102 protein-coding genes, 2 tRNA genes and 3 pseudogenes (2 of these 107 cut by a window edge) are annotated in these 112,908 nt (G+C 71.7%); 45 read left to right on the plus strand and 62 right to left on the minus strand.

Features of this window, described 5'->3' with window-relative positions; translation table 11 throughout:
- A protein-coding gene (locus ACZ79I_RS16395; protein WP_471498144.1) for a sodium/solute symporter crosses the window boundary here: on the plus strand, positions 1 to 366 show its 3' portion. The gene continues 1,272 nt to the left of window position 1, outside the view; the window shows 366 of its 1,638 coding nt (coding positions 1,273-1,638); the start codon falls outside the window, past its left edge; its stop codon occupies positions 364 to 366.
- A 24-nt stretch (positions 367 to 390) separates the two neighbouring features.
- Here ACZ79I_RS16395 and ACZ79I_RS16400 read toward each other — a convergent pair whose 3' ends face one another.
- The 3 genes from ACZ79I_RS16400 to ACZ79I_RS16410 form a co-directional block, all read right to left on the minus strand.
- Complete coding sequence (locus ACZ79I_RS16400) at positions 391 to 1,275, minus strand: DivIVA domain-containing protein (protein ID WP_471498145.1); 885 nt, start codon at positions 1,273 to 1,275, stop codon at positions 391 to 393.
- A 221-nt stretch (positions 1,276 to 1,496) separates the two neighbouring features.
- The gene (locus ACZ79I_RS16405; protein ID WP_471498147.1) at positions 1,497 to 4,403 is read right to left on the minus strand and encodes an SUKH-4 family immunity protein; all 2,907 of its coding nucleotides are present in this window, start codon (positions 4,401 to 4,403) and stop codon (positions 1,497 to 1,499) included.
- Positions 4,404 to 4,412: 9 nt separating this feature from the next.
- Positions 4,413 to 5,432 (minus strand): SMI1/KNR4 family protein, encoded by a 1,020-nt coding sequence (locus ACZ79I_RS16410; protein WP_471498148.1) that lies wholly within the window; start codon positions 5,430 to 5,432, stop codon positions 4,413 to 4,415.
- 265 nt (positions 5,433 to 5,697) lie between these two features.
- Here ACZ79I_RS16410 and ACZ79I_RS16415 point away from each other — a divergent pair, with 265 nt between their 5' ends.
- Together ACZ79I_RS16415 and ACZ79I_RS16420 are read left to right on the plus strand one after the other, a co-directional pair.
- Complete coding sequence (locus tag ACZ79I_RS16415) at positions 5,698 to 6,198, plus strand: YwqJ-related putative deaminase (protein ID WP_471498150.1); 501 nt, start codon at positions 5,698 to 5,700, stop codon at positions 6,196 to 6,198.
- A gap of 74 nt (positions 6,199 to 6,272) precedes the next feature.
- Entirely contained in the window at positions 6,273 to 6,797 is a 525-nt protein-coding gene (locus ACZ79I_RS16420; RefSeq protein ID WP_471498151.1) for an SUKH-3 domain-containing protein, read from the plus strand.
- 27 nt (positions 6,798 to 6,824) lie between these two features.
- On the opposite strand, the gene ACZ79I_RS16425 is transcribed toward ACZ79I_RS16420, so the two are convergent.
- Positions 6,825 to 8,147, minus strand: a complete 1,323-nt coding sequence (locus ACZ79I_RS16425; RefSeq protein WP_471498152.1) for a sensor histidine kinase — start codon at positions 8,145 to 8,147, stop codon at positions 6,825 to 6,827.
- Between the two features lie 197 nt (positions 8,148 to 8,344).
- Between ACZ79I_RS16425 and ACZ79I_RS16430 the strand changes: the two genes are divergently transcribed.
- From ACZ79I_RS16430 to ACZ79I_RS16460, 7 genes are all read left to right on the plus strand, one after another.
- Positions 8,345 to 8,415 (plus strand) — tRNA-Gln (locus ACZ79I_RS16430).
- A gap of 110 nt (positions 8,416 to 8,525) precedes the next feature.
- Positions 8,526 to 9,971, plus strand: coding sequence for a bifunctional UDP-N-acetylglucosamine diphosphorylase/glucosamine-1-phosphate N-acetyltransferase GlmU (gene glmU / locus ACZ79I_RS16435; RefSeq protein WP_471498154.1), 1,446 nt, complete (start codon positions 8,526 to 8,528; stop codon positions 9,969 to 9,971).
- 112 nt (positions 9,972 to 10,083) lie between these two features.
- Positions 10,084 to 11,058: a ribose-phosphate diphosphokinase gene (locus ACZ79I_RS16440; RefSeq protein ID WP_471498155.1), complete on the plus strand. Its 975-nt coding sequence runs from the start codon at positions 10,084 to 10,086 to the stop codon at positions 11,056 to 11,058.
- Positions 11,059 to 11,251: 193 nt separating this feature from the next.
- Positions 11,252 to 11,845: a 50S ribosomal protein L25/general stress protein Ctc gene (locus ACZ79I_RS16445; RefSeq protein WP_471498156.1), complete on the plus strand. Its 594-nt coding sequence runs from the start codon at positions 11,252 to 11,254 to the stop codon at positions 11,843 to 11,845.
- A 69-nt stretch (positions 11,846 to 11,914) separates the two neighbouring features.
- Complete coding sequence (gene pth / locus ACZ79I_RS16450) at positions 11,915 to 12,517, plus strand: aminoacyl-tRNA hydrolase (RefSeq protein WP_471498158.1); 603 nt, start codon at positions 11,915 to 11,917, stop codon at positions 12,515 to 12,517.
- A 54-nt stretch (positions 12,518 to 12,571) separates the two neighbouring features.
- Entirely contained in the window at positions 12,572 to 13,060 is a 489-nt protein-coding gene (locus ACZ79I_RS16455; protein WP_471498159.1) for a hypothetical protein, read from the plus strand.
- 121 nt (positions 13,061 to 13,181) lie between these two features.
- A complete protein-coding gene (locus ACZ79I_RS16460; protein WP_471498161.1) occupies positions 13,182 to 13,865 on the plus strand; it encodes an LPXTG cell wall anchor domain-containing protein in 684 nt (227 codons plus the stop codon).
- A gap of 65 nt (positions 13,866 to 13,930) precedes the next feature.
- Here ACZ79I_RS16460 and ppc read toward each other — a convergent pair whose 3' ends face one another.
- Positions 13,931 to 16,663 (minus strand): phosphoenolpyruvate carboxylase, encoded by a 2,733-nt coding sequence (gene ppc, locus ACZ79I_RS16465; protein ID WP_471498162.1) that lies wholly within the window; start codon positions 16,661 to 16,663, stop codon positions 13,931 to 13,933.
- A gap of 314 nt (positions 16,664 to 16,977) precedes the next feature.
- Between ppc and ACZ79I_RS16470 the strand changes: the two genes are divergently transcribed.
- The 3 genes from ACZ79I_RS16470 to ACZ79I_RS16480 all read left to right on the plus strand — a co-directional run bounded on the left by ACZ79I_RS16470 (position 16,978) and on the right by ACZ79I_RS16480 (position 19,357).
- Complete coding sequence (locus tag ACZ79I_RS16470) at positions 16,978 to 17,985, plus strand: acyl-CoA desaturase (protein ID WP_471498163.1); 1,008 nt, start codon at positions 16,978 to 16,980, stop codon at positions 17,983 to 17,985.
- Positions 17,982 to 18,659 carry a TetR family transcriptional regulator gene (locus ACZ79I_RS16475; protein ID WP_381089759.1) on the plus strand — a complete coding sequence of 226 codons (678 nt, stop codon included), beginning with the start codon at positions 17,982 to 17,984 and terminating at the stop codon, positions 18,657 to 18,659. Before ACZ79I_RS16470 ends, ACZ79I_RS16475 begins: the two co-directional genes overlap by 4 nt.
- A 95-nt stretch (positions 18,660 to 18,754) precedes the next feature.
- On the plus strand, positions 18,755 to 19,357 hold the full coding sequence (locus ACZ79I_RS16480) for a Uma2 family endonuclease (protein ID WP_471505000.1): 603 nt from the start codon (positions 18,755 to 18,757) through the stop codon (positions 19,355 to 19,357).
- Here the strand turns inward: ACZ79I_RS16480 and ACZ79I_RS16485 are convergent.
- Together ACZ79I_RS16485 and ACZ79I_RS16490 are read right to left on the minus strand one after the other, a co-directional pair.
- The gene (locus tag ACZ79I_RS16485; protein WP_471498165.1) at positions 19,329 to 19,715 is read right to left on the minus strand and encodes a VOC family protein; all 387 of its coding nucleotides are present in this window, start codon (positions 19,713 to 19,715) and stop codon (positions 19,329 to 19,331) included. The two genes, ACZ79I_RS16480 and ACZ79I_RS16485, sit on opposite strands and share 29 nt — an antisense overlap.
- Positions 19,716 to 19,718: 3 nt before the next feature.
- Complete coding sequence (locus tag ACZ79I_RS16490; protein WP_471498166.1) at positions 19,719 to 20,528, minus strand: trans-aconitate 2-methyltransferase; 810 nt, start codon at positions 20,526 to 20,528, stop codon at positions 19,719 to 19,721.
- A gap of 145 nt (positions 20,529 to 20,673) precedes the next feature.
- Here ACZ79I_RS16490 and ACZ79I_RS16495 point away from each other — a divergent pair, with 145 nt between their 5' ends.
- Complete coding sequence (locus ACZ79I_RS16495) at positions 20,674 to 21,171, plus strand: MarR family winged helix-turn-helix transcriptional regulator (protein ID WP_471498167.1); 498 nt, start codon at positions 20,674 to 20,676, stop codon at positions 21,169 to 21,171.
- On the opposite strand, the gene ACZ79I_RS16500 is transcribed toward ACZ79I_RS16495, so the two are convergent.
- Positions 21,130 to 21,897: a LuxR C-terminal-related transcriptional regulator gene (locus tag ACZ79I_RS16500; RefSeq protein ID WP_471498168.1), complete on the minus strand. Its 768-nt coding sequence runs from the start codon at positions 21,895 to 21,897 to the stop codon at positions 21,130 to 21,132. The genes ACZ79I_RS16495 and ACZ79I_RS16500 overlap by 42 nt on opposite strands.
- A 252-nt stretch (positions 21,898 to 22,149) precedes the next feature.
- On the opposite strand from ACZ79I_RS16500, the gene ACZ79I_RS16505 reads away from it, so the two are divergent.
- Positions 22,150 to 22,659 (plus strand): GNAT family N-acetyltransferase, encoded by a 510-nt coding sequence (locus tag ACZ79I_RS16505; protein WP_471498170.1) that lies wholly within the window; start codon positions 22,150 to 22,152, stop codon positions 22,657 to 22,659.
- 96 nt (positions 22,660 to 22,755) lie between these two features.
- Here the strand turns inward: ACZ79I_RS16505 and galK are convergent, their stop codons facing one another.
- The 3 genes from galK to galT are packed head-to-tail and all read right to left on the minus strand — an operon-like array spanning position 22,756 to position 25,949.
- Positions 22,756 to 23,898 (minus strand): galactokinase, encoded by a 1,143-nt coding sequence (gene galK / locus ACZ79I_RS16510; protein WP_471498171.1) that lies wholly within the window; start codon positions 23,896 to 23,898, stop codon positions 22,756 to 22,758.
- Positions 23,899 to 24,867 (minus strand): UDP-glucose 4-epimerase GalE, encoded by a 969-nt coding sequence (galE, locus tag ACZ79I_RS16515; protein WP_471498173.1) that lies wholly within the window; start codon positions 24,865 to 24,867, stop codon positions 23,899 to 23,901. It abuts the gene before it with no gap.
- Positions 24,864 to 25,949, minus strand: coding sequence for a galactose-1-phosphate uridylyltransferase (gene galT, locus ACZ79I_RS16520; RefSeq protein WP_471498174.1), 1,086 nt, complete (start codon positions 25,947 to 25,949; stop codon positions 24,864 to 24,866). Before galT ends, galE begins: the two co-directional genes overlap by 4 nt.
- Positions 25,950 to 26,122: 173 nt before the next feature.
- Between galT and ACZ79I_RS16525 the strand changes: the two genes are divergently transcribed.
- Both ACZ79I_RS16525 and ACZ79I_RS16530 read left to right on the plus strand, forming a co-directional pair.
- Positions 26,123 to 27,802: a sodium:solute symporter family protein gene (locus tag ACZ79I_RS16525; RefSeq protein ID WP_471498175.1), complete on the plus strand. Its 1,680-nt coding sequence runs from the start codon at positions 26,123 to 26,125 to the stop codon at positions 27,800 to 27,802.
- Positions 27,803 to 27,823: 21 nt separating this feature from the next.
- Positions 27,824 to 28,150, plus strand: a complete 327-nt coding sequence (locus ACZ79I_RS16530; protein WP_471498177.1) for a hypothetical protein — start codon at positions 27,824 to 27,826, stop codon at positions 28,148 to 28,150.
- A 107-nt stretch (positions 28,151 to 28,257) separates the two neighbouring features.
- On the opposite strand, the gene ACZ79I_RS16535 is transcribed toward ACZ79I_RS16530, so the two are convergent.
- From ACZ79I_RS16535 to ACZ79I_RS16550, 4 genes are all read right to left on the minus strand, one after another.
- Positions 28,258 to 28,959 carry a helix-turn-helix transcriptional regulator gene (locus tag ACZ79I_RS16535; protein WP_471498178.1) on the minus strand — a complete coding sequence of 234 codons (702 nt, stop codon included), beginning with the start codon at positions 28,957 to 28,959 and terminating at the stop codon, positions 28,258 to 28,260.
- A 250-nt stretch (positions 28,960 to 29,209) separates the two neighbouring features.
- Entirely contained in the window at positions 29,210 to 31,030 is a 1,821-nt protein-coding gene (locus ACZ79I_RS16540; protein WP_471498179.1) for an outer membrane protein assembly factor BamB family protein, read from the minus strand.
- Positions 31,031 to 31,091: 61 nt separating this feature from the next.
- On the minus strand, positions 31,092 to 32,822 hold the full coding sequence (locus tag ACZ79I_RS16545) for an outer membrane protein assembly factor BamB family protein (protein WP_471498181.1): 1,731 nt from the start codon (positions 32,820 to 32,822) through the stop codon (positions 31,092 to 31,094).
- A 255-nt stretch (positions 32,823 to 33,077) separates the two neighbouring features.
- Positions 33,078 to 34,883, minus strand: a complete 1,806-nt coding sequence (locus tag ACZ79I_RS16550) for an ABC-F family ATP-binding cassette domain-containing protein (RefSeq protein WP_471498182.1) — start codon at positions 34,881 to 34,883, stop codon at positions 33,078 to 33,080.
- A 159-nt stretch (positions 34,884 to 35,042) separates the two neighbouring features.
- On the opposite strand from ACZ79I_RS16550, the gene ACZ79I_RS16555 reads away from it, so the two are divergent.
- The gene (locus ACZ79I_RS16555) at positions 35,043 to 35,633 is read left to right on the plus strand and encodes a Uma2 family endonuclease (RefSeq protein ID WP_471498184.1); all 591 of its coding nucleotides are present in this window, start codon (positions 35,043 to 35,045) and stop codon (positions 35,631 to 35,633) included.
- 13 nt (positions 35,634 to 35,646) lie between these two features.
- Here ACZ79I_RS16555 and ACZ79I_RS16560 read toward each other — a convergent pair whose 3' ends face one another.
- The 7 genes from ACZ79I_RS16560 to rsmI form a co-directional block, all read right to left on the minus strand.
- The gene (locus tag ACZ79I_RS16560) at positions 35,647 to 36,975 is read right to left on the minus strand and encodes an acyltransferase family protein (protein ID WP_471498185.1); all 1,329 of its coding nucleotides are present in this window, start codon (positions 36,973 to 36,975) and stop codon (positions 35,647 to 35,649) included.
- 100 nt (positions 36,976 to 37,075) lie between these two features.
- Positions 37,076 to 37,969: a 4-(cytidine 5'-diphospho)-2-C-methyl-D-erythritol kinase gene (locus ACZ79I_RS16565; RefSeq protein WP_471498186.1), complete on the minus strand. Its 894-nt coding sequence runs from the start codon at positions 37,967 to 37,969 to the stop codon at positions 37,076 to 37,078.
- Positions 37,966 to 38,913 carry a 16S rRNA (adenine(1518)-N(6)/adenine(1519)-N(6))-dimethyltransferase RsmA gene (gene rsmA, locus ACZ79I_RS16570; protein WP_471498188.1) on the minus strand — a complete coding sequence of 316 codons (948 nt, stop codon included), beginning with the start codon at positions 38,911 to 38,913 and terminating at the stop codon, positions 37,966 to 37,968. The genes ACZ79I_RS16565 and rsmA overlap by 4 nt, the downstream gene beginning before the upstream one ends.
- 69 nt (positions 38,914 to 38,982) lie before the next feature.
- On the minus strand, positions 38,983 to 40,323 hold the full coding sequence (locus ACZ79I_RS16575; protein ID WP_471498189.1) for a ubiquitin-like domain-containing protein: 1,341 nt from the start codon (positions 40,321 to 40,323) through the stop codon (positions 38,983 to 38,985).
- Positions 40,324 to 40,462: 139 nt separating this feature from the next.
- Positions 40,463 to 41,371, minus strand: a complete 909-nt coding sequence (locus ACZ79I_RS16580; RefSeq protein WP_471498190.1) for a TatD family hydrolase — start codon at positions 41,369 to 41,371, stop codon at positions 40,463 to 40,465.
- 59 nt (positions 41,372 to 41,430) lie between these two features.
- Positions 41,431 to 41,883 carry a hypothetical protein gene (locus ACZ79I_RS16585; RefSeq protein WP_471498192.1) on the minus strand — a complete coding sequence of 151 codons (453 nt, stop codon included), beginning with the start codon at positions 41,881 to 41,883 and terminating at the stop codon, positions 41,431 to 41,433.
- A 387-nt stretch (positions 41,884 to 42,270) separates the two neighbouring features.
- Positions 42,271 to 43,134, minus strand: a complete 864-nt coding sequence (gene rsmI / locus ACZ79I_RS16590; RefSeq protein WP_471498193.1) for a 16S rRNA (cytidine(1402)-2'-O)-methyltransferase — start codon at positions 43,132 to 43,134, stop codon at positions 42,271 to 42,273.
- 62 nt (positions 43,135 to 43,196) lie between these two features.
- On the opposite strand from rsmI, the gene ACZ79I_RS16595 reads away from it, so the two are divergent.
- Entirely contained in the window at positions 43,197 to 44,936 is a 1,740-nt protein-coding gene (locus ACZ79I_RS16595; RefSeq protein WP_471498194.1) for a dolichyl-phosphate-mannose--protein mannosyltransferase, read from the plus strand.
- Between the two features lie 77 nt (positions 44,937 to 45,013).
- Entirely contained in the window at positions 45,014 to 45,379 is a 366-nt protein-coding gene (locus tag ACZ79I_RS16600; protein ID WP_471498196.1) for a hypothetical protein, read from the plus strand.
- Positions 45,380 to 45,656: 277 nt separating this feature from the next.
- Here the strand turns inward: ACZ79I_RS16600 and ACZ79I_RS16605 are convergent, their stop codons facing one another.
- Complete coding sequence (locus ACZ79I_RS16605; protein ID WP_471498198.1) at positions 45,657 to 46,286, minus strand: LuxR C-terminal-related transcriptional regulator; 630 nt, start codon at positions 46,284 to 46,286, stop codon at positions 45,657 to 45,659.
- A gap of 226 nt (positions 46,287 to 46,512) precedes the next feature.
- On the opposite strand from ACZ79I_RS16605, the gene ACZ79I_RS16610 reads away from it, so the two are divergent.
- From ACZ79I_RS16610 to ACZ79I_RS16635, 6 genes are all read left to right on the plus strand, one after another.
- The gene (locus ACZ79I_RS16610) at positions 46,513 to 48,138 is read left to right on the plus strand and encodes a penicillin-binding transpeptidase domain-containing protein (protein ID WP_471498200.1); all 1,626 of its coding nucleotides are present in this window, start codon (positions 46,513 to 46,515) and stop codon (positions 48,136 to 48,138) included.
- 94 nt (positions 48,139 to 48,232) lie between these two features.
- Complete coding sequence (locus tag ACZ79I_RS16615; RefSeq protein WP_471498202.1) at positions 48,233 to 49,897, plus strand: penicillin-binding transpeptidase domain-containing protein; 1,665 nt, start codon at positions 48,233 to 48,235, stop codon at positions 49,895 to 49,897.
- Between the two features lie 95 nt (positions 49,898 to 49,992).
- Positions 49,993 to 50,499 (plus strand): YbaK/EbsC family protein, encoded by a 507-nt coding sequence (locus tag ACZ79I_RS16620; RefSeq protein WP_471498203.1) that lies wholly within the window; start codon positions 49,993 to 49,995, stop codon positions 50,497 to 50,499.
- Positions 50,500 to 51,360: 861 nt separating this feature from the next.
- Entirely contained in the window at positions 51,361 to 52,779 is a 1,419-nt protein-coding gene (ltrA, locus tag ACZ79I_RS16625) for a group II intron reverse transcriptase/maturase (protein WP_471496648.1), read from the plus strand.
- 283 nt (positions 52,780 to 53,062) lie between these two features.
- Positions 53,063 to 53,710, plus strand: a complete 648-nt coding sequence (locus ACZ79I_RS16630; RefSeq protein ID WP_471498205.1) for a hypothetical protein — start codon at positions 53,063 to 53,065, stop codon at positions 53,708 to 53,710.
- A gap of 172 nt (positions 53,711 to 53,882) precedes the next feature.
- Positions 53,883 to 54,230, plus strand: coding sequence for a hypothetical protein (locus tag ACZ79I_RS16635; protein ID WP_471498206.1), 348 nt, complete (start codon positions 53,883 to 53,885; stop codon positions 54,228 to 54,230).
- 77 nt (positions 54,231 to 54,307) lie between these two features.
- Here the strand turns inward: ACZ79I_RS16635 and ACZ79I_RS16640 are convergent, their stop codons facing one another.
- Complete coding sequence (locus tag ACZ79I_RS16640) at positions 54,308 to 54,991, minus strand: maleylpyruvate isomerase N-terminal domain-containing protein (protein ID WP_471498208.1); 684 nt, start codon at positions 54,989 to 54,991, stop codon at positions 54,308 to 54,310.
- 97 nt (positions 54,992 to 55,088) lie between these two features.
- Between ACZ79I_RS16640 and ACZ79I_RS16645 the strand changes: the two are divergent.
- Positions 55,089 to 55,214, plus strand: a pseudogene (locus tag ACZ79I_RS16645) (EamA family transporter); the annotation flags it as partial.
- A gap of 158 nt (positions 55,215 to 55,372) precedes the next feature.
- Here the strand turns inward: ACZ79I_RS16645 and ACZ79I_RS16650 are convergent.
- A pseudogene (locus ACZ79I_RS16650) lies at positions 55,373 to 56,231 on the minus strand (RNA-guided endonuclease InsQ/TnpB family protein); the annotation flags it as partial.
- 96 nt (positions 56,232 to 56,327) lie between these two features.
- Between ACZ79I_RS16650 and ACZ79I_RS16655 the strand changes: the two are divergent.
- On the plus strand, positions 56,328 to 57,215 hold the full coding sequence (locus tag ACZ79I_RS16655) for an NAD(P)-dependent oxidoreductase (RefSeq protein ID WP_471498209.1): 888 nt from the start codon (positions 56,328 to 56,330) through the stop codon (positions 57,213 to 57,215).
- Between the two features lie 71 nt (positions 57,216 to 57,286).
- A complete protein-coding gene (locus ACZ79I_RS16660) occupies positions 57,287 to 57,562 on the plus strand; it encodes a DUF1876 domain-containing protein (RefSeq protein WP_381089673.1) in 276 nt (91 codons plus the stop codon).
- 84 nt (positions 57,563 to 57,646) lie between these two features.
- On the opposite strand, the gene ACZ79I_RS16665 is transcribed toward ACZ79I_RS16660, so the two are convergent.
- The 4 genes from ACZ79I_RS16665 to ACZ79I_RS16680 form a co-directional block, all read right to left on the minus strand.
- Positions 57,647 to 58,804 (minus strand): serine hydrolase domain-containing protein, encoded by a 1,158-nt coding sequence (locus ACZ79I_RS16665; RefSeq protein ID WP_471498211.1) that lies wholly within the window; start codon positions 58,802 to 58,804, stop codon positions 57,647 to 57,649.
- Between the two features lie 71 nt (positions 58,805 to 58,875).
- Positions 58,876 to 59,661 (minus strand): energy-coupling factor ABC transporter ATP-binding protein, encoded by a 786-nt coding sequence (locus ACZ79I_RS16670; protein WP_471498212.1) that lies wholly within the window; start codon positions 59,659 to 59,661, stop codon positions 58,876 to 58,878.
- On the minus strand, positions 59,649 to 60,446 hold the full coding sequence (cbiQ, locus tag ACZ79I_RS16675; protein ID WP_471498213.1) for a cobalt ECF transporter T component CbiQ: 798 nt from the start codon (positions 60,444 to 60,446) through the stop codon (positions 59,649 to 59,651). The genes ACZ79I_RS16670 and cbiQ overlap by 13 nt, the downstream gene beginning before the upstream one ends.
- A 1-nt stretch (position 60,447) precedes the next feature.
- Complete coding sequence (locus tag ACZ79I_RS16680) at positions 60,448 to 61,503, minus strand: energy-coupling factor ABC transporter permease (RefSeq protein ID WP_471498215.1); 1,056 nt, start codon at positions 61,501 to 61,503, stop codon at positions 60,448 to 60,450.
- Positions 61,504 to 61,665: 162 nt separating this feature from the next.
- Between ACZ79I_RS16680 and ACZ79I_RS16685 the strand changes: the two genes are divergently transcribed.
- Both ACZ79I_RS16685 and ACZ79I_RS16690 read left to right on the plus strand, forming a co-directional pair.
- Positions 61,666 to 62,028, plus strand: coding sequence for an SsgA family sporulation/cell division regulator (locus ACZ79I_RS16685; RefSeq protein WP_471498216.1), 363 nt, complete (start codon positions 61,666 to 61,668; stop codon positions 62,026 to 62,028).
- A gap of 31 nt (positions 62,029 to 62,059) precedes the next feature.
- Positions 62,060 to 62,362 (plus strand): YciI family protein, encoded by a 303-nt coding sequence (locus ACZ79I_RS16690; protein ID WP_471498217.1) that lies wholly within the window; start codon positions 62,060 to 62,062, stop codon positions 62,360 to 62,362.
- A gap of 41 nt (positions 62,363 to 62,403) precedes the next feature.
- Here the strand turns inward: ACZ79I_RS16690 and ACZ79I_RS16695 are convergent, their stop codons facing one another.
- The 3 genes from ACZ79I_RS16695 to ACZ79I_RS16705 form a co-directional block, all read right to left on the minus strand.
- Positions 62,404 to 62,877, minus strand: coding sequence for a DUF6177 family protein (locus ACZ79I_RS16695; protein ID WP_471498219.1), 474 nt, complete (start codon positions 62,875 to 62,877; stop codon positions 62,404 to 62,406).
- A gap of 76 nt (positions 62,878 to 62,953) precedes the next feature.
- A complete protein-coding gene (locus ACZ79I_RS16700; protein ID WP_471498220.1) occupies positions 62,954 to 65,185 on the minus strand; it encodes an MMPL family transporter in 2,232 nt (743 codons plus the stop codon).
- Positions 65,186 to 65,300: 115 nt separating this feature from the next.
- The gene (locus ACZ79I_RS16705) at positions 65,301 to 65,945 is read right to left on the minus strand and encodes a TetR/AcrR family transcriptional regulator (RefSeq protein WP_471498221.1); all 645 of its coding nucleotides are present in this window, start codon (positions 65,943 to 65,945) and stop codon (positions 65,301 to 65,303) included.
- A gap of 203 nt (positions 65,946 to 66,148) precedes the next feature.
- Here ACZ79I_RS16705 and ACZ79I_RS16710 point away from each other — a divergent pair, with 203 nt between their 5' ends.
- Positions 66,149 to 69,574, plus strand: coding sequence for a S41 family peptidase (locus ACZ79I_RS16710; protein ID WP_471498222.1), 3,426 nt, complete (start codon positions 66,149 to 66,151; stop codon positions 69,572 to 69,574).
- A gap of 72 nt (positions 69,575 to 69,646) precedes the next feature.
- On the opposite strand, the gene ACZ79I_RS16715 is transcribed toward ACZ79I_RS16710, so the two are convergent.
- The 4 genes from ACZ79I_RS16715 to ACZ79I_RS16730 all read right to left on the minus strand — a co-directional run bounded on the left by ACZ79I_RS16715 (position 69,647) and on the right by ACZ79I_RS16730 (position 73,516).
- A complete protein-coding gene (locus ACZ79I_RS16715; RefSeq protein WP_471498224.1) occupies positions 69,647 to 69,916 on the minus strand; it encodes a hypothetical protein in 270 nt (89 codons plus the stop codon).
- 203 nt (positions 69,917 to 70,119) lie between these two features.
- Entirely contained in the window at positions 70,120 to 70,998 is an 879-nt protein-coding gene (locus ACZ79I_RS16720; protein WP_471498225.1) for an SDR family oxidoreductase, read from the minus strand.
- The gene (locus tag ACZ79I_RS16725; protein ID WP_471498227.1) at positions 70,995 to 71,921 is read right to left on the minus strand and encodes an alpha/beta fold hydrolase; all 927 of its coding nucleotides are present in this window, start codon (positions 71,919 to 71,921) and stop codon (positions 70,995 to 70,997) included. The genes ACZ79I_RS16720 and ACZ79I_RS16725 overlap by 4 nt, the downstream gene beginning before the upstream one ends.
- Positions 71,918 to 73,516 carry a flavin-containing monooxygenase gene (locus tag ACZ79I_RS16730; RefSeq protein ID WP_471498228.1) on the minus strand — a complete coding sequence of 533 codons (1,599 nt, stop codon included), beginning with the start codon at positions 73,514 to 73,516 and terminating at the stop codon, positions 71,918 to 71,920. The genes ACZ79I_RS16725 and ACZ79I_RS16730 overlap by 4 nt, the downstream gene beginning before the upstream one ends.
- Before the next feature lie 198 nt (positions 73,517 to 73,714).
- Between ACZ79I_RS16730 and ACZ79I_RS16735 the strand changes: the two genes are divergently transcribed.
- Entirely contained in the window at positions 73,715 to 74,371 is a 657-nt protein-coding gene (locus tag ACZ79I_RS16735) for a MerR family transcriptional regulator (RefSeq protein ID WP_471505003.1), read from the plus strand.
- 112 nt (positions 74,372 to 74,483) lie between these two features.
- Here the strand turns inward: ACZ79I_RS16735 and ACZ79I_RS16740 are convergent, their stop codons facing one another.
- Positions 74,484 to 75,308 (minus strand): exodeoxyribonuclease III, encoded by an 825-nt coding sequence (locus ACZ79I_RS16740; RefSeq protein WP_471498229.1) that lies wholly within the window; start codon positions 75,306 to 75,308, stop codon positions 74,484 to 74,486.
- Between the two features lie 48 nt (positions 75,309 to 75,356).
- Between ACZ79I_RS16740 and ACZ79I_RS16745 the strand changes: the two genes are divergently transcribed.
- A complete protein-coding gene (locus tag ACZ79I_RS16745) occupies positions 75,357 to 75,833 on the plus strand; it encodes a GNAT family N-acetyltransferase (RefSeq protein WP_471498231.1) in 477 nt (158 codons plus the stop codon).
- 40 nt (positions 75,834 to 75,873) lie between these two features.
- On the opposite strand, the gene ACZ79I_RS16750 is transcribed toward ACZ79I_RS16745, so the two are convergent.
- The 14 genes and pseudogenes from ACZ79I_RS16750 to ACZ79I_RS16815 all read right to left on the minus strand — a co-directional run bounded on the left by ACZ79I_RS16750 (position 75,874) and on the right by ACZ79I_RS16815 (position 89,513).
- A complete protein-coding gene (locus ACZ79I_RS16750) occupies positions 75,874 to 76,533 on the minus strand; it encodes a DUF1707 SHOCT-like domain-containing protein (protein WP_471498232.1) in 660 nt (219 codons plus the stop codon).
- Positions 76,534 to 76,832: 299 nt separating this feature from the next.
- Positions 76,833 to 76,941: pseudogene (locus ACZ79I_RS16755) on the minus strand (3-dehydroquinate synthase); the annotation flags it as partial.
- Between the two features lie 94 nt (positions 76,942 to 77,035).
- The gene (aroC, locus tag ACZ79I_RS16760) at positions 77,036 to 78,220 is read right to left on the minus strand and encodes a chorismate synthase (RefSeq protein WP_471498233.1); all 1,185 of its coding nucleotides are present in this window, start codon (positions 78,218 to 78,220) and stop codon (positions 77,036 to 77,038) included.
- A complete protein-coding gene (locus ACZ79I_RS16765; RefSeq protein WP_471498235.1) occupies positions 78,217 to 79,404 on the minus strand; it encodes a 3-hydroxybenzoate 6-monooxygenase in 1,188 nt (395 codons plus the stop codon). The genes aroC and ACZ79I_RS16765 overlap by 4 nt, the downstream gene beginning before the upstream one ends.
- Positions 79,401 to 79,820, minus strand: a complete 420-nt coding sequence (locus ACZ79I_RS16770; protein ID WP_471498236.1) for a hypothetical protein — start codon at positions 79,818 to 79,820, stop codon at positions 79,401 to 79,403. Before ACZ79I_RS16770 ends, ACZ79I_RS16765 begins: the two co-directional genes overlap by 4 nt.
- Before the next feature lie 40 nt (positions 79,821 to 79,860).
- The gene (locus ACZ79I_RS16775; RefSeq protein ID WP_471498237.1) at positions 79,861 to 80,193 is read right to left on the minus strand and encodes a YdhR family protein; all 333 of its coding nucleotides are present in this window, start codon (positions 80,191 to 80,193) and stop codon (positions 79,861 to 79,863) included.
- Positions 80,181 to 82,085: an anthranilate synthase family protein gene (locus ACZ79I_RS16780; RefSeq protein WP_471498239.1), complete on the minus strand. Its 1,905-nt coding sequence runs from the start codon at positions 82,083 to 82,085 to the stop codon at positions 80,181 to 80,183. Before ACZ79I_RS16780 ends, ACZ79I_RS16775 begins: the two co-directional genes overlap by 13 nt.
- Positions 82,082 to 82,723: an isochorismatase family protein gene (locus ACZ79I_RS16785; RefSeq protein WP_471498240.1), complete on the minus strand. Its 642-nt coding sequence runs from the start codon at positions 82,721 to 82,723 to the stop codon at positions 82,082 to 82,084. Before ACZ79I_RS16785 ends, ACZ79I_RS16780 begins: the two co-directional genes overlap by 4 nt.
- A 25-nt stretch (positions 82,724 to 82,748) precedes the next feature.
- On the minus strand, positions 82,749 to 83,519 hold the full coding sequence (locus ACZ79I_RS16790) for a 2,3-dihydro-2,3-dihydroxybenzoate dehydrogenase (RefSeq protein ID WP_471498241.1): 771 nt from the start codon (positions 83,517 to 83,519) through the stop codon (positions 82,749 to 82,751).
- A gap of 18 nt (positions 83,520 to 83,537) precedes the next feature.
- Complete coding sequence (locus ACZ79I_RS16795; RefSeq protein ID WP_471498243.1) at positions 83,538 to 84,704, minus strand: 3-deoxy-7-phosphoheptulonate synthase; 1,167 nt, start codon at positions 84,702 to 84,704, stop codon at positions 83,538 to 83,540.
- Between the two features lie 273 nt (positions 84,705 to 84,977).
- Positions 84,978 to 85,739, minus strand: coding sequence for an SDR family NAD(P)-dependent oxidoreductase (locus tag ACZ79I_RS16800; protein ID WP_471498244.1), 762 nt, complete (start codon positions 85,737 to 85,739; stop codon positions 84,978 to 84,980).
- 74 nt (positions 85,740 to 85,813) lie between these two features.
- Positions 85,814 to 87,280 carry an MFS transporter gene (locus ACZ79I_RS16805; RefSeq protein WP_471498245.1) on the minus strand — a complete coding sequence of 489 codons (1,467 nt, stop codon included), beginning with the start codon at positions 87,278 to 87,280 and terminating at the stop codon, positions 85,814 to 85,816.
- Between the two features lie 8 nt (positions 87,281 to 87,288).
- Positions 87,289 to 88,950: an FAD-binding oxidoreductase gene (locus ACZ79I_RS16810; protein WP_471498247.1), complete on the minus strand. Its 1,662-nt coding sequence runs from the start codon at positions 88,948 to 88,950 to the stop codon at positions 87,289 to 87,291.
- Positions 88,951 to 89,024: 74 nt separating this feature from the next.
- Entirely contained in the window at positions 89,025 to 89,513 is a 489-nt protein-coding gene (locus tag ACZ79I_RS16815) for a cupin domain-containing protein (RefSeq protein ID WP_471498248.1), read from the minus strand.
- A gap of 293 nt (positions 89,514 to 89,806) precedes the next feature.
- On the opposite strand from ACZ79I_RS16815, the gene ACZ79I_RS16820 reads away from it, so the two are divergent.
- Complete coding sequence (locus ACZ79I_RS16820; RefSeq protein ID WP_471498250.1) at positions 89,807 to 90,922, plus strand: transaldolase family protein; 1,116 nt, start codon at positions 89,807 to 89,809, stop codon at positions 90,920 to 90,922.
- Between the two features lie 29 nt (positions 90,923 to 90,951).
- On the opposite strand, the gene ACZ79I_RS16825 is transcribed toward ACZ79I_RS16820, so the two are convergent.
- Positions 90,952 to 91,722 (minus strand): methyltransferase, encoded by a 771-nt coding sequence (locus ACZ79I_RS16825; RefSeq protein WP_471498251.1) that lies wholly within the window; start codon positions 91,720 to 91,722, stop codon positions 90,952 to 90,954.
- Positions 91,723 to 92,030: 308 nt separating this feature from the next.
- Here ACZ79I_RS16825 and ACZ79I_RS16830 point away from each other — a divergent pair, with 308 nt between their 5' ends.
- Positions 92,031 to 93,977, plus strand: a complete 1,947-nt coding sequence (locus ACZ79I_RS16830; RefSeq protein WP_471498252.1) for a helix-turn-helix domain-containing protein — start codon at positions 92,031 to 92,033, stop codon at positions 93,975 to 93,977.
- Between the two features lie 18 nt (positions 93,978 to 93,995).
- On the opposite strand, the gene ACZ79I_RS16835 is transcribed toward ACZ79I_RS16830, so the two are convergent.
- From ACZ79I_RS16835 to galU, 8 genes are all read right to left on the minus strand, one after another.
- On the minus strand, positions 93,996 to 95,186 hold the full coding sequence (locus ACZ79I_RS16835) for an IS701 family transposase (protein ID WP_471498254.1): 1,191 nt from the start codon (positions 95,184 to 95,186) through the stop codon (positions 93,996 to 93,998).
- Between the two features lie 410 nt (positions 95,187 to 95,596).
- Positions 95,597 to 95,670 (minus strand) — tRNA-Ala (locus tag ACZ79I_RS16840).
- Between the two features lie 87 nt (positions 95,671 to 95,757).
- On the minus strand, positions 95,758 to 97,023 hold the full coding sequence (gene sepX / locus ACZ79I_RS16845; protein WP_471498255.1) for a divisome protein SepX/GlpR: 1,266 nt from the start codon (positions 97,021 to 97,023) through the stop codon (positions 95,758 to 95,760).
- A gap of 173 nt (positions 97,024 to 97,196) precedes the next feature.
- Positions 97,197 to 97,889: a GNAT family N-acetyltransferase gene (locus ACZ79I_RS16850; RefSeq protein ID WP_471505006.1), complete on the minus strand. Its 693-nt coding sequence runs from the start codon at positions 97,887 to 97,889 to the stop codon at positions 97,197 to 97,199.
- Positions 97,886 to 98,467: a MogA/MoaB family molybdenum cofactor biosynthesis protein gene (locus ACZ79I_RS16855; RefSeq protein ID WP_471498256.1), complete on the minus strand. Its 582-nt coding sequence runs from the start codon at positions 98,465 to 98,467 to the stop codon at positions 97,886 to 97,888. Before ACZ79I_RS16855 ends, ACZ79I_RS16850 begins: the two co-directional genes overlap by 4 nt.
- Complete coding sequence (gene moaC, locus ACZ79I_RS16860) at positions 98,464 to 98,943, minus strand: cyclic pyranopterin monophosphate synthase MoaC (RefSeq protein WP_471498258.1); 480 nt, start codon at positions 98,941 to 98,943, stop codon at positions 98,464 to 98,466. The genes ACZ79I_RS16855 and moaC overlap by 4 nt, the downstream gene beginning before the upstream one ends.
- Before the next feature lie 83 nt (positions 98,944 to 99,026).
- A complete protein-coding gene (gene glp / locus ACZ79I_RS16865) occupies positions 99,027 to 100,349 on the minus strand; it encodes a molybdotransferase-like divisome protein Glp (RefSeq protein WP_471498259.1) in 1,323 nt (440 codons plus the stop codon).
- Between the two features lie 4 nt (positions 100,350 to 100,353).
- Complete coding sequence (galU, locus tag ACZ79I_RS16870) at positions 100,354 to 101,256, minus strand: UTP--glucose-1-phosphate uridylyltransferase GalU (RefSeq protein ID WP_471498260.1); 903 nt, start codon at positions 101,254 to 101,256, stop codon at positions 100,354 to 100,356.
- 104 nt (positions 101,257 to 101,360) lie between these two features.
- Here galU and ACZ79I_RS16875 point away from each other — a divergent pair, with 104 nt between their 5' ends.
- Entirely contained in the window at positions 101,361 to 101,972 is a 612-nt protein-coding gene (locus ACZ79I_RS16875; protein ID WP_471498262.1) for a 5-formyltetrahydrofolate cyclo-ligase, read from the plus strand.
- A 90-nt stretch (positions 101,973 to 102,062) separates the two neighbouring features.
- Here ACZ79I_RS16875 and ACZ79I_RS16880 read toward each other — a convergent pair whose 3' ends face one another.
- A complete protein-coding gene (locus ACZ79I_RS16880; RefSeq protein ID WP_471498263.1) occupies positions 102,063 to 104,834 on the minus strand; it encodes a penicillin acylase family protein in 2,772 nt (923 codons plus the stop codon).
- Between the two features lie 256 nt (positions 104,835 to 105,090).
- Between ACZ79I_RS16880 and ACZ79I_RS16885 the strand changes: the two genes are divergently transcribed.
- The 6 genes from ACZ79I_RS16885 (at position 105,091) to mscL (ending at position 110,854) form a co-directional block, all read left to right on the plus strand.
- Entirely contained in the window at positions 105,091 to 106,641 is a 1,551-nt protein-coding gene (locus tag ACZ79I_RS16885) for a potassium/proton antiporter (protein ID WP_471498264.1), read from the plus strand.
- 184 nt (positions 106,642 to 106,825) lie between these two features.
- Positions 106,826 to 108,100: an MFS transporter gene (locus ACZ79I_RS16890; protein ID WP_471498266.1), complete on the plus strand. Its 1,275-nt coding sequence runs from the start codon at positions 106,826 to 106,828 to the stop codon at positions 108,098 to 108,100.
- Positions 108,101 to 108,168: 68 nt separating this feature from the next.
- Entirely contained in the window at positions 108,169 to 108,489 is a 321-nt protein-coding gene (locus ACZ79I_RS16895; RefSeq protein ID WP_471498267.1) for an FmdB family zinc ribbon protein, read from the plus strand.
- A 75-nt stretch (positions 108,490 to 108,564) separates the two neighbouring features.
- Positions 108,565 to 109,398, plus strand: a complete 834-nt coding sequence (locus tag ACZ79I_RS16900) for an S-methyl-5'-thioadenosine phosphorylase (protein ID WP_471498269.1) — start codon at positions 108,565 to 108,567, stop codon at positions 109,396 to 109,398.
- Positions 109,399 to 109,663: 265 nt separating this feature from the next.
- Positions 109,664 to 110,272: a hypothetical protein gene (locus ACZ79I_RS16905; RefSeq protein ID WP_471498270.1), complete on the plus strand. Its 609-nt coding sequence runs from the start codon at positions 109,664 to 109,666 to the stop codon at positions 110,270 to 110,272.
- Between the two features lie 111 nt (positions 110,273 to 110,383).
- The gene (mscL, locus tag ACZ79I_RS16910; RefSeq protein ID WP_471498271.1) at positions 110,384 to 110,854 is read left to right on the plus strand and encodes a large conductance mechanosensitive channel protein MscL; all 471 of its coding nucleotides are present in this window, start codon (positions 110,384 to 110,386) and stop codon (positions 110,852 to 110,854) included.
- A gap of 30 nt (positions 110,855 to 110,884) precedes the next feature.
- Here the strand turns inward: mscL and ACZ79I_RS16915 are convergent, their stop codons facing one another.
- Positions 110,885 to 111,079 (minus strand): hypothetical protein, encoded by a 195-nt coding sequence (locus tag ACZ79I_RS16915; RefSeq protein ID WP_471498272.1) that lies wholly within the window; start codon positions 111,077 to 111,079, stop codon positions 110,885 to 110,887.
- Positions 111,080 to 111,243: 164 nt separating this feature from the next.
- Here ACZ79I_RS16915 and ACZ79I_RS16920 point away from each other — a divergent pair, with 164 nt between their 5' ends.
- Positions 111,244 to 112,272, plus strand: a complete 1,029-nt coding sequence (locus ACZ79I_RS16920) for a P1 family peptidase (RefSeq protein WP_471498274.1) — start codon at positions 111,244 to 111,246, stop codon at positions 112,270 to 112,272.
- Positions 112,273 to 112,467: 195 nt separating this feature from the next.
- On the plus strand, positions 112,468 to 112,908 hold the beginning of the coding sequence (locus tag ACZ79I_RS16925; protein WP_471505009.1) for a L,D-transpeptidase. 729 nt of this gene lie beyond the right edge of the window; 441 of the gene's 1,170 nt are visible here — the first part of the coding sequence; its start codon is at positions 112,468 to 112,470; its stop codon lies beyond the right edge, outside the window.

Genomic DNA, 112,908 nt, shown 5'->3' on the forward strand with positions numbered 1-112,908 from the left:
CCGCTGGTGACGCTGTCGTTCTGCCTGGGCGCGTCCGCGATCGCGCCGGCCCTGGTGTACGGCCTCTTCTGGCGCCGCTACACCCGGGCCGGCCTGCTGTGCACCCTGATCGGCGGCACGGTGACCGTCCTCGTCCTGATGACCGGCACGAACCTGGTCTCCGGCTCGCCCACCGCCGCCTTCCCCGAGGCCGACTTCAACTGGTTCCCGTTCACCACCACCGGTGTCGTCTCCATCCCGCTGGGCTTCGCCTACGGCTGGCTGGGGACGGTCGCCTCCGGCCGCCGCCGGGCCGCCGAGCAGCGACGGCAGTACGAGGCGGTGGAGGGATGGATCCTGGCGGGGGCGGTGCGCAGGAGCGGCTGACCCGGAGCGCGCCCGGGCCGCGGCCTAGTCGGCGGCGGCCCGGCCCGTCAGCATGGCGAGGCTGTTGCGCACATGGTCCATCTGGGCCTGTACGCAGTCCCATTCCTCGCCGTGCTCGCGCAGCACCCGCTCCGTCTCCCGGGCGATCCGGTCCTCCCGCACCCGCGCCTCGGCGATCAGCTCGGCGGCGCGCTCCTGCGCGTCGAGCTCGATCTGCCCGGCCGACTGCTCCGCCGCGGCGAACGCGCGCTCGGCCTCCGCCAGGGCGGCCTCCGCGCGCACCGCCCGGTCCGCGCTCAACGCGTCGATCTCCGCGGCCCGTTCGGCCTCGGCACGCTCCTCGCCCTCCCAGCACTCGGCGTACTCCCGCTCCTGCTCGGCGAGCAGCGCCTCGGTGCGCTGCCGCATCTCGCGCAGCGCCGCCAGCGCCTCGCCGCGCCCCTCCTTCACCTCGCGCCGCGCAGCGACCCGCAGATCGTCCGCCTCGGCCCGGGCCGCCAGCAGGCGGGTACGGACCCGCTCCTCGGCCTCGGCGCGCACCTCGTGCGCGTACTCCTGCGCGGCCTCCAGCAGGCGCCGTCCCTCGTCCTCCGCCCCGGCGACGAGGCGCTGCGCCTCCTCGCGTGCCCCTTCCCGTACGGCGGTGGCCTCCTCCTGCGCCAGGTCGAACAGCCGACGGGCGCCGTCGCCGAGGGTCTCGTACGTCTGCGGGCCCAGCTGCCCCACGGTCTCGCGCAGCCGCGCCAGGTCGCCCTCCATCTCCTTCGCCAGGACGGTCAGCCGCGCGGCCCTCTCCCAGGCGGCGTCACGGTCCCGCGAGAGGGCCGCGGTGTACGCCTCGACCTGGTCGGGACGGTAGCCGCGGCGCACGGTCACGAAGCCGTACGGCGGCTCCGATGCGCTGCTCATCGTGGAACCCCTCTCCACCTGACCCACACGAACCAATGATTTCGCGCACATCTTGATGGATCAGACGGAAGCGTTTATAACGCGACACTCCGCACATAAGCAACGGATCTCGCCGGACACCACCTGAAAAGGGGGCAGGGCCCGGTCGTACGAAGCCGTACGACCGGGCCCTGCCCCGTGAGGAACCGTCAGGACCGCAGGAGACCGTCAGGAACGACGTGTCACAGCAACCCGTCCCACATCTGCTCCAGCAGCACCGACCACCAGCTCTCCGGAGAGCCGAGCGCCGCCGGGTCCAGGGAGGCCAGCTGGGCCTGGAAGTCGACGGTCCAGCGTCCCGCCTGCTCCTGGTTGAGCCCGTACCGCAGCCGCCACATCCGGCCGAGCAGCGCCAGACAGCGCACGAACTCGGGCAGCCCCGTGTTCACGAACTGCGGCGGCACCGGAGCGCCGCCCGGGCCGGCCTCCACGGGCACCGCGACGATGTGCGCCGTGCCGTACTGCACACAGATCGCCTTGCCGAAGTCGCTGCCCATGACCAGGTACGAGCCCGCGTCCGCGGCCGGCTGCACCCCCCGCTCCTGCGCCAGCTCGGCCAGCGTCGGCACCGGACGGCCCGGCTGTGCCTGCGCCCAGAAGAACGGGCCCATGTCGAGGGGCAGACCGGCCACCACCAGGGTGTGCGCCACGATCGGCGGCACGCCCTGCCGGGAGACCGCGGCCTGGTCGAACCGGAAGACACCCGGCCCGAAGGCGGCCGCCAGCTCCTGGGCGACGGCCTCCGGCGGCACCGGAGGCACCGGCTGCACCGGCTGCAGCGGCGCGCGCACCGGCCCCGGCCGCGCCGGACCGTCCGCCACCTGGTGCAACTCGCCCTGATGCGCGAGCAGTTGCTGCATGCCCTGCTGGCGTGAGGCATGGTCGGTGCCGTACGGGGCGATGCTGGTGATCCGCGCCTGCGGCCAGTTCTCCCGGATCATCCGCGCACAGTACGCACCCGGCAGTTCGCACGACTCCAGCTCCGTGTGCAGCTCCAGCACCTGGTCCGGCGGGACGTTCATCGCGCGCAGCTCGTGGAAGATCTGCCACTCCGGGTGCGGGGTGCCCGGCGCCGAACGCCGGATGAGCTGCTGCTCCGAACCGTCCTGCGCGCGGTAGCGCAGCACGGCCTGGTAGCCCGGGCCGACCGTCGGCCGGCCCTGCGGCGGATAGCCGTACGACGGCTGCTGACCGGGCATCGGCTGTCCCGGCACCGGCTGTCCCGGCACCGGCTGCGGGGCACCGGGCGGCATGCCCGGAGCACCCGGGGGCGGCGGGGGCGGCGGGGGCGCGCCCGGGCCGCCGACCGCCGGCCCGGCCAGCATGGTCTCGGCGTGGTGCACGGCACCGGGGCCGGCGGGAGCACCCGGGGCACCGGGAGCGCCCGGGGCACCCGGCGGCTGCGGGGCACCGGGGCCGCCGACCGCCGGACCCGCGAGCATCGTGGCCGCATGGTGCACACCACCCGGCGGCGTCCCCCCACCGGCCGGCGGCTGCGGCGCACCCGGACCCGGCTGACCCGGGGCTCCGGGAACACCAGGAGGCCCCGGCGGCTGCGGCGCACCCGGGACGCCGGGAGCACCGGGCGGGCCCGGCGGCTGCGGCGCACCCGGACCCCCGACCGCCGGACCCGCGAGCATCGTGGCCGCATGGTGCACACCACCCGGCGGCGTCCCCCCACCGGCCGGCGGCTGCGGCGCACCCGGACCCGGCTGACCCGGGGCTCCGGGAACACCAGGAGGCCCCGGCGGCTGCGGCGCACCCGGCGGGGGCGTGCCCGGGCCCGCCGCGGCCTCGGGTCCGTCCGGGCCGAGCTGCGAGACGAGCTGCGTGGGCACATAGCCGCCCGCCGGAGCACCCGGAGCACCCGGCGCGGACGGCGGCGGCGCCGCACCCGGACGCGCCCCGGGCACACCGGGCGCACCCGGCGGATGCGGCACGCCACCGGCCTGCACGCCCCGCGGAGGCGCCGCCTTGCTGGTCGCGGCGTCGGCGATGTCCCCGGCGTTCGGGGCGAGCCGCTGCCCGGGCACCGGCGAACCGGCCGGGGGCTGCGCCGGGCCGGGCCCACCCGGAGCCTGCGGCGCACCCGGCACGGGCGTACCGGGACCGCCCACGGAACCCTGCGGATAGCCGTACGAGGGGGCGCCCGGAGGCGGAGCACCCGGGACGCCCGGCGCCTGCGGCCCACCCGGGGCGGCGGCCGCGCCCGGCACACCGCCCGGCGGCGTCCCCGGGGCACCCGGCGCACCCTGCCCGTCCAGCACCGGAGCCACCGTCGTGCGCGGCAACTGGCTGCCGCCCGCCATCAGCGCGGTCTTCGCGTCCGGTGGCGACGCGGGCGGCGGCGAGCCGTCGGCGGCGTCGGCACCACTCAGCGGCGGCGCGAACACCGTCGCCGGCAGCGGCACCGAACGGTCCTCGCCCGCCTCGGCGTTGGTGTCGGTCCCCGCCCAGGGCGTCGCCCCCGCGGGCGCACCCGGCAGCGCGTCCCGCGCCTCCTCGCCGGCCCCGGCGGCCGGCCACGGCGTACCCGCCGCCGATCCCGCACCGCCCGAAGGCGCCGCGGACGCCGCCGCGGCCGGCGGGTCCCCGGCTGCGGCGGCGCCCGCCGGACGCGAACCGGCACCGCCCGGCGCCCCGGAGACCGCCCCCGAAGAGGCCCCGGAAGAGGCCCCGGACGACGGCGCCCCGGCCTCCCGCCGGCGATCCGGGATGCCCATCCTGTCCGCCGCGTCCTGGAGCCACTCCGGCGGACTCAGCAGGAACGACGTCTGGTTCAGATCGACCCGGGCCGGAGCCGCCGGCGCGGGCTGCGCCGCCGCGTCCTTCACCCCGTACTCCTCCTCGTACCGGCGGATGACCTCACCCACCGGCAGCCCGGGCCACAGCGTCGCCTCACCGCTGTCGCGGGCGATGACGAGCCGCTGCGCGCCCCCGTCGGACCTCGGCCCCTCCGCCCGGTCCTCCGCCCACACCACGAACCCGAGCTCGAACTCCCGCACCCGCACCTCACGATGCTGGTACGACGGCACATCACCGTTGATCCACTCTTCCGCGCGCTCCTGCGCCTGCGCGAACGTCACCATCGCCCGACCTCACTCCCCCGCCGACGGCACGGGCACCGCACGCGCGAACCCGCCGTCCACCATCAGGTTCGCCACCGTCTCCAACTCCGGCGGATTGCCCGCGAGCCGGGACAGGAACCGGTCGAAGTCCTCACCGCACGGCAGGAGAAGCCGTGCCACACGGTCCGCCGGCGCCCATGACGCATCCACGTCCCGCACGTCGTCGTACGCGCAGAACCACACCGAACCGGCCCGCTCGCCCTTCACCTTCACGGCCAGCAGACCGCCCTGCACGAAACCGACCCCCAGGTAATCCTTCGTCAGATGGTCACGCAGGCACTTGTTCACATACACGAGGTCGTTGACCGCCGCCTCGTCGCGCACCGTGAAGAACGGCTGGTCGACCAGCAGCCCCAGCTCGGCGTCGAGCGCCGCGCCCACCGGCGCACAACCGCCGGCCGCCTTCAGGAACGAGCGGTAGGCACCCGGCAACCGGTACCCCAGCTCCTCCTCGACGCCCAGCACCTGCTGCTCGGTCACCGCCACCGACGACCGCGGCAGCCCGAAATGCGCCGGCCGCGTCTCCTGCAACGGGCGCGTGCCCCGCTTGTTCTGATCGACGTTCGCCGTCGCGATCCCGCCGTGATGCCGCAGCAGCGCCTTCACCTCGACCGGAATCAGCTCCAGACGGCGCGTCCCCCGGACGTGGTGCCACGTCCAGCCGTGCGGGGTCGCCACCGCGGGGATCGTCTCCCACAGATCGTGCCCCGACGCCGCGAGCGCCGCGTTCGCCGACACGTAGTCCGTCAGCCGCAACTCGTCCACGCCGAAACCCTCCGGCGGCTCGGCGATCTCCGCCGCCGCACGGGCGTACGGCGAGAAGTCCGGGTAGCCGTACTCGTCCACCCTTACCCCTCTCGGGTGACGGGCGGCCCGGACCGGATCCGGAAAGTGCACGACCTGCCCCGCGTAGGCCGCGTTCGGCGGCGCGGCGTGTCCCCCGGCCTGGCGGCCGGGAGGTGCCCCCAGCCCGAGCCGACCTGTCGTCATGGCGGTTGCCCCCTGCGGCGTTCTGTCTGGCCTGTACGGCGATGAATCGCGGATGCCGAACAGCCTATGCGGTACGACGACACCGGTCACCGGGCCTCCGGTCCCATGGCCGTTCATCCGGCCGTCACCTCCGTGACCAGCCGTCACCCTGCCGTGACCGTCCGCCGAAGCCCTGGCGTGTCACGACGCCCCAGCTTCCCCAGCAGCCACGGCATTTGGCACTCTGGGGTGCCACCCGGGGGATGCAAGGGAGGGGAAGACGATCATGAACGCGACACAAACAGACACGTCCGGAGACCCGCGCGTCGGCTGGAGCACCGCCGAGGCGACCGCCGCCCCCCCCCTGCGCCACCGCCGCGACGGCATACTCCCCACCGTCGCCGCCGCCCTCTCCGTCCGCGGCGCCACCCTGACCGGCACCGCCGCCCGCGGCGACCAGCCGCCCGCCCTGCACCCCCTCGTGCAGGACTTCCTCGACACCCTCACCAGCGGCCAACGCGACCGCTACACGGGACGCTGCGCCGAGGTGATCCTCATCTCCCGCCATATCGCGGCCGCCGACGCCGCCCGCAGCAAGCGCGCCGCCCGCAAGCCGATGACCAACGGCGAGGCCCGCAAGGCCCTCAAGCAGGCCAAGCTCACCGCCCGCCGCATCCGCGAGGACGGCGACCCGCTGCACGGCAGCTTCGCCGCGCCCTGCCGCGCCTGCACCGCACTCAGCAACCACTTCGGCGTACGCATCGTCGACCCCACGGCGCAGCGCTGACCCCTCCCCCACCCCCGCACCACCGCACCACGGCGCCCGCGCGCCGGTCCCGGCACTCGACGAACGAAGGGCAGATGCACGCCGACCGCTCCTCCAGCACCCGCCTCTCCAGCACCCGCTCCTCCAGCACCCGCTTCTCCGTGCCCGTGGACGCCGCACTGCGCACCGCGGGCTGGCAACCGGGCCGCTGGGACATAAAGCAGGCGGAAGTCTGGGCCGACACGCTGCGCGGCCACACCTCCCCCGCGGGCCACCGGCACACGGTGTTCCCCGCGGCCGTCGAGGCATGGGCCGAGTTCGGCGGCCTGCGCGTCACCGCGCAGGGTCCCGGCCGGCAAATCGCCCCCGCCGCGCTCCACCTCGACCCCCTGCACGGCCTCCACATGGCCCGCACCCTCGGCGACCTCGGCCGCGCCCTCGGCACCGACATCTGCCCCCTCGGCGAGGAATCCGACAGCCGCGCCCTGCTCGCCATCGACGCCGAAGGCCGCGTCTACGTCCTCGACCACACCGGCGACTGGTACCTGGGCCCGGACATCGACCACGGCCTGACCACCCTGATCACCGGGATCGAACCGGTACGGCTGACCGCGGGCTGACCACCGGAGCGGGCCGCGCCCCCGAAGTCACGCGGCCCCGGCCGGAATCACCGCCGACACCCGGAACCCGCCCGCGTCCGTCGGGCCCGACACGAACACCCCGCCCAGCGCGCTGACCCGCTCCTTCATCCCCACCAGGCCGTTGCCCCCGCTGGGCAGCCGCGCCGCCCGCGCCGAACCCGGCTCGGGCGGCGGCTCGTTCTCGACCTGCATCGCGATCTCCGCGCTGCGGTGCGCCAGCCGCACATGCGTCTTCGCCCCCGCCGCGTGCTTGTGCACATTGGTCAGCGCCTCCTGCACCACGCGGTACGCCGTCTGCTCCACCTCCGGCGCATACGAGCGCGCCTCGCCCTCCACGGACAGGCGCACGACCATCCCGGCCGCCGCCGACTGCCCGACCAGCTCCTCCAGCTCGGCCAGACACGGACCGTCGGCGGGATCCTCCGCGGCCCGGGACGCGGCCGCCGCCGCGGCCGCCCCGACGGCGGCCAGGGGCACGTCGGCCCGGGCGGGCCGCTGCTCCGCGAGCCCCTCCCCGCTCCGCAGCACGCCGAGCATCTGACGCAGCTCGGTCAGCGCCTGCCGCCCCATGTCCCCCACCAGGGCGGCGTTCTTCACGGCCTTCTCCGGGTCCTTCCGCGCCACGGCCTGCAGAGCCGCGGCATGCACGACCATCAGACTCACCCGATGCGCCACGACGTCGTGCATCTCCCGCGCGATCCGCGTCCGCTCCTCGTTCCGCGCCCACTCGGCCCGCTCCTCCGCCCGCTCGGCGAGCAGCATCAGCTCCCGCTCCAGCGAGTCGGCCCGCTCCCGCAGGCTCTCCATCAGCCGCCGCCGGGCGCCGATGTACAGCCCGAGCAGCACGGGAGGGGCGGTCATACCGAGCGCGGTCGTCACGGACAGGAAGGGGATGAACCCGCCCGCGATCGCCAGATCGCCCCGGACCACCCCCTGATGGGCCCGTACGTACGTCACGATGAACATCCCGACGAACGACATGCCCGCCAGCGCGCCGATGATCCGCCGGGGCAGCTCCGATGCGGCGAGGGTGTACAACCCGACCACGCCCATCAGAAAGCCCATCTGGGCGGGCGTGATGGCGATGCCCACCAGGACGACGGCGATCGGCCACCTGCGCCGCAGCAGCAGCGTGACACCGGCGAACAGTCCGAACACCGTCCCGACGGGAACCGGCAGCCCGGCGTCCCGCGAGAACTGGATCCCCTCCAGCGCGCACTCCACGGCGGACACCGCCGCGAGCGAGACGTCGAGCAGCGCGCCGCGCCACCGCCCCCACCACAAAGGCCCGGTCCCGGCCTCGGTGTGGACTTCCCCCGTCGTGGTCATGGCTCCAGACTACGGGCGTAGCGCGGGCGATTTCCGCCGAGTTCCGACGGTCGGGTCACACCACATTCCGTAATCGAACAGAAGCGGAACCGCACACTGCGGGCACGCCCGTACCGTCGCACCGAAGGCTCTCCGTACGGCATAGTGGACTCCGCGCACGAACCTGATCAACCGAATCGGGCGGAGCGCACACACCGTCCCGGATCGTCTAAGGGCAGGACAAACGGTTTTGGTCCGTTGAATGAGGGTTCGAATCCTTCTCCGGGAGCCCGCAGCGGGTCCTGACAGCACCGTCAGGGCCCGCTCTCATGTCCTCGGGGAAACGCCCCGGTATCCTGCGGATGTCCACCCCAACCCGAAAAGCCGAAGGGCATCCCCGTGAGCGCCAATCGCCCGGCAGCCGTCGTCGTTCTCGCAGCGGGTGAGGGCACCCGTATGAGGTCGGCCACACCCAAGGTCCTGCACGAGATCTGCGGCCGTTCCCTCGTCGGGCATGTGCTCGCCTCCGCGCGCGAGTTGGAGCCCGAGAACCTGGTCGTCGTCGTGGGCCACGCGCGGGAGCAGGTCGGCGCCCATCTGGCCGTCATCGACCCCGGGGCCCGCACCGCCGTCCAGGCGGAGCAGAACGGCACCGGGCACGCCGTCCGGATGGCGCTGGAGGAGTTGGGCGGGTCCGTCGACGGGACCGTGGTCGTCGTGTGCGGGGACACACCGCTGCTGACCGGTGAGACCCTGCGCAGGCTGGCCGCCACGCACGGCGGGGACGGCAACGCCGTCACCGTGCTCACCGCCGAGGTTCCGGACGCCACCGGCTACGGCCGGATCGTCCGGGACGACACCGGTGCCGTGACGGCCATCGTGGAGCACAAGGACGCCACCGAGGCGCAGCGCGCCATCCGTGAGATCAACTCGGGCGTGTTCGCCTTCGACGGGCAGTTGCTGGCCGACGCCTTGAAGAGGGTGCGGACGGACAACAGCCAGGGCGAGGAGTACCTCACCGATGTGCTCGGGATCCTGCGCGAGGCGGGGCACCGGGTGGGGGCGTCGGTCGCGGCGGACCACCGGGAGATCGCCGGCATCAACAACCGGGTGCAGCTCGCCCAGGCCCGCCGGATCCTGAACGACCGGCTGCTCACGGCCGCGATGCTGGCGGGTGTCACGGTCGTCGATCCGGCGACCACCTGGGTGGATGTCCCGGTCACGTTCGATCAGGACGTGGTGGTGCACCCGGGCACCCAGCTGCTGGGTGCCACGCATCTCGCCGGGGGCGCCGAGGTAGGCCCCAACTCGCGGCTGAAGGACACCGAGGTGGGCGCGGGCGCCCGGGTGGACAACACGGTGGCCGACGGCGCCGTGGTGGGACCGGGGGCGTCGGTGGGCCCGTACGCCTATCTGCGTCCCGGTACGCGGCTGGGCCCGAAGTCGAAGGTCGGTACGTACGTGGAGACGAAGAACGCCTCCATCGGCCAGGGCACGAAGGTGCCGCACCTGTCGTACGTGGGTGACGCGACGATCGGCGAGTACACCAACATCGGCGCGGCGAGCGTCTTCGTGAACTACGACGGACAGGACAAACACCACACCACGGTCGGCTCTCACTGCCGTACCGGTGCGGACAACATGTTTGTGGCTCCCGTCACGGTCGGGGACGGCGCCTACACCGCCGCGGGCTCGGTGATCACGAAGGATGTGCCGACCGGTTCGCTGGCCGTGGCCCGTGGTCAGCAGCGGAATATCGAGGGTTGGGTGACCCGCAAGCGTCCTGGGAGCGCGGCCGCGAAGGCGGCGGAGGCGGCTTCCCGGGAGCAGGACGACGAAGCCTGACCGGAAACAGGTGCGTCTGGCACGGCGTACCGTGATAAGTGCACACCCGCACCCCCACCAGCCGAGACGGCCGCCCGTGTCCGGCTGCGAACACCTCTGAGGAGACAGTGCTGTGACCGGGATCAAGACGACCGGCCAGAAGAAGTTGATGTTCTTCTCCGGCCGCGCCCACCCCGAGCTTGCCGAGGAGGTCGCCCACGAGCTGGGTGTCGGGGTCGTGCCCACCAAGGCATTCGACTTCGCCAACGGCGAGATCTATGTGCGGTACGAGGAGTCGGCGCGCGGTGCCGACTGCTTCCTGATCCAGAGCCACACGGCTCCGATCAACAAGTGGATCATGGAGCAGCTGATCATGATCGACGCGCTGAAGCGCGCGTCGGCGCGTTCGATCACCGTGATCGTGCCGTTCTACGGTTACGCGCGGCAGGACAAGAAGCACCGTGGGCGTGAACCGATTTCGGCGCGTCTGATCGCGGATCTGATGAAGACGGCGGGCGCGGACCGCATCCTCACGGTGGATCTGCACACGGACCAGATCCAGGGCTTCTTCGACGGCCCGGTGGACCACCTGTTCGCGCTGCCGCTGCTCGCGGACTACGTGGGCCGGAAGGTCGACCGCAACAAGCTGACGGTCGTGTCGCCGGACGCGGGCCGTGTGCGGGTGGCGGACCGCTGGTGCGACCGGCTGGGTGCGCCGCTGGCGATCGTGCACAAGCGCCGCGACAAGGACGTCGCCAACCAGGTGACGGTCCACGAGGTCGTGGGCGAGGTCGAGGGCCGCGTGTGCGTCCTGGTCGACGACATGATCGACACGGGGGGCACGATCTGTGCGGCCGCCGACGCGTTGTTCGCGCACGGCGCGGAGGACGTGATCGTGACGGCCACGCACGGTGTGCTCTCGGGTCCGGCGGCCGACCGGCTGAAGAACTCGCAGGTGAGCGAGTTCGTCTTCACCGACACGCTGCCCACTCCGGGTGAGCTGGAGCTGGACAAGATCACGGTGCTGTCGATCGCGCCGACGATCGCGAGCGCGGTGCGCGAGGTGTTCGAGGACGGCTCGGTGACGAGCCTGTTCGACGAGCAGTGAGCGTGCCGGGCCGGCGGCCCCGCTGAAGATCGTTTTTGGTACGGCCTCCCTGTCCGAGTAGACTGCCGAAGTTGCTCGGCGAGGGAGGCCGTACCGGTTCCGGTGCGGCGGTCCGTAATCGACGCGCTCTTCGTAGCAGGCCGTTCGTGGCCGGGTGACCCGTCCGTCCACCGTCCTACGAGGAGTGAACAACATGTCCGAGGTGAAGCTCGCCGCCGAGACGCGCACCGAGTTCGGCAAGGGCGCCGCGCGCCGTATCCGCCGTGACAGCAAGGTCCCGGGTGTGCTGTACGGCCACGGTTCCGACCCGCTGCACCTGACCCTGCCGGGCCACGACCTGCTGCTGGCGCTGCGCACGCCGAACGTGCTGATCTCCCTCGACATCGACGGCGAGACCCGTGCGCTGGCCATCCCGAAGGCCGTGCAGCGTGACCCCATGAAGGGCTTCCTGGAGCACGTCGACCTGCTCCTGGTGAAGCGCGGCGAGAAGGTCAACGTCGAGATCCCGGTGCACACCGAGGGCGAGCTGGCCCCGGGTGGCAACCTGCTGGAGCACGTCCTGGCCGCGCTGCCGGTCGAGGCCGAGGCCACGCACATCCCCGAGGCCGTGACCGTGTCGGTCGAGGGTCTGGCGGCCGGTGCCTCGATCCACGCCAAGGACATCACGCTGCCCTCCGGTGTGTCGCTGGCCGTCGACGAGGACGCGGTGGTCCTGCAGGTCCTGGCCGCGCAGGCCGAGGAGGCCGTGGAGGGCGAGGAAGAGGGCGAAGAGGCCGCCGGGGCCTGATCCTCACCGTCGTCGTTCCGTCAGCCGCTGTTCCCCTCAGGGGCAGCGGCTGGCGCGTATCAAGGAGACATGGACGTGACCACGCCCTCAAGCGCCCCGTGGCTGATCGTGGGGCTCGGCAATCCCGGGCCCGAGTACGCCATGAACCGGCACAACGTCGGCTTCATGGTGGTGGATCTGCTGGCCGAGCGGATCGGGGGGAGGTTCAAGCGGGCGGGCAAGGCGCAGGCGCAGGTGCTGGAGGGCCGTATCGGTCCGCCGGGTCCGGCCGGCCGCCGGGTGATCCTGGCGAAGCCGATGTCGTACATGAACCTGTCCGGCGGTCCGGTCAACGCGCTGCGCGACTTCTACAAGGTGCCGGTGGCGCAGGTCGTGGCCGTGCACGACGAGCTCGACATCGACTACGGCACGCTCCGGCTGAAGCTCGGCGGCGGGGACAACGGGCACAACGGACTGAAGTCGATCACGAAGGTGCTGGGGGCGGACTACCACCGGGTGCGGTTCGGGATCGGGCGTCCGCCGGGGCGCATGCCGGTCGCGGATTTCGTGCTGAAGGACTTCTCCTCGGCGGAGCGCAAGGAACTGGACTACTTCGTGGACCGTGCGGCGGACGCGGTGGAGTGCCTGGTGACCGAGGGCCTGGAGCGGGCGCAAAGCTCGTACAACTCCTGACTTGTCCCCCACCGGAGTTGACCGGGCGCCGGGCCATGGCCAAGGATCGCCGGCATGCCTTCTGCCGTCTCCTCCTCTCAGGGCGCGGTCGCGGCGCTGCGGCTCGGGCGGCTCGCGGCGATGGGCACGGTCGCCGTGCTGATCCTGATCGCCGGGGTGTGGGGTTCCTGGGGCACGGCGCAGCACGTGATGCTGACCAAGGGCCGTGAGCAGGGCACGATCGCGGTGACGCGGTGCGGGGCGGACACGTGCAGCGGCCCGTTCACTCCCTTGTCGGCCGGGGCGAGGGCGCGCGGGAACGTGGTGATCGAGAAGACGGCCGCGGTGAAGAAGGGGCAGACCTACACCGTGATCGTGAAGCCGGGCACGGACGACGTGGTGCGCTCGGGTCCGGCCGGGATCCTGTACGCGTGGGTTCCGCTGGGCGGGGCGTTGCTGCTGGCCTCGGTCGTGGTGGCGGGCGGGCTGCGGCTGACACGCGCGGCGTGGGTGCTGGCGGGTGCCGGGGTGGCGCTGCTGACGGCGGCGTTCGCGACGATGTGATCCCTGACATCCGTGGGCCGGGGGGACGTTGTGGGTTCGTGATTGACCCGTGGGCTCGCGAGGCTGGAGGATGAGCCGCCCCCTCCACATCTTCTGTTCATATCGTGAAGATGGACTGTTCATGCGAACCCTCATCCGCGCCGGCGCCGTGTCCGCCGGCCTCTCGGCGGCATTCCTGCTCGCCCCCGTCGCCCACGCCACCCCGCAGGGTGACAACGGCACGGTGAAGATCCACGACGCTCGAACCGGCGAGGAACTGCGCCGCAACCAGCCCCACGTCTGCTCGTTCTACCTCGACGCCTTCGGTTTCGACGGCGTCCAGCAGGCCGACTGGCACATCGACGTCTGGGCCCCGGCCGCCGACGTCAAGGGCGAGACGGTGAAGTCCGGTGACATCACCCTGGACGCGAAGGGTCATGGCCGTACCGAGGACATGACGCTGCCCGACGGGCACTACAAGCTGTTCTGGAACTTCGACGGTGAGAAGGGCGCCGCCAAGCACAAGGTGTTCTGGACCTACTGCGAGGGCTCCCAGGGCGGCGGTACGACGCCGTCCGGTTCCGCCTCGCCCCCGGCGTCGTCCTCACCGTCGGACACCGCCGGGACGACCGCCTCCCCGGGTGCGTCCGCCGGTGAGGGCGGGGCGGGCCCGTCGGCCGGCGCATCCCCGTCCGCGCAGGGCGGCGGCGACCTCGCCGAGACGGGCAGCGGCGCCCCGGTGGGTCTGCTGTCGGGTGCGGCACTCGCGATGGTCGCAGCGGGCGGTTATCTGCTGCTGCGCCGTCGAAGCGCCTCTCGGGGCTGACATCTGAGGAACGGCAGTGCCCCCGGGCTCGTGGAGCCCGGGGGCACTGGCGCTTGTGGGGGCCGTCAGCCGGTGTTGCGCAGGCCCGCCGCCACGCCGTTGACGGTCAGCAGCAGGGCGCGGGACAGCAACGGGTCGGCCTCGGTGCCCGCCGCGGCGGCGTCGCGCTGGCGCTTGAGCAGGGCGACCTGGAGGTAGGAGATCGGGTCGAGGTAGGCGTCGCGGATCGCGAGGGTCCGCCTGAGGGCCGGGGTGGCGTCGAGCAGTTCCTTCTCGCCGGTGACGCGCAGGACCTCCCTGACCGTCAGTTCGTGTTCGGCCTCGATGGTGGCGAACACGTGCCTGAGGTCGTCGGGCACCAGGGTGTCGACGTAGTGGCGGGCGATCCGCAGGTCCGTCTTGGCGAGGGTCATCTCCACGTTGGAGATGAAGTTGCGGAAGAAGTGCCACTGCTCGTGCATCTCGGCGAGCACGGTGTCGAGGCCCGCCTCGCGCAGCGCCTTGAGCCCGGACCCGACGCCGAACCAGCCCGGCACGATCTGCCGGGACTGGGTCCAGCCGAACACCCAGGGGATGGCGCGCAGACCGTCCAGGCCCGCACCGGAGTCGGGCCGGCGTGAGGGGCGCGAGCCGAGGTGGAGGTCGGCGAGCTGGTCGACCGGCGTGGAGGCGAAGAAGTAGGCGGGCAGGTCGGGGTCCTCGACCAGCCTGCGGTAGGCGGCGTGGGCGGCGTCGGAGACGACGTCCATGGCCGCGTCCCAGCGGGCGAGCGCCTCGACCGACTGGCGGGGCGCGGTGTGCAGGGCGGACGCCTGGAGGGTGGCGGCGACCGTCAGCTCCAGGTTCTCCCGTGCCAGGGAGGGGATGAGGTACTTGTCGGAGATGACCTCGCCCTGCTCGGTGACCTTGATCTCGCCCTCGAGGGTGCCCCAGGGCTGGGCGAGGATCGCGTCCTGGCTGGGGCCGCCGCCGCGGCCGACGGTGCCGCCCCGGCCGTGGAAGAGGCGCAGGCGGACGCCGTAGCGGTGCGCGACGTCGCGCAGACGGCGCTGCGCGCGGTGGATCTCCCACTGGGAGGTGGTGATGCCGCCGAACTTGGAGGAGTCGCTGTAGCCGAGCATGACCTCCTGGACGTCGCCGCGCAGGGCGACCAGTCGGCGGTAGGAGGGGTCGGCGAGCATGTTCTCCAGGAGGGTGTCGGCGGCCTTGAGCTCGTCGGTGGTCTCCAGGAGCGGGACGATGCCGATCTTCGCCCAGCCGGCGTGCAGGTCGACCAGGCCGGCCTCGCGGGCGAGGACGGCGGCGGCGAACACGTCGTCGGCGCCCTGGCACATCGAGATGATGTACGACTCGACGACCTCGGGTCCGAACACCTGCAGGGCCCGCTTGACGGTCTCGAACACGCCGAGGGTCTTGGTGCCGGCCGCGTCCAGCGGGGCGGGGGTGGGGGCCAGGGGCCGCCGGGACCGCAGCTCCTTGGCGAGCAGCTTGTGCCGGTACTCGCGGGGCATGTCCTCGTAGCGCCAGGACTCCTCGCCGAGCCGGTCGAAGAGCTGGCCGAGGGCGTGGTGGTGCGCGTCGGCGTGCTCGCGCACGTCCAAGGTGGCGAGCTGGAGGCCGAAGGCGGCGAGGGTGCGGATGGTGCGGGCGAGGCGGCCGTCGGCGAACAGGCCGCCGCGGTGCGCGCGCAGCGAGGTCTGGATGAGTCTGAGGTCCTGCAGCAGCTCGGAGGTGCCCAGGTAGTCGCGTCCCGGCTCGTGCGGGATGCCCTTGGCCAGGCGCTGCTTGGTGTTGAGGAGCTTCTGGCGGATGCAGGTGGCCTTGAGGCGGTAGGGCTCCTCGGCGTTGAGGCGCTTGTAGCGGGGGCTGATCTCGGGCAGCAGCTCCAGGTCGGTGCGCAGTGAGGTCAGCAGGTCCTCGGTGGCGCCCGAGTAGCGGATCGAGTTGGACAGCAGGCCGCGCAGCTCGTCGATCATCTCCAGGGCGTCGTTGATGCCGTGCTCGTGCTGGAGGATCAGGACGTCCCAGGTGACCTGGGGGGTCACGTTGGGGTTGCCGTCGCGGTCGCCGCCGATCCAGGTGCCGAAGGTGAGGGGGCGGGTGTCGTCGGGGAGCGTGACGCCGACGCGCTCCAGTTCCGCGGTGAGGTCCTCCAGGACGTCGCCGACCGCGCCGGCGTGCAGCTCGTCCAGGTAGTAGATCGCGTTGCGGGCCTCGTCCGCGGGCTCGGGGCGCACCACGCGCAGCTCGTCGGTCTGCCAGACGAGGTCGATGTTCTCGGCCAGGCGGATGTCGTGGCGGCGCCGGTCGGATTCGAGGACGGGGGCCTCCAGGAGCGCGGCGATGCGCCGGAGCTTGTTGAGCACGGACCTGCGTGCGGCCTCGGTGGGGTGCGCCGTGAACACGGGGCGCACATTGAGGTGCCGGACCGTCTCGCGCAGATGCTCGGGGTCGGCGTCCTTGAGCCGGTCGGCCGTGCGGGCGAGGATGCCTCCCTCGGCGGCACGCCGGGCGCGCTTCTCACGGCCGCGGTGCACCTGCTCGGTGACGTTCGCCAGGTGGAAGTAGGTGGAGAAGGCGCGCACCAGCTTAGCGGCGGTCGTGAGGTCGGTGCCGCGCAGCAGCTCCGCGGCGGCCCTCTCGTCCTCACGGGTCAGCCTGCGGACCCGCTCCACCAGCTCCAGGAGTTCGGGACCCTCCTGCCGGACGAGGGTCTCGCCGAGCAGATCACCGAGGCGGCGGATGTCGGCGCGCAGCTCACTGCTGGTCGTCGTGGTCTGGTCGTCGGCACTGCTCACAGGTGCGGCTCCTTGCAGTGTTGAAGCTCGTCCGGGAGGGAACCCGGACGGGTGCCGTGCGCGGCGGGTGCCGCATACGGACCGGGCATCCGGGAAGAAATCAGAGCGGACCGCGCTGTCCGACCGACTCCAAGGATAGGTGGCCACACGGACGCGCTGGCCCACGGGCTCTTGCCGCCGGGCGACGCGCTGCCATACTTACGACGCCGTAGGTTACGGAACCGTAGGGTCTCTCGTCAGGTCGCGGGAGGATCCTGGGTCCGTTTCCGGGCAACCTGCCTCACCCTCGACCCTCGACCCCACAGGGGACGCCCATGACCACAAGCTCCGATGTGATCGAAGACGCCCCGAAGGCGAACGACGACCCACTGCCCTCCGCTACGCTGGGCGGTGAGCAGAAGCGTTCGATCGAGCAGATCACGCTCCTGCTCTTCATCACCGTGCCGTTCCTGGCGCTGGTCGCGGCGGTGCCGCTGGCCTGGGGCTGGGGCGTGAGCTGGCTCGACCTGGGCCTGATGGTCTTCTTCTACTTCCTGGGCTGCCACGGCATCACGATCGGCTTCCACCGCTACTTCACGCACGGCTCGTTCAAGGCCAGGAGGCCGCTGCGGATCGCGCTGGCGATCGCCGGTTCGCTGGCGGTCGAAGGGCCCCTGGTCCGCTGGGTGGCCGACCACCGCAAGCACCACAGATTCTCGGACGCGGAGGGTGACCCGCACTCTCCGTGGCGTTACGGCGAGACCGTGCCCGCTCTGCTCAAGGGACTGTGGTGGGCTCATGTCGGCTGGATGTTCGACGAGGAGCAGACGCCGCAGGAGAAGTACGCGCCGGATCTGATCAAGGACAGGGCGATCCGGACGATCTCCCGCCAGTTCGTGCTGTGGACGACGGTGTCCCTGGTGCTGCCGCCGCTGATCGGCGGGCTGGTGACGATGTCCTGGTGGGGCGCGTTCACGGCGTTCTTCTGGGGATCCCTCGTCCGGGTGGCGCTGCTGCACCATGTGACCTGGTCGATCAACTCGATCTGCCACGCGGTGGGCAAGCGCCCCTTCAAGTCGCGCGACCGTTCCGGCAACGTGTGGTGGCTGGCCGTGCTGTCGTGCGGCGAGTCGTGGCACAACCTGCACCACGCGGACCCGACCTCGGCCCGGCACGGCGTGGAGCGCGGCCAGGTGGACTCGTCGGCGCGGATCATCCGCTGGTTCGAGCGGCTCGGCTGGGCGTACGACGTGCGCTGGCCGTCACGCTCGCGTATCGATTCGCGCCGGAACACCGGTGAGAACGGCTCCCGGCGCCGGAAGGAGCCCGTGGAGGCGGCATGATTGACGCCGTGGCGACCGACTCCAGCAGCACTCCCAGCAACGACAAGCCGCGGCGCGCGCGTCGCACCCGTATGACCGGTGCCGAGCGCCGCCAGCAGCTGCTGGAGATCGGTCGCACACTGTTCGCGGCGAAGGGCTTCGAGGGCACGTCGGTGGAGGAGATCGCGGCGAAGGCCGGGGTGTCCAAGCCCGTGGTCTACGAGCACTTCGGCGGCAAGGAGGGCCTGTACGCGGTCGTGGTGGACCGCGAGATGCGGCGTCTGCTGGACATGGTCACCGGCTCGCTGACCGCCGGGCACCCGCGTGAGCTGCTGGAACAGGCCGCGTTCGCCCTGCTGGACTACATCGAGGAGTACACGGACGGCTTCCGCATCCTGGTCCGTGACTCCCCCATCCCGCAGTCCACGGGCTCCTTCGCCTCTCTGATCTCGGACATCGCCACCCAGGTGGAGGACATCCTGGGCCGTGAGTTCAAGAGCCGGGGCTTCGACCCGAAGCTCGCCCCGCTGTACGCCCAGGCGCTCGTGGGCATGGTCGCCCTGACGGGCCAGTGGTGGCTCGACGTACGCCGCCCGAAGAAGGCCGAGGTCGCGGCGCACCTGGTGAATCTGGCGTGGCACGGTCTTGACGGGCTGGAGCAGAAGCCGCGGCTGATAGGCCACCGGAAGAGCTGAGACACGACTGTTCGATCACCCGTTGTGATGACGCTCGTGTATTCCGGCGGCTACCGTGGGACGGCTGGCTAAGAATCCCGTCCATGGGAGGAACCATGATTGCCGAGCCGCGTGCGGAATCCGACTGCCGCTGGCCGGTCCCGCCCGAGGGCGGATACACCGTTGACGATCTGTTCACGCTACCCGATCTCCCGCCGCACACCGAGCTGATCGACGGGAGTCTCGTTTTCGTGAGTCCACAGCGGAATTTCCACAGCACCATGATCGACCTTCTGGTGGCTGGCCTCCGCCGTACAGTCCCCGAGCCACTGAAGGTCCGCCGCGAAATGACCGTCGTCCTGGACCGCCGCAACGGCCCCGAGCCTGATGTCAGCGTCGTCCGCGCAGAGGCCGTCGGGGACTTGGAGCAGACCCGGTTCCGAGCCGAGGACGTCGTGCTCGCTGTCGAGGTCGTCTCCCCGGACTCCGAAGCACGCGACCGCCAGACCAAGCCTCAGAAGTACGCAACCGCAGGTATCCCGTACTTCTGGTTGGTCGAGATGGCCGAGGGGAACCAACACCCGGTGGTCCGGGTCTACGAGATCGACCCAGTGAACAAGACGTACATGCTCACCGGCATCCACCACAAGACACTCGGCCTCGACGCCCCATTCGACATCGACGTCGATATCACCTTGGAAGCACTTGAGGCGCTGTAGTGACCGGCTCCAGGAACTCCAGCCGGTTCCCCGCCGGGTCCTCGGAGTAGAAGCGCCTGTGCCCCGGCAGGTCGTCGTCCCAGGTGACCGTCGCGCCGTGCGCGGCCAGTCGCGCGGCGTACGCCTCGATGTCCGTGACCCTGAGCCCCGGGTGTGCCTTCCTCGCGGGCCGGAAGTCTCTCTCGATCCCCAGGTGGAGCCGCACCGTGCCCGCCTGGAACCAGCAGCCGCCGCGTGCGGCGAGCACCGGCGGCTTGGGGGTCTCCGTCATGCCGAGGGCGTCGGCGTAGTAGGCGCGCAGCAGGTCCTCCGAGCCGGGCGGGGCGGCGAGCTGGACGTGGTCGAGGGCGGCGAGCACCGGTCAGTCCTCCTTGCGGGCGACGGCGAAGATGCGGCGGAAGGGGAAGACGGTGCCGTGGGCGGTGCGGGGGTAGGCCGCGCGCAGCGCCGTGCGGTAGTCGGCGAGGAACTCCTCGGCGTCGTCGCCCAGTTCGGTGAGGACCGGGCGCAGTCCCGTGCCCTTCACCCAGTCCAGGACCGGGTCCTCGCCCTCCAGCAGATGGAGGTACGTGGTCTCCCAGACGTCGGCCGCGCAGCCGAGGGCGGTGAGGCGCCCGAGGTAGACCTCGGGCGCGAGCACGGCGTCGTCGTGGCGCAGGGTGCCGGCGAGGCGGTCCTTCCAGCGGGCCGAGTGGGCGAGTTCGCGCATCAGCCGGTGACTGGGGGCGTCGAAGTTGCCGGGGACCTGGAAGGCGAAGGTGCCGCCGGGGGCGAGGCCCGCGATCCAGTCGGGGAAGCGGTCGGCGTGCCCGGGCACCCATTGCAGGGTGGCGTTGCTGATGATCAGGTCGTACGGCTCGGCGGGTGTCCAGGTGCGGGCGTCGCCGTGGCGGAAGTCGAGACGGCCCCCGCCCGGGGTGGCGCCCTCGTGCTCGGTGTGGGCCTTGTCGAGCATCTCGGGCGAGTTGTCGTAGCCGGTGATGCGGGCGGTGGGCCAGCGGTCGGCGAGCAGGACGGTGACGTTGCCGGGTCCGCAGCCCAGGTCGGCGATGCGGGGCGGGCCGGCCGGGAGTTCGGGGACGCGGGCGAGCAGGTCGGCGAAGGGGCGGGCACGGTGGCCGGCGTGGCGCAGATACTGGCCGGGGTCCCAGGTGGGGGCTGTGGCAGGCATGGGTGGGGCCTCCTCGAAGTCACCGGGTGGTACGGCTGAGGTGTGGTCCAGCCTCACACCTTGATATCTCGACGTCAAGAGGCTCGATATCAAGAGGCTGCATATCAAGAGACTTCATGTCGACACAACCACTACACTGATCGCCATGGAGGACGAGGTCGATCGGCTGGTCGCATCGTGGCGCCGGGAGCGCCCGGACCTCGACGTGGAACCGCTCGAGGTACTCAGCCGGGTCAGCAGACTGGCCCGGCACCTGGATCGTGCGCGCCGGCTGGCGTTCTCCGAGCACAGCCTGGAGCCCTGGGAGTTCGACGTGCTCACCGCGCTCCGGCGGGCCGGCAGCCCCTATCAGCTCTCCCCCGGACAGTTGCTGACCCAGACGCTGGTCACCTCCGGCACCATGACCAACCGCATCGACCGGCTGGCGAAGAAGGACCTGGTGGAGCGGCTGCCCGATCCCAGCGACCGCCGGGGTGTGCTGGTCCGCCTCACGGCGGAGGGCCGGGACCGGGCGGACCAGGCGCTCGCCGGGCTGCTGGAGCAGGAGCGGGCGATCCTCTCGGAGCTGAGCCAGGCCCAGCGCAGTGAGCTGGCCGCCCTGCTACGCCAGCTGACCGCCCCGTTCGACAACATCCCCGGCTAGCTCGACCGGTCCCACGCCGGCCCGGCGGGCGAGGGCGACGGCGGCAAGGGTGGAGTGGACGCCCAGCTTCCCCAGGACGTTCTGCATATGGGTGCGCACCGTGTGCGGGGACAGGAACAGCCGCTCGGCGACGGCCTTCCTGCCCAGCCCGGCGACCATGCACTGCAGCACCTCCCGCTCCCGTGGCGTCAGGGACTCCACCAGGCGCTCGCTCTCGGTACGGTGCTTGCGGGCGGCCGTCAGTTCGCGCAGGACCCCGGTGAGCAGGGCGGGCGGAAGGTGGGTCTCGTCCCGCAGCACCCCCCGGATGACCGTGAGCAGCCGGGACAGCGAGCAGTCCTTGGCGACCCAGCCGGAGGCACCCGCCTGCAGGGCGAGGGCGGCGCGGCGCGGGTCGTCCTTCTCGGCGAGCACGACGGTGCGCACGCCCGGCTGCGCGGAGCGGACACCGGTGACGAGGGAGATGCCGTCGACGAGACCGTCCTCGTTGCCCTCCTGCACGGGGACCGCGGGGCGCGAGCCCGGGACGTTGCCGCCGAGGTCCGCGTCGACGAGCATCACGTCGAATCTGCGGCCCTCCGCCACCGCCCGCTCCAGGCAGCGCAGCGCGGCCGGACCGCTGCCCGCCGCGGACACCTCGACGTCCGGCTCGGCGGCCAGGGCGGCGGCGAGCGACTCGGCGAAGATGCGATGGTCGTCGACGACCAGAACTCGGATGCGAACCACACAAACCCCCACTGCTCGGGGGACGACCGGCGCGGGTACGGCGCCCGAGTGCTCCCCGGTTCATCGCCTGGGACGGGGCGACGCGCAACCGCACGGCCGCCGCCGTGCTGGAACTGCTACCCCCACCCCGGGCGTCGTACCCGCCTTGTCTCGCCCCCTGATCAGCGCCGGCCCCCACCGGCGCTGTTCACAGGGTAGGGCCGCCGGCCGGGAGCGGAAGGGAATTTGCAGAACTGGTTGGCGGGCGCGTTTATGGTGAGCCGCATGTTTCGTATCGAGACGGAAGTCGACAAGGATCGGCGTGATCTGCTCCGCGCTCGGCTGCGTGAGACGAACACGGCGGCGTCACCGGTGCTGGCCGCGCTGCGCGGAACGCCCGGCGAACGCGAGGTCCCGCTCCACGTCTGGGCGCTGGATACGGCGGGGGACCTGACGGGCGGGCTGGTCGGCCACACGTGGACGACATGGCTGCACGTCGCGTACCTGTGGGTGGACGACCGCCACCGGGGGGCGGGCCTCGGCACCCGCCTGCTCGCCGAGGCGGAGCGCCTGGCGCGCGAGGGGCGCGGCTGCACGGCCGCACGCCTGGAGACCTGGGACTTCCAGGCCCCGGAGTTCTACAAGAAGCAGGGCTACGAGGTGGTGTGCGTGATCCCCGACTATCCGCCGGGGATCACGGAGTACACGCTGACCAAGACGCTGGGGCCGGCGGCGACCGGCATGGCCGGCACGTTCGGCACGTTCGGCGCGTTCGGCGGTTGAGGACGAGGCCGTTCGGGCCGGAGGGCGCCGGGCGCGATCCCCGGGAGGCCGGGCGCGATCCCTGGGAGGCCGGGCGCGATCCCCGGGAGGCCGGGCTCAGCCCAGCCGCCGGGCCCCGGCCGACGGCACCGCCGGGAACACCCGGGGTGCCGTGAACCCGGCGGCGCCGAACGCCTCCTCGATCGCCTTGGTGACGGTGTCCGCCTCCGGCGCCTCCAGGAGGACGATCGCCGAGCCGCCGAAGCCGCCGCCCGTCATCCGGGCGCCCAGCGCGCCCGTGGCGTTCGCGGTGTCCACCACCAGGTCCAGCTCCGGGCACGAGATGCGCAGGTCGTCCCGCAGGGAGAGGTGGCCCTCCGTCAGCACGGGCCCGATCGCCCGGACGTCGCCCGCGTCCAGCAGGGCGACGACCCGGTCGACGCGGTGGTCGTCGGAGACGACGTGCCGCACATAGCGGCGCACCCGCTCGTCGGACAGGCGCGCGAGCGCGGCCGGGAGGTCCTCGTAGGCGATGTCCCGCAGGTGCGGGACGCCGAGCCGCCGTGCGCCCTCCTCGCACCCCGCGCGCCGCTCGGCGTACGCCCCGTCACCGAGCGCGTGCCTCACCCGGGTGTCGACCACCAGCAGCGCGAGGCCCCGGGAGGCCGGGTCGAAGGGGATCTGCCGGATCGACAGGTCGCGGCAGTCGAGGTGCAGGGCGTGGCCCTCGGCGCCGCACGCCGACGCCATCTGGTCCATGACGCCGCACGGCACGCCCACGAAGTCGTTCTCCGCGCGCTGGGCGAGCCGTGCCAGCTCCGGCCGCGTCAGGCCGAGTCCGTACAGGTCGTTCAGGGCCAGGGCGGTCACGACCTCCAGCGCCGCCGATGACGACAGGCCCGCGCCCGTGGGCACCGTCGAGGACAGGTGGACGTCCGCGCCGGTGATCGCGTGGCCCGCCGCGCGCAGCGCCCACACGACACCGGCCGGATACGACGCCCAGCCGGTGTCCGTCAGCGGCTCGAGCGCGTCGACCCGCAGTTCGACGACGGGGCCCGCGACGTCCGCCGAGTGCAGCCGCAGCACGCCGTCGTCACGGCGCGAGAGAGCCGCGACCGCGGTGTGCGGAAGGGCCAGCGGCATCACGAACCCCTCGTTGAAGTCCGTGTACTCGCCGATCAGATTGACCCGGCCCGGCGCCGCCCAGACGCCCTCGGGAGCCGTCCCGTACAGGATTTCGAAGCCCTCGCGTACGCCCATCTACCGCTCCCTCGCGCTGTTCCGTGCGAACTCCCACGCGTCCGCGACGATTCCCGCGAGGTCCGCGCGGGACGGGTTCCAGCCCAGCCGCTCGCGGGCGGTGGCCGCGGAGGCGACCAGGACCGCCGGGTCGCCGGCGCGGCGCGGGGCCACGACCGCCGGGACGGGGTGCCCGGTGACGCGGCGCGCCGTCTCGATGACCTCCCGCACGGAGAAGCCGTTGCCGTTGCCGAGGTTGCAGATCAGGTGCTCCCCGGGCGCGGCGGCGTCCAGCGCCAGCAGGTGGGCCTCGGCGAGGTCCGCGACATGGATGTAGTCGCGGATGCAGGTGCCGTCCGGCGTCGGGTAGTCGTCGCCGAAGATCGAGACGGCCTCGCGCCTGCCCAGCGCGACCTGGAGGACGATCGGGATGAGGTGGGACTCCGGGTCGTGCCGCTCGCCGCAGCCGCCGTACGCGCCCGCCACGTTGAAGTAGCGCAGGGACACGGCGCCCAGGCCGTGTGCGGCCGCCTCGCCGCTGATCATGTGGTCGACGGCGAGCTTGGTGGCGCCGTACGGGGAGGTCGGCGCGGTCGGGTCGGACTCCGTGATCGGGGTGCTGACCGGCTCGCCGTAGGTCGCCGCGGTGGAGGAGAAGACGAGCCTGCGCACGCCCGTCTCGCGCATGGCGGCGAGCAGTGCCATGGTGCCGCCGACGTTGTTGTCCCAGTACTTCTCGGGCTGTGCCACCGACTCGCCGACCTGCGAGAACGCGGCGAAGTGCAGGACGGCGTCGTAGGAGGGGTCCAGCCATTTGGCGGCGTCGCGGATGTCGCCCTCGATGAAGGAAGCGCCGGCCGGGACGCCCTCGCGGAAGCCGGTCGTGAGGTTGTCGAGGACGGCGACCTCGTGCCCCGCGTCCAGCAGGTGCTGCGCGACCACGCTGCCCACATAGCCCGCACCGCCGGTGACCAGGTACTTCCCACTCATGAACTCGCTACCTCTCGCAGTCGCTCAGCCGCGGCTTCCGGCGGCACGTCGTTGATGAACACGTTCATGCCGGACTCGGAACCCGCGAGGAACTTCAGCTTGCCGGAAGTGCGGCGGATGGTGAAAAGCTCGAGGTGGCACGCGAAGTCGTCGCGGCTGACCCCCTCGAACTCCTCCAGGGCGCCGAACGGCGCCTGGTGCCAGGCGGCGATGTACGGCGTGGGCGGCTCGCCCGTGGCGTGCTCCCCGCCCGTGCCTCCGTCGAAGATCCGGTCGAAGCGCCTCAACAGTTCCAGATAGACCTGGGGGAACTCTGTGCGTGCCGCCTCGTCGAGCGCGAGCAGGTCGGGGACGCGCCGCCGGGGATAGAGGTGGACCTCGTAGGGCCAGTGCGCGGCGTACGGCACGAAGGCCACCCAGTGCTCCCCTTCCAGGACCACGCGTTCGCCCGCGAGTTCGCGGGCCACGACCGCGTCGAACAGGTTCTCCCCGCCGGTCGCCTCCCGGTGCGCGGCGAGGGAGCGCAGCATCAGGGCGGTACGCGGGGTGGTGAAGGGGTACGCGTAGATCTGCCCGTGCGGGTGGCCCAGGGTCACGCCGATCTCCGCGCCGCGGTTCTCGAAGCAGAACACCTGCTCCACGGCGGGCAGGTGGGAGAGTTCCGCGGTGCGGTCCGTCCAGGCGTCCAGGACCAGCCCCACCTGCTCCTCGGTCAGGTCGGCGAAGGAGGCGTCGTGGTCGGAGGTGAAGCAGACGACCTCGCAGCGGCCGAAGGGGCCGGCGAGCGAGGGGAATCGGTTCTCGAAGACCACGACGTCGTAGGTGGAGTCCGGGATCTCGCTCAGCCGCCCGTCCCGGGAGGGGCACAGGGGACACTCGTCGGCCGGCGGGTGGTACGTGCGGCCCTGGCGGTGCGAGGCGATCGCGACCCGGTCGCCGAGCAGCACGTCGCGGCGGATGCCGGAGGTCGTGACGGTCCGCTCCAGCGGCCTGCGGTCGACCGTCTCCCGCACGGCGTCGTCGCGCAGGTCGTAGTAGATGAGCTCACGACCGTCGGCCAGCCGGGTCGAGGTCTTCTTCACGTCGGACTCTCCATCTTGAGCCACTCACCAAACAGAACCCAACACACCAAAACACAACTCACCACAATCGTCAACATCACAATCAAACAAAGAGCATCATCAGAAGTGTTCAATTACTGAACGCGGAGGCGTAGGTTCCGCTCTGGATCAGTTCGCAAACGAAGCGAGTTCTCATGCAAACCCCCACATATCTGGCAGCCGGGCTACGACTCCCCACCAACGGGCTCGACTACGCGATTCTCGGGATCTACTTCGTGGTCGTCCTGGGCATCGGCTTCGCCGCCCGCCGCTCCGTGAAGACCAGCCTCGACTTCTTCCTCTCGGGACGCTCCCTGCCCGCCTGGATCACCGGTCTGGCCTTCATCTCGGCCAACCTGGCCGCCACCGAGATCCTGGGCATGGCCGCCAACAGCGCCCAGTACGGCGCCTACACGGTCCACTGGTACTGGATCGGCGCCATCCCGGCGATGGTCTTCCTCGGCCTGGTGATGATGCCCTTCTACTACGGATCCAAGGTCCGCTCGGTCCCCGAGTTCCTGCTGCTCCGCTTCGACAGGTGGGCCCACCTGCTGAGTTCGATCCTGTTCGCGTTCGCCGCGATCCTGATCGCGGGCGTCAACCTCTACGCCCTCGCGATCGTCGTCGAGGCGCTGCTCGGCTGGCCGCAGTGGGTGGCGATCGTCGTCGCCGGCTTCTTCGTCCTCGCGTACATCACCCTCGGCGGTCTCTCGTCCGCGATCTACAACGAGGTGCTGCAGTTCTTCGTGATCCTGGCGGCCCTCATCCCGATCACCGCCCTCGGCCTGAAGAAGGTCGGCGGCTGGGGCGGCCTGACCGACTCCCTGGCCAGGACGCACGGCCACAACTTCGTCACCGCGTGGGGCGGCACCGGCATCGGCAGCGCCAACCCGCTGGGCGCCAACTGGCTGACGATCGTCCTCGGCCTCGGGTTCGTGCTGTCCTTCGGCTACTGGACCACCAACTTCGCCGAGGTACAGCGCGCCCTGTCCGCGAAGAACCTCTCCGCCGCCCGGCGCACCCCGCTGATCGCCGCGTTCCCGAAGATCTTCATCGTCTTCCTGGTGATGATCCCCGGCCTGGTCGCCGCCGTCCTCGTACCGAGGATCGGGACCTCGGGCTCGGACCTGCAGTACAACGACGCGATCCCCTACCTGATGCAGGAGCTGCTGCCCAACGGCGTGCTCGGCATCGCGGTGACCGGTCTGCTGGCGGCGTTCATGGCGGGCATGGCGGCCAACGTGTCGTCCTTCAACACCGTGTTCACCAACGACATCTGGGCGAAGTACGTGGTCAGGGGCCGCGCGGACGGCTACTACGTGAACTTCGGCCGCCTCATCACGGCCGTCGGCGTGCTCGCCTCGATCGGCACGGCCTTCCTGGCCTCGTCGTTCTCCAACATCATGAGCTACCTGCAGACGCTGTTCTCCTTCTTCAACGTGCCGATGTTCGTGGTCTTCGTCGTCGGCATGTTCTGGAAGCGGGCGTCGATGAAGTCCGGCTTCTGGGGCCTGCTCGCGGGCACCACCGCCGCGATGGTGAACTACTTCGTCATCTACAAGCAGGGCATCATCGGCATCCCCTCCGACCAGGGGGCCAACTTCGTCTCGGCGATCGCCGGCTTCGTGGCGGGCGCCGTCGTGATGGCCGCCGTCTCGCTGTTCACCGCGCCGAAGCCCGACGAGGACCTCCAGGGCCTGGTGTACGGCACGCGGTCCCCCGGCATGGCCGAACCCCCCGCCGTGGGCGACGACGCCTGGTACCGCAGGCCCGCCCTGCTCGGCTGGGGCGCCGTCGTCCTCGCCGCCGCCTGCTACGTCCCGTTCTCGCTCTGACCGCGGGAGGATGGAGAGACCATGTCCGAGTACTCCGAGCGTGACGTCCAGCGCGAAGTCACCGATCTGGAGGGGAAGTCCGCGACCGCGGCCCGCCTCTTCGACATCCGCCGCATCATCGGCGGCCTGTTCGTGGTCTACGGCGTCATCGTCATGATCGCGGGTTTCACCGCCTCCGACGCCGCCGTCAAGAAGGCCGAGGGCGTCAACATCAACCTGTGGACCGGCCTGGGCATGCTGCTGCTCGGCCTGTTCTTCCTGGCCTGGCTGAAGCTGCGCCCGACGGTACCGCCGCCGGCGGACGCGCCGTCCGAGGACGGCCGGGCGGACGAGCGGCCGTCCGAGTAGCGGACGCCCTGCCCGGCGTCCGCCGGCCGGACGGCACGGCCCCGCGCCCGCCGGCACCCGGGGCCGGCGCCATCACGGTGGCACCGGCCCCGCCGTCCCTCACCCCCTCACCGCGGCCCGCCCTCCCGCGGCACGGTGTGGCGCACCGGGCCCGCCCGGTCCAGCAGCCCCGTGCGGGCCGCGAGCGCCGCCGCCTCCAGACGCGACCCCACCCCCAGCTTCATCAGGACCCGCTGCACATGGGTGCGGGCCGTCGAGGGCGCTATGCCCATGCCGGCCGCGATCAGCCGGGTGTCCTCGCCGTCCGCGACCCGCACCAGGACCTCCACCTCGCGCGGTGTGAGCATCTCCAGCAGCCGCTGGCCCTCGTCGTCCGGCTGGGCCGCCGGATGGAGCAGCTCGCCGAACGCCCCCTGCAGCAGTTGCGGCGCCACGGCCGCCTCACCCGCCCGCGCCTTCATGATCGCCCGCTCGACCCCCTCGATGCGCTCGTCGTGGCGCACATAGCCCGAGGCGCCCGCGGCGAACGCGGCCGCGATGCCGCGCGGACTCGGCACCGGGCCGAGGACCAGCACCGCCACCTGCGGCCGTTCCCGCTTGATGCGCACCACCGGGTCGAAGACCCCCGGCTCGGCGGGCGTCGCCGTCCCCAGCAGGCACACCTCCGGTGCCCTGGCGATCACCAGGTCCGCCGCGCCCGCGGCGGGCGCAGCAGCGGCCAGCACCCGGTGCCCCCGCAGCTTCAGCGCCGAGGCCAACGCCTCGGCCAGCAGCCGGTGGTCGTCGACCACCATCAGCCGCACTCCCATCGAGCAACCCCCCAGTCCGCCCACGGACGCCCCCTGTGGACGTCCACGGTCCCGCACGGACAGACGCCCCCCGGCGCGCCCCCTGCCTGCACTGCCCCCGGAAGCTACACGCTTGTTCGACGTTGCGCTGCCCCTACTGGTGAGAAGTGCCCCGGATTACCGAAATCCAGCCCTTTCGCGCCTGATGAGGAATACGCGAAAGGCCCCGCCCCTGAACTGGAGCGGGACCTTCGTGTGCGCGCCCCGCGCGCTACTTCGCGCCGAAGCCGAGCGCCGTGTACTGCTTCTGGTCCGCCGAGTACGGCTTGCTGACCAGATCCTTGCCGAAGAACAGCCGCCCGTCGGTGTAGAGCAGCTCGGACGACTTCGGCACCATGCTGCTGATGGCGCTGAGCACGGTCTGCGCGGCCGGGGTCTCCAGCAGCTTCGTCTGCTTCAGCGTCGTGCCGTCGACCGAGACGACCTGCGAGCCCTTGTCGTACGGGCCGTCCTTGTAGGCCAGGATGTTCCCGCCGTCCATCCGGATCGGGAAGATCTCGTACCCGTCGCCGGCGTCGATCTTGTCACCGGTGGTCTTCCCGTTGGCCAGCGAGAACGCGATGATCTCGTTGGTCTGGCTGTAGTCGCCCGATCCGTCGTGCTGCTTGGTCGGGACGTACAGCTTGTCGTTGCCGACCGCGATCGCATGGCAGTCATGGACCTTGTTGACGCCGCAGTCGTGCTCGTACTGGCCGTCCGCCAGCGTGATCTTCGTGCGCAGCTTGCCGCTGTCGTCCAGCGAGAAGACGTCCGTGACACCGGAGGCGGTGACCTCGCCCGAGTCCACGCCGAAGACGACCGGCTTGGTGGAGATGACCTTGGCGTTGTCGATGCCGCTGGGGAGCTTGTACGTCCACTTGACGGCGCCGCTCTTCTGGTCGAGCAGCTGCACCTCGTAGGTCTCGTTGCCGTAGTCGCCGCACTTGCGCACCGCGACCAGCTGCTCGCCGCCCGCGTAACCGACGTCCTCGCACGCGCCGACCTTGGGCTGCCACAGGACCTTGCCGGTGGTCACGTCGAAGGCGGCGCCGCCGTCGTAGCCACCGCCGACCGCGACCGTGCTGCCGCTGATCGAGACCTCGTCGAACGCGATCGGACTGCCGCCGTTGGAGACCGACTTGGTCCACAGCTTCTTGCCGGTGGCGACCTCGAACGCGGTGATGTCGCTGCACGGCTTGCGGTCGCTCGCGCCCGAGCGTGCGCCGGACTCGCTGACCACCGCGGTGATGCCGGAGGAGGTGATCTCCGGGGAGGCCGCGCACGTCTGCCCGTTCAGCGGCAGCGTCCACTTGGCCGCGCCGGTGTCCGGGTCGTAGCCGACGATCTTGCCGATGCCGGCCTTCGCGTAGACGGAGTCGGTGAGCCAGGAGCCGGCGACGCTGTCGATCTCCTGCTTGTCCGTGATCGCCGGCGCGGGCAGCTGGAAGAGGACCTTGCCGCTGGGGTCGGACGGGACCTTCTCCTTGGCACCGCCGGAGCCGCCGGTACCGCCGGAGCCGCCCTTGGAGCCGTTGCCGCCGCTCGTGCCGGAGGCGGAGTGCTTGTCCTCGCCCTTGCCGGACGAGCTGTTGGCATACCAGACACCGCCGCCGACGATCAGCGCGATGGCGGCCACCGCCGCGACGATGATCCACACCTGGGCGCCGGGCCCCTTGCGCCCGCCCTGCGCGGCCTGCGGCTGCATGGGGAGCGTCGGCCCCTGCGGATAGCCGTAACCGGGCTGGCCGTAAGCGGGCTGCTGCGGGTAGCCGTACGGCTGCTGCGGCGCCGCGGGAGGCGGGGTCTGCGGCTGCGGGTAGCCGTACCCCGGGCCCTGCGCGGGTGGCGGCGGCGTCTGGGGAGGCGTCGCCGGGGGCGGGGGCGGCGTCTGGGGCGCGCCGAACCCACCCGGGGGCGGGCTCTGCGGGGCGCCGAAGCCGCCGGGGTTGGGGTATCCCCTGCTCGAACTCTGTTGAGAGCTTGGGGAAGGGTCCTGCGGGGCGCCGAAGCCGCCCGGCGGCGGCTGGTTGGGGGGCGGGGGCGGCTGGCTCATGACGTGACTACCTCGAAGGACGGAAGGACGGTGGGCGGGAACACGGGAGTCGGCGGCCGGGTCACTTGCCGTAGGCCAGCATCAGCTTCTCCTTCGACTGGGTGCTGCCCGACAGCCGGGTCGTGGAGATGTAGAAACGCCCGTCCACGTAGTCGATGGCCTTGGAGAAGAAGCTGCTCTCGATCTGCGCGGCGCCCGAGGGGTTCTGCAGCAGCTTGGTCGTGGTGTGGGCGGTGCCGCCCGTGGCGATGGAGACGATCTGGCCGCCGGCGTCGTACGACGGCTCGACATAGGCGATCAGGTTGGTGCCGTCCGTCTTCAGCGGCAGCATCGACTCGTCCGCCGGGGACTTCACCCGCCACTTCTCCTTGCCCGTGTCGAGGCTGATCGCGACGATCTCGTTCGGGCCGGTCTTCGCCTCGGTCGGCAGGTACAGGGTGGTGGCGTCGGCCACCGCGCCCGTGCAGCCCTGCAGATCGCGGTCGAGGATGGCCCAGCCGCACTCGGGCGCGAAGGACTCGTTGACGTCGACCTGGGAGCGCAGCGAGCCGTCGTTCTTCAGCGTGGAGACGTTCCACTGCTTCTTGTCCTCGTTGGTGAGGTACAGGACCACGGGGTCGACGGAGTACGTGCGTGCGACGGTCCAGCCCTTGGGTATCTTCCTGGTCCACTTGGCCTTGCCGGTCGCGGGGTCCAGTTCCTGCACCTCGTCGTGGGCGTTCGACCCGCCGGCGTCGCAGGACGCGACGGAGATGATCCGGGCGCCGCCCGCGAACGCGGTCGGGAAGCACGCCGAGCCGTACCGCTGCTTGTCCCACAGCTTCTTGCCGGTGGCGACGTCGTAGGCGGTGCCGGACTGCGAGCGGCCGACCATCAGCGTCTTTCCGGTGACGGTGAGATCGATGGTGAGCGTACTGTCGAACAGGTCGCCCTCGGCGACCTGCGCGCTCCAGCCCTTCTTGCCGGTGCCGAGGTCGATCTGCTGGAGCTGGTTGCACTTGGCGTTGTCGCTGACGCCGCTCATATAGGCGACGACGACCTTGTCGCCGGCCGTCTTCTGCGGGGTGACCGCGCAGATCTTCTGCGGGAAGGTGATCGGGTCCCAGGTGGGGTTGCCGTTGCCGATGTTGTAGGCGAAGACCTGCTTGTAGGCGGCCTTCACCGCCGCCTTGCCGGTGATCCACATGCTGGGGGCGTCGGCGCCGGAACCGGGCGCGTCGGGCGCCTCCTTGTACCACAGGACCTTCGCCTCACCGGCCTTGCGGCCCTCGTTGAGGTTCTCCGGGTCCTCGCCGCCGTTGCCGCTGCCGTCGCCCGGGTCCACCGGGGACGACGCCGTCGAGGACGGCTGGGCGCTGTGGCTCTTGCCGGCGACGGGCTTCTCGTCCCCGCCACCGCCGCCGGCGACCGCGTACACGGTGCCGCCTATGACGGCCAGCGCGGCGACCGCGGCGCCAACGGCCAGCGCGGGCTTGCCCTTGAAGGGGTTCCCGGAGCCGCCGCCGGGCGGCGGGGTGGGGGCACCGGGATACGGGGACGGCTGCTGCGGGTAGCCGTAGCCGGGCTGGGGCGTGGCGTAGGGGCCGGGCTGCTGGGCGTACGGGCCGGGCTGGCCGTAGGGACCGGGCTGCGCGTACGGGCCGGAGGGCTGCTGCGGATAGCCGTACCCCGGCTGCGGCGGCCCCGGTGGCTGGGTGGGCGGCGGAGGCGGCGCGGGCGGCGGTGTGGCCTGCCGTGGATCCTGCGGCGCTCCGAAGCCGCCCTGCGGCGGCTCGTTGGGCGGCTGAGTCATCAGCGCGTTCCCCCCTGTTGACTGATGTGTCCCCCGCCCGTGGTGCTCGAATCCGCCACGCCGGTGGTGCTCAGAGTGTTCTCAGACGGCCCTTTCTACCACTGCGAAGCCCTCGAAAACGGGGCCGGTACCACCCCTGTTCCCAAGGGAGGACCGGCCCGTGATGCCCTCGTTACGCCTGGGGGGTCTGGGGGGCATCCCCCCAGAAAACCTGCACGCGCCCTTCACTCCGCGTGCGCGCCGTCCACCGAACGCCTAGGCGTCGTCGGCGAGTTCCAGCCAGCGCAGCTCCAGCTCCTCGCGCTCGCCGACCAGTTCACGCAGCTCCGCGTCCAGCGCGGCGACCTTCTCGAAGTCCGTCGCGTTCGCGGCGATTTGCTCGTGCAGTCTGGTCTCCCGCTCGGAGATCTTGTCCAACTGCCGCTCGATCCGCTGGAGTTCCTTCTTGGCGGCGCGGGCGTCGGCGGCGGACGCCGCGGGCTTGCCGGCCGCGGGTGCGGGTGCCGCGGCCGCGGCGGCCGCCTCCTCCATGCGGTGGCGCCGCTCCAGGTACTCGTCGATACCGCGGGGCAGCATGCGCAGCGTGGCGTCACCGAGGAGGGCGTACACCGTGTCCGTGGTCCGCTCGACGAAGAACCTGTCGTGCGAGATCACGACCATGGAGCCGGGCCAGCCGTCGAGGAGGTCCTCGAGCTGGGTGAGGGTCTCGATGTCGAGGTCGTTGGTGGGCTCGTCGAGGAAGAGGACGTTGGGCTCGTCCATCAGGAGGCGCAGGAGCTGCAGGCGCCGGCGCTCACCGCCGGACAGGTCCCCCACCGGGGTCCACTGCTTCTCCTTGCCGAAGCCGAAGGTCTCGCACAGCTGGCCGGCGGTCATCTCGCGCCCCTTGCCGAGGTCGACGCGGTCGCGGACCCGCTGCACGGCCTCCAGGACCCGCCACGCGGGGTCGAGTTCCACGACCTCCTGCGAGAGGTAGGCGAGCCTGACGGTCTTGCCGACGGCGATCCGGCCGCCGGCGGGCTGCCGCTCGCCCTCGCTGCGCGCGGCGTCGGCCATGGCGCGCAGCAGCGAGGTCTTGCCGGCGCCGTTGACGCCGACCAGGCCGACGCGGTCGCCGGGGCCGAGCTGCCAGGTGACGTGCTTGAGCAGCACCTTGGGACCCGCCTGCACGGTGACGTCCTCAAGGTCGAACACCGTCTTCCCGAGCCGCGACGACGCGAACCTCATCAGCTCGCTGCGGTCCCGGGGCGGCGGCACGTCCTGGATCAGCTCGTTGGCGGCCTCGATGCGGAAGCGGGGCTTGGAGGTGCGGGCGGGCGCGCCGCGCCGCAGCCAGGCCAGCTCCTTCCTGACCAGGTTCTGCCGCTTGACCTCCTCGGTGGCGGCGATGCGCTCGCGTTCGGCGCGGGCGAAGACGTAGTCGGAGTACCCGCCGTCGTACTCGTGGACCGTGGCCCGCTGCACGTCCCACATCCGGGTGCACACCTGGTCCAGGAACCACCGGTCGTGGGTGACGCACACGAGCGCGGAGCGGCGCTCGCGCAGATGCCCGGCGAGCCAGGCGATGCCCTCGACGTCGAGGTGGTTGGTGGGCTCGTCGAGGACGATCAGGTCCTGCTCGGCGATGAGCAGCTTGGCCAGCGCGATACGGCGCCGCTCGCCACCGGACAGCGGGCCGATGACGGTGTCGAGCCCCTGCGGGAACCCGGGCATGTCGAGCCCGCCGAACAGCCCGGTGAGCACGTCCCTGATCTTGGCGTTGCCCGCCCACTCGTGGTCGGCCATGTCCCGGATGACCTCGTGGCGGACGGTGGCGGACGAGTCGAGGGAGTCGTGCTGGGTGAGCACGCCCAGGCGCAGCCCGCCGGAGTGGGTGACGCGGCCGGAGTCGGCCCCCTCCAGCTTGGCGAGCATCCGGATCAGGGTGGTCTTGCCGTCGCCGTTGCGTCCGACGACCCCGATCCGGTCCCCTTCGGACACGCCGAGCGAGACGCCGTCGAGCAGGGTACGGGTGCCGTACACCTTGCTGACGTTCTCGACATTGACCAGGTTGACGGCCATTTCACTCCTGCGCACGGGGATCGGATCAGCCTTCAAGCGTAGGGCCTCCGGGAGGGGATGCGGGCGGCGAGGTGATCGTCACTCTTTGTGGTGACGTGATGGCTGATCGGCGGCTACGGTGGGAATCAGGCCGCAAGGATCCCGTCCATGGGAGGAACCATGATCGCCGAGTCCACCGAGCAGTCTCGCTGGCCGATGCCGCCGATGGACGGTTACACCGTGGACGACCTGTTCGCGCTTCCGGATCTCCCGCCGCACACCGAGCTGATCGACGGGAGTCTGGTCTTCGTGAGCCCGCAACGCCGCTTTCACGGCAACATGGTCGACCTGCTGGTCAGCGGCCTACGTGACGGCCTGCCCGCCGAATTCAGGGTCAGCCGGGAGATGACCGTCGTTCTGGACAGGCGCAACGGACCCGAGCCCGACGTCAGCGTGGTGCGGGCGGACGCAATCACCGATGACGACCAGACGAGCTACCAGGCGAAGGATGTCGTCCTGGCCGTCGAGGTCGTGTCCCCGGACTCCGAATCCCGTGACCGAACGACCAAGCCGCAGAAGTACGCCGCAGCCGGGATCCCGCACTACTGGCTGGTGGAAAGGGCGGGCCAGGACAATCACCCGGTCGTGCAGGTCTACGAACGCGGCGAAACGACCGGCACGTACGCGCTGACCGGCATCTATCACGAGCACGTCAAGGTCAGCGTGCCGTACGACATCGACATCGACCTGACCGCCATCGAAAAGCTCTGAGCTGTTGATCGCGTCACCCGGCCGCGCCCCGCCCCCGTCCCGCCCGCTCCACCAGCAGCCAGCCCGCGAGCGTCATCAGCACGGCCGCGGGCGCGGTGACGCGGACGGCTATCAGCAGTGCCGTACGGCCCTCCAGGAGTCCCCCGAAGCCGACCATCGACAGGCCGAGCACCCCGAAGAGGCACAGGGTGACGCCGAGCGCGGAAGCGGGTCCCGCCCAGGCGCGCGGCGCACTCGACTCCCGTGCTCCCGAGGGTTTTTCGGCGCGCCGGAAGACGGCCACCAGGACCCCGGTGAGCGTCGCGGCGGCCGTGATCCGCAATGGTACCTGTATCCACCACGCACCCGAACCGGGCTCCGGCAGCCGGGCGCCCGCGGCGAGCAGCGCGCCGTAGACGCCGAGCATCGCCGTGAGGTGCCACAGGAACGCCGTCATGGAGACGCCGTTGGCGGCCACGACCGTGCGCCACACGCGTGGCCGCCGCAGCCACCGCGCGGCGGGGGCGCGCAGCAGTTCCACCGCCCCGACGAGCCACAGCCCGTGGCACAGCAGCGCGAGCGTGGGCGGCGCCATGTTGGAGACCTTCTCCCCGGGCATCCCGACCATCGACAGCGGGTACGGCCCGCAGGCCACCAGCAGCGCGGCACCCGCGAGCCCGGCCCCGGCCAGGAGGTACGGCCGGCTCAGCCTTCCGTCCGCCCGCAGGAACCCCAGCTGGTGGACGGCGAGCCAGACGAAGGCGAAGTTCAGGAACTCCACGTAGGGCACGCCCAGGCCGAAGCGGAGCAGGTCGACGGCCGCGGCGGCGGCGAGCAGCATTCCGAGCGCGCCCCACCCCCATCGCTCGTGCAGCCTCAGCAGCGGCGGCGTGCAGGCGACCATCGCGAGATAGATCCCCACGAACCACAGCGGCTGCGCGACCAGCCGCAGGCTGATGTCGAGCAACCCGCCGCCGTGCCCGCTCAGTTGGAGGACGAGCGCCACTACGCCCCACACGGCGACGAAGACGACGGTCGGCCGCAGCAGCCGCTGCAGCCGGGCGCGCAGGAAGACCGCGTAGGGCCGCGCGGTCCGGCGGCCGAGCGAGCGCACCGAGAGGGCGTGGGAGAAGCCGCCGACGAAGAAGAACACCGGCATGACCTGGAACACCCAGGTCAGCAGCTGGAGCCGGGGCTGCAGGGCGAGCAGGTTCCCCACCCGGGCATGCCCGTCGGCGCCCACGGACACGGCCGCCATCAGCCAGTGCCCGAGCACGACGGTACCGAGCGAGGCGACCCGCAGCAGATCGACGAAACGGTCGCGGGACGCGGGTGTGGCGGCGGCGAGGTCGCTGGGTCTCATGGGGGTACGGTCGCGCGGACACACGGGGAGGCGTCAGCGCACTCGTACTCACATCGCTCCTGAGTACGTTTCCCTCGGACCCGGTGCGGGGCCGGCGGGCTCAGAGGACGGTGGCCCCCGGTGCCGGGGACGGTGCCACGCGCGCGGTCCGGCAGGTGCCCGACGCCGCCAGGGAGCCGGCGATCCGCTCGGCGGCGGCCGCGTCCGGTGCGAGGAACGCCGTCGTGGGCCCCGACCCGGACACCAGCGCCGCGAGCGCGCCCGCCGAGCGCCCCGCGGCCAGCGTGTCCGCCAGCTCCGGGAACAGCGACAGCGCCGCCGGCTGCAGGTCGTTGGAGACCGCCGCCGCGAGCGCCGCGGCGTCCCCCTTGGCCAGCGCGTCCAGCAGGTCCTGCGAGGCCACCGGCCCGGGGACCGGCACGCCCTCGGCCAGCCGGTCGAACTCCCGGAACACCGCCGGGGTCGACAGCCCCCGCCCGGCCATCGCGAACACCCAGTGGAAGGTCCCGCCGACCTCCAGCGACTCAAGGCGCTCGCCCCGCCCGGTGCCCAGCGCCGCCCCGCCCACCAGGCTGAACGGCACATCACTGCCCAACTCGGCGCAGATGTCGAGGAGTTCCTCGCGGGAGGCTCGCGTGTCCCACAACCTGTCGCACGCCACCAGCGCGCCCGCGCCGTCCGCGCTGCCGCCGGCCATGCCGCCGGCGACGGGGATGTCCTTGGCGATGTGGATGTGCACGGCCGCGTCGAGCCCGCGGCGTCCGGCGAGCGTCAGCGCCGCCCGCGCCGCCAGGTTCGTCCGGTCGAGCGGCACCTGCGCGGCGTCCGGCCCCGAGCAGGTGACGCGCAGTTCGTCGGCCGGGGTCACGGTGATCTCGTCGTAGAGGCCGACGGCGAGGAAGACGTTCGCCAGGTCGTGGTAGCCGTCGGGGCGGGCGCCGCCCACCGCGAGCTGCACATTGACCTTGGCCGGGACGCGTACGGTCACGCTCACTGCCGGTCCGACTCCTTGTCCTTCGCGATGCGGTCGTCCGCCGTGCGGGGTTCTGCCGTGCGGTGCTCTGCCGTGCGGTGCTCTGCCATCCGGTTCTCCGCGATGCGGGCGAACTCCTCGACCGTCAGGGACTCACCGCGCGCCTGCGGTGAGAGACCGGCGGCGACGATCGCGGCCTCGGCCGCGGCGGCCGAGCCGGCCCACCCCGCGAGCGCGGCCCGCAGCGTCTTGCGCCGCTGCGCGAAGGCCGCGTCCACGACGGCGAACACCTCCTCCTTCGAGGCGGTGGTCCTGACCGGCTCGGCCCGCCGGACCAGCGAGACGAGTCCGCTGTCGACGTTGGGCGCGGGCCAGAAGACGGTGCGCCCGATGGCTCCGGCGCGCTTGACGTCCGCGTACCAGTTGGCCTTGACGGACGGCACCCCGTACACCTTCGACCCGGGTGCGGCGGCGAGCCGGTCGGCGACCTCGGACTGCACCATCACCAGCGTCCGCTCGATGCTCGGGAAGGTGTCGAGCATGTGCAGCAGGACGGGCACGGCGACGTTGTACGGCAGGTTCGCGACGAGCGCGGTGGGGGCGGGGCCCGGCAGCTCGCGCACATGCAGGGCGTCGGAGTGCACCAGCGCGAACCGCTCGGCGCGCTCGGGCATCCGCGCGGCGATGGTCGCGGGCAGTGCCGCCGCCAGGACGTCGTCGATCTCGACGGCGGTGACGCGCTCGGCGACCTCCAGCAGCGCCAGCGTCAGCGACCCGAGCCCGGGACCCACCTCCACCACCACGTCGTCGGGGCGCACCTCGGCGGTGCGCACGATGCGCCGCACGGTGTTGGCGTCGATGACGAAGTTCTGGCCGCGCTGCTTGGTGGGGCGTACGCCGAGGGCCGCCGCCAGTTCACGGACGTCGGCGGGCCCCAGGAGGGCGTCGGAGGTGGGGCTGCTCACGGACCAAGGGTACGGGGCGGCGCGGGACGGTCGCGCAGGCGTGGGGCCGGCCCGGGCGCCCGGCGCCGGTCACCGGTACAGCCGCGACCCGCAGTGCGGCCAGGGGCCGGCCCCCTGCCGCACGTACAGCTTCTTCGCGCGGTACGTCTGCTCCGTGGCCGGAGCGTCCTGCGGCCGTCCGGACCCGCCGAGCCTGTGCCAGGTGTGCCGGTCGAACTGGTAGAGGCCCCCGTAGGTGCCGGACGCGTCCACCGCGCGCGGCCGGCCCCCGGACTCGCAGGCCGCGAGCGCCTCCCAGTTCAGGTGCTCCGCGCCCCGCACCGAGTCGGGGTGCGGCTTGGTGCCCACCCGCACCAGCTGGGTCCGTGGCTCCCGCACCACCTCCGCCCCGATCCGCCGGGGCTTCTGCCTGACGCCGTTGACGGTGCGCAGGGAGTACGTGATGCGGCGGGTGCCCGGCTGCCCGGCCCGGGCCACCACCTCCGTGCCCCGGAACAGGGTCGGGTCGTTCCTGCGGCGCACGCGGAACGGGATGGGCTCCTCGCGGTACTCCTTGGAGCCGGTGATCCGCAGCACGGTCACCGTCTGCCCGTCGCGCGGGAAGCTCCCCGGTGCCACCGAGAGCGCGTCCTGCCCGCGCAGCGCGACCCCGGCCTCCGCGACGGCCTCCTGGACGGTCGCCGCGTTGGTGCGGATCGTGCGGGCCCGCCCGTCCGCCATGACCGTCACCGTGCGCTCGGTGCGGACGTCCAGCACGAGCCCCTCGCGGCCGATCCGCCGGGAGCGCGAGGCCGACACGTACGCGCCCTCCGCGCGCACCCCGAGCTGCCGGAGCGCGCCGGCCACCGTCTGCGCGGTCGTCCACACCTGGCGCCGCTGCCCGTCGAGGGTGAGCTGCACCGGGCGTCCGTAGCGTACGGCGACCTCGTCGCCGCTCATGAGCGGGGTGCCGGGCGCGGGCGCGACGACGTCGTGCGCGCCCACCGCCACGCCCTCCTCGGCGAGCAGCTCGCGCACGTCGTCGGCGAAGGTGTGCAGCGCGCGGGGCCTGCCGTCGACGGTCAGTTCGACCGCCTTGTCCTTGGCCACGAACGCGGTGGTGCCGCCCGCGAGGAAGGCGACGACCAGTGCCTGGGGGAGGAGACGGCGCACGGCCGGGGGACGGGCGCCGCCCTTCCCGCGCCGCGCCGCGTGCCGGGCCTGGGCGCGCCCTCCGGTGCGGGGGGCGCGGCCCTCCTGCTCCGCGCGCTCCACGAGCGGGCCCGCCGTCCGTGCGGCGCGCGCCGCGCGGGCCCGCACCTCGTACGCGGGCCGGTAGGTGTCCCGGTAGGCCCGGCCGTACGGCTCGCGGTCCTCGTACGGCGGGACGGGGCCGGACGCCCCGTGCGGCGAGTACTGCCGGTTGCTCACGACGCCACACTCCAGAGAGGGTCCGAGACGGGAGACCAGAACCTAGCGGCTGACCGTCACTCTCCAAAGCAACGCGGCTACGCGGTGTCGCGACACGGCCCCGTGCGGCGGCAGGGACCCGGCGGGGGATCGTTGCGGTTCAGTAATCGAAGACGCGTGCCGTGTTCGCCCCGACGGCCGCCGCCAGCGCGTCCTCCTCGACGCCCTTCACCGCGGCCATCGCGCGGACCGTGACCGGAACGAGGTACGGCGCGTTCGGCCGTCCGCGATAGGGAGCGGGGGTCAGGAAGGGCGCGTCGGTCTCCACGAGGACGAGGCCGAGGGGCGCCACGGCGAGCGCGTCGCGCAGCGGCTGCGCGTTCTTGAAGGTCACGTTGCCCGCGAACGACATGAAGTACCCGGCGCTCGCGCAGACCTCGGCCATCGCCGCGTCGCCCGAGAAGCAGTGGAAGACGGTCCGCTCGGGCGCGCCCTCCTCCCGCAGGATGCGCAGGACGTCGGCGTGGGCGTCACGGTCGTGGATGACCAGCGCCTTGCCGTGCCGCTTGGCGATCTCGATGTGCGCGCGGAAGGAGTACTCCTGGGCGGCCTTGCCCTCGGGGCCCGTGCGGAAGGAGTCGAGTCCGGTCTCGCCGACGCCCTTGACGTGCGGGAGGGCGGCGAGGCGGTCGATCTCGGCGAGCGCCTCGTCCAGCGCCGCGTCCCCGCCCGGCTCCCGCACGCCCTGCCGCGACCGGCCTCCCGCCCCAGCGGGCTGGGAGGTGCCCCCAGGGTCCCCGTGCACGATGCGCGGCGCCTCGTTGGGGTGCAGCGCCACCGTGGCGTGCACGGCGTCGTACGCGGCGGCCGTCTCGGCGGCCCAGCGCGAGCCCTTCACGTCGCAGCCCACCTGGACGACCGTGGTCACGCCGACCGACGCGGCCTTGGCGAGGGCCTCCGCCACCGTCCCGGACTGCATGTCGAGGTGGGTGTGCGAGTCGGCGACGGGCACGCGGAGGGGTTCGGGAAGGGGCGGCGGGACGTTCTTGCCGGACTCTGGGGAAGGCATGCCCCGATCCTACGAAAGGGGCGGGCCGCACCCCGTCCGGGACGGCCCGGCCCCGGCGCTCACCCCGCCTTGCGGTGGTGGAACGGGTGCAGCAGGTCCGAGAGGTGCCAGTGCTGGTGCCCCCCGGGCTCCGCGGGTTCCGTCCGCGGCGCGTCGGCGCCGTCCGCGACCGGCTGCGGCGCCCGGCGGTGCGGCCGGTGCAGGGAGTTCTGCGCGGAGGAGACCTGGCCGGGGCGCATGATGCGCAGTATGTGGCTGTCGCAGTTCCCGCAGGTGGGCCGGCTCAGCGGCGAGGGCACGACCTGGCCGCCCGCCACGTACATCACGAACTCGTTGCCGTCCCCGTCCAGATGGTGCTCTATCTCGTACGACTGCTCCCAGCCGTGCCCGCATCGCATGCAGGCGAAGGAGTAGGACTCGTGGACGACGGCGGTCGCCGCACCCCGGTCGGTCCGCGCGATGTCGGGACCGGGTGCCGCGCCGCGGCCGGTCCCCCCTGCGATCTCACTCATGCCGCTCTCCTCTTGTCCTCCGGACAAGCGCCCGCGCGGGGCGGGGATCCCCCTGAATCCCGCGGGTCCCGCTGCGGGCGGGGACGGGTGTGTCCCCTCTCCCTCAGTGGACGCCGTCACCAGCGCGAACGCAGCAAGCCCTGTCGAGTGTTGGAGGCGATTTGGACTTCGCTTGCCCAAGGGGTCCCGGTCACGGCGCACGGCTTTGCCTTCCACGGCAGCCCTTTGCCCACCCATGGGGCGCACGCTCATGGGAGATGCACCCTGCTCAGCGGGGGTGTGAGCCCCCCGCGAGCCACCCGGGCGCCGGGGTGCGACCCGTTCCGTTCCGCGGCCGCCGCCGGGCCGGGGCGGGTCGCGGAGCGTCCGCCGGAGACGGGGCGGCGCTCACCGGGACCCGTCGGCGTTCTTCGCGGCAACGACCGCGTCGAAGACCTCCCGCTTCGGCAGGCCCGCCTCCGCGGCCACCGCCGCGATCGCCTCCTTGCGCCGCTCCCCGGCCTCCTCCCGCGCCCGTACCCGCCGCACCAGCTCGGCCGCGTCCGGTTCCCCGGCGGCCCTCTCCCCGATCCCCTCCACGACGACGGTGATCTCGCCCCGCACACCCTCCGCGGCCCACTCCGCCAGCTCGCCCAGGGGGCCGCGCCTGACCTCCTCGTACGTCTTGGTCAGCTCGCGGCACACCGCGGCCCGGCGCGTGGCGCCGAACACCTCGGACATGGCGGCGAGGGTCGCCGCCAGCCGGTGCGGCGCCTCGAAGAAGACCATCGTGCGCCGCTCCTCGCCAACCTCGCGCAGCCGCGACAGCCGCTCGCCCGCCTTGCGGGGCAGGAACCCCTCGAAGCAGAACCGGTCGACGGGCAGCCCCGACAGCGCGACCGCGGTGAGCACCGCGGACGGCCCCGGCACGGCGGTGACCCTGATCTCCTTCTCGACGGCGGCGGCGACCAGCCGGAACCCGGGGTCGGACACGGACGGCATCCCCGCGTCCGTCACGAGCAGCACGCGGGCGCCCCCGGCCAGGGCCTCGACCAGCTCGGGGGTGCGGGCCGACTCGTTGCCCTCGAAGTACGACACGACGCGCCCGGCCGGCTGCACGCCCAGCGCCTGGGTGAGGCGCCGTAGCCGGCGGGTGTCCTCGGCGGCGATCACATCGGCGGTGGCCAGCTCCTGCGCGAGCCGCGGCGGCGCGTCCTCGATGTCCCCGATGGGGGTGCCGGCGAGGACCAGGGTTCCGGGCGTTACTGTCACGTTTCCATCCTCCCAGGCGCCATGCACGGGACTCACACAGACGTGTTCCCTACGATGGCGCGGTGACCAGTACCGCGTCCTCCACGGACACCCGGCAGGGCCAGGCCACCGAAGACCAGCCGCCGTCCTGGCACCAGAGGCTGCTCCGTTTCGGATACACGGGGCGCCCGAGAGGCGACGTCCGCGACCGGCTGGTGCCGCCGTTCAGCGAGCCCGGCCCACGCCTGTGGGCGGCGATCGGCCTGAGCAAGGAGGTCACCGACCGCATCACGCGCTGGTCGGCCTGGGGCGGCCCGCTGCTCGTGACCCTCGTGGCCGGGCTGCTGCGGTTCTGGAACCTGGGCAGCCCGCGGTCGGTGATATTCGACGAGACGTACTACGCCAAGGACGCCTGGACGCTCGTCCACAACGGATACGAGGCGAACTGGGCGAAGAACGCCAACGAGCTGGTCCTCCAGCACCACGGCCATGTCGCGATCCCCACGGACGCCGCGTACGTGGTGCATCCGCCGGTCGGCAAGTACGTCATCGGGCTCGGCGAACTGGTCTTCGGGTTCAACCCGTTCGGCTGGCGCTTCATGACGGCCCTGCTCGGCACGCTGGCGGTGCTGCTGCTGTGCCGCATCGGCCGCCGCCTGTTCCGCTCGACCTTCCTGGGCTGCCTGGCGGGCGCGCTGCTTGCGGTGGACGGCCTGCAGTTCGTGATGAGCCGCACCTCGCTGCTCGACGGCGTCCTGGAGTTCTTCGTGCTGGCGGCCTTCGGCGCTCTGCTCGTCGACCGGGACAGAGCACGCGCACGGCTGGCGGCGGCGCTGCCGGCGGACGCGGACGGCCGGGTGCGCCCCGACGCGTACACGGCGGAGACGACCCGCTTCGGCCTCCGCCCCTGGCGCTGGCTGGCGGGCCTGCTGCTCGGCCTGGCGATCGGCACCAAGTGGAACGGCCTCTACGTCCTGGCGGCCTTCTGTGTGATGGCGGTCCTGTGGGACGTGGGGGCGCGCCGGGTCGCGGGTGCCCGCCGCCCGTACCTGACGGTCCTCAAGCGCGACACGGGCCTGGCGTTCCTGGCGACGGTCCCGGTCGCGCTGGCCGTCTACCTCGCCTCCTGGACCGGCTGGATCCTGTCGCCCGCCGACGGCTCCGGCGGCTACTTCCGCAACTGGGCGGCCACCGACGGCAAGGGCGGCCACTTCACCTTCCTGCCCGACTGGCTGCGCAGCCTGTGGCACTACGAGCACGAGGTCTACCTGTTCCACGTCCACCTGTCGTCACCGCACACGTACCAGTCGAATCCGTGGAGCTGGATCGTGGCGGGCCGCCCGGTCTCGTACTTCTACGAGTCCCCGTCCCCGGGCGAGGCCGGCTGTCCCGCGGACGCGGGCGAGAAGTGCGCACGCGAGGTCCTCGCGATCGGCACACCGCTGCTGTGGTGGGCGGCCTGCTTCGCGATCCTGTACGTCCTGTGGCGGTGGGCGCTGCGCCGCGACTGGCGGGCCGGGGCGATCGCCTGCGGCATCGCGGCCGGCTATCTGCCCTGGTTCCTGTACCAGGAGCGCACGATCTTCTACTTCTACGCGGTCGTCTTCGTCCCGTTCCTGTGCCTGGCGGTCGCCATGATGATCGGCGGCATCCTGGGCCCGCCCGGATCGACCGAACGCCGCCGGGTCGTGGGAGCGGCGGGCGCGGGCGTCCTGGTCCTGCTGATCGCCTGGAACTTCATCTACTTCTGGCCGCTGTACACGGGCACGACGATCCCGATCGAGCAGTGGCGGTCGCGGATGTGGCTGGACACCTGGATCTAGCCGTCCGGCGCGGCCCCCCGCCCGGGCGCGGCGTCCGGCCGCGGGCCCGGGCGGAGGTCTCCCGCTCCCCGTCTCAGGTGCCGCCGTCGGTCGGCATGGTCGGCTGCTCCATCGGCATGGTCGGCTGCTCGGTGGGCATGGTCGGCTGCTCCGTCGGCATGGTCGGCTGCTCGGTGGGCATGGTCGGCTGTTCCGTAGGCATGGTCGTCGGCGCCGTCGTGGTCGGCGCCGTCGTCGGCGGCGCTGTCGTCGGCGGCGCTGTGGTCGGCGGCGCTGTCGTCGGCGCCGTCGTGGTCGGCGGCGGGGTCGTCGGCGCGGTGGTCGGCGGCAGCGTCACCACGAGGACCGCAGGAGGAGGATTCGAAGGCGTCGGAACGCGGACCAGCAGCGGCACGTACACGATCTGCCCGCCCCTGTGCACACGCTTGTGCCTGACCTCGTAGCAGATGATGACGTTCGGATTGGCGTGGGTCCGATAGCACCGCAGGACGCCGGGCGCGAGGCGGGAATCCTGCGATGACGCACCGGCGTCCGCCGCGGATATCCCCCATGCGCCGGCCGCCAGGCACGAGGTGGCCGTCACCGCTACGCCGATGTTCCGGAAGAGCCTCTTGTTCATCTTCTTCATCCCACCTCTCGAACGGAGTGGAGTGCGACTCAAGCGTCACGCCACCGCCCGTCAAGATCGAGAGGCAGAACAACCGACCGGTGTGGGAAGAATTACCCGTCGTCCGCGACCTCGCCGCCCACGCCGTGCTGGAGCGCCAGGCGCGTGAGGTCGGCCCTGCGGCGGAATCCGGTCTTGCTGCCCAGCCGGTCCAGATGTGAATGCACCGTGTGCTCGCTGATATTCAGTTTCGAGGCGATTTCCCGGTCGGTGGCTCCACTTGCGACAAGCTCCAGGATCTGCCTTTCCCTGCCGGTGATGCGGGGAGGATTCTTGTGCCGGCCCCGGTGGCCGATGAAACCGGTGGCGAAATAACTCCGGCCGGAGGCGACCGAACGCACCGCCGCCAGCAGTTCGGCTTCGCCCGTCTGCTGGCTCAGGTAGCCCCGGGCACCGGCCTCGATGGACGGGACGAGATCGTTCTGCGTGGTGGAGCCGGACACCACGACGACCCGGTGCCCCTCCTCGTGCAACCGGGCGATGATGTCGCACGTCTCGCTGACCGGGGCCTGCACATTGAGCAGGACGACGTCCGCGTCCCCCACCTCGTGGCGCCGTGCGCCGACCCGCCCGACGGGCGCCGTTCTCTCCAGGTCCGGAGCGCTGTCGATCACGTGAGCGAGGCCGTGCCGGAGAAGCGGGCAGTCGGAGACGATGGCTACGTGCGTCGGATGCGGGCTCATCGAGGTCCTGTGGGTAGGGGCAGCGGCCACCTGACGGGCACCGTGACGGGCAACCGGCCCGACCGCTTCACCCCAAGGATCGCCACCTCGGCACCGGTCGGCATGCCGGACTGGTCCGTCCGGGCGCCATCGGGGGTCGCTCTTCGGACAACATCCGGCCACACGGCTCACAGCCGCCTCTCGGGCCGCTTACAGTGCGACCTCTACGGGGAGGGGGCGACGCGTCATGCGCAAGGGGGTCAAGGCGGCCATCGTCGGCGGGGTGCTCGCGGTGATGGTGGGAGGGGCCGGGTACGGGGCCTACAACCTCCTGTCCGCGCTGGACGGCAGCGCGGGCGGAGTCGGCGCGCCCGCGCCGGTGAGGACCGGGCCGCCGTCCGCGAGCGAGGTCAAGGAAGCGAGTGCCGAGTTCCTCGCCGCCTGGGCGAAGGGCGACGCGGCCACCGCGGCCTCGTACACGAACAACGCCGCGGCCGCGGAGCAGCTGCTGACCGCGTACGGCAGCGGCGCGCACATCACCGGGGCGCACATCACGCCGGGCGCGCGGAAGGGGCGCTCGGTGCCGTTCTCCGTGAAGGCGACGGTGTCCTACGGGGGAAAGTCCGAGCCGCTCGCCTACGACAGCACGCTGACCGTCGTGCGCGGGCTGACCACCGGGCGGGCGCTGGTCGACTGGCAGCCGTCCGTCGTCCACCCCGCCCTGCGCACAGGCGACACGCTCGTCACCGGTGAGGCCGCGGCCCCTCCGATCGAGGCGGTCGACCGGCACGGGGCGGTGCTGACGAAGGAGAAGTACCCGTCCCTGGGGCCGGTCCTGGACGCGCTGCGCGCCAAGTACGGCGACGCGGCCGGCGGCACGCCCGGCATCGAGCTGTCCGTCCGGCACGCCGACGCCGAGACGCCCGGGAAGACGCTGCTGACGCTCGCCGAGGGCACGCCCGGCAAGCTCCGCACCACGCTGAGCGCCTCCGCGCAGGCCGCGGCGGAGCGGGTGGTGGAGCGGTACGCGGAGTCGTCGGTCGTGGCGGTGAAGCCGAGCACGGGCGAGGTGCTCGCCGTCGCCAACCACCGCAGGGACGGGTTCAACGCGGCCTTCGAGGGGCGCCTCGCGCCCGGCTCCACGATGAAGATCATCAGCGCGGCGACGCTGATCGACAACGGCATCACCACCATGAACGGGCCGGCACCCTGCCCGCCGACGGCGGTGTGGCAGAGCCAGACGTTCCACAACCTCGAAGGACTGGCACCCGACGAGAAGGCGACGCTGGCGGGCAGCTTCATGCGGTCGTGCAACACGGCGTTCGTGAAGTACGCGGACGAGGTGAAGGCCGACTCGCTCACCCGGGAGGCCGAGGACCGCTTCGGGCTGGGGCGGGACGACTGGAAGACCGGCATCGTCTCCTTCGACGGCTCGGTGCCCGCCTCCGGCGGCCCGGACACCGCGGCCAACCTGATCGGCCAGGGCCAGGTCCAGATGAGCCCCCTGAACATGGCGTCGGTCACGGCCACCGCGATCACGGGCGCGTTCCGGCAGCCGTACCTCGTCCCGCCGGAGCTCGACCACCGCGAACTGGCCACCGCCAAGGGCCTGTCCCGGGGCACCGTCGCCCAGTTGAAGGCGATGATGCGGCTGACGGCGACCCGGGGGACGGCCGCGCACGTGATGGCCGGGCTCGGCGGCGACATCGGTGCGAAGACGGGGTCCGCGGAGGTCGACGGGCAGAGCAGGTCCAACAGCTGGTTCACGGGATACCGAAACGACATCGCGGCGGCGGCCATGAGCCAGGAGGGCGGGCACGGCGGCGACGCGGCCGGTCCGATCGTCGCAGCTGTGCTACGAACCGGCGGCTGACGTCACCCTTGTCACCGCGGGACTCTAGGGTGGTGGTTCTCGTTGAGGAGCGTGGGGCATCGGGGGACCAGGGGACTGCGGAGGATCGTGAGCTGTGGGCAAGAGAAGACGCGTGGCCGAGCGCAAGAAGGGCCGGCCGCTGCTGATCGGCGGGCTGGTCGCCGTCGTCGGTGTGGGCGCGGCGGTCGGCGCGTACAGCCTGCTGGGCGGCGGCGCCGCGGCCGACGACGGCACGGCGACCACGGCCCACCACGTGAAGACGGGCCCGCTGTCCGCGTCCGAGGTCCGCACGACGGCCACCGCGTTCCTCACGGCCTGGCAGCGGGGCGACGTCGCCAGGGCGGCGGCCGCCACGGACGACACGGCCGCCGCCACCCGACTGCTGACGGGCTACGGCAAGGACGCGCACATCACGGGCGTGACGCTGACCCCCGGCACGCCGTCCGGGGCGACGGTCCCGTTCTCCGTGAAGGCCACCGTCTCCTATCAGGGACGGAGCAAGCCGCTGGCCTACGGGTCGAAGCTGACGGTGGTGCGCGGGGCCAAGGACGGTGAGCCGGTGGTGCGCTGGCAGCCGTCGGTGGTGCACCCGGACCTGGCCGAGGGCGACCGCCTGGTGACGGGCGAGGCCGGCACGCCGCCGATCAAGGCCCTCGACCGCCACGGCGGCGAACTCACCGCCGCCAAGTACCCGTCGCTCGGCACGGTGCTGGACGGCCTGCGCGAGAAGTACGGCAAGAAGGCCGGCGGCACGGCGGGCATCGAGCTGCGGATCGTGCGCAAGGCGGCGGCGAAGGGCACCGAGAAGACGCCCGACAAGACGCTGGTGACGCTCAGCGAGGGCAGGCCCGGCACCGTGAGGACCACGCTGAGCGCGGTGCTGCAGGCGAAGGCCGAGCAGGAGGTGGCGGCGAAGGACAAGGCGTCCGTCGTCCTCATGCGCCCCTCGACGGGGGAGATCCTGGCGGTGGCGAACTCGGGCCACGGCTTCAACGTGGCCTTCCAGGGCTCCCTCGCGCCGGGTTCGACGATGAAGATCGTGACGTCGACGCTGCTGTTCGAGAAGGGCCTGGCGAAGGCGGACAAGGAGCACCCCTGCCCGAAGTACGTGACGTACGGCGGCTGGAAGTTCCACAACGACAACAAGTTCGAGCTCAAGAACAGCACGTTCAAGACGAGCTTCGCGGTGTCCTGCAACACGGCTTTCATCAGCCAGGCGGAGAAGCTCGGCAACGACGACCTCACCAGGGTCGCCCAGCAGATCTACGGCCTGAGCATGGACAACTGGTCGATCGGAGTCCCGTCCTTCGACGGCTCGGTCCCGGTGCAGAGCGCGGCCCCGATGGCGGCCTCCCTGATCGGCCAGGGCGGCGTCCGCATGAACCCGCTGAACATGGCCTCGGTGGTCTCCACGGCCAAGACGGGCGTCTTCCACCAGCCGTACCTGGTCTCCCCCTCGGTGGACAACCGCACCCTGGCGAGGGCGACCCGCACGATGTCGGCGTCGACGCAGGCCCAGTTGAAGGAGGTCCTGCGGTACACGGCCGCGGCGGGCACGGCGGCCAAGGCGATGTCGGGTCTCGGACCGGACGACGGCGCGAAGACGGGCTCGGCGGAGGTCGACGGCCAGAAGCAGCCCAACGGCTGGTTCACCGCCTGGAAGGGCGATCTGGCCGCCGCGGGCGTGGTGCAGGCGGGCGGCCACGGCGGCGACTCCGCGGGCCCGATCGTGGCGGCGCTGCTGCGGGCGGGAAGCTGACGCGCGCGGCGGCCGGGAGCCCGGCGACGCGCACGGGCGCCGGGGCCCGGTAACCCGGTCGCCCGCGCCGTACACCCACCGCTAGCGTGACGTCCATGACGACGACCGCCGCAGCGGGCTCCGGAGCCCACCCCCGTTTCGCCGAGGCCCTCGAAGAGCTGGGGCTCGGCGAACTCCACGCCCGTATCCGCCGTTTCCCCGACGCCACCCGTACGGCCGCCGAGGCCGCCGCCGCGATCGGCTGCGAACTGAGCCAGATCTGCAAGTCGCTCGTCTTCGCCGCGGACTGTGTTCCGGTGCTGGTGCTGATGGACGGGGCGTCCCGGGTGGACGTGGAGCGCGTACGGGAGGAACTGGGGGCCGGGAAGGTCACCCGGGCGGGCGCCGACGTCGTGCGGGAGACCACCGGGTACGCGATCGGCGGCGTACCGCCCTTCGGGCACCGTACGAAGACCCGTGTGCTCGCCGACCGTTCGCTGCTCGGCCACGACACGGTGTGGGCCGCGGCCGGCACCCCGCACACCGTGTTCCCGATGGACCCGAAGACCCTGATCGCCCACGCGGGCGGCACACTCGTGGACGTGCGCGAGCGGTCCGCGTGACACCGGCCGTCACCGCGGCGGTGCTCTTGGCCGGCTTCACGCTGATCGCGGGGGGAGGGATGCCCATCGGGCTGGCGGCGATCCCGTTCACCGCGCTTCGCGGCCGCGTACGCCCTCGTGCTGTGGGCCCGGACCCGGGCGGAACCGGCCCCCGTGGGGCCCTGCGCCAATCCGCTTGGTCAGCCTTCGGCTGACCCCGGTTCACTGAACCGAGCACGGTCGCGTGCGCCAACCGCGTGCGTACTGCGATGTGATCGTGCGCCACGAGGCGCTGAGTGACCGAGCGGGGATGAGAGGACCCCGCCGCCCGGCTGTCGCAGCAGCGGGGTAGAAGCCGAGGGCAGTCTGATCCGGGAGACGCCGGGGAGGGCGGGAAGCAGCCCTGACAACGACGGGACGCATCGGTACTGCCAGACGGTGCGGGTCCGGCTAGCGAGACGAGAAGGTGTACGAGAGGAACCAGTGTCGACATCCCGTAAGCGCAGTGCCGGCTCCAACCTGGCGGATCCGGGCCGGTGTGCAGTGCGTGACTGCCGAGTAGGTTGGGCGGTCAACTCCGAAGCCGGAGGGTTATGTCGGTGGGGAGGCCACGTTGAAAGCCTGCGGCGTAGGCGTGGCGATGCTGCCGGGACAGTAGCTGGGCATCTCACTCGTCGATCGGCACTCAGTGAACGTGGGAACCATCCGTGATCGCCCTACCGGTCCGGGCTTCCAGTCCGGACCGGGGGCAGGCCCGTCGTCGGCTGACGGTCGCGGGTGGGGCGGAGGCCCCGTAGTAGTCCGAGCGGAGGAAAGCTCCGTGCATGGCCAAGGGGGCCAGCAAGTCAGCGGAGAGGTTGCTGGAATGCCTGGAGGACGTTGGTGAATACCGATGAGCTGGAGCTTTCCCTGATCAGGGCTGAGCGCCGGGTACAGGAGATCCAGACCAAACTGCACCGTTGGGCGACCGACGATTCTGATCGCCGGTTCGATGATCTGCACAACCTTGTCTGCGATCCGGGCTTCCTGCTGGTGGCCTGGGCTCGTGTGCGGGGCAACAAGGGAGCGCGCACGGCCGGGGTGGACGGCGAGACCGCCTACTACGTCGAGTCCGTGAAAGGGGTCGAGGTCTTCCTCGGCCAGCTGCGGGACGAGTTGAAGGACCGCAGTTTCCGCCCGATCCCTGTGCGGGAGCGGATGATCCCCAAGCCGGGAACGACGAAGCGTCGCCGGTTAGGGATTCCCGCCCTGCGCGACCGGGTGGTCCAAGGTGCTCTCAAACTGGTCTTGGAGCCTGTGTTCGAGGCGGATTTCCTCCCGTGTTCCTACGGGTTCCGCCCCAAGCGCCGGGCCCACGACGCCGTGGCCGAGGTGCATTTCTTCGTGTCCCGCTCTTATGAGTGGATCGTGGAGGGGGACATCAAAGCCTGTTTCGACGAAATCTCGCATTCCGCCCTCATGGGCCGAATCCGGGAACGCGTCGGAGACAAGCGCGTCCTGGCCCTGGTGAAGGCGTTCCTCAAGGCGGGCATCCTCACCGAGGACGGCACGCTCGCGGAGACCCGGGCCGGAACCCCGCAGGGTGGGATTCTCTCCCCCGTGATCGCCAACGTCGCGCTGTCGGTACTCGACGAGCACTTCGCCGCGTATCGGCTTAACGGCAACGGGCTGGCCAGGCGGCGCTACCACGGTCTGCCGAACTGCCGACTTGTCCGCTATGCGGACGACTGGGTCCTGGCGGTTTCGGGGACACGGGAGCACGCCGAGGGCCTGTGCGCGGAAGCGGCGGAGGTCTTGTCCACGATGGGCCTGCGCCTGTCGCCGGAGAAGACGCTGATCACCCACATCGACAAGGGCCTCGACTTCCTCGGGTGGCGCATCCAGCGTCACCGCAAGCGGGGCACCGACAAGCACTATGTCTATGTCTACCCGGCCAAGAAGGCGCTGGTCGCCGTCATGGCCAAGATCAAGGCGCTGTGCTGGCAGGACAAGAACCTGCCGCTCGCGGTCCTGCTGCATCAGCTCACTTCGATGCTGCGGGGCTGGACCGCCTACTTCCGCTACGGCTGTTCCAGCAGGACCTTCCAGTATGTGAGGGCTTACCTGTGGCAGCGGGTCTTCGGATGGTTGCGCCGCAAGCACCCGAAGACGACCTGGAAGGAACTCCGCCGCCGCTTCACCAGCGACGGGTGGTGGCCCGCCGACGGGGAGGTGGTCTTGTTCAACCCGGGAGGAGTAGGCACGCGACGCTACTACTACCGGGGCACCAAGATCCCCACACCCTGGCCGACCGGTGCGTGACGAAAACGTCCCGTCCAACGGGGCTTGTGGAGAGCCGGATGCCCGGCCAACGGGCACGTCCGGTTCGGAGGGCGGGCCGGGGAAACGGGCTGGTGGGAACACCAGTACCGCGCCCCGGTCCGACCCCTACGTCACCTTCCACTAGCGAACCTCACATCTTGCTCAGGAAACACAGAGGAAGCTGGTAGTCCGCCGCAGTGCGCTGACATGATCTCGTCAGCCGCGAAGAGACAGCTGATCGCACACGCCACCACTCCCCTGACCAAGGAGTCGCGACATGCGCGTGCCCCGAAGAGCTTTGATCGCTCCCACCGTCGCCGTAGCCGTCCTGGCCGGCGCCGGACGCGCCCTGGCGGATGCTCCCGCTCCTGCCGCCGCTGAGAGCATCGCCACTGCTCCACCTGGCCAGCCCGAAGAGTCGGATCTCAATGAGGGTGCCCCTGACACCCCCGCACCCGCACCGTCCGATGCCGCCAACCACACGGGGAACATGCCGGACAGCCGGGGGTGCGAGCAGGGCTGGTACTACTACCCCACGAGCAAGACCAAGGACTACCACAAGGGCGTCGGCGCTGAGCAGGCCAACTACAACGGCACCTCTCGCACCGCCAAGTCCACGTTCACCTCGGAGGTGTCCGGCACCGTCGGGATCGCCTACAGCGGCGAACTCAACGTAAAGGGCAGCGTGGCGGTCATCGAGATCTCGGGCAAGTTCGGCGTGACCGTGTCCGCATCACTCACGGCCAAGATCGGCAACAACATCAGCGTGGACACCCCGCCGCACAAGACCACTTATGCCCGATACGGCGTCTTCCGTTTGAAAAGCTACGGATATAGCCAGTACACATACGTCAACTGCGGCAAGGGCAGCAAGCACAACGTCACCGTCTACACGCCGCATCGTGTCGGCTGGGCCATCTGGGAGAACTGACATGTCTCGCCGGACCCGTGCAGTACTCGGCATCGTGTGTACTGCGGCGCTCTCTGCCGTCGCCGCGTGCACGACGGATTATTCGGACGCCAAGCAGCCTACGCAGCCCGCACGTTCTTCCGCGTCGGGCCCGGCGACGGCCACCGCTGCGCCCAGCAGCACACAGCCCTCCGTGCAGAAGCCCCCGGAACTGGACAACGGCGAAGCCCTCGCCGGCCGCCAGAAGGCGACCACCGGGAACGCCAGCATCGCCTACGGCAAGGGCAGGAAAGGCGACGCCCTCATCGTCGCCGTACGCTGCCAGGGCAAGGGGAAGCTCAAGGTCGCCATGCAGTCGGTTCACGTCTCCTTCCCCCTGGAATGCGTCGCAGACGAGGTCAGCACCACCTACAACCAGGTGGCCGTGACGGGCGTGGACCGCAGTGGCGTCGTGTCCGTCGAGGCACCCTCAGCCGTGCGCTGGTCCATGACCATCGGCCGTGGCGCACCTGCGCAACAGGAATCACCCGGGATCGGCTGAGCGCCTACGCGCACGACGCCGTACGGCACGGGCTCGCGTAGTCGGCGTCCAGTTCCCCGGCTCGGCTCCGGTCGATGTCAGCCGAGCGTGAGCCACTGCAGACCGAGCCGCTCGACCTGAGCGGCTTCCTGGCCCTCCAGTGGCTCCCTCCCGGTGGCTTTGCGTACGAACTTCGCGGTGTCCCAGCCGAGTTCACGCACCATCTCCGCTTGGTCCGGGCCCACCAGCAGCCCCACGATCAGCTCCCCCGCAGCCGGGGTCAGCCAAGGCTCCCTCTCCAGTGCGTCCGAGAGGTCCAGGCCGTGGACGGCGATCTCGACCAGACGCGTCAGCAGGAACTCGGACAGCAGCATCGCGTCCCCGTGGCGAGTGCGCACCACGCGTCCGTACGGCTGGGCCCGGCACAGCCGGTCCACCTCCCGCCACAAGACAGCGAGGTCCTCCACCAGGGCGGCACCGCTCACCGGGGCCGCTGCACGCTGCTCGGCAAGCTCGATACGGGCCGCATTGGTCTGCGGTGCGAAGCGGTCATCCGGCCGGTAGTAGTCCGCCGCGGATGTCCCGGCGTGCGGCGGCGCCGGCGCTGCCAACATCCCCGGAAGCCATCCGAGGGCAACGTGGATGTGCCCCAGCACCTCCCGCACCCGCCAGGGCCCGCATCGCGTCGGACGCTCCCAGTCCCTTTCCGGGAGACCGCGGACACCGCACACGAGCGCATCCACCTCGCCGTCAAGAGCCCGCATCACCTGAGCTTGATCCATCGGATCAGGCTACCGATCAGCCGGCAGCCCCGGCGCTGGTCCCGCAGGACCGAGCCCGAACCACGCCACCCTGCCGGGACCACCGGATCCCGCACCGAGGCCGGCCTCGATCACCGTCGGCGCGGCCATCGGCGCGGTCTTCTCCAAGGAGCGGTTCGGCATGCCGAGGATCGCAGCGGCCGGGCTGCTCGTGGTCGGGATCGGGCTTATGCTGCACGCCGGTTGGCCGTTCGGCCGGCCGGAGGCGGGCCCGGGGCGAGGGGCCTGTCCGCGCCGCCTCCGGGAAAACTCGCGCCCGAGCGAGCATGCTGAGGCACTGCGGCGCGCAGGCGCCGGCGTGCCGCGCGGCGCGACCACCCTTCGTTTGACTTCCTCCCCCGCCTAAAGGCGGGGGATTCCAGCGGTCGCCCGCTGGGGTTCCTGCTTCACCGACGACCGCCCCGTCCGGGAGGACTCCCGTTGAGGTCTTACACCGTCTCCACAGGCAGACGCCGCCAGCCCGGCGGCCAGGATGTTGCGTGCCGCGTTCACGTCACGGTCGTGCACCGTGCCGCACTCACACGTCCACTCGCGGACGTTCAACGGCAGCCTCTCGCGGACCGTGCCGCAGGCCCCGCACAGCTTCGAGCTGGGGAACCAGTGGTCGATCACGACGAATTCGCGCCCGTACCAGGCGCACTTTGTACTCCAGCATCGAGCGGAGTTCCGTCCATGCCACATCCGAGATGGCGCGTGCGAGCTTGCCGTTCTTCAGCAGGTTGCGGACGGTGAGGTCCTCGATCACGACCGTTTGGTACTCACGGACGAGACGAGTCGACAGCTTGTGCAGGAAGTCGCGGCGCCGGTCGGCAATCCGAGCGTGGACCTTGGCGACCCTGCGCCGGGCCTTCTCCCGGTTCGCCGAGCCCTTCGCCTTCCGCGACAGCTCACGCTGGGCACGGGCCAGGCGGGCGCGTTCACGGCGTTCGTGCCGGGGGTTGGTGATCTTCTCCCCGGTGGACAGGGTCACCAGGGAGGTGATCCCGGCATCCAGGCCGACAGCCGCTGTGGTGACGGGGGCCGGGGCAACGCGGTCGTCGCACAGCATGGAGACGAACCAGCGGCCCGCCGCGTCGCGGGACACGGTCACCGTCGTCGGTACCGCCCCTTCCGGCAGCGGACGCGACCAGCGGATGTCCAAAGGCCCCGTCATCTTCGCCAGAGTCAGTTGCCCGTCGCGCCACGTGAAGGCGCTGCGGGCCCTGCCCTGCTCCGCAGGAGCTTCGTTTCTCCCCCGCAAGCGGGAGGTACCCCCACCCCGGCCTGAAGGCCGGGGTATCCACGAAGGAGAGCACAGATGACCGAGAAGCTCACCGTGAGCGTCCTGGGCACCGGGATCATGGGGGCCGCCATGGCCCGCAACCTCGCCCGCGCCGGACACACCGTCCGCGCCTGGAACCGCACCCGCGCCAAGGCCGAGCCACTGGCCGCCGACGGCGTGCACGTCGCCGGCACCCCCGCGCAGGCCGTGCAGGGCGCCGACGTGGTGCTGACCATGCTGCACGACGGCGCCACCGTCCTGGAGGCCATGCGGGAGGCCGCGCCCGCCCTGCGCGCCGGCGCCGACTGGGTGCAGTCGACCACCGCGGGCATCGAGGCCACGGGCGAGCTGGCCGGCTTCGCCCGCGATCACGACCTGGTCTTCTACGACGCCCCCGTGCTCGGTACCCGGCAGCCCGCGGAGGCCGGGCAGCTGACCGTCCTGGCCGCGGGCCCCGCCGAGGACCGGGACACGGTGTCGCTCGTGTTCGACGCCGTGGGCGCCCGCACCGTGTGGACGGGTGAGGACGGCGCGACGGGCAGCGCCAGCCGCCTCAAGCTGGTGGCCAACAGCTGGGTCCTCGCGGCCACCGCCGCGGCCGGCGAGGTGCTGGCCCTGGCCAAGGCGCTCGACGTGGACCCCCAGGCGTTCTTCGACCTCATCGCCGGCGGGCCGCTCGACATGGGGTATCTGCACGCCAAGGCCGACCTCGTCCTGAACGACCGGCTGTCCCCGGCGAGTTTCGCGGTGACGACGGCGGAGAAGGACGCCCGGCTGATCGTCCGGGCCGGGGAGCAGCACGGCGTCCGCCTCGACATGGCCGCCGCGAGCGCCGAACGCCTCGCCCGCGCCGCCGCCCAGGGCCACGGCGACGAGGACATGGCCGCGTCCTACTTCGCCAGCTTCGACGAGGGCGCCCGCTGAGCCGGGCCTGTGCCGTGCGTCGGACGGCCAGGAGGAGCACCCTGGAATCAGCGGTTCCGGAGGTGATCGTCATGATGCACACCGCAGTCGGATGGCATGTGGAGCTCGAGTTCGAGGAGGACGACCTGCACACGCGGGCGGCGGCACTGGTACGGCTTCCCGACGGCAGGGAGGTACGGGCCCGCGGGCACGCCAGCCGCCACTTCTCCGACAGTAATCAGCCGCGTGTCGGGGAGGAGATCGCGGGGGCGCGTGCGCTCAACGATCTCGCGATGCAGCTGCTCACGAAGGCGCACGACGAGATCGACGAGGCGTCGGGCAGGACGTCGCGTCCGCTGACGCACTGAGTGCGTGGCCGGTGGGCCCGTGCGCGGACGACGCGTACGGGCACCGCGTCGTTGCTCCCGCGCGGGCCCACGGGCCTGGCGCGGTTACGCCAGTGACGCGCGCACCGCCCGTACCAGGGCCTGTGCCCGCGGGTCGGCCGTCACGCTCGTGCGGAAGCCGTTGGTGACGTAGCCGAAGGCGATGCCCGAGCCGGGGTCGGCGAAACCGAGGGAGCCGCCGCGGCCCGGGTGGCCGAACGAGCCGGGGCCGAGGAGGGGTGAGGTGCTGCCGTGGAGCATGTAGCCGAGGCCGAAGCGGGTGGTGACCACCAGCACCCGGTCGGGTCCCGCGGACGCCTGCGCGCGGGCCTCCTCCAGCGTCCGCGGGGCGAACAGGCGCACCCCGTCGACCTCGCCGGTCAGCGCCGCGTAGAAGCGCGCGAGGGCGTCGGCCGTCGCGATGCCGTTCGACGCGGGCAGGACCGCCGCGCGGTAGGCGGGGTCGTTCTCGTCGGGCAGCGGGGTGATGGCGGCGAAGGCGCGGCGGGTGAGGCTGCCGGGGTCCGCGTACGCCTCGGCGACCGCGCGCTTGGGCCGGACGCGCAGGGTGCCGTCCTGGGCGGGCGCCGGAAGGGGGCCGACCCGGCCCACCCGGTGGGCCTGCGCCTCGGGCAGGCCCAGCCACAGGTCGAGCCCCAGCGGCCCGGCGATCTCGTCCGCGACCAAGGCGCCGATGGAACGGCCCGTGACCCGCCGCACCAGTTCGCCCGTCAGCCAGCCGTATGTGTGCGCGTGATAGCCGTGGTCCGTGCCGGGCTCCCAGGCGGGTGCCTGCGCGGCGAGCACGCGCGCGGCGTGATCGGGGTCGGCCGCCTCGGCGGGCGTGAGCGGCCGGTCGAGCGCCGGTACGCCGACGCGGTGCGCGAGGACGTGCCGTACCAGCGCGTGCTCCTTGCCGTGCGCCTTGAACTCGGGCCAGTAGTGGCCGACGGGCGCGTCGAGGTCCAGTTCCCCGCGCTCGGCCAGCATCAGCAGGACGGCCGCCGCGACACCCTTGGTCGCCGAGCGCACGATCTGCGCGGTGCCGTGCTCCCAGGGCTGCGCTCCGTCGACGTCGCGCGTGCCGCCCCACAGGTCGACGACCTTGCGGCCGTCGCGGTACACGGCGACCGCCGCGCCGCGCTCCCCCAGTTTCTCGAAGTTCCGTACGAACGCTTCCCTGACCGGCTCGAAGCCCTCGGCCACCACGCCGTGCGCGTCCACGCCCGTGTTCCCTTCACTCGCCTGTGCCCGTGAGCACAACACGCGCGTGGCACCGTCGATTCCTCGGCGTCTCACCCGGCCGCCGCCCGCACGGAACGGGGATCGAAGCCGAACGGCAGCTCCAGCCGGTGTGCGCGCATGAGCTCCTCGTCGGCGAGCAGCTCGGCCGTCCTCCCGTCCGCCGCGATCACCCCCTCGCTGAGGATCAGCGAGCGCGGGCACAGCTCCAGCGCGTACGGCAGGTCGTGTGTGACCATCAGGACCGTGACGTCCAGCGACCGCAGGATGTCGGCGAGTTCGCGCCGCGAGGCGGGGTCGAGGTTCGAGGACGGCTCGTCCAGGACGAGGATCTCCGGCTCCATGGCGAGCACGGTCGCCACGGCCACCCGGCGCCGCTGGCCGAAGGAGAGGTGGTGCGGCGGGCGGTCCTTGAAGTCCGCCATGCCGACCTGTTCGAGGGCCCGGTCGACGCGGGCCTCCAGCTCCGGGCCCCTGAGGCCGGCCGCCGCGGGCCCGAAGGCCACGTCCTCCCGGACCGTGGGCATGAAGAGCTGGTCGTCGGGGTCCTGGAAGACGATGCCGACCCTGCGGCGGATCTCGGCCATGTGCTTCCTGCCCACGGGCAGCCCGGCCACCGTCACGGTGCCGGTGCCGCCGGTCAGGATGCCGTTGAGGTGCAGCACGAGCGTGGTCTTCCCGGCGCCGTTCGGCCCGAGCAGCGCGACCCGCTCGCCGCGCGCGAGGGAGAAGTCGACGCCGAAGAGGGCCTGGTGCCCGTCCGGGTAGGCGAAGGCCAGCCCGGCCACGTCCAGGGACGGGTGCGGCGACGGGGGCGGCGAAGCATTCACAGGGTCCATCCCAGCAGGCAGACGACGAGGGCGGCGAGGGGCAGGGCGAGGGCGTACGACCACTGGGCGCGGGACGCGGTCACCTCGTCGATGACGGGCATGGAACCGGCGTACCCCCGGCTGACCATGGCCAGGTGCACCCGCTCGCCGCGCTCGTACGAGCGGATGAAGAGGGCGCCCGCGGACTTCGCGAGCACGCCCCAGTGGCGGATGCCGCGCGCCTCAAAACCGCGCGACTCGCGGGCGATGCGCATCCGGCGCATCTCGTCGGTGATGAGGTCGCCGTAGCGGATCATGAAGGACGCGATCTGCACGAGGAGCGGCGGAAGCCTCAGCCGCTGGAGCCCGAGGAGCAGTTCGCGCAGTTCGGTGGTGGCGGCGAGGAGGACGGAGGCGGCGACGCCGAGCGTGCCCTTGGCGAGCACGTTCCACGCTCCCCACAGCCCGCCGCTGCTCAGCGACAGCCCGAGGACCTCGACGCGCTCGCCCCCGGCCACGAACGGCATGAGCACGGCGAAGGCGACGAACGGGACCTCGATCAGCAGCCGCCGCAGCAGGAATCCGGCGGGCACCCGGGCGGCACGGGCGACCAGGCCGAGGAGGACGGCGTACAGCGCGAACGCCCACATCGCCTCCCGTGGTGTGGAGACCACGACCACCACGAAGGCGAAGGCGGCGGCGAGCTTGGTGTGCGGCGGCAGGGCGTGCACCGGGGAGTGCGCGTGCCGGTAGAGCCTGTGGGCTCCCCCACGCTCGAATCCGCTCGCGCGGGAGGTACCCCCATCTGCTCCCATCTCAGCCCGCCTGCGAGGGTGCGGCGTCAGCGGTACGGCGGCGGCGCACGGCCCAGAACACCGTGCTGCCGACGACGACGGTGGCCCCGACGCCGATCGCGCCCGCGAGGCCGCCGGAGAGGCGGGCGTCGGCGATGTCCTTGACGCCGTAGCCGGCGAGCGGGGAGCCGGAGGACGTGTGCTTCCGCGCCGTGTGGGCGATGCCCTGGTCGACGGCGACCTTCTCCAGGCCGTCCGGGCTGGCGGAGGCGTAGAAGCTGACGAAGCCGGCGAGGACGAGCGAGGTGACCAGGCCGGTGATCCAGAGCGTGCGGCGGGACCGGCCGGCGGCCACGGGCACGGGCACGGGCACGGGCTCGACGGCGGGCGCGTCGACCAGCTCACCGCCGACGCGCAGCTTGAGCCGCTGTCGCAGGCCCCGGGCGCCGTGCACCAGATCGGGCCGTACGGCGACGACGGCGCCGACGGTGAGGGCGGTGATGGCGGCCTCACCGATGCCGATGAGGACGTGGACGCCGATCATCGCGGTGGCGACCTTGCCGATGGGCACGTCGGTGGTGCCGCCGACCGCGTAGATCAGGGTGAAGGTGACGGCGGCGGCCGGGACGGAGACCAGGGCGGCGAGGAAGGAGGCGGCGGTAATGGACCGGCGGCCACGGGGAAGGAGCCTGACCAGCACACGGAAGACGGTGTAGGAGACGACGGTCGTCACGATCGCCATGTCGGTGATGTTGACGCCGAGGGCGGTGAGGCCGCCGTCGGCGAACAGGATGCCCTGCATGAGAAGCACGACCGAGACGCACAGGACCCCGGTCCAGGGTCCGACGAGTATGGCGGCCAGCGCGCCGCCGAGCAGATGTCCGCTGGTCCCGGCGGCGACCGGGAAGTTCAGCATCTGCACGGCGAAGATGAACGCGGCCACCAGGCCGGCGAGGGGGGCGGTGCGCTCGTCGAGTTCGCGCCGGGCGCCCCTGAGGCTTACGGCGAGGGCACCCGCGGCGACGAGTCCGGTCGCGGCGGAGGTGGGGGCGTCGATGAATCCGTCGGGCACATGCACCGGTCGAGGATACCCCGCTATTGCGAACGTATTGCAAGAGCCAGCAGGTCGTGAGAACGACCCGGTCCATATCAGGAGCGTTTTTTATCCGCATATGCGACATTTGAGAGGTAGCGGAGTCATAGCTTCTGCTTTGGTGACGCAACGTGAGGAGTCGAACCGATGTCTGTAGTGGAACAGTACGCGCGCGCCCACGTCATCACCGACTCCCCGGAATCGCTCGACCCCGTCCCCGCCCTGCTCCGCTATGACCCCGACACGGACCCCCGCTCGGTCCACGTGGGGCTGCCGGGCCCCCACGAGTGGACGTTCTCCCGGGAGCTCCTGGAGAAGGGCCTGCGCGCGCCGACGCGCAGGGGCGACGTGCACATCTGGCCGTGCGGCCGGGTCCAGGCGGTGATGGAGTTCCACACGGCGGCGGGCGTCGAGGTCGTCCAGTTCGAGTCGAAGGCCCTGATCCGCTTCCTGCAGCGGACGTATCTGGCGGGGGCGGGGGCGATGGCGCGGAAGGTGTCCCAGAGGTGAGCGCAGGTGAGCGCTGACTAGGCTGAACGGCATGTTCATCCTCGAACTCACCTACGTCGCCCCGGCCGAGCGCGTGGACGAGGTCCTTGCGGACCACGTCGCCTGGCTGGAGCGGCAGTACGAAGCCGGAGTCTTCCTCGCCTCGGGCCGCAAGGTGCCGCGCGACGGCGGAGTGATCGTCGCGGTCGGCGAGAGCCGTGCGGCCATGGAGACCCTCGTCGCGACCGACCCGTTCGTCGTCGAGAAGGTGGCCGACTACCGGATCATCGAGTTCCTCGCCACGAAGACGGCCCCGCCGCTGGCCCCTTACCGCCAGCAGCTTGCGCCGTCCTGACGGTCCTGACGGGCCCGGGCCCGGCCCAGAACGTCCCTGGCTCAGGCCCTGGAGTTCTCAAGGTGGTCCCTGAGGGCCGTCAGACGCCGCCAGGAGCCGGCAGGGTCGGTGCCGTCGCCGAGGAGGTAGTGCGCGGCCGGGCCAAGGCGCATGAGGGGCACGTGGGGTGCGGACTCGGCACGAGCATCGGCACCGAGGGTGTAGGAGACCGGCACCGGTGGCGCTTCGCGCTGCGCCGGGGTGGTCAGGTCGGCGCGGGCGGGGCGCACCTGGACGAGCATCGAGACGAGGCCGTGACGGCTGGCGAGGGTCTCGGCCAGCCCGGGAAGGGCATGCAGGGGCGGGGCCTGGTCGGGGCCGTATCCGGCGGCCAGGGTGATGTGTTCCTCGACACCGGCCGGGGTGCGGACGACCCGGCAGGTCGCGATCGCCGCTGGTTCGACCGCGCCATCACCGCCGCCTCCGCGGCCGAGGTGTTCGCGCCGGACGACGAACCCGGCGGCGACGGGAAGCACTGACCCCCCGTCACGGCACACGCCGACAGGGCGCCCCACCACCGTGGGGCGCCCTGTCGGCGTCAGGCGCTCTCCCTCACACCCGTACCAACTCCCGGTCCTGGTCCTCGTCCTCGTCCGGGTCCCTGCACCCGGCGTCGGCGGGCGTCCGCAGGCCCTCGCCCTCCACGTCCACGTTCGGCAGGGCGCGGTCCAGCCACCTCGGCAGCCACCAGGCCCTGCGGCCCAGCAGTGCCAGCACCGCCGGGACGAGTGCCATCCGTACGACGAACGCGTCGAAGAAGACCGCGATCGCGAGGCCGAAGCCGATCATCTTGATCATCGACTCGCTGGAGCCGATGAAGCCGGAGAACACGGCGATCATGATGACCGCGGCCGCGGTGACGACCCGCGCGCCGTGCTTGAAGCCGGTCACGACCGCCTGGCCGGGGTTCTCCCCGTGCACGTACGCCTCACGCATACGGGTCACGAGGAAGACCTCGTAGTCCATCGCCAGACCGAACACCACGCCCACCATGAAGATCGGCATCATCGACATGATCGGGCCGGTCTCCTCGACACCCACGAGGCCGGAGAGCCAGCCCCACTGGAACACCGCGACCACCGCGCCCAGCGCCGCCGTCACCGAGAGCAGGAAGCCTAGCGCCGCCTTCAGCGGGACCAGGATCGAGCGGAAGACCACGATCAGGAGGAGGAAGGCGAGGCCCACCACCAGCGCGAGGTAGGGGATCAGCGCGTCGTTCAGCTTCTGCGAGACGTCGATGTTCATCGCCGTCGTGCCCGTGACGAGCAGCTTCGCGTCGGTGTCCGCCGTGATGCCGGCGCCCTTGGCGCGGATGCCGTGCACCAGGTCCTCGGTGGTGGCCGAGGACGGCTTGGAGTCGGGGATCACCGTGATCATCGCGGTGTCGCCGGACTTGTTGTACGTCGCGGGCGTCACCGTGGCGACGTTCCCGAGGTGCTTGATGTCGTTCGTCACCGTCGTGACCGCCGCCTTCGGGTCGTCGCTCGCCTTCGCGTCGACGACGACCAGCAGCGGACCGTTGAAGCCGGGGCCGAAGCCCTCGGAGAGGAGGTCGTAGGCCCGGCGCTGGGTCGTGGACACCGGCTGGGAACCGTCGTCCGGCAGGCCCAGCTCCAGCGACGAGGCCGGAACCGCCGCCGCGCCCAGGCCGATGACGCCGAGGAGCAGGACGGCCAGGGGGCGGCGGACGACGAAGCTCGCCCAGCGGGCGCCCGCGTTCGGCCTGTTCCGCGCGGCGGCGGTCCGGCGGCCGCCCAGCAGCCTGTTCTTCTCGCCCGCCGGCTTGACCCTGTGGCCCGCGTAGCCCAGCAGCGCCGGGATCATCGTCAGCGCGATCAGCACCGCGATGGCGACCGTGCCCGCCGCGGCGAGGCCCATCTTCGTCAGCATGGGGATGTTCACCACGGCCAGGCCCGCCAGCGCGATCACGACGGTCAGGCCCGCGAACACCACCGCCGAGCCCGCCGTGCCGACCGCCCGGCCCGCGGCCTCCTCGCGGTCGCGGCCCTCGGCCAGCTCGGCGCGGTAGCGGGAGACGATGAACAGGGCGTAGTCGATGCCCACCGCCAGGCCGATCATCATCGCCAGGGTGGAGGTGGTCGAGCCCAGGTCCAGGACGTCGGCCAGCGCGGTGATCGTGGACACGCCGATACCGACGCCGATCAGGGCCGTGAGCAGGGGCAGCCCGGCCGCGATCAGCAGACCGAAGGTGATGACGAGGACGACCGCGGCGACCGCGATGCCGATGACCTCGGTGGCACCCGGCTTCGGCACGGCCACCAGCGCGTCGCCGCCGACCTCGACGGTCAGCCCGCCGTCCCGCGCGTGCTGCGCGGCCGCCTTCAGGGCGTCCTTCGAGGTGTCCTTCAGCTCCATGCCGGACACCTCGTACTTCACCTGCGCGTAGGCGATCGTGCCGTCCCTGCTGACGGCGTGGGCGGTGAACGGATCCGCGACGGAGGCGACTTCGGAGCCGTCGCGCAGTTCCCGGACGGTCTTCTCGACGACCGCCTTGTGGTCCGCGGCCGTCACCTTCTGTCCGCTCGGTGCCTTGAAGACGACGCGCGCGGTGGCCCCGTCGGCGCTCATGCCGGGGAAGCGCTGCTCCAGCAGGTCGAAGGCCCGCTGGGCCTCGGTGCCGGGGATGGAGAACGAGGAGGAGCCCGCTGCGGGGGCGCCGGCGGCGCCGACGCCCGCGAGGGTGAGCAGCGCCACCCAGACGAGGGCGACCACGTGCCGTCGCCGGAAGGCGGATCGGCCGAGTCGGTAGAGGAATGTGGCCACGAGGACGTACTCCCGGTCAGGTCGTGAGGTTCTTCAGGGCAGGGGTGATCAGCCCGACGACGTGAGCGGTGACGTCAGGTGGAGGGCTTGCTGGGGGGACGGGCCAGGGGGTGGGTCAGGGGGTGGGCACGCCGAGGGCGGGGAGGACCACGGCGTCGATGTACGACAGCAGGAACGCCTGCGTCGGCGGCTGATCGTCGATCAGCGCGCGGGTGGCGAAGGCTCCGATCAGCATGTGCACCACGAAGTCCAGCGCGGGGTTGTCGGCGCGGACCTCGCCCCGGTCGACGGCGCGCTGCAGCACGCGGCGGAAATCCTTCATCTCCGGTTCCACGAGCAGTTCCCTGAACGCCTGCAGCAGGTCCGGGTTGTGGTGGACCGCCATCGCCAGGCCCCGCATCAACGCGGAGTTCTGCTCCATGACGCAGTCGTCCTCGCGGGTGGCGAGGACACGGAAGTCGCCCCGCAGGGACCCCGTGTCGACGTCGCCGATGCTGCCCGGCGTGCAGTGCCGGATCGCCTTGGCGACCAGTTCGGCCTTGCCGCCCCACTGGCGGTAGAGGGTGGCCTTGCTGGACCGGGTGCGGGCGGCCACGGCGTCCATCGTCAGGGCGTCGTAGCCGACTTCCCGGAGCAGATCGAGGACGGCCTCGTACAGCTCGGCCTCACGCTGGGGCGTGATCCGGCTGCGACGCCCCGCCACGGGCGCCGGCTGCCCGTCCGGAGCGGACGGTGCCGCGTCCTTCAGCACACCGGCCATGCCTCTCGCCTTCCGCTCCGCGCCCGGAGCGGAAGGCTCCGGACGACACGGTTTCGTACGCCACCGACGATACCCCGCCGTCAATCGAAACGAAACGGTTTCGTACGTGTCCTGGGTCACGGAACACGCTGCGGGGTCGCGGCGCCGATCACCCCATCGGCCTACGAGTTGCCGGGCCCCGCCCGCCGGACAAGCATGGGTGGGTGAGCGACACGAGCGACGTGTACGAGAGCGCCCCCGGCTATCTCCGCTTCCCGCACCTGCACGGCGACCGCCTGTGTTTCGCCGCCGAGGACGACCTGTGGGTGGCACCGCTGGACCGGCCCGGCCGTGCCTGGCGGCTCACCGTGGACCGTACGAAGATCGGCCACCCCCGCTTCTCGCCCGACGGGCGCCGGATCGCATACACGAGCTGGCGCAGCCTCGTCCCGGAGATCCATCTGACGCCGGTGGACGGCGGCCCGGGCCGGCGGCTCACGTACTGGGGCAGCACCGACACGCGGGTGTGCGGCTGGACCCCGGAGGGCGACATCCTCGCCGTCGCCTCGCACGGGGAGCCCTTCTCCTACTACACCTGGGCCTACAAGGTCTCCACCGACGGCGCCCCCGGCGGCAAGCTGCCCTGGGGCCCCGTCTCGGACATCGCGGTGGCCGACGTCGACGGCGAGCACAGGACCCTGCTGCTCACCGGCACCCCGCCGCACGAACCGGCCTCCTGGAAGCGCTACCGCGGCGGCGCCACCGGCCGGTTGTGGCTGCACGGGCAGCGGCTGCTCGCCGGCCTCGACGGCCACCTCGACTCGCCGATGTTCGCCGGGGGGCGGATCGCGTTCCTCTCCGACCACGAGGGCGTCGGGAACCTGTACTCGTGCGCGTACGACGGCTCCGACCTGCGCCGGCACACCGACCACGACGCCTTCTACGCCCGGCACGCCTCCAGCGACGGCACCCGCGTCGTCTACCAGTGCGCGGGCGACCTGTGGATCGTCGACGACCTGTCCCCGGACTCCGTTCCGCGCCGCCTCGACGTACGCCTGGGCGGGCCGCGCGCGGGGCGGCGCGCCTACCAGGTGCCGGCCGCCCAGCACGTCGACGGTGTCTCGGTCGACGAGACCGGGCGGGCCAGCGCGGTGGTCGTCCGCGGCAGCCTGTACTGGCTCACGCACCGCGACGGCCCGGCCCGCACGATCACGGACACCCCGGGCGTACGCGTCCGGCTGCCGGAGATGCTCGGCGTGGGCGGGCAGATCGCGTACGTCACCGACGCGGAGGGCGAGGACGCGATCGAGATCGCTCACCTCCCGCGGGCGTCCGGCGACCTCGCGCCGCGCCGGCTGGCCTCCGGCGCCCTGGGCCGCGTACTGGAGCTGGTGTCGGACCCGCAGGGCGAGCGGCTCGCGATCGCCTCCCACGACGGACGGCTGCTGCTGATCGCCGTGTCCGACGAGGCGGCGGCCACCGAGGCGGCGGCCACCGAGGGGACCGGCAGCGGGGAGACCGGCGGCGAGGAGGGGGCCGGCGGCGGGGAGACCGGCAGCGGGGAGACCGGCGGCGAGGAGGGGGCCGGCGGCGGGGAGGCCGGCGGCCGCGAGGTGGCCCAGGAGCCGGACGGCGAGGTCATCGAGCTGGTCCGCTCGGTCAACGGACCGGTTCGGGACCTGGCGTTCTCCCCGGACGGGGCGTGGCTGACCTGGTCGCACCCCGGGATCGGCCGGTCCCTGCGGCAGATCAGGATGGCGCGCATCAAGGACGGCCTGATCGTGGACGTGACGAACGGCCGCTTCGAGGACGAGAATCCGGTCTTCACCCGGGACGGCCGCTATCTGGCGTTCCTGTCCTGGCGCGGCTTCGACCCGGTGTACGACGTGCACACCGGGGACCTCTCCTTCCCGCTCGGCTGCCGCCCGTACCTGGTGCCCCTGTCGTCCGCGACCCCCTCCCCGTTCGCGCTGAACCCGGAGGGACGGCCCGCGGCCGGCGGCCTCGATCCGCTGGACGAGGAGGACGAGGACACCGGGGTGGTGACCGTGGAGACCGAGGGGCTGGAGAGCCGGGTGACACCGTTCCCGGTCGCCGCGTCGAAGTACTCCGCCCTGTCCCCGGTCGCGGGCGGGGGCCTGGTGTGGCTGCGCTGGCCGATCTCGGGCGCGCTGGGCGAGACGTTCGTGAACCCGGACGACACCTCGGGACGGCCGACCCTGGAGCACTTCACCATCAGCAAGGCGAAGAAGGCCGAACTCGTCGGCCATCTCGACTGGTTCGCGGTGAGCGGGGACGGGACACGGCTGGTGGTCGTCGACGAGGGCGACCTGCGGGCGGTCCCGTCGAGCGAGTCCGGCGACGCCGACACGACCGTCTGGATCGACGCGCGCCGGATCATGCACGAGGTGGATCCGGCCGCCGAGTGGCGGCAGGCGTACGCGGAGGCCGGACGGCTCATCCGGGCGTACTTCTGGGAACCGGAGATGTGCGGGATCGACTGGGACGGGATCCTGCGGCAGTACCGGCCGCTGGTCGAACGGGTCGCCTCGCCCGACGAGTTCGCGGATCTGCTGCGCGAGGTGCTGGGCGAACTGGGCACGTCGCACGCGTACGTGTCTCCCGCCCGGCGCAACGAGGGCCCGCCGCACTACCAGCGCCAGCAGGGCCTGCTGGGCGCCAACTTCGTCCGCCGCGACGGCCGTTGGGTGGTGAGGCGGATCCTGCCGGGCGAGTCGTCGGACTCGAAGGCACGCTCGCCGCTGGCCGGGACGGGCATCCATGAGGGAGCCGTCCTGACCCATGTGGACGGGCGGCCGGTGGACCCGGTGAGGGGACCGTACCCCCTGCTCGCGGGAGCGGGCGGCATGACGGTGGAGCTGACGTTCACACCCGCGGAGGGAGAGGGCGCCGGGCCCCGGCGGGTGGCGGTGATCGCCCTCACCGACGACCGCCCCTTGCGCTACCAGGACTGGGTGGCCAAGCGCCGTGCGGTGGTACGGGAGCGGAGCGGCGGCCGCTGCGGGTATCTGCACATCCCGGACATGGGGGGCTCGGGCTGGGCGCAGTTCAACCGGGACCTCCGCAAGGAGGTCTCGCGGCCGGCGCTGATCGTGGACGTACGCGGCAACGCCGGCGGGCACATCAGCGAACTCGTCATCGAGAAGCTGACCCGCACGATCATGGGCTGGGACCTGACGCGCGACGCCCAGCCGGTGTCGTACACGTCGAACGCGCCGCGCGGCCCGGTGGTGGCGCTCGCCGACGAGGCGACGTCCTCGGACGGCGACATGATCACGGCGGCGTTCAAGGTGCTCGGCCTCGGCCCGGTGGTCGGCCAGCGCACCTGGGGCGGCGTGGTCGGCATGACGGGCCGCCACCGCCTGGGCGACGGCACGGTGATCACGGTCCCGATGAACGCGGCATGGTTCGACGCGTACGGCTGGTCGGTCGAGAACCACGGAGTGGCCCCGGACCTGGAGATCCTGCGGACGCCGCTGGACTGGGCGGAGGGACGGCACAAGCAGCTGGACGACGCCGTCGCACTGGCCTTGGACCTGCTCGAAACCCACCCGGCCTCGGTCCCCCCGGACTACAGCAAGGTCCCGGACAGGACCCGCCCGAAACTCCCCCCGAGACCTGCCCGTTGACGCCGCCGACGCGAAGTGGGGTGCCCCCGTGCGGAGGGCACCCCGTTCCCCGGTCAATGCCGAGCGGTGCGACTAGGCGTCGTAGTCCAGGTTGAAGCGGTCCTCCGCCTCCTCCTGCATCCGGCGCGCCTCCTCGGGGGACGACGGACGGCCGCGCTGCTGCTGGCCCTGCTGGCTCCGCTGGCCAGGCTGGCCCTGCTGGCTCCGCTGGCCAGGCTGGCCCTGCTGGCCCTGCTGGCCCTGCTGGCCCTGCTGGCCGCGCTGCTTCGCCTGTTCCGTCTTCTGCTTGGCCTGCTGCTTCATCTGCCCGGCCTTGTCCTGGAACTGGTCCTTCATGCCCATGTGAGTTCACTCCCGTAGTGGGTGAGGGGATTGGGCCTCGACCAGAGTGACACGAGCGGACAAAGCACGCATGTCGACCGGTTACGGAGCGTACAGACGCCTGGCCGCACCGGGCGATCCACCGACGGGCGCGCGGAGACGGGGCGCGCAAAGACGGGGCGCGCGAGGGACACGGCGTACGGTCCCTCGGCGCGCCCTGGCCGTCACCGCCCGCTGCGCTGCGCCTCGTCGGCCTCCCCGCCCGCGCCGACAAGCCCCGTACGCATTCCTGCGAGCCGCGGCTCGAAGCGCCGCATCTCCCGCTTCCCCACGGTCGCGATGATCCCCGGCAGATACCCGCGCACGCTCTGCATGCCCCGCAGCCACCACTGCGCGTACACATGGCTCGACCGCCGCTCGATCCCGGCCACGATCCGGTCCACCGCCGGCCCCAGCGGATACGTCTTGTTGGACGGCCACGGCAGCCGCTGACGCAGCTCCCGCATCACGTCCTCCCGGTCGGCGCCGCGCACCATGTCCGTGTCGGTCCAGGACAGATACCCGACCCCGACCCGAACGCCCTTGTGCGCGACCTCGGTTCGCAGGCAGTGCGCGTACGCCTCCACACCCGACTTGGACGCGCAGTACGCCGTCATCATGGGCGCGGGCGTGATCGCCGCGAGCGAGGCGATCTGGAGCAGATAGCCGCGGCTCTCGGTCAGCACCGGCAGGAACGCCCGGGCCGTCACCGCCGAACCGACCAGATTGACCTCGATCACCCGCCGCCACGCCTCGGGGTCGGAACCGGCGAACGGACCGCCGGTCGCCACACCCGCGTTGGCGACCACGATGTCGACCTTCCCGAACCGCTCCTTCACCTCCCGCGCGACCCGCGTCATCGTCTCGTGGTCGGTGACGTCGGCGTACCAGTGGGCGCTGTCCCCGTACAACTGGTCCGAGACCTGCTTCAGCTCGTCCGCCTCCAGGCCGACGAGCGCGACCTTCGCGCCGCGCGCCGACAGCTTGCGCGCCAGCAGTTCGCCGACTCCCCGCGCGGCCCCGGTGACGACCGCGACCTGCCCCTCCAGACCGACCCTGCTCATGCGCCCTCCTCGATCCGTGCATCCGCCGCGTACGCGGTGACGAGTTCCCGGATCGTCCCGGTCACCAGCTCCGGCGCCTCCACCGGAGTCATATGGCCGAGCCCCGGCAGCTCGGTGCTGCCCACGCAGTTCGGCAGCGCCGCGACCAGCGTCCGCGCGTGCACCGGCGGCGTGAGCCGGTCCGCGGTGCCGACCACGACATGCGCCGGCACCGTCAACTCCCTGAGGCCCTTTTCGAGATCGAGCCCTTCGAGCACGAGCGACCAGGCGTGGCGCACATCGCGCGGGCAGGCGTGGACCACCCGGGCGCACGCCTCGACCATCTCCGGCGACGAACCGGGGCCCATGGTCGCGTACTTGAGGATGCGTTTCGCGACGGGCGTGACCGGACCGAGCGGGGCGCGCGAGCCCAGGAGGCGCGCAGTGAGCCAGGTGCGGACGCGCCCGGCGCGCAAGGGCACCACGCGCGCCTCGGCGACCAGGCGCGCGCTCCCGGTGCTGCACAACAGGACGGCCGCCGCGTGCACCTGGAAGCGGGGGCGCGCCGCCGCGGCCATCACGGTCATCCCGCCCATGGAGTGCCCGGCGATGACGGCCTTCTGCCCCGGCTCCAGCGTGGCGGCGAGCACCGCCTCCAGATCGTCGGCGAGCGCCTCGGTGCTGCAGGCGGGGCTCGCCGGGCTGCGCCCGTGCCCACGCTGGTCGTAGGCGATCACCCGGTGGTCCGCGGCGAGGTCCCGTATCTGCGCCGCCCAGAAGGCGGTCGAGCAGGTCCAGCCGTGCGCGAGCACGACGGCGGGCGCGCTGTCGGGACCGTGCACCTCGGCGTGCAGCCGGGCGCCGTCCGCGGAGACCACGGTCAGCTCACGGACGGGGACGGGAGGCGCGTACCGCCCGCTCATGACATGGGTCAGCCTGCTCATGCGCGCGTCGCCTCCACGGTCGCGGTCTTCTCGGTGTCTGCGGTGTCCGCCGTGCCTGCGGTCCCTACGGTCTCCGCGGTGTCCGTCCTGGCCCCGTCGGTCCCCGTGGTGCCGGCCGGGGCCCTCAGCACCTCGTACTCCGCCAGGTCCACGCGTCGCGTCGCGCTGCGGAACTCCGTGGTCGTACCGGGCCAGACGGTGGTGTTGCGGCCCGCCGCGTCGAGGTACCAGCTGGTGCAGCCGCCCGTGTTCCACACCGTGCGCTTCATGCGTTCCTGCACCGAGTGGTTCCAGGCGTCGACGGCGGCCGTGCGGGCGTCGAGCGCGGCCCGTCCGCCCAGCACGTCCAGCTGCCGCAGGAAGTCGGCCATGTAGTTGAGCTGGGACTCGATCATCAGGATCATCGAGGAGTTCCCGAGGCCGGTGTTCGGTCCGATGATCGTCATCCAGTTGGGGAAGCCGGCCGCGGAGGCACCCCGCAGGGCCTTCATCCCGTCCTTCCACGCCTCCGCGAGGGTCCTGCCGTCCGCGCCGACGACCCGCTCGGCGATCGGCATGTCGGTGACGTGGAAGCCCGTGCCGAAGACGATCGCGTCGACCTCGGCCTCACTGCCGTCGGCGGCGACCACGGCCGACCCGCGGACCTCGCTCAGCCCGGCGGCGACCACGTCCACATTGGGCTGCGCGAGGGCCGGGTAGTAGGTGTTCGACAGCAGGATCCGCTTGCAGCCGATGCGGTAGTCGGGGGTAAGCGTGGCGCGCAGCGCCGGGTCCTTGATCGCGCGGGCGATGTTGCGCCTGGCCATCCGCTCGACCAGGCCCAGTTCGTCGGGGTGCTTGGTGAACGCCTGGACCTGCAGCTCCCGGATGCCCCACAGCAGTCCGCGGCGCAGCTTGGTGGTGAGCGGCAGCGCGCGGTGCAGCCCCCGTTCGAAGCCGCTGATGGCGCGGTCCACGCGGGGCAGCACCCAGGGCGGGGTGCGCTGGAGGAGGGTGAGGTGCGCGACGTCGGGCTGGATGGACGGCACGATCTGGATGGCCGACGCGCCGGTGCCCACCATGGCCACTCGCTTGCCGCGCAGATCGTAGTCGTGGTCCCAGCGGGCGGAGTGGAAGACCTTGCCGGGGAAGCCGTCGAGGCCGGGGATCTCCGGGATCTTCGGGTCGGACAGCGGCCCGGTGGCGGAGACGACGACATCCGCGGTGAGCCGTCCGCCGCTCGTCTCGATCGCCCAGCGCAGCTTCCGCGCGTCCCACGTCATCAGCTTCACCTCGGAGCCGAAGCGGATGTGGGGACGCAGCCGGAAGACATCGGTCACATGCTCCAGGTAGGCCCGGATGTGCTCCTGCCCGGAGAAGGTGCGCGGCCAGTCGGGGTTGGGCGCGAACGAGAACGAGTAGAGGTGCGAGGGGACGTCGCACGCGCAGCCGGGGTAGCTGTTGTCACGCCATGTGCCGCCGACGCTGTCCGCGCGCTCCAGCACCACGAAGTCGGTGATGCCCTCCCGGCGCAGCCGCACGGCGGCACCGAGCCCGCCGAACCCGGACCCGACCACCGCCACCCGTACATGAGGCACATGCTCGTTCTCGGCCATCCGAAGCCTCCCGGTCCGTACGACATGGGCCCTGACGCTCGGCCAGAAGGACCCGTGTGACCACGCCAGTGAACACTGGCGCAATGGGAGGTTAGGGCAGCCGCGTACCGATGGGTAGGGGGTGGACCGAGGAAAGTTACCCGGAGTACGACGTAGGGTGCGGGAGTGGCAGACCACGGGGAGCGGCGCGAGTACCGCATGGAGGAACTGGCCGAGGAGGCCGGCATCACGGTGCGCACCCTGCGCTTCTACCGCGAGCGCAAGCTGATCCAGCCGCCCCGCAGGGAAGGCCGCATCGCCTGGTACGACGAGACGCACCTGGCCCGGCTGCGCACGATATCGGCCCTCCTGGAGCGCGGCCACACCCTCAGCGGCATCGCGGAGCTGGCCGAGGCGTTCGACCACGGACGCGATGTCGGCGACCTGCTCGGCGTCGGCGCGCCCACCGAGGAGACCCCCGTACGCCTCACCCCCGAGGCCCTGGCCGACGTGTTCGGCGCCGAGGCGACGCCGGAGAACCTCGCGGCGGCCCTCGACCTCGGCTACCTCGGCACGGACGGCGGCGAGATCGTCCACATCAGCCGCCGCCTGCTGGACGTCTCGGCGGCCCTGGTCCGCGAGGGCATTCCGCTCGCCGACGTCCTGGCCGCCGCCCGCCGCGTACGGGAGCACGCCGAGGCCCTCGCGGACGTCTTCACGGACCTGGTGGCCACCCACGGCCGCTCCCCCGAGGACGTCCAGCGCCTGCGCCCCCTGGCGAAGAGCGTGGCGGAGGCGGAACTGTCCCTGGCACTGGACCGACGGCTGCGCCGGTACGAGGAGCACCGCACCCAGCGGCGCGACCGGCACCCGTAGCGCGCCGCCGAAGGCCGTGCACCACCGTCACCGGCGCACGGCCGGGCCGGCGCGCGGCACGTGCGGCCGTCCCCCACACGAACCGGACACCGGAGACGTGCCGTGCGTCCGCCTACCGGTCGAACACGACCGTGACCGGGGCATGATCCGACCAGCGCTCGGCGTGTGTGGCCGCACGCTCCACGTACGCCTTCACGGCACGCTCGGCGATGCCGGGCGTTGTGCAGACCAGGTCGATGCGCCAGCCGGTGTCGTTGTCGAACGCGCGTCCGCGGTACGACCACCACGAGTAAGGCCCCTCGGCGTCGGGGTGCAGGGCCCGCACGACGTCCACGTACCCGCCGTCGTTCTCGTCGAGGACCCGGCCCAGCCAGGCCCGTTCCTCGGGCAGGAACCCCGAGTTCTTCTGGTTGGCGCGCCAGTTCCTGAGGTCGGCCTCGCGATGGGCGATGTTCCAGTCGCCGCACACGACGACCTCGCGGCCCTCGGCGGCGGCCCGCTCCCGGAGATCTTTGAGATGGGCGAGGAACTCGCCCATGAACCGCACCTTCTCGTCCTGCCGCTCGGTGCCGACCTCCCCGGAGGGCAGGTACAGGCTGGCGACGGTCACCCCCGGCAGATCCGCCTCGACGTACCGTCCACTGCCGTCGAACTCGGCCGACCCGAATCCGACCCGCACACGGTCGGGCTCGCGCCGGGTGTAGAGCGACACCCCGGCACGCCCCTTGGCGGCGGCCGGCGCGTGCACGACGTGCCAGCCGTCGGGAGCGCGCAGGCCCTCGGGGATCTGCCCCGGCTCGGCGCGCACCTCCTGGAGGCACAGCACATCGGCGGAGGTACCCTCCAGCCACTCCACGAAGCCCTTCTTCGCGGCGGCACGGATCCCGTTCACGTTCACGGAGGTCACTGTCAGCACGCGCGAACGATACCGGCACACTGGGAGAAGCCCCGCCCCCGGATACCGCATAGATGTACGATGACCAGCATGATTATTCGCCGCGTCTCCTTCGACCACCCGGACGCCGTCAAGCTCAACGACCAGGTCCAGGCCGAGTACCACCTGCGCTACGGCGACGGCGGCGACGCCACCCGTCTGGACCCGGCGATGTTCATGCCGCCGGCCGGGCTCTTCCTCATCGCTTACGACACACAGGACCGTCCCGTCGCCACGGGCGGCTGGCGCTCCCAGGAGCAGAACGAGGACGGGTACCAGGACGGGGACGCCGAACTCAAGCGGATGTACGTCATAGAGGAGCTGCGCGGCCGGGGCCTGGCGCGCCGCATCCTGGCCGAGCTGGAGGAGGACGCCCGCGCGGCGGGCCGCACCCGCATGGTCCTGGAGACGGGCACCAAGCAGCCGGAGGCGGTGGCGCTGTACGCCTCCAGCGGCTACGAGCCGTGTGAGAAGTTCGGCTACTACCGCTTCCACGAACTGAGCCTGTGCTTCGCGAAGCCGCTGTAGGGCGGACGGCGCATGCGTGCGACCGTTCGCAACGACGGGGTCAGTCGCCCGCCGAACGGGACGTGGGCCTGCGCAGCAGCCACTGCCGGAACGTCCGGCGCGGGGGCCGCACCACCACGCGGCCGTGGGCCTTCCGGCCGACCAGCTCCACTCGCAGCGTGACCGGTGCATCAGGATTCGCCGCGGTCCGGCGGTACTTGACCCCGCTGTGCACCAGCTGCAGACCATCGGTGTCGACCACGACGCCCGGCCTCGTGACCAGCGTCAGGGTCTTTCCCGTCATGTCCACGTCGATCCGCAGGGTGTCGTGCGTGACCACTGCGTCAGTGAAGTCGAGCGTCACCTCGCAGTACGTCACCGCGAGCTCCAGCCTCCGCGGCACCACCCAGCGCCCCACGCGCTCGATCGCGCCGCTGTGGACCTGCTCGATCCGGACCACGTCCTTGACCTCTGCTCCGGTCGCACCGACGGTGGCCGGTACGGGCGGCAGGTCGGCGGTGAGCGCGGTCAGTTCGCCCAGAGTCCGCGCCGACAGGGCGGCTTCCAGGCGCTCGTCCAACTCGTCCATGGTCAGCAGGCCGTCCCCCGCCGCGACACGCAGCACATCCACCACCCGGTCCCGGTCCGCGTGTGAGGCCCGCAGCCCGGGCGACGAGCCGGGGCCGGTGCGCTTCCCGGTTGGCGACATCTCTCCCGACATGCTTTGTCCTGGTCCTGTCGAACGTCTCCGCGCGACGCGGGCAGCGGCGCAGGCAGAAGACTAACGCTATATCGCGACATGGATCCCGTCCGGGCCTCAACACGCAGCGGCGAGGGACGGTCAGCGTCGGTGCACGGCGTGCGGCACCCATCATGCCGAGACCCGGTCGCGACAACAACCGTCTCCCAGGGGCCGGTTCACATGGTTCCCCGGGGCCGCCGCGGACGGCCGGGTCTACCGGAATCCCGGAACCCGGACCGGCAGTGGCATGAGCCGCTGGCCGCCCTTCTGCGCTCCCGTCCGACCGATTCGAGGATCGTGCGGTGGCGGTCGGCCGTCGCGTCGTCCGGCCGGCCCCGCGAGGCGCCCCGGTCCGGCGGCGAAGTGCATGCCGACCGAGACCGCGGCTTCTTTCGGCTCCGGTGCGTCCAGGCTCGCTCGGGCCACGTCTTCGGGCGCATGGCCGTCGGTGGCCCGACCGGCACCACCACAGGCGCTTGCCTCATCGGATGGCCAGGTTGTCGAGGTAGGACCGCGCGTTGCGGCGGGTCTCGGCCACCGAATCACCGCCGAACTTCTCCGCCACCGCGTCCGCGAGGACGAGCGCCACCATGGCCTCGGCGACGATGCCGGCCGCGGGGACCGCGGAGACGTCGGAGCGCTGGTGGTGCGCCTGCGCGGCCTGACCGTTCGTCACGTCCACCGTCTGGAGCGCCCGCGGCACGGTCGCGATCGGCTTCATCGCGGCGCGGACCCGCAGCGGCTCACCTGTGGTGAGGCCGCCCTCGGTGCCACCGGAGCGGCCGGAGGCCCGGCGGATGCCCTCCGGCGTGTTGACGATCTCGTCGTGCGCCTTGGAGCCGGGCACGCGGGCAAGCTCGAAGCCGTCGCCGATCTCCACGCCCTTGATCGCCTGGATACCCATCAGCGCACCCGCCAGCCGGGCGTCCAGCCTGCGGTCCCAGTGCACATGCGAGCCCAGGCCCACCGGCACCCCGTAGGCCAGCACCTCGACCACACCCCCGAGGGTGTCGCCGTCCTTGTGGGCCTGGTCGATCTCCGCGACCATCGCCTTCGACGCGTCCGCGTCCAGACAGCGCACCGGGTCCGCGTCCAGCCTCTCGACCTCCGCCGGGGTCGGGTACACGCCCTGCGGCGCCCTCACAGAGCACAGCTCGACGACATGGCCGACGATCTCGACGCCGGCCGTCTCCTTCAGGTACGACCGCGCCACCGCGCCCAGCGCCACCCGGGCCGCGGTCTCCCGGGCCGAGGCGCGCTCCAGGACCGGCCGGGCCTCGTCGAAGCCGTACTTCTGCATGCCCGCCAGATCGGCGTGGCCGGGGCGCGGGCGGGTCAACGGGGCGCTGCGGGCGAGACCGTCCAGGATCTCCGGATCGACCGGATCGGCCGCCATCACCTGCTCCCACTTGGGCCACTCGGTGTTGCCCACCATGATCGCGACGGGGGAGCCCAGGGTCAGGCCGTGCCGCACACCGCCCAGGAAGGTGACCTCGTCGCGCTCGAACTTCATGCGCGCCCCACGCCCATGGCCGAGCCGGCGCCGGGCCAGGTGGTCCGCCACCATCTTCGTGGTGATCGGCACGCCGGCGGGGAGGCCCTCCAGCGTCGCCACGAGTGCGGGACCGTGGGACTCCCCCGCGGTCAGCCAGCGCAACCTGCTCAACGGTGCTCTCCCGCCCCGCCGATGCGAGCCCCGTGCAGCCACTCGACCTCGTCGTACAGTTCGTCGACCGTGTAGGAGGACAGCATTGCGTTGCGGGCGGCAGCGGCGTCTCCGGCCGGGTGGTAGAGCTGTTCACCCATGGCACGGGCCACCTGCTGCACCCTGGCGGCGCGCTCGTACCGCTCGGCGTTGTACTTCTCCAGGCGTTGGGGGACGTCTCCGGCGGCTCCCGCGAGCAGTTGGCCGATGACGACGGCGTCCTCAAGGGCCATGCAGGCGCCCTGGGCCGCGTACTGGAGCATGGGGTGCGCGGCGTCACCGAGGAGGGCGACGCGGCCGTCCGTCCAGCGCTCGACCGGGTCGCGGTCGCACAGGACCCATTCCTTCCAGTCGGTCCCCAGTTCCAGCAGTTGCCGGGCGGTGTCACTCAGTTCGGGGAACTCGGACAGGACGTGCGTCCGCTCGACGGGCCTGCCGACCACGACGTCCTGTGCACCGTCGTCGCGGGTGACCGCCAGGTTGAGGAACTTCCCGCCGCCGATGGGGTAGTGGACGAAGTGCCATTTGGGGCCGGCCCACAAGGTGACGGTGTTCCAGCGCAGTTCCTGCGGAACCCGCTCCATGGGGATGACGGACCGGTAGATCGTGTGGCCGGACACACGCGGCGCGCCGTCCCCGACGAGCCGGCTCCGCAGGGCGGAACGGATGCCGTCGGCGCCGATGAGCGCCGCGCCGGTGAAACGCTGCCCGGTGTCGGTGATCGCCGTGACGCTTTCCGAGTCCTGTTCGTACCGGGTCACGGAGCACTTGGTGGTCAGCGTGATGTTCCGCTCCGCGACGCAGCCGTCGAGGAGCGTCTGGTAGAGGTCGCCTCGGTGCACGACGGCGTAGGGATTGCCGAAGCGGGCGCGGTATGCGCCGGTGAGTGGCATGCTCGCGACCCGCTGCCCGGTGGTGCCGTCCATGAACCGCAACTCCTCGATGTGGACGGCGCGTTGCCGTGCGGCCGCGCCGACACCGAGGCAGTCCAGGGCGTGGAAGGCGTTCGGGCCCAGCTGGATGCCCGCACCCAGTTCACCGAAGGTGTCCCTTCGTTCCAGCACGACGACCTCGTGGCTGCGGCGCGCGATGCTCAGTGCGGCCGCGAGGCCGCCGATGCCGCCCCCGGCAATGAGTACCTTCATCGTGATCCTTGTCGCTGTGAAGAAGTCGGTTGAGAGGCCACGGGAAACAGCCGTCGCAGTTCCTCTCTGAGCTGAGCGCTGCCGTCGAACACGAAACGGCCGTGGCCCACGGCCGCGAAGGGCGGCAGGCAACGGGCCGCCGTTCCGGCGTCCTCACACCAGACGTCGGTCCTCCCGGTGGGACCGCGCCCCACACCGGTGACCTCCCAGACCTCGTCACGGTCCGCCATCCCGACCCGGAAGCCGAGGTCCGCCAGCGCCGTACGGAAGGCGACGGTGTCGGTGCTGACGAGCGGGAACCGCAGCCGGGAGGTGCCCCTCGCGGCCGCGGCCAGCAGCAGGGCGCGGTTGGTGATGCTCTTGGAGCCGGGGATACGGGCCGTCCCCCCGGCAGGTTGCGCGGTCGTGTCCGTCATGGACTGTCCTCCAGCACGTGGCACTTCGTGGAGCGCGGGCTCAGCCGGTGAAGGCGAGACCCAGACGGGCCAGCCGGGCGGTGTCATAGGCGCCCTCCGCGGTGGCCTCGACATCGAAGACGTGCCTCTCGGTGGGCGGATACCCGATGAGTTCGGCAGCCCTGGCCGGAATGGGCGCGGCTGCGGCCCGCGCCGACTCCCACAGGAAGACGGCGCCCCACCGGTTGGTGCGCTCGTCCGAGATCCACACCTTCAGGCGCAGCCCCGGCACCCGGGAGAAGCGGTCCACGGCCTCGTCGCGCAGGAAGTCCCGGAGCGAGGCGATGGTCTGCTCGGAGCGGTCGAGGTCCCACCAGGCGATCACCACTCGCACGGGCGCAGCACCCCCTCGAGTGCCTCACCGATGATGCGTACGCCGTCCTGTGTGAGCACGGACTCGGCGTGGAACTGCATCGAGGCGAAGCCCGGCCCGCGCAGCGCGTGGACCTCTCCGGTGTCGTCGTCCCGGCTCGCTTCGACGATCCCCACACCCGGAACCTCGAACGCGTCCTGTGCGCTGCGGGCGGCGAACGTGTTGTAGAAGCCGACCCGTTCCCGTGCTCCGAACAGGTCGATCTCCCGCTGGAATCCCTGGTTGGGAACCGGTCGGCGCACCAGTTCCAGGCCCAGCAGGGTGCTGAGCACCTGATGGCTCAGGCAGACGGCGACGAAGGGCCGGTGCTGGTCCAGGAGCGCGTGGAGTGCGGACCGCAGGTGTGTGATCTTGGGGTGACGGGTGGCGCGCGGATCGCCGGGTCCGGGCCCCATGACGACGAGTTCGTGGTCGTCGAAGGAGTACGGCTCGTCGAAGCGCCGAACCGTCGGCTTCAGCCCCATGGACCGCAGCTGGTGGCCGATCATGGACGTGAAGGTGTCCTCGGCGTCCACCACGAGGACCCGGCGGCCGGCCAGTCCGGGCCGCTGTCCCTCTCGGTGGGCATGCCCGCCGATCCAGAACCCGGCGATCGAGTCGTTGCGCTGCGCGAGGGCCTGGCGCACCCGCGGGTGTTCGGCGAGGCGCGCAGAGCCCTCGGCGCCCAGAGCGGCGAGGAGTCCGGCCGCCTTGGCCCGGGTCTCCTCGACCTCCGAGCCCGGGTCGGAATGCCGTACCAGGGTGGCACCGACACCGATGCTCAGCCGACCCGCGCCGTCGATGTCGGCGGTGCGGATGAGGATCGAGGAGTCGAGTGTGCGCCGTCCCCGCTCGTCCTGTCCGATCAGGGCGGCCACACCGCTGTAGTAGCCGCGCCCGCGGGGCTCGTACCGGTTGATCACCCGGCAGGCGCTCTCCAGCGGGCTGCCCGTCACCGTCGGTGCGAACAGGGTCTCCCGCAGGATCGTGCGGGGATCGTGGTCGCTCGCGCCCTCGATGAAGTACTCGGTGTGCGCGAGCCGCGCCATCTCCTTCAGATACGGCCCCACGACCCGGGGAGCGGGGTCGCAGATCCGCGCCATCATCTTGAGTTCCTCGTCGACGACCATGTACAGCTCGTCGGCCTCCTTGCGGTCGGCGAGGAAGTCCATCACCCCCGGCAGGGTGGGGCCGGAGGGCGGATAGCGGTAGGTGCCGCTGATCGGGTTCATCACGGCCCGGCCGGCCCGCAGGCTCACATGCCGCTCGGGGGAGGCCCCGACGAAGGTGCGCTCGCCGGTGTGCACGACGAACGTCCAGTACGCCCCCTGCTCCCGCTCCATCAGCCGCCGGAAGAACGCCAGGGCACTGTGCACCGTGTAGTCGGTGATGTCGGCGACGAACGACCGCTTGATGACGAAGTTCGCTCCCTCGCCCGTGCCGATCTCGTCCGCGATCACCTTGCGGACGATGCCGGCGTATTCGTCGTCGTCCAGGTCGAAGGCGCCGCCGCTGAGCGCGACCGGCTCGTCCGGCAGCCGCCGCAGGGTGTCGCTCACCGCGACGCGGGCCTGCTCCTCCACGGTGATCGCGATCAGCGGTTCGCCGTCGTCGGCGCAGACGTAGCCGCGCTCGGCGACCTGACGGTAGGGGATCAGCGCCAGGACCTCCTGGCGCGCCCCGGCGTCGGGATCGGGGTCCCCGCTCAGGGGTATCCGGGCCACGGCGTCCACCGTCGACGCCGTACCCGTCAGGACCTCCAGGGTGTCGGGGCCGCTCACTTCCGGGCGGTGCAGCAGCGCGAAGGCGGGCGGCCGCGGCCCGAGAACCCGGTCGAGCAGGTCGTGTGCCGCACGGGGGTTCTCCTCGCTCATCGGCCGAGCTCCTCGATCACGGACTTCGTCGTGGTGACCAGGGCGCAACGCTCGGCGGCGTAGTCCAGAGCCAGCCGGTGGTACGCCTCGGAGAAGTCGGCGACGGCGTCGGCCACCAGAAACGTCTCGATGTCGTTGGTGAACGCCTCCACCGCGGTGGACAGCACCCCGATGTGCGCGTACACACCGCAGAGGATCAGCTGGTCGCGTCCGTGGGTGCGCATCCGGTCCAGCAGGTCGGACCGGAAGAACGCGCTGTAGCGCCACTTGGTGAGCAGCCAGTCGTCCGGGCCCGGCGCCAAAGGCTCCACCACCTCCCGGTCGGCGGGGGCGACGCGCATGCCCGATCCCCAGAAGTCCTTGAGCAGTCCGCGCTGTTCGTCGGTCATGCCGCCCGGCTGCGCGGTGTACGCGACGGGCATGCCAAAGGCGACCGCCTGCTCGCGGAGCCGGGCCGCGTTCCGCACGAGGTCGGCACCGGGCGCCTCGCCCTCGGGGAACTGCCGGAGGAAGTAGCGCTGCATGTCGTGGACGAGCAGGACCGCGCGGTCCGGATCGGCCTGCCATGCCGCCGCGTTGGTGGGCAGGTCCCCGGCCGTGGGCATCGGGTAGGGCTGGATGGGGGGTATCCCTGGCATGTTCTTCCTCGTATCGCTTGGGTCGTCAGACACCGAGGGTCGCGCCGCCGTCGACGGTGAGGTCGTGCATCGTGATGTGCGAGGCCTGATCCGACAGGAGGAACACCACCGCGTCGGCCACGTCCGAGGGGCGGGCCAGCTTGCCGAGCGGTATGCCGACGCGGTAGGCGTCGGGCGAGCCTTCGAGGGTCGCGGTGCGCCCGTGGTCGTCCTTCCACATGGACGTGAGCATCGAGGTCTCGGTGGAGCCGGGGGCGACCACATTGCACCGGATGCCGTACTGGGCGACCTCGAGGCCGAGGCACTTGGTGAACATGGTCGCCGCGGCCTTGGACGCCGAGTACGCGGCCATGTCCATGCGTGCCGTGCCCGCCGCGTTGGACGCGATGGTGACGACGGCACCGGAGCGCCGCGGGACCATGCGGTTGACCGCCGCGCGCGACATGAAGAACACCCCTGTGGCGTTGACCGCGAACGTCGCCGCCCAGTCCGCGTCGGTGAGGTCCCGGGTCTTCGCGAGGCGCAGTACGCCCGCCCCGTTGACCAGGTGGTCGAGCGGTCCCAGGGACTCCTCGACGTCCGCGACCAGACGCTCGGCCTCGCTGCTCGTGGTGACGTCGGCGGGGAACGCCCGTACCCGCAGCCCGGCAGAGGCCAGTTTCCCGACCAGCTCGCTCAGCCGGTCGCCGTCCTTGTCCACGGCGGCCACCGAAGCGCCGCGTTCGCCCAGTGTGCGGACGACCGCTTCGCCTATTCCGCCCGCGGCGCCCGTGACCAGCGTGATCTTTTCCCGCATAGTGAACAGGTCTCCTTGTCAGCGACGCCAGGCCGAGGCAACCTCCACGGCCTGACGGGGGTTGAGCCGCGGGTCGCAGAAGCTCGTGTACTTGTCTCCGACCGAATCCAGGCACGTGGGGTCGGCGACGCATTCCGTGACCTGGTCCGGCGTGGTTTCCAGGTGCAGGCCGCCGGGAATTCTGCCGGCCGACGCCACGGATTCCTGGAATTCTTCGACCTCGCGTATGACGTTTTTCACGAAACGAGTCTTCAGACCGTCGGGCCCGCACTCGGTGTTGCCGTGCATCGGGTCGGACAGCCAGATCACCGGGTGCCCGGCGCCGCGTACGGCGGCGACCAGGGCGGGGAGCTTCTCGGGTGCCGTACCGGCACCCATGCGCGCGATGAGCGTCAGCCGCCCGGGGATGCGGTCGGGGTCCAGCCGCTCGCACAGGCGCAGCAGTTCCCCCGGCGTCATGGTCGGTCCCACCTTGCAGGCCACCGGGTTGCGCACGGCCGCCAGGAGCGCCACATGGGCGCCGTCCACCTGTCGCGTGCGCTCGCCGATCCACGGCCAGTGCGTCGAGGTGAGCAACAGGCCGCCGTCGTCCTGCCGGCGCAGCATGGGCAGTTCGTAGTCGAGGAGGAGGGCCTCGTGACTGGTCCACACGGGGGCCTGCGCGCGCTGGGCGCTGCCGGCCCAGCCGAGGTGTCCCATGACCTCGCGCGCGGCCGCGTGGCCGGTCAGCAAGCGCCGGGGGTCGGGCTGCCGCAGCACCGGATCGGGGTTCGGTTCGTTCACCATGTGGCCGCGGTAGACGGGCAGTTCGACGCCCCGGACCGTTTCGGTGGGCTTGGAGCGCGGCTTGGCGTACTGGCCGGCGATCCGGCCCACGCGCACCACCGGCCTGCCCGCGTTGACGCGCATGACACCCGCCAGGAGATCGAGGACGGCCGCCTTGCGGGCGACGTCCACCCGGCCGTTCTCCGCCCAGTCCTCGGCACAGTCACCGGTCTGGACGACCTGGGCGTGCCCCTGGGCGACCGCCCCGAGGTGGTCGTGCAGCCGGGCCACGTCCGCGGCCTCGACGAGCGGTGGCAGCGCGCTCAGTTCGCGCCTCACCCGCTCCGTCTCGGGATGGCCCTGCCAATCGGGCTGCTGCAGCGCGGGCAGCGATTCGATGTGAGCGAGCTCGCTGTTCAACTCGGTTCCTCTCGTGGGGGATGAAGAAGGATTTCTTCGGCTGAACCCGTGAGTTGCTTTCACCGATTCTGCGGAATTGAGGAATCCTCGTGAAGGGGGGAATCGCTACTTCGTCATGTTCCGGTGGGGCAGGGCGAATTCGTCCACGGGCCGGGACAAATTCATCCGACCGGGGCCCGGCAAAGTCCCGGAAAGCACGCGTCCCGGCCTCGTGGCACATTCGGGCCACGGGGCCGGGACGGGTGGATCTGTTGAGGAAACCGGGTGGCGCGGTCAGCTGGTGACTCCCCCGTCGACGACGAGGTCGTGGCCGACGACGAAGCTCGACTCGTCGGACGCCAGCCACAGCACCGCGTTGACGATCTCGTCCGTCGTCGCGACACGGGCGATCGGAACCGTCGTGGCCAGCCGGGCCGCACGGTCGGCGTCGGTCTCCCCGGGGCGCAGCGACATGCTGGTGTCCGTGGCGCCGGGGCTCACCGCGTTGATGCGCACGCCGTCCTTGATGTGGTCCAGGGCGGCGACCCGGGTGAGGGTGCTCACGGCGGCCTTGGACGCGGCGTAGGCGGCCATGCCGGGGCGGCGCCCGTGGTAGCCGATGTTGGACGCGGTGTTGACGATGACGCCACCGCCGTGCGCCCGCATGTGCGCGATCTCCTGCTGCATGCTGAGCAGGACACCGTTCAGGTTGACGTCCAGCACAGACTGCCACACGGACAGGTCCAGGTCGCCGACCGGGGTGGGCTTGCCGAAGACGCCCGCGTTGTTGTGCGCGATGTGCAGGCCGCCATGGCGCTCCACCGTGGTGCGCACCAGGCGCTCCATGTCCTCGGGCCGGGTGACGTCGGCGACGACGGCGCCGGCGGTGCCGCCGTCCTCGTCGACGAGCCGCACGGTCTCCTCGATGGATTCCGGCCTGGCTCCGGAGACGACCACGGTGGCGCCCTCGCGGGCGAAGGCCCTGGCGCTGGCCCGGCCGATGCCGGCTCCGGCCCCGGTGACGATGACGACCTTGTCCTTGAATCGGGCGGTCATGGGGATGCTCCTTGGCGACGTGTCGTAGCGGATGGAAATGCGGGGTGCCCAAGTGGCGGAAGCACCGGGCTCCTTCACCCGCCGTCCCGGGACGGGCGAGGACGCAGCAGGACGAGCGCGCACACCGCGGCGGCGGCGAAGGCCATGGCCGCGATGGTGAAGGCGAAGCCGTAGCCGGAGGTCAGGGCGGACGCCGTGCTCCTGCCCTGGTGCACCAGATCCGTGGTGCGGCCCGCGGCCAGGGTCACCAGGACGGCGAGACCGATGGCCGGCCCGGCCTCCAGCGCGGTGTTGACCACGGCGCCGGCGAGACCGGCCTGCTCCTGCGGGACGTCGGTGGTCGCCGTGACGGTGGATCCGGCGAACACCAGTACCGCTCCTGCGGGAAAGAGCACCAGCCCGGCCAGTACGGCGCCCACGTACGGCGTGTCCGTGCCGATCAGGCCCAGCGCCGCCAGCCCCAGCCCGGCGACCGCCAGCCCCGTGACCAGCACCACGCGCGGGCCGAAGCGCTGCACCAGTCTGCCCACGACCAGGCCGCCGACGACCAGGGTCAGTCCGAAGGGCAGGAACGCCGCCGACGTCTCCAGCGCGGAATAGCCCCGTACCTCCTGGAAGTACAGCGCGAGCATGAAGAAGATCGTGGTGATCCCGGCGGCACCCAGGAAGACCGTCAGCAAGGCCGTCGCCCTGCGGGGGGAGGCGAGGAACGACAGCGGCAGAAGCGGCTGCGGCACCCGTGCCTCGGTGACGGCGAAGCCCAGCAGCAGCGCACCGCCGCCGGCCAGGGTGCCCAGGGCCACCGGGGAGGTCCAGCCTCGCTCCGGCGCCTCCACCAGGCCGTAGCTCAGCAGAGCGATCCCGGTGGTGACCAGGGCGGCCCCGAGGACATCCAGCCGGCCGCCCCGGCGAGCCGCGCCTTCGGGGACCAGCCGCGAGGCGGTGGCGAGTGTCACCGCCGCCACCGCGACGGGCACGACGAACGCCCAGCGCCAGGAGTTCCACGAAGCCACCACCCCGGACAGCAGCATTCCGGCGGTCCCGCCGGAGGCCGCGAGCCCGCCCCAGACCGCCATGGCACGGGCGTACCGCGCGGGCTCGGGGTGTACGACACTCACCAGTGCCATCGCGGCCGGTACGGCCAGTGCGGCACCAGCCCCCTGGAGGAAGCGCGCCGCCAGCAGCATCCACAGCCCCGTGGACAGCCCCGCCAGCGCCGAACTCGCGCCGAACACGGCGGTACCGAGGAGGAACACCCGCCGGTTCCCGTACAGGTCGGACAGCCGGCCGCCCAGCAGCAGCAGTCCGCTGAACGACATGCCGTAGGAGGCCGAGAGCAGGGCGAGTTCGGCGCGGTCGAGTCCGAACTCGCTTTGGATGTCGGGGAGGACGACGTTGAGCACGCTCATGGCGAGGATCAGCACGAACTGGACCGACGCCAGCAGGGCGAAGGCGACGCCTCTTCTCCTGTCGCCTGCCGCTTCGAGAGTCCCTGCGCCCGGTTTCGTCCGCTCCGCCGCGGCGACATCACGCTGCTGCACAGCTCGCCTCACGTGTGGTCGGGAAGGGTGACGGACTGCGAGTGCCGGAAGGTGTTCCGAGGGTCGTACGCGGCCTTGACACCCTGCAGTCGCGGGTAGTTGCCCTTGTAGTAGAGCGTGTACCAGGGCACGCCGGTGGTGTTGACACTCGTGTCGGTGATGTCCGCGTCCGGGTAGTTGATGTAGCAGCCGTCCGTGGCCGCGCCGGGAACGGGATATCCGCCGGTCGCCGAGAAGACCTCGCCGTACACGTCACGCACCCAGCCGATGTTCGCGGCGTCGTCCTCGGCACTCGGCCAGAAGCTCTGGAACAGCCCCTTGAAGATCGAGTCCCGCTGCGCCGACGCGGTGTCGCCGGAGCCCACGGTATTGATCCTCCCCCCGTACGAGAGGAGGACGACCATGGACGCGGGGTTCTCGTGGTCGGTGCGCGTCAAGTGCCGGTACATCGCCGCGGCCTGCGCCGCGGTGACGTTCTTGCGCAGGTAGGCGGACTTGTGGTGGCCGCGCAGCGTCGGGTTGGTCAGGGTCGGGTTGCTCGTACCCAGCAGCTTGACCGAGTGCAGCCATGGCAGGCGCTGCGGCGTGAACAGGCCGGGGAGCGCGCCCAGTTCACCGACCGGCTCGGACATCGGGCGTACCGCCGCGTCGGGCAGCGAGGAGGTGACCTCGGCGAGGAAGTCGCCGAGCACCTTCTCCGCGTCGGGGACGGTGGCGTCGATCTGGGTGAGCAGACCGATGCCGCCGTTCGCCTTGTGATTCATCATGAGGAAGCTGCACAGGGAAGCCGCGGCGGAGTCGGCGGAGCCGTTCTTCTCGTGCCAGGCGCCGAACTTCTGCACCAGCGAGGTGAAGGAGTCCTTGTCCAGCTCGCTCCAGGGAAGGGCGAGCGCGCTGACCAGAACTTCCTTCGGGGGCTTGGGCAGCAGCGACGAGGGCTCGACGCCGGTGGCACCGGGGCTGCGGAACCAGTACCGCGTGATGACGCCGAAGTTGCCGCCGCCACCGCCGGTGTGCGCCCACCACAGGTCGCGGTGGGGATCGTCGGCCTCGCGCGTGGCCACCACGCTGCGCGCCTTGCCGTTCGCGTCCACCACGACCACCTCGACCGCGTACAGGTGGTCGACGGTCAGGCCGTGCCGTCGGGACAGCATTCCGTAGCCGCCGCCGCTGATGTGACCGCCCATCCCCACCGAGTAGCACATGCCACCGGGGATGGTGACGCCCCAGCCTTTGAAGAGGGAGTCGTACACATGGAGCAGCGTCGATCCGGCACCCACTTCGAAGGCCTTGCGCTCCTCGTCGTAGGCGATGGTGTCGAGCAGGGAGGTGTCGATGACCACCCGGACCTCGGAGTTGAAGACGAAGTCCGCGTAGCAGTGGCCGCCGCTGCGCACCGAGATCCGCTTGTTGCCGTCCACGGCCTCCTGAACGGCCCGCACCACCTGCTCGGTGCTCCGCACCAGCCGCACGGAATCGGGCCGGGCGACCCAGCGGGAGTTGTTGCCGACGACGAGATCGGCATAGCGGGCGTCGCCCGGAAGGACGGTGACGGCGTCAGAGCCGGGGGCGGCGGAAGCGGCGGCGGCGCCCGTCGCGGCGGGGCCGACGTCCAGAGTCGTGGCGGCTATCGCGGCGGCCGTGCCGGCCAGGACGCTTCGTCTTCTCATGGAACTCGCGTTCTCTTTCTGTATCGGGGTGCAAGCTTTTGGACGGTCACACAGGTTCGGTAGACGCCGAGCGGTCAGTCGCCCCAGATCATGCCGAGCCCGAGATTCTCCGCGAATTCCATGGTGCGGTCGACCGACCACGATTCACCGACCGGCGCCGAATTTCCCAGCCCAGTCGGGTAGCCGGCCTCCGAGAAGAACCTCTCGAATCCGCCAGGCGTGGTGACGACATAGAAACGGGCGGTTTCGCTCTCCACCAGGTAGGAATGCGGTATGCCACGCGGAAGGAACAGCACACCGGCGCCGTTGACGATTTCGGTGCCGTCTCCGACCGTGAGGAGGACTTCCCCTCCCTCGATGATGAAGATCTCATCCTCGAGCGTGTGGGTGTGGCGCGGTGCGCGTTCTCCCATCACCGCGCTGAAGTGGGTGATGCCCAGCGTGCCACCGGTCTCCTCGGCGGAGAGTTTCGTGGTGACCACCGACCCCTTCCCCCAGAGCCGGGAAATCCCCTCGCCGTCGCGGCGAATCACGGGCGACCGTCCGTCGAGCCCTGCGGTCAAGGTCCCTCCAGAGAACTCTGCATTCACTCACTCACCAGTTCACGGGGAGCCTCACATGCCGCCGTCGCCGCCTGCAACGCGAACGGACTTAGTTTGTCAGGTATCACCCCACAGCCTTCCGGAACACATGACGAGCCGAAACGCAACCCCGCGCCGCGCACTTTGTCAGGTGTCCGCGACGTGATCACGCGGTGACTAGGCCGTTATCGCTGCATGCACAGAAGCGTGGTGCCAGACCCTAGAATTGTGGATGCCCTGTGCATCTGATTGGACTGCTGGAGCGGAGGCAGTCATTGACCACGTGTCCGCGCTCGCGACGCAGTGGCGTCCTGGACCAACTCGCGGCGGAGGGGGTCGGCCTCTGGCTGGACGACTACCATCGCGGCCGGCTGGCCGACGGCAGCCTGGAAAGACTGGTGGCCGACGGACTGGTCAGCGGTGTCATCTCCCGGCCCGCGGCCGTGGCACGCGCCGTCTCGAACACCACCGTCTACGGGGACCAGCTGAGCCGGCTCTCAAGCGCGGCCGCCTCGGCCGAGGATCGCGTCTATGCGCTCATCGCCGAGGACGTCCGTGCGGCCTGCACCGCGCTGGAACCGATGTTCCGGGCGACGAAGGGCCTGCACGGCTGGGTCTCCCTGGGCATCGCGCCCCGCCTGGCCGCGGATGCCGAGGCCATGGCCGACCACTCCAGGCGGCTTGCGGAGATGGTCGACCGCCCCAACGTACTGATCCGGATCCCCGCCGTGGTCACGGGACTTGCCGCCGCCGGTGACGTGCTCGCCCACGGGGTCGGCGTGCACGTCACCTCCGTGTACTCCGTGCAGCGGTACGCCCAGGCGGTGGACGCCTATTTCCGCGGCCTGGAACGCGCCACGGCCGACGGTCACGCCGCGTCCGCCGTCGCCTCGCTCGTCTCCCTGGACATCGGCCATCTCAACGCCGGCGTCGACGCGCTGCTGGACGGCTCGGCGGATCCCTGCGCCGCCGCGCTGCGCGGACAGGCCGGGGTGGCCACCGCGCGGCTCGTCTACCGCCGCTACGAGGAGAGCCTCGGCGGTTCGCACTGGCGCTCCCTGGTTGCCGACGGCGCCCGCCCCCAACGGCTGCTCTGGACGTCGGAGAACGCGCCGGAATCCCGTCGAGCCGCGCTGGACCGGGTCGAACGGCTCATCGCCTGGATGACCTTGCACGCCCTGCCTCAGCAGGCGCTCGAAGCGCTGGACCTCGGCGAGGGGTTCCACGGCGACACCCTCTCCGGTGAACAGGCCGCAGCCTGCCGGGTGTTGGACGCGTACGGATGGTCCGGCATCGTCCTCGACTCGCTCGCGCGCGACCTGGAGGCCGCCGCGATCGCGAGGGAGCGTGCCGCTTGGGACGAGCTCTTGACGGCGGTTCAGGCGGACTGAGTCATCGTTCAGGCGGGCTGGGTCATCGTTCAGGCGGGCTGGGTACGCGGCCCGCCGCGGTGCACGGCGCCGTCGTACACCTCCGACGACTCCTCGCCGGAACGTATTTCCACCAGGAAGTGCTCGACCACGTCTCCTCTGTCGACGATGACGTGCCTCCCGAGCACCCGCAACCGCCGCCCCGTTTCCTCGGCGATCCGGTGCAGTCCGTCCATGTCCCCTCTGCTGCTGAAGTGCAGCAGGGCCCGGCCGTCGTTGGTCAGCCGACGCGGTGCCTCGTCCACGTACCTGCGGTGTGCTTCGTATCCGGGGTCCACATAGGCACGTTCCAGGGGAGTGGCGAACCGGTAGTCCTCCGGTGCGCGGACGTACGGCGAACTCCAGACGATGGTGTCGAAGCGCTGCCCGGCGGGCAGCGCTTCGAACAGGTCGCTGTGCACGGCCAAGACCCGGTCGGCGACCCCGTGCCGTTGCGCGTTGAGCAGTGCGTTCGCCACCGCCTCGGCGTTGATGTCGGAGGCGACGACCCGCTCGCAGCCCGCGAGGGCGGCAGTCACGGCGACGACTCCGGTGCCGCAGCCGATCTCCAGAAACGCGCCGCGCCAAGGGGGGCACTCGGGATCGGAGAGGCCGAGCATGTCCAGGACGATCTCGGTGGTGCCCGCGTGCACAGGGGCGAAGACCGTGTCGAGCAGGTCCCACTCCCTTCCGCACAGCGAGAAGACCCTGGGCCGGTGTTCCGCTCGCATGGAGTCACGGCTGCGTTCGAGCGAACGTAGATAACTCTTGATCTCGGACATCCCGCCCCGACGTTCCCCTCTGCGCGCCGGGCACCGACTCCGGCGTTCCCGGTCACCGTTCACATCCCCGTGCTCACAGACCGGGCTCGATCTTTCCGTGACATCCCCGACGAGCGACAGGTGATCCGACCACACAGTTGACCGGGGAGACGGGTGACTCGGCCACCCCGCACGGGAACACCAGTACGATCATATGCGGCAAGCAGTTGCCTCCGCGGGGCCCCAAGTTTAGGCTCCCTAACGACCGACTTGCTTGATCACGGGGGATGATGATGGGGGGACTGGTGTCGGCCGCCTCTCCGGATGGGATGTCCGTGCTGGAACTGCTCGCCGAGGGGGCGCCGGCAGCGCGGTTCGAGGAACTGCTGCGCGCCGCCCGGCACGAGGAGGCTTCCGACGACACCCTTGCGGAACTCGACCAGGCCGTCCGCCTGGCCTCGCGCGTCCAGGCCCTGATCAGCCACGCACAGCAGCGGGAGGCCGGACTCGCCGCGCTCGTCGACACCGCCCACGACCTCACCCTGGTGCACGGTATGGACGCGCTCCTGCACGAGATCGCACGACGGGCACGCCGACTGCTGAACTTCGACATGGCCTACATCGGACTGCGCGACGCGGACGGCGAGGGCCGGGCCTCCTCCATCCGCGCGGCGGAGGGCGAGACCACCTCACTCAGCGTGGGCCTGAAGACCGAGGACGACTCCGGCCTCGGCGGCCTTGTCCAGCGGAGCGGGGCGCCCGCCTGGAGCCCCGACTACCTGACCGACAGGGACATTCCGCACGTCCCCGACATCGATGCCGTCGTACGGGCCGAAGGTCTGCACGCCATCCTGGCGGTTCCGCTCGGCTACGGCACCACGGTCTTCGGCACCCTCTACGGCGCCGACCGGAAGGTGCGGCACTTCACGCCGGACGAGATCAGCCTCATGCGCTCACTCGGCAAGCTCGCCGGCGTCGCCATCGAACGCGCGCGGCTGCTGGAGGAGACCCGCGCCGAGGTGACCGAGCTGGAACTGGACACCTCCCGCGCCAGGAGCAGTCTCGACGTGCAGCGCCGGGTCGAGGCCGCCTACATCCGGCTGATCGACCTGGTGCTCAGCGGCTGCGACCCGCAGACCCTCGCCGAAGCGGCGGTCGAGGAGCTGTCGGGGGCACTGGTCGTCAGGGACTGCCTCGGACGAACGGTCGTCGTGACCGGTACGCCGCCCGAACTCGCCGAGGACGACGTGCTCAGGTGGACCTACGACGCCCACGCGGCCGGCTGCCCGGTGCCCATGTCCGAGGGCGGCTGGGTCGCGCCGGTCACCGCCGGCGGCGAGAACCTGGGCGCCATTCTGCTGGTCCCCGACCAGCCGCTCACGGACGGCTTCGGAGTGCGGTTGCTCCAGCTCACCGCGCGGGCGGTCGCCCTCATCCTGTTGCTGCAGCGCACCTCGACGGTGGCCCACGACCAGATCCGTGACGAACTGTTAGAGGAGTTGCTCAGCGACATCCCGCCGCAGCCGCGCCAGATGATCCCGCGGGCTCGCCGCCTCGGCATCTCCATCGACGAACCGCATGTGATGGTGGTGGCCCGGCCTGAGGGAGGTCCGGAAGGCCGGGCCGCGGCGTGGGCGTCGTCGTACGCCCATCGCGTGTCCGGGCTCATGAGATTCCGTGACGGCTGTGTGACGCTGCTGGTCCCCGGCGAGGACCCGCTCGCGGCGGCCACCGCGGTGTCCGGGGAGCTTGCGCCGCTCGTCGGCCATCCCGTCACGGTCGGGGCGGCCGGGCCCGTTTCGGGCCCGGGCCGCGTGGCACAGGCCCACCGCGAGGCCCTCAGCTGCCTGGAGGCGCTCACCGAGCTGGGCAACCTCGGTGGCGTCGCCACCCCACAGCAGATGGGCTTCCTCGGTGTCCTGCTCTCCGAGACCCACGACATCGGCGACTACATCGAGGCCGTGATCGGCCCCGTACTGGACTACGACACCCAGCGCTTCACCGAACTGACCCGGACCCTCGACGCCTATTTCTCCTCCTCCACGAGCCCCACGCGCGCGGCGGCGAGCCTGCATGTTCACCCCAACACGGTGTCCAGACGGTTGGAGCGCATCACCGAACTCCTGGGAGCCGACTGGCAGGATCCCGAACGGGCACTCGACATCCAGCTCGCCCTCCGGCTGCACCGTACCCGGCGCACCCTGCAGCACCGGCAGGCGGCCTCCAGGGCGGTGGGGGACACCGGCAGCCAGGCTCCACAGAGGTCAGAGGCATAAGGCTCTGGGGTACAAGGGTCAGGCGGAGGGCCGAAGCGCGCGGAAACGCCGCTCGTCCGACTCGTCGGCCCCGGCCGCCAGCACCGACACCGCATGGGCGACGGAGGCCAGGGTCATGTGGCGGTGCCAGCCCCGGAACGAGCGTCCCTCGAAGTCGCGAACACCCACCTGCTCGCTGATCTGCTGCTCGTCCTGGGCGACCCGCTGCGCAAGCCACGTCAACCGCACGAGATCGCCGACCGGTGCCGTCGCCGGGGCCGCGAGCCAGAGCGCCGTCGGCGCCTTCCCGCGTTCGTGCCACTCGCCGATCAGCAACAGCTCGGGCCCGGAGCACGGCCCGGGAAGCCGTACCCGCACCGCCGCCACGAGCGTGGTGCGCCGCACCGGTCCCCGGGCGGCCTCCAGCGGACGGCGCAGCCCCTGCACGGACTCCATGATGTGGCGGGCCGGAATCGCTCCCGCCCGGTACCCGGGCATCGCGCGGTCCGCCACGATCAGCGGGGTGCTCCCATTCACCCGGGAGAGCAGGGGAACCTGAGCTTCGACGAAGGGCCGGATGCCCCTGCCTAGGTCCGTCACGTGGGTGTCCAGCACGACGGGACGCGTCGGCGCCTCCCACCGGCCCAGCGCGGTCAGCGCCGTGGCGGTCGTGCACTCGTCCGGTGTCTCCGCCTGGGCGCTGTCGGGAATCTCCGCCCTACGGCGTCTGCGCGCGTTCCCGAGCCAGGACTCGGGAAGATGCAGCCGCCACTGGACGGGGACGCTGGTCCCCTCGGTCGCGGCCCACGCCCCGAAGGCCAGCTGGCCGTTGAGCACCTGTCCGGACCCCGGGACGAACTGCCGCTCCACCCCGACCGAGTACTCGCCTGCCTTCGGAATGAACAGCGGTCGTACGACCCAGGCCCGTGGTGCCAGCACCCGCGTGACATGGTCGGCGAGGGCCTGGCGTATGGGCAGCCAGTCCCAGGTGGAGTCGCTGATGAAGTGGTGCAGGCTTTGCTCGGCCGCGGCCCCGCCGACGAGCGTGGCGATGTTCCGGATCGACTTGCGCCCCTTCGCCGCCAGCAGCCCACTCAGATAGTGCCGTGCCCTGAGCCGCTGGTCACTGCGGCGTAACGACGCGAAGAGCGCAGCACTCAACTCGTCGCCCGGATCGGTGACGTCGTGGGCGCCTTCTCGTATTCGGTAGCTGGAGACACTCGCGTTCATGGTTCCCCCGTTCGCCGACTTCACGGTTGCGCCCTCAACATTGGCCGCCCACGTCTGGCGACGGGAGGTGCACCGGGCACACACCTGCGAGTGACGACGGTTGCCTGGCCACTCCCGAGAGGCTCCCTCCGAGGGCGGCCGCGAGGTGACGGCGGCACTGTGTGTGGTGCGGTCACCTCGCGGCTGCCCTGAGCGCAACACGCGTATCGGGCTTGATGTTCGGGCTGCTCCAGGGCTTCGACGAAGGGGAGGGGATTTCCGGTGCGGGCTCGGACGCCGGATGCTCCGGTGCCGTACCCGGGCATGTGGATGGTCGAACAGACCCCGGAAACGACGAAGATCCCGACCGATCAGAAAGATCAGCGGGATCTCGTCAACTGCCTTTGAGCGAACTCAAGAACAGCCGTGCGTGGACCTGAGGGGATTTGAACCCCTGGCCCCCTCGATGCGAACGAGGTGCGCTACCGGACTGCGCCACAGGCCCTTGCAACGAGTGAAACTCTAGCATCCCCGTCCGGGTGCTTGGAAATCCGTTCCTGGCTGGTCAGCCGAGCGCCGCCGGGCGGCGGAGTCACTCGTTGGCGGCCCGGGGCCGTTCCCCGTCCTCGTACTGGTCGAACAACGGCGTACGTCCGCGCCCCCGGGCCCGCCGCGCGGAAGCCGAGCGGCGGGCATCGCTCCGCCCGCCGCCCGCGGGCTCCGCCGGCCGTTCCTGCGGACCGGACCCGGACTCTGCCCGGCGCGGCTCGGCGCCCGTCTCGGGGACCCCCGGCACGGGCGCCGCCTCCGCCGCGCTCGACCGGGCCGAGCTCCATGCGTCCGGCGCCCCGAGGTCCACGCTCGGTGTCGCCCGCGGAGCGACCGGCGCGGTCACATACGTCGGCAGCGGCACCGGTACCGGATCCCAGCTGTCGCCGTGCCCCGGCCTGCGCCGGCGCTCGCGCTGCTGGTCCACCCACTCCGCGTGGTCGGTCTGCTCGACCAGGGCACGGCGGTCGGCGGCGAGCGCGGACAGTCCGGGGTCGCTGTCGGCCTCGGGGCCGTCCTCCGGTTCCTCCGCGGCGGAGGGTGCCGGGGGCCGGCGTCGTGGCTGGCGCTCGCGCAGCCGCTGCGCCGCGGCCTCGGCCCGTCGCCGGTCCATCGTGTACGTGAACCGCTTGCGCTCCTGCGCCCGCAGATGGGCGATGTACGCGCTCAGCAGCACGGCGGGCACCCCCGGCGCCCACAGGAAGGCGAGCCCTCCGACCGCGGCGACGATCGCGCCCAGGGTGAAGGCGAGGAAGAGCATCACGGTCGTGCGGCGCCGGCGCGCGAGCACCTTCGTGCGCCGGGCGCGCGCCATGGCCTCCGCCGAGGGCGCCCTCCGGGGCCCGGGCGCCCTGTTCGCCTCGGGTGTGCGCGGGCCCGCGCCCTTGGCGGGGCGGGGCGCGGCCGCCCGGGACGGGGCGTGCGCCGCGGATCCGGACGCCCGCCGGGCCGGCTCGCCCGGCTCCCGCCGCACCGGCTCACCCGGCTCCCGCCGGGCCGGTCCCTGCGGCTGCACCCGGGCCTTGACCTGCTCCCGGGTCGGAGGCATGGCGAAGGCCCGGACGTCCACCGAGTCGGTGACGCCGTCCGGCTCGGCGTCGGGCTCCCCCTCTTCGGCGGAGCGCGCGCGCAGGTCCTTGGCGTATCGGCGCTCCATCCCCGCCCGTCCGGACAGCAGCCGGATGGCGGTGCTGAAGCGTTCCGTGGGACGAGACTCGTTCAACTCGTCCTGCCTACGGAGCCACATCGGCACCAAGTAGGCGGCCCAGGCCCCGACGATGACTGCGTAGATGAGGCCGCTGCTGCTCACGCCTCACACGGTAGAGGGGTTTGCGTGAGGCCATCTGCCAATTGAGCCGGTGTGTCGCACGATCTGGCTGATATTTCGAGCTTTTTTTGGGACCGATGCGATCAGCAGGCCATCGGGACCGCTAATTCATTGGCCTGAGGCGATCGGCGAGCGATCAATTTCGAACATATTTTTTATTTCCTGGGGTTGGCGGGCTTGCCCGGCTCCGCGCCCGCGCCCTGCGTGCGGGACGTCGGGTTCTGCGTGCCCGCCTGCTGGGAGCGGGCCCGGTGCCAGCGCGCGAGCAGACCCTCCGGCGCCTCTTCCGCGGTGAGCGCGAAGACGAGGTGGTCCCGCCAGGCCCCGTCGATGTGCAGATAACGCGGCCGGAGCCCCTCCTCGCGGAATCCGAGTTTCTCCACGACCCGGCGGCTCGGCCCGTTCTCCGGGCGAATACAGACCTCGATGCGGTGCAGCCCGACGGTCCGGAAGCAGTGGTCGACGGCGAGCGCCACGGCCGTCGGCATCACCCCGCGGCCCGCGACCGCCTCGTCCACCCAGTAGCCCACATGGCCCGAGCACATCGAGCCCCAGGTGATCCCGGCCACCGTCAGCTGTCCGACGAGGCGCCCCTGGTACTCGATCACGAAGGGCAGCATCCGGCCCGCGTTGGCCTCGTTGCGCAGATGCCGGACCATCTGGCGGAAGGTCGGCCGGTGCGCGACCGGGCCGCTGGGCGTGGGCGGCGGGATGGTCGCCTCCCACGGCCGCAGCCAGTCCCGGTTGCGGCGGTTGACCTCGCGCCAGGCGCGCTGGTCGCGCAGCCTTATCGGCCGGAGGACGACATCGCCGTCCGCCAGCTCGACGGGCCAGGAAGGGCTGTTCAGCTCGTACCCCCACTCGGTCCTGGGCGGTCCTCGCCGGCCGGGGACCCGCCCGCGCCGGCCCTGGGGTGGTCGCCGCCGCGGATCTGGTCGACGGCGTGCACCAACAAGGGTTCCAGGACGGCCAGTCCGTCCTTCACCCCGCCGGTGGAACCCGGCAGATTGACGATCAGCGTCCCGCCGGCGACCCCGGCCAGTCCCCGGGAGAGCGCCGCCGTGGGCACCTTCTCTCTTCCGAACGCCCTGACGGCCTCGGGAATGCCCGGCACCTCGTAGTCGATCACCGCCCGGGTCGCCTCGGGCGTGCGGTCGGTGGGCGACAGGCCGGTGCCGCCGGTGGTCACGATCACGTCGTAGCCCGCGCGGACGCCGGTCCTGAGCGCGTCCTCGACCGGGTCCCCGTCCGGGACCACCCAGGGGCCGTCGACCGCGAAGCCGAACCGGATGAGGGCCTGAGCGATCAGGGGACCGCCCTTGTCCTCGTACACACCCGCCGCCGCCCGGTTCGACGCGGTCACCACGAGGGCCGAGTACGGCGCTGTCAGGGCACCTCCGATCGGCGGCCCGGCCGGTACCGTCATGACCGGCTCCAGTCGCCCGACTTTCCGCCCGTCTTCTCCTGCACGCGCACGTCCGTGATCACCGCCCCCTTGTCCACCGCCTTGACCATGTCGATCACGGTCAGCGCCGCGACACTGACCGCGGTGAGCGCCTCCATCTCGACGCCCGTGCGGTCGGTGGTCTTCACGGTGGCCTCGATCTCGACGGCGTCGTCCGCGACCGACAGGTCCAGCGTCACACCGGACAGTGACAGCGGGTGACACAGCGGGATCAGGTCCGGTGTGCGCTTGGCGCCCATGATCCCCGCGATCCGCGCGACGGCGAGCGCGTCGCCCTTGGGCACGCCCTCGCCGCGCAGCAGCTCGACGACGCGCGGCGAGACCAGGACGCGGCCGCTGGCGCGCGCGGTGCGCGCGGTCACGTCCTTGCCGGAGACGTCGACCATGCGGGCTGCCCCCGCCTCGTCGATGTGGGTCAGTCGGTCCTGCGTACTCATCTGCTGTGGCGCTCCCGGTCCGGGTCCGTGCGGTGGAAGCGCGGACCTGTTGTGCGCGACACGGTACCGCCAACCGGGAGCGGTCAGCCGAGCAGGACCACCTCGACCTCGGTGCCCGGCTCCAAGGACGTCTCCTTCTCGGGGACGACGATCAGCGCGTCGGCGTGCGCGAGGGCCGCGACAAGGTGGGAGCTGGCACCGCCGACGGGGGTCACCGTGCCGTCGCGGTACGTCCCGCGCAGGAACTGCCGGCGGCCCGCGGGCGAGGGCAGCGCCTTGTCCGCCTCCACGACGGCCCTGGCCCTGGGGCGGTGCACGTCCTTCAGGCCCATCAGGGTGCGGATCACGGGGCGCACGAACAGCTCGAAGGACACGTACGACGACACCGGGTTCCCCGGCAGCGCGAGCAGCGGCGTGTGGTCGGGGCCGATGGCCCCGAAGCCCTGGGGCTTGCCGGGCTGCATGGCGAGCTTGCGGAACTCCACGCCGCCGCCCGCCTCGCCTTCGTCGCCGATGGAGGAGAGCGCCTCCTTGACGACGTCGTACGCCCCCACGCTCACCCCTCCGCTGGTGACCATGAGGTCGGCCCGCACCAGCTGGTCCTCGATGGTCGAGCGGAGCGTCTCGGCGTTGTCGGCGACCGCGCCGACCCGGTAGGCGATCGCCCCGGCGTCGCGGGCGGCGGCGGTGAGGGCGAAGCTGTTGGAGTCGTAGATCTGTCCGCTGCCGAGGTCCTCGTCGGGCTGGACGAGTTCGCTGCCGGTGGACACCACGACCACGCGCGGGCGCGGGCGCACCCGGACCGTGCCGCGGCCGATCGCGGCGAGCAGCCCGATCTGCGGGGGGCCGAGGACGGTGCCGGCCTCCAGGGCGAGGTCCCCGGCCTGCACATCGCTGCCCTTCGCGCGCACATGCGCGCGCGCCTCGGCGGGACGGTGGACCCTGACCTCCCCGGAGGCGCCCTCCGGGGACAGGCTGCGGGCGCGCATCCCGGAGACCGGCCCGCCGCCAAGCCCGCCGTCGGTCCACTCGACGGGAACGACGGTCTCGGCGCCGGGCGGCAGCGGGGCGCCGGTCATGATGCGCGCGGCCTGGCCGGGCCCCACCCGGAGCAGGTCGGCCGAGCCCGCCGCGACGTCCCCGATCACCGTGAGGACGGCGGGGAACTCCTCGCTCGCGCCCGCCACGTCCGCGACGCGCACCGCGTACCCGTCCATCGAGCTGTTGTCGAACGGCGGCAGGGACACCGGCACCATCACGTCGTCGACCAGGACACAGCCCTGGGCGTCGAGCAGTTGGAGCTCGATGGGCTCCAGGGGGCGGACGGTGGCGAGAATGTCCTCCAGGTGCTCCTCCACCGACCACAGGTGGTCCGGGCCGGTGGTGCGGTTCGCGGCGGCGCTCAAATCGCTACATCTCCTCAGCTACGTAACTTCGAAGCCAGACCCGGAAGTCCGGACCCAGGTCTTCACGTTCGCACGCAAGTCTGACAATGGCACGCAGGTAGTCGCCACGGTCCCCGGTGTCATAGCGGCGGCCCTGGAAGACCACGCCATGCACGGGGCCGCCGACCTTCTCGTCCTCGGTGAGTTGCTGGAGGGCGTCGGTGAGCTGGATCTCGCCGCCGCGGCCCGGCTCCGTCGTACGCAGTATGTCGAAGATGTGCGGGTCGAGGACATAGCGGCCGATGATCGCGTAGTTCGACGGGGCGTCCGCCGCCTCCGGCTTCTCGACGAGGCCGGTCACCTTGACGACGTCGCCGTCCTGGGTGGGCTCGACGGCCGCGCAGCCGTAGAGGTGGATCTGCTCCGGCGCGACCTCCATGAGCGCGACGACGCTGCCGCCGCGCAGTTCCTGGACCTCGACCATGCGGGCCAGCAGGGGGTCGCGCGGGTCGATCAGGTCGTCACCGAGGAGGACGGCGAAGGGTTCGCGGCCGACGTGCGGGGCGGCGCACAGCACGGCGTGGCCGAGGCCCCTGGGATCGCCCTGGCGGACATAGTGCATGGTGGCGAGGTCGCTGGACTCCTGGACCTTCGCGAGCCGTTCGGCGTCGCCCTTCTTCTCGAGCGCCGACTCCAGTTCGTAGTTGCGGTCGAAGTGGTCCTCAAGGGGGCGCTTGTTGCGGCCGGTGACCATCAGGACGTCGTCGAGCCCCGCGGACACGGCCTCTTCGACCACGTACTGGATCGCGGGCTTGTCGACGACCGGCAGCATCTCCTTGGGCGTCGCCTTGGTGGCCGGCAGGAACCGGGTGCCGAGGCCCGCTGCGGGAATGACAGCCTTGCTGATCCTGGGGTGCGACTCAGTCATGTCCGCAACCATATCCGGTGGCTATGTGCGGAATCTGTGGCCCCGGTTAATTCGCTCTCATATGAAAGCATTAGGAAGGGATGGGGCAGCGACCTGTGGCTCCCATGGAACGCGAGACAGAGTCTGACAAGCGATTGTTGCGGCGAGGGTTCCTCGCGGTGAGAAGCAGGTTGACGCCGGATGACGTGCACCGGGCGGCGGGCGCGCTCGCCGCCCGGGCCCTGGAGCTGCCCGAACTGGCGCACGCGAGCACGGTGGCGGCTTACGTCTCCGTGGGCGGCGAACCCGGCACCCTGGCGCTCCTGGACGCGCTGCGCGCGCGGAACGTGCGCGTCCTGCTCCCGGCGCTGCTGCCGGACAACGACCTCGACTGGGGCGTGTACGCCGGTCCGGACTCCCTCATCCGCGTCCGGCACGGCGGGAAGATGGCCCTCCTGGAGCCCGTGGGCGAGCGCCTGGGCCCGGAGGCGGTCCGGCAGGCGGACGCCGTACTGCTGCCGGGTCTCGCCGTCGATGCGCGCGGTATGCGCCTCGGGCGCGGCGGAGGCTCCTACGACCGTGTGCTGGCCCGTCTGGAAGGAGCCGGCGCCGAGCCCGCGCTGGTGGTGCTCCTGTACGACGCGGAGGTCGTGGCGCACGTACCCGAGGAGCCTCACGACCGTCCGGTCCACGCGGCGGTGACGCCGTCGGGCGTGCACCGTTTCCGCGAGTCCTAGAGGCCGCTGCCGGCCCCGTGGAGGCCCCCCGCCTCGTGAGACCGGCCCTCCACGCACGCGTGGAGGGCCGGTCTCACGAGGCGGTGCCCGTCAGGGCCTGAGCACCAGCGTGTCGGCCGTGTTCTTGTCGACCGCGTCCTTCGAGAAGTGCCACGGCAGCAGTTCACCCTTGGCCCACAGGTCCGTCTGGTCGGTGTAGTGGGCGCTGTAGGCGTGGCCCGAGGCACCGGAGAGGTTGATCCACTTGGACTTGTCGAGGTCGCCCAGGTTGACCACCATCCGCATCGACGGCACCCAGACGACACCGTAGCCGCCCGCCGCGTTCCAGCCCGTGGCGTTCACGGTCGCCTCGCCGCCGTCGAGCTTCCAGGGGCCCCTGTTGAGCATGTACTGGACTATCCGGGGGCCGCCGGTGCCGAGGGTCTGGTTCTTCAGGAACAGGCGGTGCAGACGGCCCCAGCTCCAGGTGTCGATGTCCTTGCCGAGCTTGGCGGTCAGCTCCCACCGGGCGTCCTTCATGGCGCGCCCGAACAGTTCGTCCCGCGTCGTGGTCGCCTTGTCGGTGCGCGTCTTGGGCGTCTGCCACCAGTCGTTGTTCTCGTCGTCGATGATGTCGCGCACCACCTCGAACCAGCGGTCGCCGCCGTCCGGCTGCGCCTGGTCCGCGTCGCGCTGACCGCACTCGCGCACCTTCCGGTTCTCGTCCGCGGGCCCGGTGTTGTCGGCCGGCTCGACCCACAGGCACTGTCCCTTGACCCGCAGTTCCCCTGGCAGCTTGTTGCCGAAGGCCAGCTTGAGGATGTTGCGCCAGACGGCGTTGAAGTACGCGGCCGCCGCCGAGTCGGCGTCCTGGGTGTAGTCCCAGCCCTCCAGCAGCTTCTGCGCCTCGCGGACATGCTTGTCCGAGACGTCGATCTTGAGCAGCTTGGGCACCAGGAGCCTGGCGATCTCGCTGCTGCTGTCGAGCTGCATCTGCCGCATGTCGTCGGTCGAGATCTTGCCGCCGCCCTTGATCTTCGACTCGATCAGGTCGTTTATCCGCTGGCTGCGCGCGCCGTAGCCCCAGTCCGTGGTGAGCGTGTAGGGGTAGGCGTCCTTGCCGACCACGGCCTGGTTGGCGGTGACGATGTAGCCGCGCTCCGGGTTGAACTCGTGCGGCAGCTCGTCCTGCTTGATGTAGCCGGTCCACTTGTACGCGGAGTCCCAGCCGGGCGCCGGGATCGAGCCGTCGAGGCCCTGCGCGCGCGTGGGGATCTTCCCGGGCAGCTGGTAGCCGATGTTGCCCCGGGTGTCGGCGTAGATCAGGTTCTGCGAGGGCACGTCGAAGGACCGGGCCGCCGCGCGGAACGCGTTCCAGTCCGTCGCCTTGTCGATCTCGAACACGGCGTCCATGGAGGAGCCCGGATCCAGCGCGGTCCAGCGCAGCGCGATGCCGTAGCCGTCGCCGCGGTCGGGCGCCGCGGTGTCGACGGTGGCCTTCTTGCCGACCTTGACGAGTTCGTCGTCGCGGTCGGACAGGAGGGGGCCGCTCTTCGTCTCACGGACGACGATCTTCTTGGATCCGCCCCCGGCGATCTTGATCGTCTCGGTGCGGGTGGTGAAGGGCACCACCTTGCCGTCGTACACGTAGCCGTCGCCGGACAGCTTCTCCAGGTAGAGGTCGGTGACGTCGACGCCGGAGTTGGTCATGCCCCAGGCGATGGCCTGGTTGTGGCCGATGATCACGCCGGGCAGGCCCGCGAACGTGTACCCGGTGACGTCGTAGGGGCACCGGGACGAGACGGCCGTGCAGTGCAGGCCCATCTGGTACCAGACCGACGGCAGGGAGGCCGACAGGTGCGGGTCGTTGGCCAGCAGCGGCTTGCCGGTGATGGTGTGGCTGCCGGCCACGACCCACGAGTTGGAGCCGATGCCGTTGCCGTTCACGCCGACGGCCGTGGGGACGTCGTCCAGGACGTTGTAGAGGCCGGCCAGCTGGCTGCGCAGGGCCGACGACCCCGAGGTCCCGGTGGTCGACGTGGTGGTTCCGGTGGTACCCGTGGTACCGGTGGTCGACCCGGTGCCCGTCGAGCCGCCCTGTTCGAACGTCTTCGTGGCGGCGTCGTACCGGCCCTCCTGGACGATCGGCTTGTGGCGGCCGTACGGGTACTCCGGGTACAGGTCCGCGATCTGCTTCGGGCCCAGACGGCTGGTCATCAGGGAGCGGTCGATCTCCTCCTGCATGTTGCCGCGCAGGTCCCAGGCCATCGCCTTCAGCCAGGAGACCGAGTCGACCGGGGTCCACGCCTCCGGCCGGTAGTCGCCGGTGAGGTTCAGGGCCGCGTACTCCAGGGAGATGTCCTTGCCGTCCTTGCCCTGCAGGTAGGCGTTGACTCCCTTGGCGTAGGCCCGGAGGTACTTCTTCGTGGAGGCCGACAGTGTGGTGTCGTACTCCTTCTGTGCCACCCGGTCCCAGCCCAGGGTGCGCAGGAACTCGTCGTTCTTGATCTGGCTCTTGCCGAACATCTCGGACAGGCGCCCGGACGTCATATGGCGGCGCACGTCCATCTCGTAGAACCGGTCCTGCGCCTGGACGTAGCCCTGCGCCATGAACAGGTCCTCGTCGGAGGAGGCGTAGATCTGCGGGATTCCGTTGCCGTCGCGCTTGACGTCGACGGGGCCCGACAGGCCGGCGAGGGTGATCGAGCCCTTGGTCTGCGGGAAGGAGGCGCGCACCGTACTGACGGACCAGTACCCGCCGTACCCGAAGCCGGTCACAAGGGCCAGTACCAGGACGATCACGACCAGACGGGCTCTGCGCCCCTTCTTCCTGCCGGGCTTGCCGGGCTTCTGGCCGGAAGAGGCGGTGGTGTTGGGGGGCATCGCTGTCCTTGCTGTCCTAACACGAGCGGCAGGGCGGGCTGTGCTTTCTACTGAGCGCTGGAGCAACCATAGGCGCAGGGGCCCCTCCGCCTGGACGCGGTCCGGGGAACCCGGCCGGACTGGAGTTCGATCACGCGCCCCGGAGCGTCAAGAAAGCGTCAAGAATTAGGTAAGGTAACGAAGTACTTGCCGTGAAGTCCCAGGTCGCCCGGGCTTCACCGGCTCAGGTCGAGGCGTCCGCAGCGCGGCGCCCGGATTGGCGAGAAGGGAACGGCCGCTGACTGTCCACCACCTCAACCAGCTCCTGCTCCTGTGCTCGCTCGTTCTGCTCATCGCGGTGGCAGCGGTTCGTGTCTCGTCGCGCAGCGGGCTCCCCAGCCTGCTCGTCTACCTGGGCATCGGCATCGCCATGGGCAGGGACGGCGTCGGCGCCATCCCGTTCACCAACGCGGAACTGACCCAGGTCATGGGGTACGCGGCCCTGGTCGTGATCCTCGCGGAGGGCGGTCTCGGCACGAAGTGGAAGGAGATCAGTCCGGCCCTCCCGGCGGCCTCCTCCCTGGCGCTCGTCGGCGTCGCGGTGAGCGTCGGCGTCACGGCCGCCGGCGCGCACTACCTCTGCGGGCTGGAATGGCGGCAGTCGCTCATCATCGGAGCGGTGGTGTCGTCCACCGACGCGGCGGCCGTCTTCTCCGTGCTGCGGAAAGTGCCCCTGCCCGCGCGCCTGAAGGGTGTGCTGGAGGCCGAGTCCGGCTTCAACGACGCCCCGGTGGTCATCCTCGTCGTCGCCCTCTCCACGGTCGGCCCGGTGGAGCGCTGGTACACGCTGCCCGGCGTGATCCTCCTGGAGCTGGCCGTGGGTGCCGCCATCGGCCTCACGGTGGGCTGGCTCGGCTCCTGGGGCCTGCGGCACGTGGCGCTGCCCGCCTCCGGTCTCTACCCGATCGCCGTCATGGCCATCGCGGTCACCGCGTACGCGGCCGGCGCGCTGGCCCACGGCAGCGGCTTCCTCGCCGTGTACCTCGCGGCGATGACGCTCGGCAACGCGAAGCTGCCGCACTGGCCCGCCACACGCGGTTTCGCCGAGGGGGTCGGCTGGATCGCCCAGATCGGCATGTTCGTCCTGCTCGGTCTGCTGGTCACCCCGCACGAACTGGGCGACGACGTGCTGCCCGCCCTCGTCATCGGTCTGGTGCTGACCATGGTGGCGCGGCCGCTGAGCGTGGTGGTGAGCCTCGCGCCGTTCCGTATGCCGTGGCAGGAGCAGACGCTGCTGTCGTGGGCCGGGCTGCGCGGAGCGGTGCCCATCATCCTGGCGACCATCCCCATGGTGAACGGCGTCGACGCCAGCCACCGCATCTTCAACATCGTCTTCATCCTCGTCGCCGTCTACACCCTGGTCCAGGGGCCGACGCTGCCGTGGCTGGCCCGCGTGCTGCGGCTGGGCGAAGGCCCCGAGGCCGCCGACCTCGGCATCGAGTCGGCACCCCTGGAGCGGCTGCGCGGCCATCTGCTGTCCGTCGCCATCCCCGAGGGATCGAGGATGCACGGCGTCGAGATCAACGAGCTGCGGCTGCCGGCCGGCGCCGCGGTCACGCTCGTCGTCCGGGAGGGGAAGTCGTTCGTACCGCTGCCGACGACGGTGCTGCGGCGCGGGGACGAACTCCTCGTGGTCGCCACGGACCAGGTGCGCGACGCCGCGGAGAAGCGGCTGAGGGCCGTCGGCCAGGGCGGCAAGCTGGCCGGATGGCTGGGCCTGGGCGACGGGGCGGGGAACCGCGGCGGCGGAGCCCACGGCACTCGTTGAGGGCACGGCTACAATCAAGGCGCACTTGATCGAACCAACTCTGCCTGACGCAGAGCTGGCGCGACCGTATGGCGGCCGCGACGCCCTCCTCGACGGGCGCCGGTATCTACCGCAGTCCGCGCAAGAGGACAGCTCTCGGCGCCCCCCGCACGGGCGCGCTACCAGGCGGCGAAAGGCGCGGGCCGTGGCGTCCACGGTCTCCTCGAAGTCGTCCCGTCCGGGCTACGGGCAGCTGCTGCGCACCCGCGGCGCCTGGACGTTCCTGCTCCCGGGCTTCGCGGCGCGTCAGCCGTTCGCGATGCTCACCCTCTCCATCGTGCTGCTCGTACGGCACACCACCGGCTCGTACGGGGCCGCGGGCGCCGTCGCCGCGGTCACCGGCGTCTCCATGGCGCTGTTCGCGCCCTCCGGCGGCCGTCTCGCCGACCACCGCGGACAGCGGGCGGTGCTGGTCCCCGGCGTCCTGGTGCACGCCCTGTCGGGCGCCGCCCTGACGGCGCTCGCGCTGGCCCACGCCCCCTTGTGGGCGCTGTTCGCCGCGGCCGTCCCGACGGGCGCCTCCGTGCCGCAGATCGGCCCCATGGTGCGCGCCCGCTGGGGCGTGAGGCTGCACGGCTCACCCCTGCTGACGACCGCGGCCGCCTTCGAATCCGTCACCGACGAGCTGACCTTCGTGCTCGGCCCGCTGCTGGCGACGGCTCTGTGCACCACCGTGGCCCCGGCCGCGGGCCTGCTGGCGGAGGCAGCGCTGACGCTGGCCGGCGGCCTGCTGTTCGCGGCGCAGAAGGACACACAGCCGCCCGTCGCCGCCGTGCCGCACGCACGCGTGCGGCACGCCTCCGCACTGCGCGTCCCCGGGGTGCGGGTCCTGGCCGTGGCCTTCCTGGGCATCGGTTCCGTCTTCGGCGGTCTGCAGGTGGCACTCGCCGCGTTCAGCGAGTCGATCGGCGAGCCCGGTCTGAACGGCGTCCTGTACGGCGTCTTCGCCGCAGGCAACATGCTCTCCGGTGTCGTGTACGGCACCGTCGCCTGGAAGGCCGCCCCCCCCCAGCGGCGGCTCGTCCTCGGCCATACCGCTCTGGCGGTGGCCGCCTCGGGCCTGTGGAGCGCGCACTCCGTGATCGTCCTGGCCGGTCTCGGCCTGCTGGTGGGGGTGTGCATCGCGCCCGCTCTGATCACCGGCTACACGCTGGTCGAGGGCCTGGTCCCGGCCGGCGCCCGCACCGAGGCGTTCACCTGGCTGACCGGCGCGGTCGCGCTCGGCCAGGCGGCCGCGGTCACGGCCGCGGGACAACTCGAGGACCGCCTGTGGGACGGCGCCGGCTTCCTGGTCCCGATGGGCGGCACGGTGCTGGCGCTGGTGACCCTGGTGGTCCTGCGGTCACGGCTGGCGGCACGGGCCGACGGCCGCACCGTCGCACGTGGCGTGGATCACCGCGTGCCGATGACGGTGGACTGATCCCGAGGAATACGTCACTATGGATCGTCGTTAGCACTCATCGAGTGAGAGTGCCAGGAGGAAGACAAGTGCCGACCTACCAGTACCAGTGCACCGAGTGCGGCGAGGGCCTCGAGGCGGTGCAGAAGTTCAGCGACGACGCTCTGACCGAGTGCCCCAGCTGCGGTGGCCGCCTGAAGAAGGTGTTCTCCGCCGTCGGCATCGTCTTCAAGGGCTCCGGCTTCTACCGCAACGACAGCCGTGGCTCGTCCTCGAGCAGCAGCCCGGCGGCGTCGAAGCCGTCGAGCTCCTCGTCGTCGTCTGCCCCGTCGTCCTCGTCGTCCTCGTCGGCCCCGTCGTCCTCGTCCGGCTCCGGGTCGTCGTCGACGGGCACCTCCACCGCCGCGTAGGCGCTCGGCCGTGCGAACCCGCCGTCGGACGACGGCGGGGCATTCGCGTCCCCGAAGCCAGCTACTGTGCTCGCCATGCAGAACGCAGACATCGGTGTCATAGGCGGCTCGGGCTTCTACTCCTTCCTCGACGACGTGACCGAGCTCCGCGTCGACACCCCGTACGGACCACCCAGCGACTCCCTCTTCCTCGGCGAGGTCGCCGGCCGGCGGGTGGCCTTCCTCCCCCGCCACGGCCGCGGCCACCATCTGCCGCCGCACCGCATCAACTACCGCGCCAATCTGTGGGCGCTGCGCTCCGTCGGCGTGCGCCAGGTGCTCGGGCCGTGTGCCGTCGGCGGTCTGCGCCCCGAGTACGGCCCCGGGACACTGCTCGTCCCCGATCAGCTGGTGGACCGCACGAAGGCCCGGACGCAGACGTACTTCGACGGGCTGCCGCTGCCCGACGGCACCGTGCCGAACGTGGTGCACGTCTCGCTCGCCGACCCTTACTGCCCCGTCGGCCGCAAGGCCGCGCTGGAGGCGGCGCGCGGGCGGGACTGGGAACCGGTGGACGGCGGCACGCTGGTCGTCGTCGAGGGGCCGCGGTTCTCCACCCGTGCCGAGTCGCTGTGGCACCGGGCGCAGGGCTGGTCGGTGGTGGGCATGACCGGCCACCCCGAGGCCGCGCTCGCCCGCGAGCTGGAGCTTTGCTACACCTCCCTGACCCTGGTCACCGACCTCGACGCCGGGGCGGAGACCGGCGAGGGCGTCTCGCACGACGAGGTGCTGAAGGTGTTCGCGGCGAACGTGGACCGGCTGCGGGGCGTGCTGTTCGACGCGGTGGCGGCGCTGCCGGCGAACGAGACGCGGGACTGCCTGTGCACGACCGCGCTGGGCGGAATGGAGACGGGGTTCGAGCTGCCCTGACCGGACACCGCCGCGCGGAACCGGCGTGTCCGGGCACGGGTGCACGGAACCCGCCGTGTCCGGGCACGGGCGCACGGAACCCGCCCTGACCGGGCACGGGCGCACGGAACCCGCCCTGGCCGGGCACGGGCCTGGCCTACGGAACGCCCCGTTCGGGTGAGGGAGTTGTCCACAACCGGCCGGTGGTCCACCGGCGCCGGCGGACCCGGCCGCGAAGCCTCATCGTGGATCGCACCTCGATCTCGCGATGCAGGTGGTGATCAGCATGACCCGCTCCTCCTCCCTTCCCCTACGCGCACCTCACCCGCATGTCCCCGAGCCCCCGCCGCACACGGACGCCGTCGCGGGCACTCCCGGCCCGGACGCCGCGGCCGGTGCGGGCACGCCCGCGACGTGCGCGGTGCCGCACTTCGCTCCCGTGCGCGTCCGCGGCGGCGGGCAGCGGCTGCGGCGACTCGTCCGGCACCGGAGGAGGGCCGTGGCCGCCGGCCTCGCGGTCACCGCCGCCGCGCTCGTGGCGGCGGGACCGCGCACGGCCGAGGGGGCGCGGGGACATCCGGGCGCCGGCACGCGCCCGACGGCTGCCGCCGGGCCCGTGCCGGAGCGGCGTGGCGTCGAGATGGTGACGGCGCCGGTGCGGATCGCCGACGGTGCCACGGTGGGGCTGCTGCGGCCGGGCGACCGGGTCGACGTGATCGCGTCCGACGGGGGCGGAGGCGCGTCGGTGGTCGCGGCCGGGGCCCGTGTGACGCGGGTGCCGGACGTGGCGCCCACGGAGAGCGGAGCGCTGGTCGTGCTGTCCGTACCGCGCGGCACGGCCGCGCGCCTGGCCGGTGCGGGCGCGACCTCACGGCTGGCGGTGACGCTGTGCTGAGCACACCCGGCGGCCTTCCCCGCACCCCGGATTGGACAGGTGTGCCAGTCCCTGCCGTAGGTTGCGGAACGGTTTTTTCCACAGCCGGCGCGGTCGAGGAGGGGTTCACTGGTGAGCGAGAAGAGGCAGCCGGGAGTCTTGCACGGTTTCAAGGCGTTCCTGATGCGGGGGAACGTCGTCGACCTGGCGGTCGCGGTGGTCATCGGCGCCGCCTTCACCAGCATCGTGAACTCCGTGGTGAAGGGGATCATCAACCCGGTGGTGGGTGCCCTCGGCACCAAGAGCCTCGACAGTTACAGCTCCTGTCTCAAGGCACCGTGCACGGGCACCGGCGACAGCGCGACAGGGGTCCGGATCCTGTGGGGCTCGGTCCTCGGCGCCACGCTCAACTTCCTGATCACCGCGGCCGTCGTGTACTTCCTCATGGTGCTGCCCATGTCCAGGTTCCTGGCCAGGCAGGAGGCCCGCCGCAAGGCGAAGGAGGGCGCGCACGAGATGATCGAGGCGACCGAGCTGCAGGTGCTCAAGGAGATCCGCGACGCCCTCGTGGCGCAGCGCGGGCCGGGTCACGGCAGGCCGTAGCCCATGGACCGCCCGGCCCCGGGGCGGTGCTCAGAGATGGTGGGGCGGCTTCTCGTCGAGGAAGCGCGCCAGGTCGGCGGCGCTGCCGGCACTCGGCACCGGCCGTTCGCCCCACCCCTGGTCCGTGTCGTCCGAGGACGGCCGGCTCAGCGGGTCGTCGAAGACGAGGGCGTCCTTGGGCTCGGGCTTCGGATCGCGTGGCTCGCGGGCGGGGGCGGCGCTCATGCCACCAGCGTACGTCCGCGCCGGTGCCGGACTCCGCGCCGGTGCCGGACTCCGCGCCGGTGCCGGGCGGACGGCGCCTGGCCGCCCCCTCCCCCGGTCGACGCGGACGTGCGGATCACCGCGGCCCGGGGTCGTGCCGAAGGATGCGGGCGGATCATGAGTCCATGACGGTTGACGCTCTGACAGATGTCGTGGGACTGCGCGTGGGGCACGCCACACGGACCGGGGAAGGCTGGCTCACCGGCACCACGGTCGTCCTCGCACCCGAGGGCGGCGCGGTCGCGGCCGTGGACGTGCGCGGCGGCGGGCCCGGCACCAAGGAGACCGACGCGCTGGATCCGCGCAACCTGGTGCAGAAGGTCGACGCGGTCGTCCTGACGGGCGGGAGCGCCTACGGGCTCGACTCGGCGTCGGGTGTGATGGCATGGCTGGAGGAGCGCGGGCGCGGGGTGCGGGTGGGCGCGGAGCCGACGCATGTGGTGCCGGTCGTGCCTGCCGCGTGCATCTTCGATCTGGGACGCGGCGGGGACTTCAGGGCCCGGCCGGACGCGGCCGTGGGCCGGGCCGCGGTCGAGGCGGCCGCCGCGAGCGCTCCGGGCGCCCCCGTGGCGGAGGGCTGCGTCGGCGCGGGCACGGGAGCGGCGGTGGGGCAGTTCAAGGGCGGCGTCGGCACCGCGAGCACCGTGCTCGACTCGGGGATCACGGTGGCCGCGCTGGTCGTGTGCAACGCGGTGGGCTCGGCGGTGGAGCCGGGGACTGGCGCTTTGTACGGGGAGTTGCTCCAGGGCCGGATCGGCCACCCGGCGCCCGGGGTGCACGAGGCGGCGCGGCGGCGGCTCGCCGAGGTCACCGCGGAGAACGGGCATCCGCCGCTGAACACGACCCTCGCCGTGGTGGCGACCGACGCCGATCTCACCAAGGCGCAGGCGCAGAAGCTCGCGGGCACGGCGCACGACGGCATCGCGCGCGCCGTGCGTCCGGTGCATCTGCTCCACGACGGGGACACGGTGTTCGCGCTGGCGACCGGTGCCCGTGCGCTCGCCGCCCGAAGTCCCCTCGCGCTCAACGATGTCCTCGCGGCGGGCGCGGACCTGGTGACGCGGGCCATCGTACGGGCGGTGCGCGCGGCCGAGCCGGTGGACGGGCCGGGCGGGACGTGGCCGTCCTACGGGGAGTTGTACGGGGCCGGTTAGCGGCCGGGGCGCGGGCGATTGTCCCGGTTCTGTCACGTGATGGCGTTCGCCGCGGCGGGCGGGAACCCGCTTCGGCGGGGTTCGCTCTTCTTCCACGTACTGCAGCGGATCACGCACCTCACGACGACCTGGGAGAAGCCCGTGACAACGCCGGACATGCGAGCGCGGCGCGTACTGGGGGCCTGTGCCGCCCTGATGGTCGGCGCCCTGACCCTCACCGCCTGCGGTGGCAGCGCCGAGGCCGACAACAGCGAGGACGGAAAGGACTCCGCCAAGACCTCCACGGCGAAGATCACCATCTCCGCGAAGGACGGTTCGACGGGCGCGTCCATCAACGCGACCGGGGTGAAGGTCAGCGACGGGAAGCTGACGGAGGTGAAGATGACGGTGGCGGGGACGGGCACGGCCGTTCCCGGGGAGATGTCCGCGGACGGGAGGTCCTGGAAGCCGGGCCGGCAGTTGGAGCGCGGCACCAAGTACCAGATCTCGGCCACCGCCGAGGACGCCGGCAACCGCGTCGCGGCCGCCAACTCCATCTTCACCACGGTCACCTCGGCCAACAGCTTCATAGGTACGTACACGCCCGACAACGGCACGACGGTGGGCGTCGGGATGCCGGTGTCCTTCACCTTCGAC

This window comes from Streptomyces sp. PSU-S4-23 (assembly GCF_055632315.1).

What these genes read in the sequence shown, in the direction of transcription:
- ACZ79I_RS16490 (WP_471498166.1), bottom strand. Translation starts at nt 20,528, where the DNA reads ATGCCTGCCACAGCCCCCACCTGGGACCCCGGCCAGTATCTGCGCCAC.
- ACZ79I_RS16920 (WP_471498274.1), top strand. Translation starts at nt 111,244, where the DNA reads ATGACGGTTGACGCTCTGACAGATGTCGTGGGACTGCGCGTGGGGCAC.
- ACZ79I_RS16730 (WP_471498228.1), bottom strand. Translation starts at nt 73,516, where the DNA reads ATGGCCGAGAACGAGCATGTGCCTCATGTACGGGTGGCGGTGGTCGGG.
- ACZ79I_RS16610 (WP_471498200.1), top strand. Translation starts at nt 46,513, where the DNA reads ATGCGCAAGGGGGTCAAGGCGGCCATCGTCGGCGGGGTGCTCGCGGTG.
- moaC (WP_471498258.1), bottom strand. Translation starts at nt 98,943, where the DNA reads ATGAGTACGCAGGACCGACTGACCCACATCGACGAGGCGGGGGCAGCC.
- ACZ79I_RS16825 (WP_471498251.1), bottom strand. Translation starts at nt 91,722, where the DNA reads ATGTCCGAGATCAAGAGTTATCTACGTTCGCTCGAACGCAGCCGTGAC.
- ACZ79I_RS16535 (WP_471498178.1), bottom strand. Translation starts at nt 28,959, where the DNA reads ATGGGAGTGCGGCTGATGGTGGTCGACGACCACCGGCTGCTGGCCGAG.
- ACZ79I_RS16470 (WP_471498163.1), top strand. Translation starts at nt 16,978, where the DNA reads ATGACCACAAGCTCCGATGTGATCGAAGACGCCCCGAAGGCGAACGAC.
- ACZ79I_RS16810 (WP_471498247.1), bottom strand. Translation starts at nt 88,950, where the DNA reads ATGAGAAGACGAAGCGTCCTGGCCGGCACGGCCGCCGCGATAGCCGCC.
- ACZ79I_RS16410 (WP_471498148.1), bottom strand. Translation starts at nt 5,432, where the DNA reads ATGACGACAGGTCGGCTCGGGCTGGGGGCACCTCCCGGCCGCCAGGCC.
- ACZ79I_RS16400 (WP_471498145.1), bottom strand. Translation starts at nt 1,275, where the DNA reads ATGAGCAGCGCATCGGAGCCGCCGTACGGCTTCGTGACCGTGCGCCGC.
- ACZ79I_RS16705 (WP_471498221.1), bottom strand. Translation starts at nt 65,945, where the DNA reads ATGGCCGGTGTGCTGAAGGACGCGGCACCGTCCGCTCCGGACGGGCAG.
- galK (WP_471498171.1), bottom strand. Translation starts at nt 23,898, where the DNA reads ATGGGCGTACGCGAGGGCTTCGAAATCCTGTACGGGACGGCTCCCGAG.
- ACZ79I_RS16445 (WP_471498156.1), top strand. Translation starts at nt 11,252, where the DNA reads ATGTCCGAGGTGAAGCTCGCCGCCGAGACGCGCACCGAGTTCGGCAAG.
- ACZ79I_RS16560 (WP_471498185.1), bottom strand. Translation starts at nt 36,975, where the DNA reads ATGAGACCCAGCGACCTCGCCGCCGCCACACCCGCGTCCCGCGACCGT.
- ACZ79I_RS16405 (WP_471498147.1), bottom strand. Translation starts at nt 4,403, where the DNA reads ATGGTGACGTTCGCGCAGGCGCAGGAGCGCGCGGAAGAGTGGATCAAC.
- ACZ79I_RS16720 (WP_471498225.1), bottom strand. Translation starts at nt 70,998, where the DNA reads ATGAGCAGGGTCGGTCTGGAGGGGCAGGTCGCGGTCGTCACCGGGGCC.
- ACZ79I_RS16855 (WP_471498256.1), bottom strand. Translation starts at nt 98,467, where the DNA reads ATGACGGTACCGGCCGGGCCGCCGATCGGAGGTGCCCTGACAGCGCCG.
- ACZ79I_RS16745 (WP_471498231.1), top strand. Translation starts at nt 75,357, where the DNA reads ATGATTATTCGCCGCGTCTCCTTCGACCACCCGGACGCCGTCAAGCTC.
- ACZ79I_RS16480 (WP_471505000.1), top strand. Translation starts at nt 18,755, where the DNA reads ATGATTGCCGAGCCGCGTGCGGAATCCGACTGCCGCTGGCCGGTCCCG.
- ACZ79I_RS16660 (WP_381089673.1), top strand. Translation starts at nt 57,287, where the DNA reads ATGATGCACACCGCAGTCGGATGGCATGTGGAGCTCGAGTTCGAGGAG.
- ACZ79I_RS16735 (WP_471505003.1), top strand. Translation starts at nt 73,715, where the DNA reads ATGGAGGAACTGGCCGAGGAGGCCGGCATCACGGTGCGCACCCTGCGC.
- ACZ79I_RS16765 (WP_471498235.1), bottom strand. Translation starts at nt 79,404, where the DNA reads ATGAAGGTACTCATTGCCGGGGGCGGCATCGGCGGCCTCGCGGCCGCA.
- ACZ79I_RS16655 (WP_471498209.1), top strand. Translation starts at nt 56,328, where the DNA reads ATGACCGAGAAGCTCACCGTGAGCGTCCTGGGCACCGGGATCATGGGG.
- ACZ79I_RS16550 (WP_471498182.1), bottom strand. Translation starts at nt 34,883, where the DNA reads ATGGCCGTCAACCTGGTCAATGTCGAGAACGTCAGCAAGGTGTACGGC.
- ACZ79I_RS16585 (WP_471498192.1), bottom strand. Translation starts at nt 41,883, where the DNA reads ATGAGTGAGATCGCAGGGGGGACCGGCCGCGGCGCGGCACCCGGTCCC.
- ACZ79I_RS16545 (WP_471498181.1), bottom strand. Translation starts at nt 32,822, where the DNA reads ATGACTCAGCCGCCCAACGAGCCGCCGCAGGGCGGCTTCGGAGCGCCG.
- ACZ79I_RS16915 (WP_471498272.1), bottom strand. Translation starts at nt 111,079, where the DNA reads ATGAGCGCCGCCCCCGCCCGCGAGCCACGCGATCCGAAGCCCGAGCCC.
- ACZ79I_RS16830 (WP_471498252.1), top strand. Translation starts at nt 92,031, where the DNA reads ATGTCCGTGCTGGAACTGCTCGCCGAGGGGGCGCCGGCAGCGCGGTTC.
- ACZ79I_RS16420 (WP_471498151.1), top strand. Translation starts at nt 6,273, where the DNA reads ATGCACGCCGACCGCTCCTCCAGCACCCGCCTCTCCAGCACCCGCTCC.
- ACZ79I_RS16835 (WP_471498254.1), bottom strand. Translation starts at nt 95,186, where the DNA reads ATGAACGCGAGTGTCTCCAGCTACCGAATACGAGAAGGCGCCCACGAC.
- ACZ79I_RS16875 (WP_471498262.1), top strand. Translation starts at nt 101,361, where the DNA reads ATGGAACGCGAGACAGAGTCTGACAAGCGATTGTTGCGGCGAGGGTTC.
- ACZ79I_RS16475 (WP_381089759.1), top strand. Translation starts at nt 17,982, where the DNA reads ATGATTGACGCCGTGGCGACCGACTCCAGCAGCACTCCCAGCAACGAC.
- cbiQ (WP_471498213.1), bottom strand. Translation starts at nt 60,446, where the DNA reads ATGGGAGCAGATGGGGGTACCTCCCGCGCGAGCGGATTCGAGCGTGGG.
- ACZ79I_RS16800 (WP_471498244.1), bottom strand. Translation starts at nt 85,739, where the DNA reads ATGACCGCCCGATTCAAGGACAAGGTCGTCATCGTCACCGGGGCCGGA.
- ACZ79I_RS16715 (WP_471498224.1), bottom strand. Translation starts at nt 69,916, where the DNA reads ATGGGCATGAAGGACCAGTTCCAGGACAAGGCCGGGCAGATGAAGCAG.
- ACZ79I_RS16460 (WP_471498161.1), top strand. Translation starts at nt 13,182, where the DNA reads ATGCGAACCCTCATCCGCGCCGGCGCCGTGTCCGCCGGCCTCTCGGCG.
- ACZ79I_RS16525 (WP_471498175.1), top strand. Translation starts at nt 26,123, where the DNA reads ATGCAAACCCCCACATATCTGGCAGCCGGGCTACGACTCCCCACCAAC.
- ACZ79I_RS16770 (WP_471498236.1), bottom strand. Translation starts at nt 79,820, where the DNA reads ATGACGGACACGACCGCGCAACCTGCCGGGGGGACGGCCCGTATCCCC.
- ACZ79I_RS16415 (WP_471498150.1), top strand. Translation starts at nt 5,698, where the DNA reads ATGAACGCGACACAAACAGACACGTCCGGAGACCCGCGCGTCGGCTGG.
- ACZ79I_RS16605 (WP_471498198.1), bottom strand. Translation starts at nt 46,286, where the DNA reads ATGAGCCCGCATCCGACGCACGTAGCCATCGTCTCCGACTGCCCGCTT.
- ACZ79I_RS16690 (WP_471498217.1), top strand. Translation starts at nt 62,060, where the DNA reads ATGTTCATCCTCGAACTCACCTACGTCGCCCCGGCCGAGCGCGTGGAC.
- ACZ79I_RS16785 (WP_471498240.1), bottom strand. Translation starts at nt 82,723, where the DNA reads ATGCCAGGGATACCCCCCATCCAGCCCTACCCGATGCCCACGGCCGGG.
- ACZ79I_RS16495 (WP_471498167.1), top strand. Translation starts at nt 20,674, where the DNA reads ATGGAGGACGAGGTCGATCGGCTGGTCGCATCGTGGCGCCGGGAGCGC.
- ACZ79I_RS16580 (WP_471498190.1), bottom strand. Translation starts at nt 41,371, where the DNA reads ATGCCTTCCCCAGAGTCCGGCAAGAACGTCCCGCCGCCCCTTCCCGAA.
- ACZ79I_RS16505 (WP_471498170.1), top strand. Translation starts at nt 22,150, where the DNA reads ATGGTGAGCCGCATGTTTCGTATCGAGACGGAAGTCGACAAGGATCGG.
- galE (WP_471498173.1), bottom strand. Translation starts at nt 24,867, where the DNA reads ATGAGTGGGAAGTACCTGGTCACCGGCGGTGCGGGCTATGTGGGCAGC.
- ACZ79I_RS16530 (WP_471498177.1), top strand. Translation starts at nt 27,824, where the DNA reads ATGTCCGAGTACTCCGAGCGTGACGTCCAGCGCGAAGTCACCGATCTG.
- pth (WP_471498158.1), top strand. Translation starts at nt 11,915, where the DNA reads ATGGACGTGACCACGCCCTCAAGCGCCCCGTGGCTGATCGTGGGGCTC.
- ACZ79I_RS16880 (WP_471498263.1), bottom strand. Translation starts at nt 104,834, where the DNA reads ATGCCCCCCAACACCACCGCCTCTTCCGGCCAGAAGCCCGGCAAGCCC.
- ACZ79I_RS16540 (WP_471498179.1), bottom strand. Translation starts at nt 31,030, where the DNA reads ATGAGCCAGCCGCCCCCGCCCCCCAACCAGCCGCCGCCGGGCGGCTTC.
- ACZ79I_RS16750 (WP_471498232.1), bottom strand. Translation starts at nt 76,533, where the DNA reads ATGTCGGGAGAGATGTCGCCAACCGGGAAGCGCACCGGCCCCGGCTCG.
- ACZ79I_RS16905 (WP_471498270.1), top strand. Translation starts at nt 109,664, where the DNA reads ATGACCCGCTCCTCCTCCCTTCCCCTACGCGCACCTCACCCGCATGTC.
- ACZ79I_RS16725 (WP_471498227.1), bottom strand. Translation starts at nt 71,921, where the DNA reads ATGAGCAGGCTGACCCATGTCATGAGCGGGCGGTACGCGCCTCCCGTC.
- ACZ79I_RS16900 (WP_471498269.1), top strand. Translation starts at nt 108,565, where the DNA reads ATGCAGAACGCAGACATCGGTGTCATAGGCGGCTCGGGCTTCTACTCC.
- ACZ79I_RS16455 (WP_471498159.1), top strand. Translation starts at nt 12,572, where the DNA reads ATGCCTTCTGCCGTCTCCTCCTCTCAGGGCGCGGTCGCGGCGCTGCGG.
- ACZ79I_RS16555 (WP_471498184.1), top strand. Translation starts at nt 35,043, where the DNA reads ATGATCGCCGAGTCCACCGAGCAGTCTCGCTGGCCGATGCCGCCGATG.
- ACZ79I_RS16790 (WP_471498241.1), bottom strand. Translation starts at nt 83,519, where the DNA reads ATGCGGGAAAAGATCACGCTGGTCACGGGCGCCGCGGGCGGAATAGGC.
- ACZ79I_RS16780 (WP_471498239.1), bottom strand. Translation starts at nt 82,085, where the DNA reads ATGAGCGAGGAGAACCCCCGTGCGGCACACGACCTGCTCGACCGGGTT.
- ACZ79I_RS16620 (WP_471498203.1), top strand. Translation starts at nt 49,993, where the DNA reads ATGACGACGACCGCCGCAGCGGGCTCCGGAGCCCACCCCCGTTTCGCC.
- ACZ79I_RS16685 (WP_471498216.1), top strand. Translation starts at nt 61,666, where the DNA reads ATGTCTGTAGTGGAACAGTACGCGCGCGCCCACGTCATCACCGACTCC.
- ACZ79I_RS16640 (WP_471498208.1), bottom strand. Translation starts at nt 54,991, where the DNA reads ATGGATCAAGCTCAGGTGATGCGGGCTCTTGACGGCGAGGTGGATGCG.
- ACZ79I_RS16425 (WP_471498152.1), bottom strand. Translation starts at nt 8,147, where the DNA reads ATGACCACGACGGGGGAAGTCCACACCGAGGCCGGGACCGGGCCTTTG.
- galU (WP_471498260.1), bottom strand. Translation starts at nt 101,256, where the DNA reads ATGACTGAGTCGCACCCCAGGATCAGCAAGGCTGTCATTCCCGCAGCG.
- ACZ79I_RS16670 (WP_471498212.1), bottom strand. Translation starts at nt 59,661, where the DNA reads ATGGACCCTGTGAATGCTTCGCCGCCCCCGTCGCCGCACCCGTCCCTG.